This is a genomic window from Pseudomonas sp. NY15181 (assembly GCF_048068055.1).
In the GTDB taxonomy this organism is placed as follows: domain Bacteria; phylum Pseudomonadota; class Gammaproteobacteria; order Pseudomonadales; family Pseudomonadaceae; genus Pseudomonas.
This window is the reverse complement of sequence record NZ_JBLUPT010000010.1, coordinates 1-108,750: the sequence shown is the minus strand read 5'-3', so window position 1 is coordinate 108,750 and position 108,750 is coordinate 1. Positions and strand designations below refer to the sequence as shown.

Below are 108,750 nucleotides of genomic sequence, written 5' to 3'. Positions count from 1 at the left end.
CTGGTCCGGCCTGCCGGTTTCGACCCTGCGTTACTACGAGGAGAAGGGGCTGATCCGTTCCATCGGCCGCAATGGCATGCGCCGGGTGTTCAGCGATGAGGTGCTGTCGCGCCTGTCGCTGATCGCGCTGGGGCGTGAGGCGGGGTTCTCCCTGGAGGAGATCGGCGCCATCTTCGTCGGCGGCGCGCGGCCGGTGATCGACCGCGAGCGCCTGCGCGAGAAGGCGGAGGAACTGGACCGCAGCATCCGCCGGCTCAGCGCGATCCGCGACAGCCTGCGGCACGCCGCCGAATGTCCGGCGCCGGATCACCTGGCCTGCCCGAAATTCCAGCGGCTGATGAATGTCGCCATCCGCTCCACGTCGCGGGATCGCGCGGGGGCGCCGCGCAAGGTCGTGCGTCAGTCCCGTGGCCGGGGCGCCGGCAGCGACGCGCCGGCGACGTAGAAGAAGGCGCCGCTGACGATGCAGCCGGCGAGCAGCACGAACACCCAGTGCGGCGCCCACAGGCTCAGGGCGAAGCCCACCAGCACCGGGCCGGCGGCGCCGCCGAGGTTCGACAGGTTCTGCGTGCCGTAGTACACGCCGCGCAGGTGCGGCGGGGCGATGCGGTCGATGAACATGTACTCGGCGGGGATCACGATGATCTCGCCGAGGGTGAACACCACCATCGCCAGCCCCCAGTGCACCACGTTCTGCGACAGGCCGAAGCCGACGATGCCCAGCACGAACAGCCCCAGCCCGACGATCAGCCAGCGCTGCAGGTGGTCATTGTCGATGCGCTTGCCCAGCAGGTACTGCAGGGCGATCACCGAGACCGCGTTGACCCCCAGGAGCGTCTGGATCACCTGGTAGGCGTATTCCGCGCTGCTGGTGGTCACGAGGTACTGCGACAGGTAGGCGGAGAACTGGCCGAACACCACGGCGGTGAACACCCCGCCGAGGGTGAAATACATCAGCCGGTGGTCCCTCGACAGCACGCTCATCACCGCGAGGAAGGACGGCGGCGCGCTGCCCCCGGCCGGGCGCATGTCGCGGTCGCCGTAGCGCAGGAAGGCCAGCAGGAACAGACCGCCCAGGGCGGCGGAGACCACGAAGGGCAGCTTCTGGCTGACATGGGCCAGCGCCGCGCCGATGAAGGGGCCGATGGCGTAGGCGAGGTTGATCAGGGTGTAGCGGATGGAGAAGGCGCGGCCCTGTTCGCCCGCCGCGAGCAGGCGGCCGAACACGGTCTTCACCACCACGTCGGTGACTGAATAGGCGAAGTTGAAACCGAGCAGGAACAGGAAGAACAGCCACAACTGCCGGGTCAGCAGCATGCCGAGGAAGGCGGCGACGAAGCACAGGCCGAAGCCTAAGATCAGCCGGAAACCCGGCTGGCGGTCGATCAGGTAGCCGCCGTAGAGGCTCAGCAGCGCACCGCCGAACAGCGAGCCGCCCATGACCAGGCCGATGCGGTCGACCGGCAAGTCGAAGTTGGTCGACAGGTAGATGACCAGGTAGGGCAGGGTGATGCCGCGCGCCAAGGTCAGCAGGAAGGTGGCGCAGAGCAGCAGGTTGACCTGGAGCGGGTAACGCTTGAGCGCGGCGAGCATTCCTTGCCTCGGCGATGGCGAAAACGGTATGCCGCGATCCTAGCAGCACCACGATGGTGCATGGCAATCGCCGGAGGCCCTGGCGGACCCCCGGCGTGCCCGCAGCTTCAGCCGGGTTTCCTTTCCCGCGCCCGTAGCGCCTTGACCGTCTCCCCACCCACGCCCCAGCTGTCGGTGGGGATTTCCTGGATCACCACGAAGGTGCTCGCCGGTGGTTTTCTCAGCACACGCTCCAGCAGTTCGGTCACGCCTTCGATCAGCAGGCGGCGCTCCTCGGCGGTCACCCCTTCATCGGTGACCTGGATGTTCACGTAGGGCATTTCGGGTTCTCCTCGGGTTTACCAGGTGCCGGTGGTGGAACCACCGTCGACGTTCAGGATGGCACCGGTGACGAAAGTCGAGTCGGTCAGGTAGAGCACGGCATCGACGACGTCCTGCGGCGTGCCGATCCGGCCGGTGGGCGCCAGGCCGGCGAGGAAGGCGCGGGTCTGCTCATCGGTGCCATGCATCGGGGTCTGGATGATCCCCGGCGCCACGGCGTTGACCTGCACCTGGGACCCCGCCAGCTCCAGGGCCAGGCCCCGCACCGCGCTGTTCAGACCGCCCTTGATCAGCACTGGCAGCAGTGCCGGTACCTTGGCGTTGGGCTGCATGGCGATGGCGGCGGTAATCGTGACGATGTGCCCCGAGCCGTTGGCGGCCATGTGCTGCGCGGCGGCCTGGGACGGGTAGAAGAAGCCCTTGAGGTTGGTGTCGACGATGCTCTCGACCTCTGCCTCGCTGTACTCGGTCACCGGCTTGGCGATGAAGATGCCGGCGTTGTTGACCAGGATATCCACCTTGCCGAAGGCCTCGATGGCCTGGGCGAACAGGCGTCTGGCGGTCTCGGGTCTGGCGATGTCGCCTTCTACCGGCAGGAAGTTGGCCGGGTTGCCCAGCTTGTGCGCGGCCTCCTGCAGGCGGGCCAGGCTGCGGGCGTTGCCCACCACGTTGTAGCCGCGCGCCAGGTAAGCCTCGGCGATGGCGAAGCCCAGGCCGCTGGAAGCACCGGTGACGATGACGGTCTTGTTCATGATTGAGTCTCCTCAGGTGAGGCGGGGCGAGATGCCCGCGTCTTGGAGGCCAATCTAGGCTGCAAGCGTTGCTTGAAAAATGAGGCTCATGGCATTTGAATTGATACCTCATGTAATGAATCGAGCGGCACCATGACTCGCCATTTCGACGACCTGCAACTGGGCAGCATCGAGCTGTTCTGCCTCGCCGCGGAAACCGGCAGCTTCACCGCCGCGGCCAACGAGGCTGGCATCACCCCGGCGGCGGTGAGCCGCTCGGTGGCGCGCCTGGAGGAACGCCTGGGCGTGCGCCTGTTCGTCCGCACCACGCGGCAGATGCGCCTGACCGAGGGCGGGCGCAACTACTTCGAGCAGTGCCGCCAGGCCCTGGGCCAACTGGTGGATGCCGAGCGCGAGGTCACCGGCGGCCAGAGCGTGCCGTCCGGCCGGCTGCGCATCAGCGTGCCGACGCCTTACGCGCATTACCGCCTGTTGCCGCTGCTGCCGGAGTTCCGCCGGCGCTACCCGCAGGTAGCCGTGGATATCCATGTCAGCAACCGCAATATCGACTTCGCCGACGAAGGCTATGACCTGGCGGTGCGTGGCCGCGAGCCGGCGGATTCGAGCCTGGTGGCGCGGCGCCTGGAAGATGCCGAACTGGTGGTGGTGGGCACCCCGGAATATCTGCGCCGCGCCGGCGTGCCGCAGACGCCGGACGACCTCGCCGGGCATGACTGCATCCAGTACGACCTGCCCAGCACCGGTCGGCGGGTGCCCTGGTCGTTCCGGGTCAACGGCCGGGCCGTGGAGGTGGAAACCTCGGGCAACTGCACGGTGCTGGAGGACTACCTGGCCACCGCGACCCTGGTGAAGCACGGCGGCGGGCTGATGCAGGCCTATCGCTTCACCGTGCAGGCGGAGCTGGCGGCCGGCGAGCTGGTTGAGGTGCTGCGCGACCATGGCGGCACCACGCGCCCGTTCCTGCTGATCTACCCCCACGCGCGGCATGTGCCGTCACGGGTGCGGGCCTTCATCGAATTCATGCTGGAACAGCGGCAGGGGCGCTAGCCGGAGCTGCCCGCCGGTACGAATGCCCGGCGGGCTGGAGCGGATATCAGTTCGCCGGGGCGGATGCCTTGTTGGCGGACAGGTAGCCGCCCAGGCGCCGGCCCATTTCCTCGCCGAGGGCCTGCAGGCCGCTCATGGGGCGGATCATCACCTCGAATTCGACGATCTTGCCGGCCTCGTCGAAGCGGATCATGTCGATGCCCTTGAGGTCGCGGCCGTTGACCTGGGCGCTGAACTCCAGGACCACGCTCAGGCCATCGGCGGTGGCCAGTTCGCGGTGATAGACGAAGTCGCCGAACACCTGCAGCACGGTGCCGAGGATGGTCGCGGCCACCGGCGCGCCGGGGTAGGGCGTGTGGGCCATGGGCGAGCGGAACACGATGTCCGGCGCCAGCAGCTCCGGCAGCTTGGAGAAGTCCTTGCGGGCAACCATCTGGTGCCAGCGTTCCAAGGATGCGGCGGCCTGGGTATTCAGGTTGAGGGCAGACATGGGATTACCTCCTGATCGCTCTTGTCGTTTGATCAGGACGATACGACCGCGCAGGGAACCGGCTCAATGATCGGAAATGACAGAAGACTGATCCTGCCGCACAGTCGCCCGGTGGTTCTTCAGTGCGTCCAGGGGTTGATAAAGAAGCTCGCCAGCTGTGGATCGTCGCCCGGATCGATGTGTTTTACCGGGCGCGGCAGTGCGCCCAGCACCGCTTTCCAGAACGCCGCCGCCAGTTCGTCGCCGGTGTAGTAGCGCACCAGCCAGGGGCCGGGATTGTCCAGCAGCACCCGGGTGGCGACCGTCCGGCCGACGCCCTGGCGGCGGTACTTCTTCAGCACGAAGACGTCCGCCAGTTCCAGCGCATCGATGCCCGGCAGCTCGCTGCCCTCGATCAGCACGAAGCCGGCGATGAAACCGTCGACGAGGATCAGGTTGGCGCTCCACTCCGGTTCGCTCCAGTAGCGCGCCAGGTGCTCCTCGTGGATGTAGAAGCGGCCGTCCACCTCCACGTCCTCCTGCTCCCAGTCCGAGGACTCGTAGGCGTAGAACTGGTAGAGGTTGCGGATCAGCTCGATGTGTTCCGGGCCGGTCGGCACCAGCTCGATGGGGAGGTCGGTCATGGAGCCTCGGAGTGCCTGGCACCCGGCATGGGAGGTGGTTGGGGGAGTGATCATTTTCCGCCAAAGGGCAGTGGCTGCCAATGCGTCCGACTTACTGGCACATGGCTATTTGTCGGGTGGCGATTGGTCCACAGTCCGGCTCCGAGCTGCCGTCCGTACCCACGAGCGCCGATATGGTGTCGCCCCCGGGATTTCCCGATCGGCCCGGTGGAGAACTTTCAGTTCTGCAAGATCGACATTGTCTTTGGCGCCGCGGTCGTGCTCTCGGCCACCTCGCCGCTGATCCGGGGAATGCGGGCGAGGCAGACCCCGTGTCATCGATCCTCCGCGTTCACCGAGGCCAGCAGCCAGTCATGGAACAGTTGCGCCGAGGGCGACAGTTGGCGGTGCCGCAGCGATACCAGGTATTCGCCGCGCTCGGTCACCAGCGCGTGGTCGGTCACCCGCTGCATCTCGCCCTTGGCCACCGCCTCGTCGGCCATGAAGCTCCACGCCAGGCCAATGCCCATGCCTTGCTGCACGGCGCGGTAGGCGAGGGTGAGCTGGTTGAACACCGGGTCGCTCTCCGCCGGCTGGTAGTCCTTGCCGAAGTGGCCGAACCAGTCGTGCCAGTCCAGGCAGCTCCAGGCCGAGGTGTCGAGTTGCACCAGGGGCGCGGCGGCCAGTTGCTCCAGCGTGCGGATGGCGGAGACGTCGAGGTCCGGGCGTGCCACCGGGTAGACGATCTCCGGCAGCACGAACCGGCTGTTCAGCGTGGTCCAGTCGCCGGCGCCGTAGAGGATGCCGAGGTCGAAGTCCACCAGGCTGGCCTCGTCGATCTCGTTGATCGCATGCACGTGCACGGCGATGCCGGGGTGCGCCTTGTTGAACTCGATCAGCTTGGGGAACAGCCAGAACTGCGCCAGCGCGTGGGTCGCCAGCACCGACACGGCATTGCTCTGGTGCACGTTGCGGATGCGCCGCACGCTGTGCTGCAGGCGGTCGAGCAGCATGTCCACGGTACCCAGCAACTCGGCGCCGGCGGCGGTGAGGGTGACGCCGCGCGGCTTGCGCTCGAACAGCGGCACCTTGAGGCTTTCCTCCAGCGCGCGCATCTGCTTGCTCACGGCGCTCTGGGTGAGGAACAGCTCGGTGGCGGCCAGGGTGAAGCTGCCGCAGCGGCCGACAGCCTCGAAGGTGATCAGGGTTTCCAGGGGCGGCAGGGTACGCAGATAACGGCTGATGACGGCTCTCCGGGACAGTGCTCCAGACATTCCTTCAGGGAATGTCTCGGTGCGGATTTATCCTTGGTCAGACGCTATCACAGCCGCTACCGTGGCGGCAGTTTCTGGGCATTTAGTGAAAGTCAGAGGTTGTTGGAGATGAAGCGCGGGGTGGTCTATGCGGGCATGGCGGGTGCTATCTGGGGCGGGGTGATTCTCGCGCCGTCGCTGGTGCCGGAATTCAACCCGCTGCTGATCAGCTCCGTGCGCTTCGCCCTGTACGGCGCCATCTCCCTGCTGATCGCGCTGCCGGTGGCCGTCGGTCTGTTTCGCCGGGTCAGCCGTGAGGACCTGTCGATGCTGGTGCGCCTGTCCCTGGCCGGCAACCTGCTGTACTTCGCGCTGCTCTCGGCGGCGGTGCAGTTCGCCGGGGTGGCGGCGGCCTCGCTGATCAACGGCATCATGCCGCTGGCGATCAGCTACTGCAGCCGTTCCGAGCAGGACTCGCTGCCGCTGTCGCGGATGAAATTCCCGCTGGCGCTGGTGGCCCTGGGCATCCTCTGCATCAACCTCGACCCGAGTGCGCTGACGGCGGCGGGCGGCACGCCAGGCGTGCGCATCCTCGGTATCCTTTGCGCCTTCTGCGGCGTGGCCTGCTGGTCCTGGTACGCCACGGCGAATGCGCGCTACCTGAAGGCCAGCCACTTCAACAGCCACGAATGGTCGACGCTGATCGGCGTGGTCACCGGCGTCATGGCCATCGTGCTGGCGGGCGTGGGCGTGCTGGTCGCGCCGCAGGCGGTGCCCACCGGCATCCCGGCGGAGCGCTGGATGGCCTTCCTCTGGGTGTCGCTGTTCCTCGCCGTGTTCGGTTCCTGGGTGGCCAACGGCCTGTGGAACGCCGCGACGCGCCGCCTGCCGATGAGCCTGGGCGGCCAGTTGATCGTGTTCGAGACGCTGTTCGCCTGCGCCTATGCCTACCTGCACCAGCAGCGCCTGCCGAGCCCGGTGGAGGCGCTGGCCATCGTCCTGCTGACCGTCGGCGTACTCTGGGCCATCGGCCTGCACCGCGCCCCAGCCGAGGTGCCGGCGCGCGCCGTGGAGTCCTGAGTCAGGCCTTCGGGCTGCCTTGCAGGCGCGGGCTCCAGTCTTCCACCGCGCCATTCTCCAGTCGCCGCTCCAGCGTGCGACGCCAGTTCGGCGCGAGGGGCAGTTCCAGGCATTGGCGCAGGGTGTCGGCGTCCACGCGCTTGTCGAACAGCACCGCGGACAACCGCTGCAGCGGCCAGTCGGCATGGCGCCGCTCGACCCGTTCGAGTGTCGCGCCGGCGGCGATCACCCCTTCCTCCAGCACCCGGTAATACCAGCCGGTGCGCCCGGACTCCTGCACCCGCAGGGCCATCTGCGGCACTTCGAAACGATCGTTGAGCTTCCAGCACGGCATCCGCCCCTGGGATACCTCCAGCAGTGCGCTGCCCGCACGGACCCGGTCGCCCAGGCAGACGTCCGCCTCGGTCCAGCCGCTGGTGCTGAAGTTCTCGCCAAAGGCGCCGGGCCGCGTCAGCAGCGGATGTTCGCCCAGTTCGGCGATCCACTGCGCGTAGTGCTCACGGGGATAATGGTGGATGGCCTTCTCCACGCCGCCGTGCACGCGCAGGTCGCCTTGCTCGTCGCTCTCCAGGCCCAGGGGGGTGACCGCCAGCGAACCCTGGCACGGCGTCTTGGCAATGGCGCTGCGCGAGCCGGGGCGGGTGAAGGGCACGGCGAGGCCGGTGAGGAGGGTGTCGAGGGGGATGCTGGGTTGGCTCATGGGGACTCTCGCCGATGGTATCGATCAAAAACTACCTGGACAAAATCTTTCAGATGGGTAGCCTCTGTCAAGGTGTCGATTCGATACAAAATTTCGCGCCCGCCGATTTCCTCAGGAGTTCCCCATGCAGAAGTACCGCCTCAGCATCCAGCGCCACGGCCAGTTGCTCGGCCATTTCGAATCCGACGTGCCCTGGGCGCGGGAGGCCGTGCGCTCCATCGCCGGCTGCCTCGGCGAGCAGGGCTTCAGTCTGGAACTGCAGGTGGCCGAGGGGGAGCGGCGGTTGCTGGAGAGCACGCCCGAAGGTGTCCGCCTGCTGGGCAGCGAGCCGTTGTTTCGCCGTATGGCGCTGGACGATCTGTAGCACGTTTCCGCGAGTCGGCGCTCGGGCCGTTACTCCTGCTGCTGTGCGGGGCTCAGGTGCAGCACGCGGTTGCGCCCACCCTCGGCGAGCAGGTAGCCACCCTTGCCGTCGGCGACTATGGCCTGCGGCGCCTTGAGGAAGGACAGCACGGTCTGCGGTTCGTCCTTGCCGTTCCACAGCAGCAGGCGCGCGCGGTGGGTGGAGTCTTCGCTGATCCAGATGCCGCGTGCGTCGCACATGACGAAGGTGGGCTTGTTCAGGCCGCCGAGGATTTCCGGGTCGTTGCCGTCATCGCTGAGCTGGCGGAGCTTCCCCAGGTTCTTCTGGGTGTAGAGCAGGCGGCCGTCGGTGCAGCGGGTGACGGATTCGGCTTCGTCGAGGCGGTCGCGCACCACGCTCAGTTCGCCGTCGCTCCAGCGGTAGCGCAGCAGTCGGCCGCTGTCGTGGCGGTCCTCGATGGCGTAGAGGGCGTCGCCGTCATCCCACAGCCCCTGCACCGAGTTCCCCTGGAACAGCGTGCTGAGCTGGCCGTCCTGCAGCATCTGCACCGGCTTGTCGTCCGCCTCCTGGCTGAACACCCAGCCGCCACGGGCGGCGATCAGGCCGTCCGGCTTGGACAGGCCGTCGATCACCACCTTGCGCTCGCCGCTGGGGGTGATGCGCAGGATGTTGCCCTGGCCGTCCTTCAGCTCCTGGCTGACCAGCAGGCCACCGTCGGGCAGAGGGACGATCGACGCGGCCTTCTTCACCCCGCTTTCCAGCACCTGGACGTTCCAGCCAGCGGCGGCCCGGACCGGGTAGAAGCCCTGCCAGATGAAGAATCCGGCGGCAGCGGCGAGGGTAAGGGCGACGATGGAGAGGGCGATGCGCAGGGGAGAGCGGCGGGAGGAGTCGGTCATGGGGCGCGGTCGAATCTCTGGGGGTGGCAGGGACTGAGTCGGTACGGCCGTGCATGGTAGCCATTGTGGGTGGCTGTGGGGTAGCGGAACCAGCGCACGGGCAACTGTTTCGAAGCGCGTACAGAAGCCCGGTGCGGGAGGAGCGGGAAGGCAAACTGATAGCAATGGCCTACAGTTCGTGTGTCCTTTGCTGAGGGCAACTCGAACGGCTGGTGCAGACAGGATGTCGGCAGCAGCCGTTTTCCTTTGCGCGCCGGATCATTCGGCCAGGCGGACCACCGAGTCGGCCTTGGGGGCAATCACCTCGGCTTTCGGCAGGCGCGTCGGCGTGCCGCGCAACAGGCCGGACAGTTCACTGGCGGCAACCGGCTTGCCGAACAGGTGACCCTGGGCGGCCTCGCACCCCAGGCTCTGCAACTGGCGATGCTGGCTGGCGTTCTCCACGCCCTCGGCCACTACGTGCAGGCCCAGTTCGCGGCCCAATGCCAGAGCGTTGGTCAGCACGATCAGGCGGCGCGGGTCCCCCGTGTTGAGGTTGGCGAGGAAGTTGCGATCCAGCTTCAGCTCGGTGAACGGCAGTTCCACCAGGCGTTGCAGGGTGGAGTGGCCGCAGCCGAAATCGTCGATGGCCAGCCCGCAGCCCAGCAGGCGCAGGCGCAGCACGTTCTCCAGGCTCAGCGGCGGTGCGTGCAGCGGCGAGGTTTCGGTCAGCTCGAAGGTGACGTTGCGCGGGTTGATCTCCCTGCGCTGCAATTCACGCTCGACGCTGGCGGAGAAATCGGTCTGGGCAATCTGTTCGGCTTCCAGGTTGAACGACAGCTCCAGGTCGGTGCGGCCGTGGGCCCGCAGGGCGTCATGGGCCTGTCCCATCAGGTTGAACAGCAGGGCATCGAGCAAGCCGCCACGACGCAGGGCCGGCAGGAACTGGTCCGGCAGCAGCACCTGCCCGTCCTCGCGGTGCCAGCGGGCGAGCACTTCGAAACCGTAGATCTGCGCGGTGGCCACCGTGACCTTGGGTTGCAGGGCTGCGCGTATCTCACCGCGTTCCAGCGCAAGGCCCATGTTGCCGTCATCGACGCTGCCCCGGTCGCGCAGCGCTATGGAGCGCTGCGGGGCCTGGGGTTCGAAATCGGCCAGTAGCGTGCGCAGGCGCTCCAGGGTGGCCGCTTCGTTGCCCAGCCAGAACACCTTCATGCCTTGCAGTTGCAGCAGGTGCGCCAGCGCCGACCAGGTGCCCGGCGCCATCTCGCCGCTGACCACCACGCCGTGGGCGAGGCGTTCGCGCGCCACGGTCTGGAGGAATTCCAGGCGTGGCACCGGGTCGATGCGCACATCGCAGATCAACAGGTGCACGCCGCCCATGCTGCGCAACCGGTCCAGGGCCAGGGCGTTGCTGGAGACCTCCGAGAGGAAGTTGTAGCCAAGGTGGTGGAGGGCGGTCACCGCCGTCGAACGGTGCAGACCGGACGCCTGCAGGATCAGCGCGGAAAGGGGAGGCATGGAATGCTCCGATGGGCATTGGGGGTGGCAGCATTCTGTGGATTGGCGCCTGTTTGATGAGGCGTCGGATTCCAGAGTTGCTGTCAGAGAAATCTCATTCGGAGATTTCGCCGACACCCCGCCGCTCAACGCTTGCCATAGCCCTGGGTCACCCGGTCGATCACCACCGCCAGCGCCACGATCGCCAGGCCGGCCTCGAAGCCGCGCCCCACGTTCAGCGTCTGGATGCCTACCAGAGCATCCTCGCCCAGCCCGCGCGCGCCGATCATCGAGGCCACCACCACCATCGACAGCGCCATCATCACCGTCTGGTTGAGGCCGGCCATGATGCTCGGCATCGCCTCCGGCAGCTCGACGTAGCGCAGCCGCTGCCAGCGCGTGGCACCGAGGCAGCGCGCCGCTTCGCGCACGGAGGGGTCGACCTGGCGCAGGCCCAGTTCGGTCAGGCGCACCAGCGGCGGCAGGGCGTAGATCAGGGTGGCGAAGATCGCCGGCACCTTGCCCAGGCCGAACAGCATCAGCACCGGGATCAGGTAGACGAAGCTGGGCAGCGTCTGCATGACGTCCAGCAGCGGCATCAGGACCCGCCGTGCCAGCGGCCGATAGGCCAGCACCACGCCCATCGGCACCCCGATCAGCACGCACAGGCCGGTGGCGACCAGCACCAGCGCGCAGGTCTGCAGCAGCTTGTCCCACAGGCCGACCACGCCGATCAGGAACAGCAGCACCACCAGCGTCAGGGCGCGCACCCAGCTGCGCCCGGCGTGCCAGGCGAGCAGCCCGACCAGCGCCAGCAGCAGCCACCAGGGCAGCAGGCGCAGCAGGTTCTCCAGCGCCACCACCAGCTGCAGCAGGCTGTCGGAGACCTGGCGCAGGCTGTCGCCGTAGTTCAGCACCAGGCTGTCCACCCACTGGTTCACGGGGCCGGCGATGGAGTAGTGCAGGCTCTGCGGAAACTCCGAACTCATAGGGCGGCCTCGACCCTGGCGCGCTGCTCGGCCGGCAGCCAGCCCTGCCACACCTGCGGGTTGGCCTTGAGGAAGTCGCGGGCGGCGTCACGCGGGGCCTGGCGCGTCTCGTTCATCTTCGCCAGGGCGGCGTTGAGTGCGCCGATGGGGATGTCGACCTTCTCGAACATCGCCACCAGCTCCGGATATTGCTCGCGGAAGGGCGCGGAGACCCCCACCGACAACTTCGCCGGCAGCGAGCGGCTGCCGCGCGGGTTGGCGTTGTTGGGGTCGGAGAGGGTCTTCCAGGCCTCGGCGTCGAACGGCGGCTCCTCCAGGCGCAGCAGCTTGTAGCGGCCCATCAGCGGGGTCGGCGACCAGTAGTAGAACAGCACCGGCTTGCCCCGGCGGATCGACGAGGCGATCTCCGCGTCCATCGCCGCGCCCGAGCCGCTGCGGAAGTTCACATAGCTGCTGTCCAGGCCGTACGCCTTGAGCTTCTGCGAGTTGACGATCTCCGAGGTCCAGCCGGTGGGGCTGTTGAGGAAGCGGCCCTTGTCCGGTGACTCGGCGTCGCGGAACACCTCGCGGTAGCGCGGCAGGTCGCTCACCGAACGCAGCTCCGGGGCCAGCGCGGCGATGCCCCGTGCCGGGTCGCCGTGGACCACGTAGTCCGGCACCCACCAGCCCTCGTCGGCGTTCTTCACGATGTCGCCCAGGCCGTAGACCTTGTGTTCGGCTTCGGCCTTGACCCAGGCGGGGCTGCGCCCGGCCCATTCTTCGCCGATGACCTGGATGTCGTTGCGCGCCAGCGCCGTCTCCAGGCTCACCGTGCTGCCGGGCAGGGTATCGGTGGGGTAGCCGTAACCCTGTTCCACCAGCAGGCGCAGCATCTCGGTGATCAGGCTGCCGCTCTCCCAGGTCAGTTCGCCAAAGTGGATCGGTTTGCGTTCCTCGGCGGTGACGCCCTGGCCCAGCAGCCCCAGGGCGAACAGCGCGGTGCCCAGCCAGCGTGTGATCGTATGCATGTGCGGGTCCTTGTCGTGCCCGGAAATCGGTCGTCAGCCTTGTAGAGTAGATGGTCACCTTCGGCGCAGCCGGTGAGAGGCCCCGCAGGCTACTGGCTGGTTGCGTGGCTTCGGGTGCCGTACGCGGGCGGGGTTCGCTTCCGATCCTGAAAAAGTCGCTTCCTGCACGCGCGGACCGCGTTCGCGAGACTTGTGTGAGACAACCTCGAATCAGGCCGATCAAGGTGCTGGAGAGGCCGGAAATAGGGGCTCGGGCCATGTTTCTCCCCTGCTGGGAACCGCCGACCGCCCGTCAAATACACTCACTTGAGTGAAAAAAAGCTACCAATTCCCCACGCCCCATGTATTCTGCTCGCGCTGCCTGCCCGGTAAAGCGCCGCGACTTGATGTTCTGTCTACACGATGTTCCATCTCCTCGGCACCTCTTCACTACGCATTCAGCTCATGGTCGGTCGGCAGTCGACTGGCCTTTAGCAATTTATCTCTGGAGACAACATCATGTCCGATCGTCAAAACGGCACCGTCAAGTGGTTCAACGCTGAGAAGGGCTTCGGCTTCATCACCCCGGAAAGCGGCCCGGACGTATTCGTTCACTTCCGTCAAATCGAAGGCAACGGCTACAAGTCCCTCGACGAAGGCCAGAAGGTCAGCTTCATCGTGACCGCCGGCCAGAAAGGCCCGCAGGCCGAGCAAGTTCGCGCCGTCTAATCGACGCCACTTGTCGAAAAAGCCCCGCATTTGCGGGGCTTTTTCATTTCGGCGGCAAAATGCCGTCAGACGCCGCCCTCATGGCTCGGCGCGCTGCCCTTGAGCCGCCCCAGCCAGCTCCGGCGCCCCTTGAACGGGCTGAAGGTCGGCACCTGCTGGAAGGGCACCCAGATTTCCCCCTGCCAATCCAGCACCGTCACCCGCTGGGACTCCCAGCGCATCGTCATTCGCCGTGGCTGCTCCGATCCCTCCCTGCCTACATCGCGCAGCAGCGGAATCACCTGTTCCGACAGCCAGCGCCCGAGCGTGCGGCTCTCCGGGTGGCCGAAGCGGATCAGCGCCTTGTACAGCGCCGCCTCGTTGATCACATCCACTTCCAACGCTCCGCCACTGGCAGTGAGCAGGCGCACGGTCTGCACCTCGTATTCCTCCATTCGCCGCGCTAGGGACTGTGGGTAGTCCATCGCCAGAAGGCGGGCAAGGTCATGGGCGACAAACCAGGGCTGGTCGTCGATCAGAATGCCGCGCAGGAAGTGGTGGTGACGCTGGAAGGTCGTGGGGGTGTAGAGATGGTCTTGCATTGGCAAAGCTCCTGATTAATCCATTAAGAGAGCTGCCACTCGCCGCTGTCATCGAAGGGTGGCAGGCCGCGCGGGGTTGACAGACCGGAATCAGGAAACCGGCAGACCTTTTGGGTCTCCCCGCGCGGTCCGCCATTGTAGCGTTGCAGAGAATTCTGCGGTCGCACGGGGGCCTGTAAAAGCGATTACGCCACTTTCACATGCACCGGTTATGGCGCATCGCGCCTGATTTGCGGGCTGTCAAACCCGGCCACGGTATTTACCTGGCCGGGCGAGGATAAGGGGGCGCCTTGTAGGCTCGCAGCGCAGAGCAGGGTGGGAAGGTTCAGATTGCGGGGGCGCGAGCATCAGGTAACGGCGCACCGGGGCCGATATCAGATGCGTATTTGCATCGCACTTGACCACCCAATTGCATTGCCGCTGACCAGTCAATTGCATTCGTGCTGACCACCGTTTGCATCCGACTTGACCTGTCACGCCGAAGAGGCGACCGGCAGAGAACGGCCATTAACGGTCACCCGCGACGACCGCGCTCCGTTCTGCTTCGAGGATGTAGCGTAACGCCTTGGTAGTTCAGCTGACTCCAGGCATCAGTACTGAGGCCATCCTGCATTCATCGCAAACCGCGATGAGCCTGCCGAAACTCACCGCCAGTGCGGCCTTTGTCCATCCGCTATGCTTCGGACCGCAAGGTAACCAGCGCTTATTGCCGGGAGTTCGGGTCATGAAGCATCACCAGACGGGTATCGATTTCAGTCAGTCACTGCACCACCGTCCCCGCCTCGGGTTGATCGCGCTGGCCTCGGATGTGCTGGTCGAGCGTGACTTCTGGCGAATGGGGCTGGCGGCCGGCGTCGATATCATCACCACACGGATCGCGCAATCCATGCCACTGACGCCCGCCACGCTCGCCCGGCTGGAGGATGGCATTCCGGATGCCGTGAGCTTGCTGCTGCCTGAGGCTCGGCTGGATGCAATCGTCTTTGCCTGTACGTCCGGCTCGGCGATCATCGGCCCGGATAAAATCGCTGGGCAGATTGCCTCCCTGCGTCCTGAGGTGGCGATCACCAATCCGGCAACCGCCGCTGTCGAGGCGCTCAAGCACCTGGGCTGTCGCAGGATCGCGTTCATTGCCCCCTATACCCAGGATGTCGCCGAGATCACCAGCGGTGTGTTCGCCGACGCGGGTATCGGTTTTTCTGATCGCCTGTGTTTCGGCCTCACAAGCGATGTGGAGATCGCTACGCCTGGGCTCGCGCATTATCGACGCGCCATCGCCCAGGCCAATATCGCGACCGCGGATGCGATCTTTTTGTCATGCACCACTGCAGCCACGCTGGACCTGATCGAACCGCTGGAAGCCGAGACGGGACTTCCCGTGATCACCTCGAATCAGGCGGCCTTCTGGCACGCCCTTCAACGAATGGGCCACCCCTCTTCAATAACCGGTTTCGGAAAGCTGCTGGCCTAAGCGCTCGCTGCCTGTAGCTCTTCGGCATGTAACGCGTTGCGCAGCGTCGTGAGCAACTGATGCACGATGACCGGAGGCTCAAGGTGGGCGGTCTTGAATTGTCCATGCACGATGGGCAGCTTGGGTAGCCGGGGGTGCTGGAGCTTCAAAAGATCATCCGGGCAGTCCTCTTCGGGAATCGCCGCGATGGCCAAGCCACTGCGCACTGCCGTGCGGATGCCTTCGAGCGTGTTGCAGTCATAGACCGAACGCCACGGCACACCAGCCTGATCCAGTGCCGTGAAGGCCTCCCGGAAGTACAGGCAGTGCCCCGAGATATGCGCCAGCGGCAGGACTTCGATGCTGTCCAGATCGAACCCAGGCAGGCCGATCCAGACCAGTTGGGAGGGGCATAGATCGGGCGTCTCCCCCGCCTTCAACGGCTCGCGTAGCAGCGCCGCATCCAGAAAACCGTCGGCCAGCGCACGGCTGTGCTCGTAGGAAAGCCCGGAGGTGACCTTGATGGTCACGTTCGGGCGCATGGCCATGAAGGCTTGCAGCACCGGGGCAAGGCGCGAGAACAAGTGATATTCATCAGGCAGCCCCAGCTTGATCGTGCCGCCCATGCGCGCGGGGCAGAACTCCTCTTCGATCCGGTCGATGACCTGCAAGAGGGTGGTGACGTGGGTCAGCAGCACGTCGCCTGCCGTGGTCAGCTGGCAACTGCGGGTGGTACGCCGAAAGAGCTGGGTCTGCAGGTAGTCCTCAAGCTTGGCGATATGCCCACTGACCGTGGATTGGCTGGCGTTCAGCAGTCGCGCCGCCTCACTGAAGCTTCCCACCGAGGCCACTTTGTAGAAACTGCGCAGCAGTACGGTATCCATTGGAGATGTCCTTCACGGGGCTGGGCCTGAAACCGTCGGGCGCATGCGAAAACTGCGCGCCTTAATATATTGCAATACACGATCAATCTATCAAATAAAACCGTTACCAGCCAATAAGTGCTGCTGGGTATATTGCCAACACATACCCATAAGAACTCCACCACAGGAGAAGCAGCATGAGTGACAAGCCAGGTGACCGTCCGGCATCCGCCACCGATGGTGAAATCGGAATCCTTGCCAGACGCCGTATCGAAGCCGGTGTCATTGCACCGATCTACCAGGAACTCTGCGCCCGCCTGGGCGAGGAGATGGCGCAGTCGATCATCGACGCCGCCATCCGCAAGGCCGCCGTCGAGGCCGGCCAGGCATTCGCCGCCAAGACTCCGGGCGGCACCAGCCTGCGTACTTTCCAGGAGCTGCAATCGCTGTGGACCCAGGACGATGCGCTGATCATCGCGGTCGACACGGCCACCGACGAGCAATTCCACTACACCGTCCACCGCTGCCGTTACGCCGAGATGTATCGGGAGATGGGCCTCGGCCACATCGGGCACCTGTTGTCTTGCAACCGCGACTACATGTTCCCGCAAGGCTACGACTCGAACATCGAGCTGGAACGCACCCAGACCCTGATGGAAGGCGCGTCCTGCTGCGACTTCAAATACCGCTACGTGAAAAAACAGGACGGCCAGCAATGAGCGCAATGACTAACATGGGTCGCAAGGCGCTCATCCAGCCGGACCGTCTCTGGGCAGACCTGATGTCGACCGCCAGATTCGGCGCCTTCGGCGAAACCGGCATGCGTCGACTGGCCCTGAGCGAGGAAGATCGCCAGGTCCGGGACTGGTTCGTGAGCGAGTGCCGCGCCTTGGGTTGCACGATCGACATCGACCGGATCGGCAACATCTTTGCGACCTACCCCGGCCGCGACGCGAACCTGGTTCCCATCGCCATGGGCAGCCACCTGGACACGCAACCGGCCGGCGGCCGCTTCGACGGCATCCTCGGGGTGCTGGCCGGCGTGGAGCTGCTGCGTGCGCTGCATGACGCCGCGATGCGCCCCGCCCACCCGATCACCGTCATCGTCTGGACCAACGAGGAAGGCTCGCGCTTCGCGCCGGCAATGATGGGCTCGGGCGTGTATTGCGGTGCCCACAAGTGGGAAACCGTCGCGGCGACCTGCGACAAATCGGGTATTTCGGTGGCCCAGGCGTTGGATGCCATCGGCTACGCCGGTGACCGTGAGCCCGGCTTCATGTCGTTCAGCGCCTATCTGGAGTTGCATATCGAGCAGGGCCCGGTCCTGGAAGCCGAAAACCTCGAGATCGGTGTCGTCGAAGCGGTTCAGGGTGTCTGCTGGCTGGACATCAAGGTACCGGGCGTCGAAGCCCATGCCGGTGGCCGCCCCATGACAATGCGCGAAGATGCGCTGATCGCGGCCTCGAAGATCGTGCTGGCAGTCGAAGCTGTGGCGTCCCGTCACGCCCCAGGCGTAGGCACCGTCGGCTACATCAGTGCCGGGCCCAACTCACGCAATGTCATTCCGGGCTCGGTCTCACTGGAAGTGGATCTGCGCCACCCTACCGATGCGGGACTCAATGCGCTCGAGACCGAACTGATCGCAGAAGTGCAGCGTGTTTCCCCAGGGGCAGAGATTCGCCGGGTCTGGCTGAAGCCTCCGGTCAGCTTCGACTCACGCATCGTGGACGTCGTCGCCGTACGGGTCGAAGCCTTGGGCTATTCGGCGCGGCGCATGGTGTCGGGCGCAGGCCACGACGCGGCGCACGTCGCCGGGCTGGCCCCGAGCGCGATGATCTTCATTCCATCGTACCTGGGGCTTTCGCACAACGTGCGCGAATACTCCTCGCCGGAACAATGCGCCAAAGGCGCCACAGTGCTGCTCGACGCGGTGCTGGACCTGGACGAGCGCCTTCTGGCCGACGCCTCCAGTCACTAAACACACCACCCACGGCAATCAAAGACACCGCCCGGACGGCCGCTCATGGCTGTCCGCGGACAGTCGTGGGCGCATTCAACAACAATCGACGTAACTTGGAACTATTGATATGGGCACCGATACCACTCAATCCGTAGATATCGATTGGGCGCGCAATGCAGTCAGGTTGCTGGAGGGCGATGGACACCGCTCGGCCGACACTCACCTGATCAAGCCGACTTTCCCAGGCCTGGGCAATATCTCGGTCTATCTCAAGGATGAAAGCACCCACCCCACCGGCAGCCTGAAACACCGGTTGGCGCGGTCGCTATTTCTCTACGGCATCTGCAATGGGCGGATCAACAAGGACACGGCGCTGGTCGAGGCTTCGTCCGGCTCCACCGCGGTGTCGGAAGCCTACTTCGCCAACCTGCTGGGCTTGCCGTTCATTGCCGTGATGCCCAAAAGCACGAGTGAAGCGAAGATCAGCGCCATCCGGCGTTTCGGCGGCGTCTGCGAGCTCGTCGAGCATCCGGGCGAGGTCTATCGCGTGGCCGCCGAGATCGCGGCCCAGAAAGGCGGCTGCTACCTGGATCAATTCACCTACGCCGAGCGCGCGACCGACTGGCGTGGCAACAACAACATCGCGCAGAGCATTTTCAACCAGATGGAACGCGAAGAGCAGCCCCGCCCGGCCTGGGTGGTGATGAGCGCAGGCACCGGCGGAACCTCGGCCACCATCGGCCGCTATATCCGCTATCGCGGCTTCGACACCCGCCTGTGTGTCGTCGATGTGGAGCACTCCGCATTCTGCGAAGCCTGGGAGACCGGTGACATGACCACGACCTGCGCGCGCCCTTCGCGGATCGAGGGCATCGGCCGCCCTCGGGTGGAACCATCGTTCATCCCTGGGGTGGTCGACCGCATGTTCAAGGTGCCGGATGCCGCCTCGATCGCCGCGGCCCATGTGCTGTCGGAACGGTTGTTCCGCCGCGTCGGCGCGTCCACCGGTACGAACTTCTTCGGGCTGCTGTGCATCGCCAGCGAAATGAAGCGCCGAGACGAAGAGGGCTCGCTGGTGACCTTGATCTGCGACAGCGGTGATCGCTATGCCGACACCTACTTCAACACTCAGTGGCTGGAGCGAAACAACCTCGATATCGCCCCGTGGTACGCGCGCATCGAGGCATTTCTGGATGGCGCGACGGACCAGTTATCCGTCGACTGACAGGGCCGCGTGCCTATGACGATCCATTCCTTCACAACGGACTTCGACATGATTACCCAGGTTTCCAGCACCTATGCCCCCCTTGCCATCGGTCCCTACTCGCAGGCCATCCGGATCGGCAACCTGCTATTCGTTTCAGGCCAGTTGCCCATCATGCCGGCCACAGGGGAGTTCTGCTCCGAGGAAGCCAGCGAGCAAACGCGACAGTGCCTCGAGAACATTGCCGCAATCGCGCGCGAGGCCGGCACATCTTTGGAAAACACGGTCAAGACGACACTGTTGGTCACCGACCTGAGTGAGTTCGCCCTGGTCAATGGCGCTTATGCCGAGTTCTTTTCCGCGCCCTATCCGGCCCGAGCCTGTTACGAGGTCAAGGCACTGCCCAAGGGCGCCAAGATAGAGATCGAGGCGGTTATCGCCATCCCTTAGTTTCAGTACCGGGGCCTGTGGCGCAGAAGGCGGGATGCATACCGTCTCCGGTGCCCCCGCAACGCGCCAGTGATCTCGTTGTCGCCTCGGTATCGCACCAGCCCACCCCTGATAGACCCAGCACGCATCATGCAGGCGCCCGACCACTGCGCCAGGGCCGCCTGCGCATTCAAATAATTACAACGAGAGATTGTGGAGGCTTAAATGGGTATGCATATCGCTTCAAGTCCACGCGAAGCTAGCAACACGTCTGGTCAACTTTCACTGGATGAGGCACGCCTGATGCCCATCCATATCATTGCTGCGATCGCCTGCCTGGGCGGTGCAGCATTGGACGGTTACATACTGGGGATCATTGGCCCTGCGCTCGCGCTCGCCAAGAATGAACTGCTTCTGACCGCCATGAGCCAGGGCCTGATTGCCTGCAGTGCGTTGATCGGGGTGTTCATTGGCGGGCTGGTGTTCGGCAACTTTGCCGACCGCTACGGACGTCGGCCGGTCTTCTCCTGGAACCTGGCGGCCTTCATTGTCCTGTCGATGTGCCAGTTCTTCGTGCAAGACATCTGGCAACTGGTGATCATCCGAGTGCTGCTGGGGTTGGCGATCGGTGTCGAATATGCCGTTGGCTCGACGGTGCTGGCTGAGTTCTCGCGGCGCAAGAACCGAGGCACCTTGCTGGGGAGCTTCACCATCGCCTGGCAAATCGGCTTTACCGCAGCCTTCATCATTGGCGCGTTCTACGACGGTGACAATTGGCGGATGCTGCTGGGCTCGAGCGTGATTCCCGCCGTCATCATCTACCTGCTGCGCCTGTTGCTGCCGGAAACGCCCATGTGGCTCAAGGCACAAGGGCGAGACTCCGAGGCACGTGCCATCGTCGACAAACACCTCGGTGCCCAATATGCAATCCCCGATGTGGATGTCCGTCCCCAAAGCGCATCGCTGCTTGAATTGTTCAAGCGCGATACCTGGAGGCCAACCCTGTTCTCCGGCTTGTTCTGGTTCTGTCAGGTTGGCCCCTTCTTTGCCATTTTCACCTTCATGGTGCCGGTGCTGGATTCACTGGGGCTGCAGGGGGACCATCGAGTCGACCTGTCGCTGAACGCTATCCAGATTGCCGGTGTGATTTTTGGTGTATTCCTGGTGCACTGGATGAGCCGTCGCGGGTTCGTCATCTGGACCTTTGTCGCGGTGTTGGCGATCTTCCTGGCACTGGGTTTGTTCGCCCAGGCTCCGACCTGGTTCATCGTGAGCCTGTTTGCGACCTACATGTTCATTGGCCCGGCCATCAACAATATCCAGTTCGTGTATCCGCCAGAGATCTTCGATACCCATGTCCGCGCCACCGGGATCGGCTTCTCGGCTGCGTTCTCGCGGATTTCGGCAGCCGGCGTGACTTACCTGCTCCCCTCGTTGCTGCAGTCCTTCGGCTTCTCTACGACTTTGATCATGATGGCCGGCTTCCCACTGCTGGGCCTGGTAGTGACCCTGTTCTGGGCGCCGGAGACAAAAGGCAAGCCGTTGCGATAAATGCGCTGGGGCCGCCTGGTCTTGGGTTTACATCACCTGAACGACAAAACGCCCGATCGGATAGATCGGGCGTTTTGTCGTTCAGGGTTGTCACTGATCAATTTCGAGGGAAGTCCCAAATATCGCGACTCTTACTCGTACGATCTGAATGTCTGGGTGTCCGCTATGGGTCGGTAGCTGCCTCTCGTCAGCGACAGAAAACAGCCAAGAGCTGCACTCTTCTACAAGGAGACGTTATCGCTGGAAAGTCAAAATCTTTTCGCAACTGGGCCAACCGTTTGTCGCGCACTGCAACGGCCCCAGAGCAGCCTGAGTATTTGACTCTCCCGTTATGGTCAGGCTTTACCCTGCACGCTTCATGTTCAGGATGAAGTGATGATGAGCAAACGAGTACTAGTGGTGCTGGGGCACCCGTCAAGCGAGAGTTTCTGCGCAGCGCTGACCGAGAATTATGTCGAGGCGGCCAGAAGTGCCGGCCATGATGTAAGGGTGCTACGGCTTGATGCTTTGAGCTTTGACCCGGTACTACGCAGCGGCTACCGGCAAGCGCAGCCACTGGAACCCGATCTGCTCAGGGCCCAGGCCGACATCACCTGGGCCGAGCACCTAGCCTTTATCTACCCCATCTGGTGGGGCGGTATCCCTGCGTTGATGAAAGGCTTTTTCGACCGCGTGTTCCTGCCCGGTTTCGCGTTTCAGTATAGGGCAGGCAAGGCTTTCCCCGAGCAACTGCTCAAGGGGCGAACAGCGCATTTGCTGGTGACGATGGATACACCGCCGTGGTACTACCGCTGGGTGTATCGCATGCCTGGCCTTCACCAAGTGCGCAAGACCACGTTGCAGTTCTGCGGTATCAGAACGCTGCGTACCCTGATGTTCGGGCCGCTGCTCGGCTCCAGCGCGCGGCGACGTGGAGCCTGGCTCGAAATGGCACGAGGCATCGCCAGCTGACCTGCGGCTATGTGGTTCCCGAACCGCTGGCGCCATGCAATGATGCCCCGCTCCCCTATGAAAAGGACATTCATGTATATCGGCAAAGCCGCCCAACTGTCGGGTACAACGGTCAAGACCATCCGCCACTATGAAGCGATTGGCCTGCTACCGCCGCCCGAGCGCCAGGGGCAGTACCGCGTTTACAATCAGCAGAGTGTCGAGCTGCTGACGTTCATCAAATGCGCGCAGCAGTTGGGTTTCAAACTGAAAGAACTGCAGGCGATTCTGCTGAGGCATCAGGGTGATGATTTGCCGTGGGAGTTGGCGGGCAAGGCCATTGCCGACAAGAAACGCGAAGTGCTGGGGCAAATCACTGGGCTGCAACAGATATACGCAGGGCTCGAGGCGTTTGAAGCAAGCCTTGCAGGTGCCAAGTATCAGTGCGGGCTTAAGCGTCTGCCATAAGCAACGAAGCGAGCTGCTGTCTTCGATCTAAATGCGATCGCCGCAGGAGCGGGTTTGACCCGCCAATACGGGCGTAAAAACATCAACCGTATACGAATCCGCTCAGCCAGGTATGCTCCGGGTCATCCAGCGAACAGCAATAATATCCAGAGTTAATTGATCCACGGCCAATTAATATTTTCCTACTCTTTGTAGGACTAAAGAGGCAGCTTTGGGTTGTGCAGCCGGTCGTTGCTACGGTGTGACTGGTTAAGCCGCATGCAAGCGGTGGTCAGCACGAATGCAAATGCTTGGCCAGGAGGAATGCAATCGGGTGGTCAAGTCAGTGCAATTGCGCAATCAGACGCTGCCCTCGGTTTCGATCACCAGGATGCGCGCCTCACCTTGAGGGTGAGCCACATGCTCAGTGCCGATCGAGGCGTAGAAGATATCGCCGGTTTCCAGCATGACCCTATGCTCGCCATCGGCATCGCGGTAATGCATCTCTACCCGCCCATCGAGCACCGCGAAGACCTCTTCGCCATCGTTGATGTGCCATTTGTACGGCTGGTCGGTCCAGTGCAGGCGGGTGGTGATTCCGTTCATGTTGGCGATATCCAGTGCGCCCCAGGGGCGGTTCGCCGTGAACTGCTTGCCACGGATGATTTTCAAGGTCTTGGGTCTCCGGCAGGTGTTTGCCGATGCTACGTGAATGAACCGCCAGACGTTACACCACGATGGCCCCGCACGGGCGACGGGGCCAGGCTGAATTACCAGGCCGCCACATCCACCACCGCTTTCACGAAAGCCTCCGGTGCTTCCTGCGGCAGGTTGTGTCCGATCCCTCCGGTCAATGTCCGGTGCACGTACTTGCCGGTGAACTTCGCCGCATAGGCCTTGGGCGGCGGGTGGAAGGCGCCGTTGGCGTCGCCTTCCAGGGTGATGGTGGGCACGCCGATGGGCGGGGCCTTGGCGAGTTTCTGTTCCAGTTCGTCGTACTGCGGTTCGCCCTCGGCCAGGGCCTGGCGCCAGCGGTAGTTGTGCAGGGTGATGGCGACGTGGTCGGGGTTTTCGAAGGCCTTGGCGCTGCGCTCGAAGGTGGCGTCGTCGAAGTTCCACTTCGGCGAGGCCTGTTTCCAGATGAGTCGGGTGAAGTCGTGGGTGTTCTTCGCGTAGCCGGCCGCGCCGCGTTCGGTGGCGAAGTAGAACTGGTACCACCAGAGGAATTCGGCTTCCGGCGGCAATGGCTGTTTGCCGGCCTGCTGGTTGCCGATCAGGTAGCCGCTCACGGCCACCAGTGCCTTGCAGCGTTCCGGCCAGAGAGCGGCGATGATGTCGGCGGTGCGCGCGCCCCAGTCGAAGCCGGCGAGCACGGCCTTGTCGATCTTCAGCGCATCCATCAGGGCGATGATGTCGCTGGCTACCGCGGCCGGCTGGCCGTTGCGCAGGGTCTTGTCGGAGAGGAAGCGCGTGCTGCCGTAGCCGCGCAGCCAGGGCACTATGACCCGGAAACCGTGGGCTGCCAGTGCCGGGGCCACGTCGACGAAGCTGTAGATGTCATAGGGCCAGCCGTGGAGCAGGATGACCACCGGCCCGTCCGCCGGGCCGTCCTCGGCGTAGCCGACGCTGAGCAGGCCGGCGTCGATCTGTTTGAGCGCCTTGAACTGGGTATGTCCGCCGGCCTTCGCCGCTGGCGCGGTCTTGCTCGGTTCGCTGGCGGCCTGCGCCACGTTGGGCAGTTGCGATGCGGCCAGTGCTACGGCAGCCAGGCGCATCAGGTGGCGGCGGCTGCTATCGAAGTGCTCCGACATGATTCATCCCCGGGTTGGAGTAGGCCCGGATAAGCGTAGGCGAGCCGGCGGAACCGGGCGCAATCAGTGATCCCTACGCCCGGTGCCGGCCTCTGTCGTTGCGACTGGAGATGATGGGTATCGCTGCGCTCCACGCCATCCTACGGACTGGGCTGAACCATCTTCTCCACCAGCCGTCGCGCCAGCGGGGCGATGACCAGCACCAGCGGGAAGCCCACGCACCAGCTGGTGAGCCAGGCGCCCAGCCAGAGCTGGGCAAAGTCGGCGACAAGGCCGACGGCGCGGAAGGTGGAGAGGCCGGCGACCAGCAGGGTCATCACGCCGGAGAGGATCAGGGCGAACAGCAGCGGGCTGTAGCGGCGGGCGATCATGCGTGGGCCTCCTGCGCGGCTTCCATCTGCGGCTGGTGCAGGCGCTGCAGGGTTTCGGCGAAGTGCTGGCCGAACATGCGCGCGGTCTTCAGGTCGCCGGGGACGAAGTCCGGCCTGGTCTTGTCGGCCTGGGCCATCAGGCCGGACCAGGAACCGAGGCGGTTGGCGGCCTCGTCCTCGGGAACGCCCAGGTGCTGCTCGGGGAGGATCGGATTGCCGGCCCAGAGCATGCCGTGCTGCATGCAGAAGGTGAACAGCGAGATCAGCGTGGACTGCTTGTCGCCCGCCGGCAGCGCCGAGACGGTGAAGCCGGCGGCGAGGCGGCCGCGCAGTTTCTGCTGGCGCCAGAGTGGGCCGGTGGCGTCCATCAGGGCTTTCAGCGGCGCCGAGACGCCGCCCAGGTAGGTGGGGGAGCCGAGGATCAGTCCGTGATAGGCGAGCAGGGCCTCCGGGCGTTCGATCAGGTCCTGGGCCTTGAGCAGGTGTACTTCGCAGCCGGGCACGAGGCGGGCGCCGCTGGCGATGGTCTGGGCGATCCGCTCGGTGCGGCCGCTGGCGCTGTGGTAGAGGATGGCGAGGGTCTTCATGGGTTCTCCGTGGGTTCACGCAAGGGGAAGGGCGCGTCCGGGGTGCTCGGAGCGGGCTTGGTGTAACCCTACGAGTTCAAGTGAACTTGAGGTCAAGGGGAGAATTGCGGGGATTGCGTTAGTGGTGAAAGGCCCACGCGTGCCGGTGGCGATCAGGTGTTTATGCGGGGAGGGCGTCGAGGGATTGGCGCGATTGGGACGGGAGGAGGTCGAATCGTTTGGGCGCGGGGGGCTTGCCCTCACCCCAGCCCTCTCCCAGAGGGAGAGGGGGCAGGTTGTGCCGGCTGACGCTTTGGCTTCGTCCTGCTCCGAACTGTCCCCTCTCCCTCTGGGAGAGGGTTAGGGTGAGGGGGCTCTTGATCTCCCCGCTCAACCTCAAACCAACCCCAGCGCCCCCTCCAGCCACTCGCAGAACTGCCCCGCCTGCATCGTCCGCTCGCTCTGCTGGTGCACCAGCAAAGACCAGTTCGGCCCGCGCACGGCGTGTTCGCTGAGCGGCACCAGATGGCCGTTGTCGCGCGCATCGCCGGCCAGCAACTGGCTTACCAGGGCAATGCCCAGCCCCTGGCTGGCGGCATCGAGCAGCAGGCCGGGGTCGGAGAAGTTCAGCCCTTCGCTGCGCTGGCCGACAGGGGCGCCGCCCTGCAATTGCCAATGCGCCCAGTCCATTTCCCGTTCGCCGTGCAGGGTGGTGCGCGTCACCTCCGGCTGCTGGAGCACCCGGGGATGGCAGGCGGGGTAGAGGCGGTCTTCCAGCAGGATGCGGAAGCGGCATTCGGCCTGGGCAGTGAGGTCGTCGCGCACGGCGATGTCGATGGTCTGGGTGGCCATGTCCGGGGTTTCGCTGGTGGTCAGCAGCCACAGGTCGATCTGCGGATGGCGCGCGTGGAAGTCGCCCAGGCGCGGCACCAGCCAGTGGCGGGCGAAGGCCGGGGTGGTGTTGACCACCAGCTGGTTGGGCTTGCGGTACTGGTCGAGGCGGCGGATGCCCACGGCCAGCTGTTGCAGCAGCGACTGGGTGGTGCTGAGCAGGTCGAAGCCGGCATCGGTGAGGGCGACCTTGCGCCCGGAGCGGTAGAACAGCGGCTGTTCGACGAAGCTTTCCAGGCTGCGGATCTGCTGGCTGATGGCGGACTGGGTGAGGTGCAGTTCCTCCGCCGCCTTGTGGAAGCTGCCCAGCCGGGCTGCGGCTTCGAAGCCGCGCAGGGTGTTCAGGGGAGGCCAGTGTTTGAGCATGATCGATAAGTTCTGCTGATCAGATTTACGCAAAATCTATCGTTTGTTGTGTCGGTTTTACAGGCCTAGGATGGTTTCAGGCGCCGCTGAACCCTTTTCCTCCGATAAAAATTCCTAACCAAAGGCTTTGTGTATGCATCTCAACGATATGCAGAACGGCTGGCGCATGCCTGCCGAATGGGTACCTCACGCGGCGACCTGGATGGCGTTCCCGCATAACCGCCCGCTCTGGGAGGGCGGCTGGCGGGTGACCCTGGAGCAGGTGCAGGAAGATTTCGCCCGGGTGGCCAACGCCATTGCCCGCTTCGAGCCGGTGAAGCTGGTGGTGGATCCGTCCGCCGTGGCCCGTGCCGCCGAGCTGTGTGGCCCGAACGTCGAGCTGGTGGCGCTGCCCATCGACGACAGCTGGTGCCGCGACTCAGGGCCGACCTTCGTCTGCCATCCGCAGCATGGCGTGGCCGGGGTGAGCTGGCGCTTCAATGCCTGGGGCGGCAAGTCGGCGCACACGCTGGACGAGGGCCTGGGCCGTCGCGTGCTCAATCACCTGGGGCTGGACTGCTTCGGCACGCCGCTGGCCAACGAGGGCGGGGCAATCCACGTGGACGGCGAGGGCACGCTGATCACCACCGAGTCAGTGCTGCTCAACCCCAACCGCAACCCCGGCGTGAGCAAGCGCGAGATGGAGGAAATCTTCGCCCGCCTGCTGGGCGCGACCAAGACCATCTGGCTACCGGGCGACCCGCAGTACGTTACCGGCGACATGACTGACGGCCACGTCGATGGCGTCTGCGCCTTCGCCCGTCCCGGCGTGCTGCTGGTGGATGCCACCCGCGATACGTCCAGCGTCTATGCCGAAGTGGCGAAGGAGAACCGTCGTGCCCTGGAGCTGGCCACCGATGCCAAAGGCCGGTCCTTCGAGATGATCGAGTTGTTCGAAGCCAGCGCGGCGGTGGACCCGGAAGCGGAAGTCTTCTGCGCCTCCTACACCAACTTCTACCTGGCCAACGGCGCGGTGATCATGCCGGCCTACGGCATCGCCGCCGACGACGAAGCCGCCGCCACCCTGGCCCGTGCTTTCCCCGGCCGCGAGGTGGTGCCGGTGCGCATCAACCACCTGGCCCACGGCGGCGGCGGGGTGCACTGCATCACCCAGCAGCAGCCGGCCTGGCCGCTGGAGGGCGTGTGATGAGCAAGCTGACCGTTGCGGTGCTGCAGTTCTCCTGCAGCTGGGACCTGCCGGCCAACCTCGACGAGGCCGAGCGCCGCGTGCGCGAGGCGGCCGCTGCCGGTGCGCGGCTGATCCTGCTGCCCGAGCTGTTCGCCACGCCGTATTTCTGCATCGAGCAGGACCACAATCACCTGGCGCTGGCCCAGCCTTACGAGGACAGCCCGATCCTGCGGCGTTTCGCCAAACTCGCCGCGGAGCTCGAAGTCGTGCTGCCGCTGAGCTGGTTCGAGCGCGCCGGCAACGCCTACTTCAATTCGCTGACCGTGGCCGATGCCGACGGCCGCCTGCTCGGGGTGTATCGCAAGACGCACATCCCCAATGCCATCGGTTACCAGGAGAAGGAGTACTTCAGCCCCGGCGACACCGGCTTCCGCGTCTGGGATACCGCCGTCGGCCGCATCGGCGTGGGCATCTGCTGGGACCAGTGGTTCCCCGAGACGGCGCGCTGCCTGGCGCTGCAGGGCGCTGAGCTGCTGCTGTTCCCCACCGCCATCGGTTCCGAACCGGGCGCGGCGCATCTGGATTCCCGCGACCACTGGCAGACCGCCCAGCGCGGCCACGCCGCCGCCAACCTGCTGCCGGTGCTGACGGCCAATCGCATCGGCGAGGAAGTGGCGCTGGGCGATGAAGCTTTGCGCATGCGCTTCTACGGCTCGTCCTTCATCACCGACCACAAGGGCGCGCTGCTCGCCGAGGCCGGGCGTAACGAGGCGGCGGTGCTGGTGCGCGAGCTGGACCTGCACGTGGCCCGCGAGGAGCGCCTGACCTGGGGCGTGTTCCGCGACCGCCGACCGGAAATGTACGGCCGCCTGCTCGGCCTCGACGGCCAACACCTTCACTCACGCTGGCAAAGCCAGGGAGTCTGACCATGAAATCGATGCTGATCGGCGCGCTGGGCCTGTCCCTGGCCTGCGCCCTGCAACCTGTGGCGGCGGAGGAAAAGGTCCTGCGCCTGTTCAACTGGGCGGATTACTTCGCCCCCGATACCCTGGCCGGCTTTACCCAGGAGACCGGGATCAAGGTGATCTACGACGTGATGGACGGCAGCGAGACGCTGGAGGCCAAGATGATGGCCGGGCACAGCGGCTATGACCTGGTCTTCCCCGGCGACACCGTGGCCGAGCGGCTGATGCGCGCCGGTGCGCTGCAGAAGCTGGACGACAGCAAGCTGCAGCACCTGGGCGACATCGAGCCGGGCCTGCAGAACCTGCAGACCAAGTATCCGTACTCGCGCCACGCCGTGGTGCCCTACACCTGGGGCAGTATCGGCCTGACCTTCAACCAGGCAAAGATCGAGCAGCGCATGCCCGGCGCGCCGGTGAACAGTCTCGACCTGCTGTTCAAGCCGGAGCTGGCCAAGCACTTCGCCGACTGCGGCATCTCGCTGATCGACTCGCCGGACGAGGTGCTCGCGGTGGTGCTCAACTACCTCGGTCGCGACCCACGCAGCGGCAAGCCCGAGGACCTGGCGGATGCCCTGGCGGTGCTCAATGGCATCCGTCCGTACATCCGCAAGTTCCAGTCGCAGCCGGTCACCCAGTTGGTCAACGGCGACCTGTGCCTGTCGCTGGGCTACAGCGGCGACGTCATCCAGTCGCAGCGCGCCGCCGACGAGGCGGGCAAGAAGGAGCGCTTCGAATACCGCGTGCCGCGCGAGGGCACCTCGGTGTGGATGGACACCATGGCGATCCCCGCCGACGCGCCGCACCCGGAGTACGCCTACGCGCTGATCAATTACCTGATGCGCCCGCAGGTGATGGCGGCGATCAGCAACGCCACGGGCTACCCGACGTCCAACGCCAAGGCGCGGCCGATGGTGGATGCCAGCATGCGCAACAATCCGGACATCTATCTTGATGAGAAGGCTTACGCGCGGCTGTTCCCCGGCAAGGACATCCCGCAGCGCGACATGCGTGCGCGGATGCGTACCTGGACCAGCTTCAAGACCGGCACCGGAACAGGCAGCTAAGGAGGCAACATGATGACCCGCAGGAACCTGCTCGGCGCCGGCATGACGCTGGCGACGGGGCTTGGCCTGGGCTTGGGCCGGGTCGCCCTGGCCAGTGAGCGTTGGTACATGCCCGACGAGCACCGCAAGCAGGAGCGGGTGTTCGTTGCCTATGCGGCGAGCGCGGAGGTCTGGGAGGACTTCGCGCCCGCCGTGAACGCCACGGTGGCGCGGCTGGCCCGCGCCATCGGGGAGTTCCAGCCGGTGACGGTACTGTGCCGGCCGGCGCAACTGGCCGAGGCGAAGCGCGCGTGCGCGGCGCAAGGCGTCGACTTCATGGCCATGCCGCTGGATGACATCTGGGTCCGCGACTATGGCGGCTGCTACCTGGTGAACGACGCCGGCGGCCTGGCCCTGGCCGACTTCAACTTCAACGGCTGGGGCGGCAAGCAGCACGCCCAGCGCGACGGCGAAGTGGCGGCGGCGCTGGCCGAGGAGCTGGAGGCGAAGCATGTCGTCAGCGCGCTGTGCGGCGAGGGCGGCGGTATCGAGGTGGATGGCCATGGCACGGCCATCCTCACCGAGAGCTGCTGGGTCAACGACAACCGCAATCCCGGCTGGACGCGTCCGCGCATCGAGGCGGAGCTGAAGCAACGTCTGGGGCTGCGCAAGATCATCTGGCTGCCGGGTATCCGCGGCGAGGACATCACCGATGCCCACGTGGACTTCTATGCGCGCTTTGTCGAGCCGGGCGTGGTGGTGGTCAACCTGGACAACGACCCGCAGTCCTACGACTACGCGGTGACCCGTCGACACCTGGAAATCCTCAAGGGCGCCACCGACGCCGATGGCCGGCCGATGAAGCTGCACAGCCTGCCGCCGCCGGGCAAGCCCAAGCCCAGCCAGTACAACCGCGACAATCCGGATTTCGCCGCCGGCTATATCAATTACCTGCCGGTGAATGGCGGGGTGATCGCGCCGAAATTCGGCGATGCGGCGGCGGACGAGCACTGCCATGCGCTGCTCAGCGAGCTGTACCCGGACCGCGAGATCGTGCAACTGGACATCGACCCCATCGCTGCCGGCGGGGGCGGCATCCACTGCGTGACGTCGCACTTGCCGGCGATTTAGCAGCCGTTCGCGAGCAAGCTCGCTCCTACAGGCCCATGCCGGAGCGATCTTCGTAGGAGCGAGCTTGCTCGCGAACCTATCCCTGCGCCGGCCTTGCCGGCGGATCGCGGACAAGGGCTAGGCGTCTCGAGATCAAGAGCCCCTCACCCTAACCCTCTCCCGCAAGCGGGAGAGGGGACCGTTCGGTGCAGGAGGAAACCTTGGCGTCAGCCGGCACGGGCAGCTCCCTCTCCCTTGGGGGAGGCAGGCACGGATTTGTCCAGAAGAAGACAGTTGCTCGTACGAACAACATGCCGGCATAGACCTGTAGGAGCGAGCTTGCTCGCGAACCTATCCCTGCACCGGCCTTGCCGGCTGATCGCGGACAAGGTCCGCTCCTACGAAGAGCGCGCGGGTGTGGAGCTATAAGAGCGTGCTCGCGAACTCCATTCCGCAATCTGGCTCTAGCTGAATGCTGCTTCCACCAATGCCGGCAGGGCCACGCCCGCCGCGCTGGCGAGGGCGAAGTCGCGTTCGCCATGCAACGGCCCCGGCGCGGGGTTGATGTGCAGCACCGTGGCGCCGGCACGCCAGGCGACCTGAGGGATTTCCGCCGCCGGGTAGACCACGCCGGAGGTGCCGACCGAGATCAGCAGGTCGCAATTCTCCGCGGCTTCAAAGGCCCGGTCCATGGCATTCATCGGCAGGCTTTCGCCGAACCATACGACGCCGGGGCGCAGTGGCCCGCCGCAATGGGCGCAGGCGGGCGGAGTGACGTGGCGGCCGGCGTCGGGCTCGTCGGGAACCGGCAGCGGCGCCTCCGGCTCGCGCTGGCAGGTGAAGCAGCGCGGGCGTTCGAGCTGGCCGTGCAGGTGAATGACCGAGGGGCTGCCGGCGCGCTCGTGGAGGTCGTCGACGTTCTGGGTCACCAGGGTCAGCCGCGGCACCTTGCCGGCCAGCGCGGCGATGGCCCGGTGCGCGGGATTGGGCTGGGCGCGATGTACGAGGCTGCGGCGCCACTGGTACCAGCCCCAGACCAGCGATGGATCGGCGCGGAAGGCTTCGGCGGTGGCCAGCCGGGAGGGCTCGAAGCGCGCCCAGAGGCCGGTCAGCGCATCGCGGAAGGTGGGGATGCCGCTCTCGGCGGAAACCCCGGCGCCAGTGAACACCACTACATGGCGCGCGTTGCGCAGGGCGTCGAGCAGGGCGGGGGCGAAGGTCATGGCTCTGCTGCGGCGAGGCTGGGCGCGCTGTCCAGGCGGTTGCGGCCGTCGGCCTTGGCCCGGTACAGGGCCTGGTCGGCGGCGCCGATCAGGGCGGTGGCGGAGGCGCCCGAGCCGGCGGGCAGGGTGGCGATGCCGATGCTCGCGGTCACCCGGCCGAACGGGCTGCCAACGTGGGTCAGGTTGCTCTGCCAGAGACGCTGCAGGATCTGCTCGGCCACGGCCTGCGCGCCGGCGCTGTCGGTGCTGGGCAGGATCACCGCGAGTTCCTCGCCGCCGTAGCGCGCCGTCAGGTCGCCGGGGCGCCGCACTCTGTCGGTCAGCAGTTGGCCGATGCTGCGCAGGCAGTCGTCGCCGGCGGGGTGGCCGTAGGTGTCGTTGAAGCGCTTGAAGTAGTCGACGTCGATCAGCAGCAGGCTCAGCGGCGCCTGTTCGCGGTGGGCGCGGCGCAGTTCGGCGGCGAGGTGGTCGTCGAAGCTGCGGCGGTTCTGCAGGCCGGTGAGCGGGTCGCGGGAGGCCAGCACTTCGAGCTGGCGGTTGGCCTTGAGCAGATCTTCGCGGGCGCCTACCAGCAAGGCTTCGGTGCGGATGCGGCGCTGGATCGCGAGGATCATCAGGCAGCCGATGATGACGATCACCATCAGCAGGCCGAAGGCGATGCCAACCGTGCGCAGGGCGTCGGCGCGCCAGGCGGCCAGGGCTTCATCCTTGCCCAGGGCGACGGTGGTCACCAGTGGGTAGCGCTCGTTCTTGCGGAAGGCGTAGATGCGCTCGATGCCATCCAGCGAGGAGTTGAAGGTGGCGGTGCCGACCTGGGCGTGGTCCAGGTAGCCGCTGAAGATCGGCGAGCGCGACAGCACGCGGCCCATGTCGCTCTGGCGGAACGGGTAGCGCACCAGCACCTGGCCGTTGACGGTGGTGACGCCAATGGCGCCGTGGCGGCCGATGTCGATCTTGCCGAACAGCTGGAGGAAGTTCTCCACGCCCAGGGTGACGGAGATGACGCCGGCGAAGCTGCCGTCGGGATGGTTGTAGCGGCGGCTGACAGTGATCACCCACTTGCCGGTGGAGCGGCTGCGGATCGGCTCGCCGATGTAGGCGTCGGTCGACGGGGTGTCGCGATGGTGAATGAAGAAGGAACGGTCGGCGCCACTGGTGCCGGGTGGAGCATTGCCGTTGGAGGACATCAGCCAGGCGCCGTTAGCGTCGTAGACGACGATGCCGTCGAGTTGGCTGAGCAGGGATTGCTGGCGCTGCGCCAATTGACGCAGGCGCTCCAGCTGCGCGGGACCGCTGCCGTCGGCCTCCAGGCGCTCGGCCAGGCCCAGAAGCAGCATGGAGCTCTGGGTGATGATGCCTTCGACGTAGGTGTCCAGCGCCTGGGTCAGGTTCAGGTTGTGGGTGTAGGCCTTGGCGAGGGTGCGCTCGCGAGCAGCCCAAAGCTCCCAGGCGGTGGCCGCCGCCACGGTCAGGCTGATGATCGACAGCAGAAGTACGGCAAGGCGGATGTCGCGTTTCACACGGGCCTCGTTGAGTGGATATCGGTGGCGTCCGCCGCCCGACGCTGGGTGCGCGTTCCGCCTGCCAGCCGATCGAGGGACGCCGGCTGGATTCGTCGGGTCGGTTGCCTTCGTCAGCCCGTCGGCGGACTACTGAGTTGCACGCGGTTGCGTCCGGTCTGCTTGGCGCAGTAAAGGCGCTGGTCGCATCGCGCGAGCAGGTCAAGCGGTTGGTTCAGGCCCTCCTCATTGGCCATCGCAGCCCCGAGGCTGATGGTGAGGTGCCGCAGGGCGTCGGGTCGGTGCAGGTGTTCGATGTTCAGGCTGGCCACCTGCTCGCGCAGGCGTTCGGCTACACGGCGCAGGTCGTCGACGCTGCCGGTTTCGAGCAGTACGACAAATTCCTCACCGCCATAACGATAGACGCTGGCACGCCCCCCGCGCAGGCTGCCAACCAGGGATTCGGCCACGCGACACAGGCAGCGGTCACCGGTCTGGTGGCCGAAATGGTCGTTGTAGGGTTTGAAGTAGTCAATATCCACCAGCAACAGGGCGAAGGGGCGGCCGTGGGCGCGCATGCCGTCCCAGCTGGCGTTGAGCTGGGTGTCCAGGGCGCGGCGGTTGCCGACGCCGGTCAGTGCGTCGGTGCTGGCCAGTTCTTGCAGGCGCAGGTTGAGCGAGGCCAGTTCGGAGCGCTGGCGGCGTTCTTCCTGGTCGGCGAGGAAGGCCTGGCGCACGCCCCTGATATTGGTCCAGCTGATGAACAGGCTGAACAGCGCCACCGGCAGGTAGACCAGGGTGAAGATCAGCACGGGCTTGGCGGCGCCGTCGTGGATCAGCCAGACGTTGTAGAGAATGATCGCCGAGATGATTGCGGAGATCAGCGCAATGCCCTTGAACGAATAGCGCACCCCCAGGTTGCCGAGCAGGATGAACACCACCGAGGCATAGAGGAAGAAGGGGACGTCGGGCGAGGCACTGCGCTTGAGGAGCTCGAACCAGGCGAGGGTGGAAATGATGTCGTGCACCGGCATCAGCAGGTCCATCGCCAGCACGCTGCGGCTGAAGCGGAAGACCAGGAAGATGTTGAGCAGGCCGATCAGGCTCAGGGCGGTGCGCAGCAGCAGCGATTCCTTTGCCATGTCCGGGATCAGCAGGGCATCGGCCAGCACGTAGGAATCGTAGGCCGCCATGGCGATGAAGTTGATCGCCAGCAGGAAGCGCCGGTAATGCCGGATCACATAGGCCTTGTAGGCGACGCGCAGGCTGGGCGGCATGGTGCCCTGGAACTGCCGGGAGGGCTCGGCGGGAAACTCGGGTAGGGTCATCGGGGGGAGCCTGTGTCTGCCGTCCTGGGCGAATGCTGGCTAATGGCTAGAGTAGGGGGCGGCACGACTGCCGTCCAGCGCATCCGCGCACGGAGGGGCCGTGGTGCGGGTGAATTGGACCCGTTATCTGGTCTGGTAATGGATCTTTATGGGGTGCCAATGCAGCGGCATGATGGCGGTATTCCCTGATTTAGAGGCCATCATGTACGTACCCGCGCACTTTGAGGAAAAGCGACCTGACGAGCTGCACCGGCTGATCCGCGAGCACCCGTTGGGCATTCTGGTGACCGGCCATGCCGGCGTGCTGGACGCCAATCACCTGCCCTTCGAACTGGAGCTGGCGGGCGATATGCCGCTGCTGCGAGCCCATGTCGCGCGCAACAACCCGGTGTGGCAGGAGGCCGACGGCGAAGAGGTGCTGGTGATCTTCCGTGGCGACCACGCTTACGTCTCGCCCAACTGGTACCCGAGCAAGCACGAGGAGCACCGCCAGGTGCCGACCTGGAACTACCAGGTGGTGCATGTGCGCGGCCGGCTGAAGGTGATGGATGAGGAGCGCTTCGTGCGGGGCGTGGTCGGGCGCCTGACCCGCACCCATGAGGCGGGCGAGGAGCGGCCGTGGAAGATGAGCGACTCCACGCCGGAGTTCATCAGCGGGATGTTGGCGAACATCGTCGGTATCGAGGTGGAGATCAGCGAGATCGTCGGCAAGTCCAAGCTCAGCCAGAACAAGGAGGATCGGGATCGTCTCGGGGCGGCTGGGGAGTTGGAGCAGCGTGGCGTCAGCGAGTTGACCGGGGCGATGAGGGCGGCGAAGGAGTAGCGTTGCCTGTTCGGTGGCGTCGTGTTTCGCAGGAGCGAGCTTGCTCGCGAACCCAAGCCCGCAGCGATATCCGTTCGCGAGCAAGCTCGCTCCTACAGGTCGTATTCAGCTCTGGTCTACGAGGTTCAGAGCCCGCCCAGCAAGTCGTGGGAGTCCAGCAGGCGCCAGGCGATTTCCGGATTCTTTTCCATGCTCCGGCGGATTGCGGCGGGGATGGCCTGGCGGGTCTTGCGGCAGAGGCCGGGCTGGTCCTCGAAGTCGAATTCGATGCCGCGCGTGGTCCGCACCTCATTGAATCCGGGGGCGATGTGCAGGCGGATGCCGAGTTGTTCCTGGAGCTTTTGCTGCATGCGTTGCAGGTCGGCCAGGTCCTTGAGGTTTTCCAGGCGTTCCAGCAGGCGCTGCTCCTCGTTCCGGGTCAGCAGCAGGATGCGCAGGTCGGCGTCGGGATTTTCCAGCAGCCGCTCGCGGTGGCAATCGCAGGCACCGGGCGGGCATTGCTGGCGGAGCGGAGGCGTGGAAGTCATGTTCCCGATCATAGCGGGGGATCGGGAGTTTGCGCAGGGGTATTGGCCAGTGGCCTGCGGCCCCCTCACCCTAACCCTCTCCCGGGAGGAGAGGGGACTGTTCGGTGCAGGCTTCTATTCTGATGTCAGCCGGTGAGCTACCAACATTTCACCCATCGCTGGGACTGCCCCCTCTCCCGTGGGGAGAGGGTTGTGGTGAGGAGTTTTCAGCGCAGCGCCGACGTTGATAGGGACGACCTCAATGCCCCGGCTTGCGAATGGTCTTGAGCAGGTCTTCCGGGCTGATCTGCCCGACGATGTTGCTCACGCCGTCGCTGCCCGGCTGCGGCAGGCCGAGGATGTGGCCCTTGATCTTGCCGATCACGTGCATCTCGCACGGCTTGCAGTCGAACTTCAGGGTCAGCACTTCGTCGCCGTGGATCAGCTGCATCGGCTGCACCTTGGTGCGCACGCCGGTCACGCCCTTGGCCTGTTTCGGGCACAGGTTGAAGGAGAAGCGCAGGCAGTGCTTGGTGATCATCACCGGCACTTCGCCGGTTTCCTCGTGGGCCTCGTAGGCCGCGTCGATCAGCTGCACGCCGTGGCGGTGGTAAAACGCGCGGGCCTTCTCGTTGTACACGTTGTACAGGAAGGACAGGTGCGACTCCGGGTACACCGGCGGCGGGCTGGTCTCGGCCTTGCGGCCGCCACGCGGATGGGCCTGCACGCGGGCTTCGGTGAGCGCCTCGATGGCCTCGCGGCGCAGCGCCTTGAGCTGGGAGTTGGGGATGAAGAACGCCTGCGGGGCGTCCAGCTCGATGGCGTCGGCGTGGTACTGGGTGGTGCCCAGCTGGCCAAGCAGGTCGTGCAGTTGGTCCAGCGCCTGCTCAGGCTTGTTGGCGGCGCCGAACGGGCCGTCCAGGGCGACGCTGGCGGTGACGCCTTCCTCGCTGGTGGCGGTCAGTTCCAGGCGTTCCTCGCGCAGTTTGGCGACCCAGGACAGGCCGACGCGGCGTTCAGCGGAAGTCTTCAGCAGCGCTTGCTGCCAGTTGTGGTCGAGGTTGCGTGACAGCGGGTGGTTCGGGCGCAGGCGGTAGAGGCCTTCTGGCATCTCGTTGGGCTCGACGCGGTAGCGGTAGCGCTTCTCGCCGTCTTCCTCGAACTCACCTTTAGGTTCCGCAATGTTGGCGCGGAAGCCGACCACTTCGCGCTTCACCAGCACGTTGAGGCCGTCGCCGTTGGACAGCGGGTCCTTGGTCACCACCATCAGGTCACGCTTGCCGACTTTCTCCACGGTGCCCACCGGCAGGCCGGTGAAGGTCGGCGAGTCGAAGGCGCCAATGTCGATCTTGCGCTCGCTGACGAAGTAGTCGGTGCTGCCGCGGTGGAAGGTCTTGTCCGGGTCCGGCACGAAGAAATGGTCGGTGCGGCCGCTGGAGGCGCGGGCCAGGTCCGGGCGCTCGGCGAGGATGCCGTCCAGGCGCTGGCGGTAATAGGCGGTGATGTTCTTCACGTAGCCCATGTCCTTGTAGCGCCCTTCGATCTTGAAGGAGCGCACGCCGGCGTCCACCAGGGCGCTGAGGTTGGCGCTCTGGTTGTTGTCCTTCATCGACAGCAGGTGCTTCTCGAAGGCCACCACGCGGCCCTGGTCATCCTTCAGGGTGTAAGGCAGGCGGCAGGCTTGGGAGCAGTCGCCACGGTTGGCGCTGCGGCCGGTCTGGGCGTGGGAGATGTTGCACTGGCCGGAGAAGGCCACGCACAGCGCGCCGTGGATGAAGAACTCGATGGCCGCGTCGGTCTCGTCGGCGATGGCGCGGATTTCCGCAAGGTTCAGCTCGCGGGCCAGCACCAGCTGGGAGAAGCCGGCCTGGTCGAGGAACTTCGCCCGCTCCAGGGTGCGGATGTCGGTCTGGGTGCTGGCGTGCAGCTCGATCGGCGGGATGTCCAGTTCCATGATGCCCAGGTCCTGCACGATCAGCGCATCGACACCGGCGTCGTAGAGCTGGTGGATCAGCGCGCGGGCCGGCTCCAGCTCGTTGTCGTGGAGGATGGTGTTGATCGTGGTGAACACCCGCGCGTGGTAGCGATGGGCGAACTCCACCAACTGGGCGATATCGCTCACTTCGTTGCAGGCGTTGTGCCGCGCGCCGAAGCTCGGGCCACCGATGTAGACGGCGTCGGCGCCATGCAGGATGGCCTCGCGGGCGATGGCCACATCGCGGGCGGGGCTGAGCAGTTCCAGATGGTGTTTGGGCAGGGACATGGTTTCTTCTTTATCAGGCGTGGCACGGGCAATCGCCCATTGTACCGGCCAAACGCCGCGCCGGCACCCGTGGCGTGCCGGGCGGCGTGGCTTTTGGTCGCCTGAAGGGCGGGGTGCTCAGCCCAGGGCGCTGCCGATCACCTCATGGATGCGCCGGGCGATGTGCGGGGCGTGGGTTTCCAGGGCGAAGTGGCCGGTATCCAGCAGTTCGATCACCGCGTTGGGGTTGTCGCGGGCGAAGGCTTCGGCACCCGGCGGGATGAAGATCGGGTCGTGCATGCCCCAGATGATCAGCGACGGCAGCCGGGTGGCACGGAAGAACGCCTGGAAGTCGGGGTAGAGCTTCAGGTTGTCCTGGTAGTCGTAGAACAGGTCGAGCTGGATATCTTTGTTGCCCGGACGCTCGATCAGCAGGGCGTCGAGGGTGTAGGTCTCGGGGGCGATCAGGCTCGGCTCCGAGGCGCCCTCGACATAGTGCAGGCGGACGCCTTCGCGGGTCAGCAGGGCGTCGTGCACCACCTGGCGGTTGGCGGCGGACGGATCGGCCCAGTAGGTCCGGATCGGCGCCCAGACATCGCCCAGGCCTTCCAGGTAAGCATTGCCGTTCTGCGAGATCAGCGCGGTGACCCGCTCCGGGTGCGCCAGCGCCAGGCGCAGGCCGGTGGGCGCGCCGTAGTCGAAGACATACAGGGCGTAGCGTTCCAGGCCCAGGGCATCGACGAAGGCGCCCAGGGTAATGGCGAGGTTGGCGAAGCTGTAGCGGTAGTTGCGCTCGGCCGGCACTTCGGTGAAGCCGAAACCGGGCAGGTCGGGGGCGATGACGTGGAAGCGCTCGGCCAGGAGTGGGATCAGGGTGCGGAACTGGTGCGAGGAGCTGGGGAAGCCGTGCAGCAGCAGGAGCACGGGCGAGCCCGGCTGGCCGGCCTCGCGGTAGAACACGCGGACGCCGTCGGCATCGGCGAAGCGGTAATGGATGGCGGTGTCGGTGTGGGCAATGGCGTTCATGGTGAGATCCTTCTGTAACTGGTTAAAAGTTGTTTATGGGTTACCTCGAGGGCAAATCTGGACTTGCCTTTGTAACCTGTCAAACAAATTTATAAGGGTTACATTGTTGGGCGGACGAACGGTCGTCTCGATGTGATGTAACTTGCTAAATGGATATGAAGGGTTACGATGGGTGCATTCCGCAGGAGGCCGCCACCATGAGCACACCGACCCTCGAACCCTTCGTGATCGCCGATCACCCCGCGCTGGACATGATCAACACCGTGGCGGTGGTGGACGGTCAGCTGGTGGACTTCTGGCAGTCCGACGCCGACGTGCTGGCCTGGCTCGAACGCATGAAACTCAGGCGCGATGGCGCCAGCCGGTTCGCCAAGGGCGCGTTGCTGGACGCCGCCCGCACGCTGCGCGAGGCGGTGCGTGAACTGGTGCTCAAGCGCAAGGGCGGGCTGCGCGGCGACCCGTCGGCGCTCAACCGTTTCCTGTTGCAGGCGGCCAGCCATCCGCGGCTGGTTTGGGACGCTGCCGAGGCACCGCGTCTGGAGCGGGTCGGCGAACACGCATCGCCGGAGCAACTGCTCGCGCCCCTGTCGGAGCTGGCCGCCAGTCTGCTGGCGGAAGGGGACTTCAACCTGGTGCGCAAGTGCGAGCATCCCGATTGCGTGCTGTGGTTCTACGACCGCACCAAGTCGCACCGCCGGCGCTGGTGCAGCATGGCGGCGTGCGGCAACCGGCATAAGGTGGCGGAGCACCGCAAGCGGCAGCGCGGGGAGTAGGGCCCCGTCGCGGTTGTACGCCAATGCGCCTTGCGTCACTCGGCGGCCATAGTCACACGGCGAGTGATGTCGGTGTGTCGTCTGGGGGAGGCTCCCCAGCGCATTCCGCCTTGTAGGAGCGAGCTTGCTCGCGAACGCATTGCACCGGGCGGTCCGGCGTAAGGCGAGGGTTCGCGAGCAAGGACTGGGTGTCCCCCTCGGTCCTGCGAAAAGCCTCCGTCACCCCTTTGCAAAACTGCAAAACGCCCCTGCAAACCTGTCTATTCCGCGCTTCCCGGGCCTGGCCGAAGATGCACTCGCACTTCGGAACCACCCACTCCCACTGCTCAGGAAGGGAATCATGACCACCCAGAAAACCCTGCTCGCCGCCGCCCTTGCACTGACCTTTGGCAACGCCTTCGCCGCCGGCAACCCCACCGTCGAACACAACACCCAGGCCTTCCTCGAAGCGCTGGAAGCCGGCAACGGCAAACCGCTGGAAACCCTCTCGCCGAAAGACGCCCGTGCGGTGCTGACCGGCGCGCAGCAGTCGGTGAAGGTCGACCTCTCCGGCACCCAGGTCAGCGAGAAGACCATCACCACCGAGGTCGGCGCGATCAAGCTGACCATCGTCCGCCCGGCCAATGCCAAGGGCACGTTGCCGGTCTTCATGTACTTCCACGGCGGCGGTTGGGTGCTGGGTGACTACCCGACCCACGCCCGCCTGATCCACGACCTGGTGCTGAACTCCGGCGCGGCGGCGGTCTACGTCGACTACACGCCGTCCCCCGAGGCGCATTACCCGACCGCGATCAACCAGGCCTACGCCGCGACGAAATGGGTCGCCGAGCAAGGCAAGGAAATCGGCGTCGATGGCAAACGCCTGGCGGTGGCCGGCAACAGCGTCGGCGGCAACATGGCCGCGGTGGTCGCGCTGATGGCCAAGGACAAGGGCACGCCCAAGCTGCGCTTCCAGGCCCTGTTGTGGCCGGTGACCGATGCCAGCTTCGAGACCGGTTCCTACAACCAGTTCGCCCAGGGGCACTTCCTCACCAAGCCGATGATGCAGTGGTTCTGGGACAACTACACCACCGATCCGAAGCAGCGCGCCGAGATCTACGCGTCGCCCCTGCGGGCCACCAAGGATCAGCTCAAGGGCCTGCCGCCGGCGCTGGTCCAGACCGCCGAATCCGATGTGCTGCGCGACGAGGGCGAGGCCTATGCCCGCAAGCTCGATGCCGCCGGCGTTGCAGTCACCTCGGTGCGCTACAACGGAATGATCCATGACTACGGGCTGCTCAACGTGGTCAGCCAGGTCCCCGCCGTGCAGGCCGCCCTGCGCCAGGCCGGCGAAGAGCTGAAGGTGCACCTGAAATAAGGCCGCCAGGCCGTTCCGCAACTCCCCTCCGGTGTCGCGCAGCCCAGGCGTGGCGCGGCCTGGAGAGGGTCTTGCAGAACTGCAAAGTAGCCCTGCAAGGCTGTCTGTTTCGCACCTTCGGGTGATCGGCAAAGATGGCTCCACGGTTCGGCACCACCCTCGAATACGCCGGCCCGACCGATACCAAGACCTACCCCACTCACGCAACGCAGAAGGAAACCCATCATGACCGCAATCGCCAAAGCTGCTCCGGGCAAGACCCTGCTGAACCCGGCCGACCACACCCTGATCATGATCGACCACCAGTCGCAGATGTCCTTCGCGACCAAGTCCATCGACGCGGTAACCCTGCGCAACAACGCGGCGCTGGTGGCCAAGGCGGCGAAAGAATTCAACGTCTCCACCATCCTCACCACCGTCGCCGAGAAGAGCTTCTCCGGCCCGATCTTCGACGAGATCAAGTCGGTCTTCCCCGGGCACAACATCATCGACCGCACCAGCATGAACACCTGGGAAGACCCGCGCATCGCCGTGGAGGTGAACAAGTTCGGCAAGCAGAAGATCGTCCTCGCCGGCCTCTGGACTTCCGTGTGCATCGTCGGCCCGGCGCTGTCGGCCCTTGACCAGGGCTTCGAGGTCTACGTGATCGCCGACGCCTGTGGCGACGTGTCCACCGAGGCCCACGAGATGGCCATGCAACGCATGATCCAGCTCGGCGCCCGCCCGATGACCTCCCTGCAATACCTGCTCGAACTGCAACGCGACTGGGCTCGCGGCGAAACCTACGACCAGACTGTGAAGACCTCCATCGAGCACGGCGGCGCCTACGGCCTGGGCCTGATCTACGCCAAGACCATGTTCAACGCCAGCGAAGGCCATTGATCTAGCCTTTGGTAATGCGCCCTCCCTCGCTACGGCGGGGGAGGCAACCCCAGGAGGGAACCCCATGAACAGTCCAGTCAACCAAGAGTCCGTGACGCTGATCATCCGCCATCGCGCCAAACCCGGCCGTGCGGCGGACTATGAAGTCATCCTGCGCGAACTGACCCGCGCCGCCAGCGAGTTTCCCGGACACCTGGGCGTGGATGTGATGCACCAGGGAGACGACTTCACCTCCGTACTGCGTTTCGCCAGCGCCAGCGAGCTGCAGACCTGGCTGGACTCCGTGCAGCGCCGCGAGCTGATCGAACGCGCATCGCCCCTGCTCATCGACGGCGACCAGCAGGAACTGCACAGCGACCACGAGTTCTGGTTCACCCCCGGGCAAAGTGCCCAGCAGCAACCGCCGCGCTGGAAGCAGGCCGCGGTCTCCTACCTGGTGATCCTGCCGCTGGTGATGCTGGTGCCGCAGCTCTGGCAACCGCTGTTCTCCCGGATACCGCTGCTGGGCGGCTTCGTCCCGGCCAACATGCTGATCGTCGCGACCATCGTGCTGCTGGTGGTCTACGTTTTCATGCCACGGGCCACGCGCCTGTTCTCCGCCTGGCTCAACGCCCGCTGATCGAGAGAGGACCTTTTCCATGAATGCCGACCTGATCCTGACCAACGGCCGCTTCCATACGGTCGATCGCGAGAAGCCCAACGCCAGCGCCGTGGCCATTGCCGACGGCAAGTTCATCGCCGTGGGCACCGACGCCGAAGCCATGGCCCTGCGTGGCGGCGCCACCCGTGTCATCGACCTGAAAGGGCGCACGGTGATCCCCGGTCTCAACGACTCGCACCTGCACCTGATTCGCGGCGGCCTGAACTACAACCTGGAGCTGCGCTGGGAAGGCGTGCCGTCCCTGGCCGACGCCCTGCGCATGCTCAAGGAGCAGGCGCTGCGCACGCCCTCGCCGCAGTGGGTGCGGGTGGTGGGCGGCTGGAACGAATTCCAGTTCGCCGAACGCCGCATGCCGACAATTGAAGAGTTGAACCAGGCGGCACCGGACACCCCGGTATTCGTCCTCCACCTGTATGACCGCGCACTGCTCAACCGTGCCGCGCTGCGTGTGGTCGGCTACACCAAGGACACGCCGAACCCGCCCGGCGGCGAGATCGTCCGCGACAGCAACGGCGAACCCACCGGCATGCTGGTGGCCCGGCCCAACGCGATGATTCTCTACGCGACCCTGGCCAAGGGGCCGAAGCTGCCATTCGAGTACCAGGTCAACTCCACCCGCCAGTTCATGCGCGAGCTGAACCGCCTGGGCGTCACCAGCGCCATCGACGCCGGCGGCGGTTTCCAGAACTACCCGGACGACTACCAGGTGATCCAGCAGCTGGAAAAAGACGACCAGCTCACCGTACGCATCGCCTACAACCTGTTCACCCAGAAACCCAAGGAAGAGCTGGCCGACTTCAAGAACTGGACCAGCAGCGTCACCTACGGCCAGGGCAGCGACTTCCTGCGCCATAACGGCGCCGGCGAGATGCTGGTGTTCTCCGCCGCCGACTTCGAGGACTTCCTCGAGCCGCGTCCGGACCTGCCGCCGAACATGGAGGCGGACCTGGAGCCGGTGGTGCGCCACCTGGTCGAACAGCGTTGGCCGTTCCGCCTGCACGCCACCTATGACGAGTCCATCTCGCGGATGCTCGACGTGTTCGAGAAGGTCAACCTGGACGTCCCGTTCAATGGCCTGCACTGGTTCTTCGACCACTGCGAAACCATCTCGCCGAAAAACATCGAGCGCGTCCGGGCCCTGGGCGGCGGCATCGCCATCCAGGACCGCATGGCCTTCCAGGGCGAGTACTTCGTCGACCGCTACGGCAAGCAGGCCGCCGAGATGACCCCGCCGATCAAGCGCATGCTGTCCGAGGGCGTGCCGGTGGGCGCCGGCACCGACGCCACCCGCGTGTCCAGCTACAACCCCTGGACCTCGCTGTACTGGATGGTCAGCGGCAGGACCGTAGGCGGCATGGAGCTGTACCCCGAGGGCCTGTCCCGCGCCACCGCGCTGGAGCTGTACACCCACGGCAGCGCCTGGTTCTCCAACGAGCAGGGCCGCAAGGGCATGATCAAGGTGGGGCAGATGGCTGACCTCGCGGTGCTCTCGGCGGACTACTTCAACGTGCCGGAAGCAGAGATCAAGGTCATCGAGTCGGTGCTTACCGTGGTCGACGGCCGGGTGGTGTTTGGCAGCGGCGACTTCGAGCGCCAGGCGCCGACCGCGATTCCGGTACTGCCGGACTGGTCTCCGGTGGCCAAGGTTCCGGGGCACTGGCGCCCGCAGGCGCCGCTGCAGCGCGCCGTACACCAGTGCGCCGGCTCCTGCGGCGTGCATGGCCACAGCCACGAGCGGGCGCGTCAGTCGAGCGTGCCGGTGAGTGACTTCCAGGGCTTCTGGGGTGCCTTCGGCTGTTCCTGCTTCGCCTTCTGAAGACTCGCGCGGGCCACTCGGCCCGCGCTTTCCTTTTCGCCAGGATGGAGACACTGTCATGGCCCGCTGCATGCTTCGTGCGGCTTCGCTGCCGTTCCTGGTGCTGGCCGGCGCGGGGGTCTCCGCCGCCCCCCACGACGGCCTGCTGGAGAACGCCAACTGGTCGCTGCTCAGCCGCAACTTCTTCCTGCAGACCGACTACCGCACCCAGCCTTCGCCCAGCGGGCAGAGCTATCGCCAGGAGTGGGCGCAGGGCTTCATCGCCAACCTGGAGTCCGGCTTCACCCCGGGTACGATCGGTTTCGGCGTCGATGCCCACGCCTTCCTCGGCATCAAGCTCGACAGCGGCCGAGGCCGTGCCGGCACCGGCCTGTTGCCCCTGGACGCCGAGGGACGCGCGCAGGATGACTACTCCGACGCCGGTGGTGCGCTGAAGCTCGACCTGTCGCAGACCACCCTGAAGTTCGGCGAAATGACCGTCGAGACGCCGGTGTTCGATACCGGCGACAAACGCCTGCAACCCGAATACGCCACCGGCACCCTGGTCGACTCCCGTGAGCTGGACGGCGTGCGCTTCCAGGCCGGGCGCTTCACCGCCTTCAAGAACCAGGACGCCAGCGCCGGCCGGGGTGATTTCGACGGCTATGGCGCCACCACCCGCCATAGCGCGGTGAGCTTCGCCGGTGCGGATTTCACCCCGTCCGACAGCTACGGCGGCTCGCTGTTCGCCGGCCAGCTCGACGACACCTGGCGACAGTACTACCTGAACCTGCACTACCTCGACGGCGGCCTGTGGCTGGACGGCAACCTCTACCGCACCCGCGACGAGGGCCAGGCCCGCGCTGGCGCCATCGACACCACCGCCTGGAGCCTGGCCGCGCGCTACCGCCTGGGTGCGCAGGGCGTGCTGCTGGGCTACCAGAAGATCGAGGGCGACACGCCGTTCGATTTTGTCGGCGGCGATTCCATCTACCTCGCCAACTCGATCAAGTACGCCGACTTCAACGGCCCCGGCGAGCACTCCTGGCAGCTGCGCTACGACCTCGACCTGGGCGTGTTCGGCGTGCCCGGCCTGAGCTTCATGACCCGCTACGTGCGCGGCAGCGGCATTGATGGCAGCCATGCGCCGTCCGATGGCGCCTATGCCGGGCAGTACGGCTCCGACGGACGTCACTGGGAGCGCGACAGCGACCTGCGCTACGTGGTCCAGAACGGTCCGGCCAAGGACCTTTCGCTGCACTTCTCCCAGGTCAGCCATCGCGGCAATGATGATCAACCCGGGGCCGACATCGACCGGATCTACATGATCGTCGAGTACCCGCTCAAAGGTGTCTTCTAACTCTAGCGATGGGTCGGTTCGAAGGGCGCGCAGCCGATGTCGCGGCAGGCCAGGTTCTCGCCGCTGAACTGCGCCGCGTCCTGGTCGAAGATGTCGCGCAGCCAGTCGCTCACCGCCTGGAAGCGGCCGATGCGACCGGCGTCGCGGTGGCTGAGCAACCAGATTTCCCGCGCCACCACCGGGCCGGTGAGGCGCACCAGACCGTTGCGTTCGCCGAGGATGCACGGCAGCAGGGCCATGCCCAGGCCGGTTTCGCAGGCGTGGGTGAGGGTGGTCACGCTGCTGGCGCGCAACGCGTAGCTGGCGTTGGGTGCGAAGTGGCGCAGCCACTGCATTTCCGGGGTGTCGTCGAGTTCCTCGCCATAGGCCAGCCAGGGTTGCTGCGGCCAGTCCTGCGGCGGCAGCTCGGCGAGCGCCGTGGCGGCGTACACCGAGAAGCCGATATCGGCGACCTTGCGCATCACCAGTGCGGCGTCCTCCTGTGGGCGCGCCAGGCGCAGGGCGAAGTCGGCCTCGCGGCGGGTGAACGACAGCGAACGGTTCGCCGGGACCAGTTGCAGCTGCAGGTTCGGGTAGGTGCGCGCCAGCTGCGGCATGTGCTGCACCAGCCAGTGGCTGAACAGGAAGTCGATGGATGTCAGGCGCACCGAGCCAGTGATGGCGCTGGCCTCGTTGCGGGTCTCCAGCAGCATGCTCTGCACATCGCCGAGGATACGCTCGCCATAGGCGAGGAAGGCCTCGCCGGCGTCGGTGGGCTTGTAGCCGGCGTTGTCGCGGATGAACAGGCGGGTCTGCAACGCCGACTCGGCCGCCACCAGGCGCCGGCTCATGGTCGAGGGGTCGACCCCGAGTGCGCGACCGGCGGCGCTCAGGCTGCCGTGGCGGGCCAGGGCGAGCAGGATCGGGATGTCGTTCCAGTCGAAATTCATGGCGCGTACCTCGTAGCCCGGCTTGCCATCAGAAGCGTACGTCGGCGGCGGGGATGACCTTGGCGCGCTGGCCGAAGCTGCTGATGCTGCCCAGCACGGCGTTGTGGTGGGCGCTGATCTGCGCGGCGCTGAGCACGGCGTTGTCCACCGTGGAGTGGGCGTCGCGCACCAGGGTCACCGCGTAGCCCTGGGCGAGGGCGCGGCGGGTGGTGGTGTCGACGCAGTAGTCGCTCTGCAGGCCGCAGATCACCAGGTGCTCGATGCCTCGCGTCTGCAGCAGGTCGGCAAGCTCGGTGCGCAGGAAGGAGTCCGGTGTGGTCTTGCGCATCCTGAGGTCGCCTTCGCCGGTCAGCAGGCGCGGCTCCAGTTGCCAGGCCTCGCTCTGGTAGGGCATGTCGCTGTCTTCATGCTGGATCAACACCACCGGCACGCCGGCGTCGCGGGCGGCGCGGCTCATGCCGTTGATGCGCTGCAGCACGTTGTCGATATCGTGGCAGGCATATTCGCCGGAGCAGAGGACGGACTGGACATCGATGATCAGCAGGGCGGTGCTCATGGCGGGAATCCTGGTGTAGGAAAAGACGACGCGAAGGATGGTAGCTGCCCGCGCCGGCCTGGCCAATGCCGGCGAATGCTTCGCGAGGATTGCCGCCGGCTTCGCTCCCGCGCGGGGCGGGAGCGAAGGAGGGCTCAGAGGAACATGCCGCCCGAGGCTTCGACGCGCTGGCCGTTGATCCACTGGCTGCCTTCGGCGAACAGCGCGGCGATGGCGCCACCGATGTCGTCCGGCAGGCCGACGCGGCCCAGGGCGGTGTTGCTGGCGATCTGCCGGTTGATCTCGGCGTTGTCGCGCACCAGGCCGCCGCCGAAGTCGGTCTCGATGGCGCCCGGAGCGATGATGTTCACGCCGATGCCGCGCGCGCCCAGTTCCTTGGCCTGGTAGCGGGTCAGCACTTCCATCGCGCCCTTCATGGCGGCGTAGGCGGCGTAGCCGGGCAGGGCGAAGCGGGTCAGGCCGGTGGAGACGTTGAGGATGCGCCCGCCGTCGGCGATCAGCGGCAGCAGTTTCTGGGTGAGGAAGAACGGGCCCTTGAACTGGATGTTCAGCAGTTGATCGAACTGCGCCTCGGTGGTCTCGGCGAAGGCGGCGTGGATGCCGATGCCGGCGTTGTTCAGCAGGAAGTCGAAGCGGTCGCGGCCGAAGGTGTTGCGCAGGCCGTCGCGGACCTTGTCGGCGAAGGCGTCGAAACTGGCACTGTCGGCCACGTCCAGCGGCAGCATCAGGGCGCGGCCGCCGCGTTGTTCGATTTCGGCGGCCACCGCCTGGGCTTCGTCGGCCTGGCTGCGGTAGGTGCCGATGATGTCGCTGCCTGCGGCAGCGAGGTGCAGGGCGGCGTTGCGGCCGAGGCCACGGCTGGCACCGGTGATGAGGGCGATCTTGCGGGTCATGGCGAAGCTCCGGTTGGGTGAGGATGGAGAGAGCTTATTGTTCGTTCCTGCGCTGATAAATCTGCTGGTTTCGGAAATACTGGTCGGTACATCCGAACAATAGCGATCCTCCGCCATGATCCGTCCCGAACTGTTGCGCACCTTTGTCCGCGTCACCGAACTGGCCAGCTTCACCCAGGCCGGCGAACAGCTCGGCCTGCCGCGCTCCACGGTGTCCGAGCACATCCAGACCCTCGAGGCCCTGCTCGGCGCGCGCCTGCTGCAACGCACCACGCGCAAGGTCACGGCGACCCAGGATGGCCTGGTGCTCTACGAACGCGGCAAGGACATGCTGGCCCAGCTGGACGAGTTGCAGGGCCTGTTCCGACAGCAGGACGAGGCGCTGGGCGGGCGCCTGCGGGTGGACATGCCGACGGTGATGGCGCGCAAGCTGGTGATGCCGCGCCTGGGTGAGTTCCTCGCGCGGCATCCGGCGCTGGAGCTGGAAGTGAGCTGCACCGACCGCCGCGTCGATCTGGTGCGCGAGGGGTTCGATTGCGTGGTGCGGGTCGGTGCGGTCAGTGATCCGTCGCTGGTGGCGCGTCTGCTCGGGCGCTCGCCCCAGGTCACCTGCGCCAGTCCCGCGTACCTGGCGGCCCATGGCGTGCCGCAGAGCCTTGCGGACCTGGCCGGGCACAGGCTGATCCATTACGTCAGCGTGTTGGGTTCGCGGCCGGCGGGGTTCGAGTACCTGCAGGATGGCGAGACGCGCAGCCTGCCGATGGCCGGGGCGCTGTCGGTGAACAACGCCGAAGCCTACGAGAGCGCCTGCCTGGGCGGGCTGGGGCTGATCCAGGTGCCGCTGCACGGCGTGCAGGACGAGCTGGCGGCGGGGCGGCTGGTGCAGGTGCTGGAGGCGGTGCCGCTGCCGCCGATGGGCATCTCGCTGCTCTATGCCCACCGCCACCTGCCGCAGCGGGTGCGGGTGTTCATGCACTGGCTGACGCAACTGCTGGGCGAGCCGGGCGTGCTGGGGCCGGCTGTGCCGCTCGACCGGTCGTCCGGCGCTACGGGAAAGTCCGCCTAGACTTGTCGATTCCGTCGTCGCCCAGGCGACCAAGCTGCATGCCGGTCATGCCGACCGCGCGCATCAGGAGACTCAGCATGTCCAGCCTGCAACGCATCAGCCCCTGCCTGTGGTTCAACGGCAAGGCCGAGGAGGCCGCCGAGTTCTACACCGGCATCTTCCCCCATTCACGGATCGTCCAGACCAGCTATTTCCCTGAGGCGGAAAAGGACCGCCACGGCGGCGTGCCCGGCTCGGTACTGACGGTGGAGTTCGTGCTCGATGGCCAGACCTTCATCGCCCTGAACGGCGGCCCCGCCTTTACCTTCAACGAGGCGATCTCGTTGCAGGTGTTCTGTGACAGCCAGAAGGAGATCGACCACTTCTGGGACAAGCTCTCCGCCGGAGGGCCGGTGGAGGCGCAGATGTGCGGCTGGCTGAAGGACCGCTTCGGGGTGTCCTGGCAGATCTGCCCACGCCATGTCGGCGACATGGTGGCCGACCCTGACCCGGTGAAGGCCTCGCGCACCCTGCAGGCGGTGATGGGGATGAAGAAGCTCGACATGGCGGCCATCGAACGCGCCCACGCTGGCAGCTGACGTCCGTCCGGGTGCCGTCGATGCGGGGCGGCGCGTGGTTATAGTTCAGGGCGGGGTGTGCGCCGCCGCCGAAGCGAGGACTCAGCGATGTTCAGCCACATCACCGTCGGTACCGCGGACCTGCCACGGGCCATTGGCTTCTACCGGCACCTGCTCGAACCCTTGGGCATCGGCCTGCTGGCGCACCGTCACAACCCGGAGCGCGCGGTCTTCACCCACCCTGACAGTGACATCGCCTTCTGTGTCTACGTGCCCATCGACGGACGCCCGGCCAGTGTCGGCAACGGCAGCCTGGTGGCCTTCGAGGCGCGCACCCGCGTGCAGGTGGATGCCTTCCACCGGCGCGCGCTGGAACTGGGTGGCGTCGACGAGGGTGGGCCGGGGTTGCGCCTGAACTACTCGCCGACCTACTACGGCGCCTATGTGCGCGACCTGGACGGCAACAAGCTGTGTTGCGTCTGCCACCAGGAAGAATGAATACCCACCGTGCGGCTCACGGCGGGTGGCCACCCATCGCGGCGTGGGTGGCGCTCTGGGGACCGGTTCAGATCCACTGGTCGTTACGTTTGCGGCGCACGCGCAGCAGGGTGGGCAGGATCAGCCCGGCCAGCAGCCCGGCGCCGGCGATGCTGCCGCCGTAGGCCATGTAGCGCATCAGCACCTGCTTGTTCTCGTCGCCCAGCTGCGCCTGCGTCGCGCGCAGGTCGGAGCGCGCCTGGCTCAGCTCGTTGTCCAGCGAGGTGCGCGCGGCCTGCAGTTCGTCGATCAGTTTCTTGCGTGCATCGAGGGTTTCCTGCATGCCCTGTACGCGGGTCTTCCAGCTGTCGTTGATGCCGTCGAGCTGGCTGCTCAGCTCGGCCACCTTCTGCTCCAGTTGCGGCAGGCGCTCGGCCTGGCCGGGCTTGTCCTGCAGGTCGCGACTGGGAATCCACACCGTGCTGCCGCTCTCGCTGCGCACCTGGCTGTAATCGCCCTGGGTGCTCACCAGCTCGACCTTCTGCCCGGAGACGAGGGTGCCGACGATGCGGTAGCCATCGGTCGGGCCGCTGCGCACGTAGGTGGTCAGGCTGTCGTTCACCCAGCGGGTGTTGCCGGGCGCCTCCTCGGCCTGGGCCGGCAGCGTGGCCACCAGCAGGCCACCGAGCAGGCAGGCGCCCAGGGCACGGGTCTGGAGGAGGGGAACACGGGGAGCGAGCGGGCGGGATAGGGACATGGTTGATCTTCACGTGGCGATAGGAACAAACCCGGCGAGCGGGAGTGAAATCGCCGACCCGGAAGTTGTTATGAACAGGGCGGGAACTGACGCGATCCAGCGTCAAATGGCCAAGTGCCATGTAACCCGCCCAGGTGGGCCGACAGCTGACAGACAGCCGATGGGCGGCAGGAGTTCACTGGGCGGTGAAGCGAGGGATGGGCGGCTGTCCGCGAGCGGGACAGCCGGGAGGTCAGCGGTGGCGGATCAGGCGCGGCCTTCGGCGGCTTCGATGATGTCCAGCAGGTCGGTCAGGGTGTCTTCCAGGTACTGCCCGGCGCGGTAGTCCGGTTTCAGCCCATCGCCGCCGGCGATGACCACCTGCGGACGCTCGACGAAGCGGCCGACCAGCTCGAAGCGCTCATCCAGCACGGCCACCACCGGGATCGGGATACGCTCCAGCGCCAGCCGCTCGCGCAGGTCGTCCTCGGCGCGGCCCTTGGTGATCACCGAAAGATCGATGCGCGGCTGGGTCCGCTGCAAAAAGTCCATTACGGTGACGTTGATCTGGCAGTCCGGGCACCACATTTCCCCCGCCACCAGCAGGTGATAGTGCCGCGAGACGGCCTGCATGCGCTGGCGGGTGGCGGCGCTGATGGCTTCGGGGGCGGCCAGTTTGACCTGCACCGTGCGCACGCCGGCGATTTCGTCCGGCAGTCCGTGGGCGACGAAGGCGTCGAAGCCTTCGCCGATGGAGAAGAGTTCCTCGTAGGAGGCCATGGGGGTTTCTCTTGCAGACGGGGGAACCGGCATCCCAGCAGAATTGCCGGAGGAGGGCAACCCGGCGGCCGTCAGTCCCGATTTGGCGCGCCGAGCGGGAACAGCGGGCGGTAGGGGCGGGCCTCGTCGACGGCGCGGGCGAACGACGGGCGCGCCAGCAACCGCGAGCGGTATGCCCGCAGTATCGGGTAGGCGTCGCTGATGCGGTGGGTCCAGTCGGCATAGAACAGGGCCGGCGCCGCCGCGCAGTCGGCGAGGGTGAAGTCATCGCCATTGGCCCACAACTCGCTGGCGGCCAGGTGGCCCTCCAGCCAGCGGTAGGCGAGTTCGAGACGCTGGGTTGCGACCGAGAGGCCATCCTGGCGCTTGGCCGCATCGCCGGTCAGGGCGCCGGAGACGGCATGCTGCACCGGGCTCATTACATGCAGGTCGAAGAAGCGGTCGAGGAATCGAACCTGCAGGGCCTCCATCGGATCGGCCGGCAGCCAGCGCTGCGCGCCGTCCTGGGTGAGCTGCAGGTACTCGATGATGATGCTCGACTCGGCGATGCTGCTTTCACCGTCCTGCAATACCGGGAACTTGGCCAGCGGCCACAGCCGCAGCCACTCCTTCGAATGCTCCGGTGTGTCCGGCCCGAGGCAGCGGAACTCGAAGGGCGTGTCGTTCTCGTACAGGGCGATCAGGACTTTCTGGGTGTACGACGAAAAGGGATGACCAAAGAGTACGAGGGACATGGCGGACCACCTGCTGTTGTACTGCGCGCCGTTCGCGGGGTGGTTTCACCCTAGTTGCCTGCGGAGCTCGCGGCAAGGCGGAGCTCCTCAGTCGCGGTGCTCCAGCACGTTCACCAGTGTGCCCAGCGGGTCGCGCAGGAAGAATCGGCGCACGCCCCAGGGCTCGACGGTCAGCGCGTAGGCGATCTCATGACCGGCAGCGAGGGCGCGTTTGTGCACCTCATCCAGGTTGTCCACTTCGATGGACAGGTCGGGCACCGGCGCACCCGAGCCGCCTTCGCTGGCCAGGCTCAATTGCGCCGGGGCGCTGGCACCGCTGGCGAGGGTGAGCAGCCAGCCGTGGTCCATGACGACCTGCAGGTCGAACAGTTCGCGATAGAAGCGCGCCACCTCGGCGGGCTTGCCGGTGGCGAGGTTGGCGACGATGCGGCGGACGGTCATGGTGGCGCTCCGAAATGGGACGCCGCCAGCATAGACGCTCAGTGCGCCGGGCGTGCCGGCGGCATGCGCCGGCGATGGATGCGGTAGAACTGGTAGAGCACACCGATGACGAAGACCAGCAGCGCGATCATCACTGCCGTTTGCACCGGCGGCGAGTCCGGGCCATGGCCGATGGGGTTGGATGGGGGGAGGCGCGACAGGGATTCGTTGAGTGTCGGGATCATCATCAGGAAGAAGCTGAAGCTCATCGCCGCCGTTGCCAGGTATTCGCCCAGGCCGCCCAGCGCGCTGATCCGTTGCGCGTAGCTGCCCACTGCCAGGGCGACCAGGCAGAGGATGCCGATGGCATGCCCGGCGTTGAAGCCGCCGGTACTGGAGAGCCCGAAGGCGGTGAGCACGCCGAGGATCATCCCGTAGACGTACCACTTGCCGACGCGGCTGCGCGGATCGATGCGCCCCGCCTGATAGAACGCCCAGATGCCGGCCACGAGCGGCACCAGGCTGATGGCGGTATGCACGATACCCAGGGTGGAAAGGGGGTTGGCCATGACGAACGCCTCCGCGGTGAGCACAGGGACGCCACGCATCCACGAACTGTGCCGGGGCACGGAGGGGCGGGTGTTGTCAGGTTAGACACCACCCGCGCGGGAGCCGGGCCGTGGCGCTGTCAGCCGACGAACGTCACAGCCGCTTGTTGAGCCAGCGGGCCAGGCGGTCGCCGCCGAACTGGATCAGGGTCACCAGCGCCACTAGCAGGATGATCACGGTCAGCATCACCTGGGTGTCGAAGCGCTGGTAGCCGTAGCGGTAGGCCAGGTCTCCGAGGCCGCCGGCACCGATGGCGCCGGCCATGGCCGAGGAGTTGATCATGGTCACCAGGGTGATGGTGAAGCCCGCGACTATGCCCGGCCGCGCCTCGGGCAGCAGCACGTTCCAGATGATGTGCCGGGGCTGGCAGCCCATGGCCTGGGCCGCTTCGATCAGGCCGTGGTCGACTTCGCGCAGGCTGACTTCGGCGATGCGCGCGAAGAACGGCGTGGCGGCGATGGTCAGCGGCACCACGGCGGCCCAGACGCCGTAGCTGGTGCCGACGATCAGCCGGGTGAAGGGGATCAGCGCGACCATCAGGATCAGGAAGGGAATCGAGCGCAGCACGTTCACCACGCTGCCCAGGCTGCGGTTGACCAGTCGCGCCTGGAAGATTCCGCCGGGGCCGGTGGTGACCAGCACCAGGGCCAGGGGAATGCCCACCAGGAACACGATGGCCGAGGACGCGCCGATCATCACGAGGGTGTCGAGCAGGCCTTGCAGCAGGCGTTCAGGCATGGGTGAGCACCTCCAGGCGATCGGCGACGTCGCGGGCACGTTCGAGCAGTTGCGGAGCGCTGGCGGCGGGGGCGGCGACGCTCAGCAGCAGGCGGCCGAGGGCGCGGCCCTGGATGCGCTCGATGCCGCCATGCAGCAGGCTGACGCGGTTGCCGAGGGCCCGGGCGATGGCCAGCAGGTCTGGCTCCTCTTGGCGGACGCCGGTGTAGTGCAGGTCGAGGATGACTTCGTCGGCCGACGGATGCTCCAGGCGCGCCAGCAGGTCCGGCGGCAGGTGCTGCTGCAGCGAGCCGAGCAGGGTGCGGCTGACTTCGTGCTGGGGGTTGCCGAAGACTTCCCAGACATCGCCCTGTTCGACGATGCGCCCGCGTTCGAGCACCACCACGCGGTCGCAGATTTCGCGGATCACCGCCATCTCGTGGGTGATCAATACGATGGTCAGGCCCAGGCGGCGGTTGATGTCGCGCAGCAGCGCGAGGATGGCCTGGGTGCTCTCCGGGTCCAGCGCCGAGGTGGCCTCGTCGCAGAGCAGGATTTCCGGCTGGTGCACCAGCGCGCGGGCGATGCCGACGCGTTGCTTCTGCCCGCCGGAGAGTTGCGCCGGGTAGGCGTGGCGTTTGTCTTCCAGCCCCACGAGCTGCAGCAGTTCCTCCACCCGCTCGGCGATGCGCGCCTTGGGCACGCCGGCCACGCGCAGGGGCAGGGCGATGTTCTGCGCCACGGTCTTGGCGGACATCAGGTTGAAGTGCTGGAAGATCATGCCGACGCGGCGGCGCAGGCCGACCAGCTGCTGGGCGTCGAAGGCACCGATGTCTTCGCCGTCGATCAGCACCTGGCCGACGCTGGGTCGCTCCAGGCGGTTGAGGGTGCGGATCAGCGAGCTCTTGCCGGCGCCGCTGCGGCCGATGATGCCGAACACTTCGCCACGGCGGACGGAGAGTTCGATGTCGCTCAGTGCCTCCACCGGGCCGTGGTGGCCGGCGTAGGTCTTGCTCAGCCCGCGCAGGGCGATGTGCTGGGTGGCGAGTTCGAGGTTGCGGTTGAAGCTGACCATGGTGGGGGCCTGTCCCTGAAGTAGGGGCAAGGAACGTAGGGCGAATAACCTGGAACAGGTTATCCGCCGGCTGTTGTGCGGCGGATAACGCTGGCGCGTTATGCGCCCTACGAAACCAAACTTGCGAGTCGAGCGATCTTTGTAGGAGCGCTGGCGCGTTTACTGCCAGCCCGGCTGGTAGAGCGAGCCGTGGGCCTTGTCCAGTGCGGCGCGCACCTGTGGCGAGTGCTGGTAGAGATCGACGAACTTCTTGAGCCGGCCATCCGGGTCCTTGAAGTCGTCACGGGTGACGAACTGGATGACGTATTCCTTGTTCTCGATGCCGTCGAACAGCAGCGCGCTGTTCGGATCGATGGTGCCGGCCAGGCGGATGTAGTGCGGGTAGCCCTGGGCGAGGTCGACGTCGTCCAGCGCGCGCACCAGCTGCACGGCTTCCAGCTCGATGATCTGGATGTGCTTCGGGTTGGCCACGATGTCGTCCAGCGTCGCCTTGTAGCCCACGCCGTCCTTGAGCTTGAGCAGCCCGGCCTTCTGCAGCAGCTGCAGGCCGCGGCCGCCATTGATCGGGTCGTTGGCGATGGCGACCTTGGCGCCTTCTGGCAGGTCGGCGATGGCCTTGTACTTGGTGGAGTACAGGCCGACGTTGTTGATGATCCCCGGCGCGAAGGCCTTCAGGTGCAGACCGCCTTCGCGGTTGGCGTTCTCCAGGAAGGGCGTGTGCTGGAAGTAGTTGGCGTCGATGTCGCCGTGGTCGAGGGTGATGTTCGGCGCGTTCCAGTCGGTGAACTCCACCAGTTCGACCTTCAACCCTTGCTCGGCGGCTTCCTTCACCGCCACTTCCAGTGGTGGGGCGAAGGCGGCGGTGGTGCCCAGGCGCAGGGTATCGGCGGCCTGGGCCAGGCCGGCGGCGAGGAGGCTCAGCGAGAGCCCGAGGGAAAGCTTCAAACGTGCATGCATGGCAACGAATCCTTTTTAGTTTTCTTGAAGAGAGAGGGCCGGAGTCGCTCCAGTGGCGGATTGCGCGCGGTAGCTCGCGCCGACATGCCACGCGGGCAATCGGGCGCGGCCGGCGCCAAAGAGTTTTTCCCGCAGGGTGCCGTCCGCGTAGGCAGTCTTGTAGGCGCCACGGTTCTGTAGTTCGGGCACCACGAGGTCGATGAAGTCGGCGTAGCTTTCCGGCTCCACGGTGCGGGTCAGGTTGAACCCGTCGAGGCCTGCCTCGTTGATCCAGCCCAGCAACTCGTCGGCCACCTGGATCGGGTCGCCCACCAGGGTGGTGTACCGACCGCCCAACGTGAACTGCTCCAGCAACTGGCGGACGGTGGCATCGGTGCGGGCGACGGTCAGGGCCTTGGTGGCGGATTCGATGGCGTTGGTCTTCTCGTAGCGGATCGGCTCGTCCAGCGCATAGCGCGAAAAGTCGATACCGGTGGTGCTGGCGAAGTGTGCAAGGCCGGCCTCGGCGCTGGCGAAGCGGCGGTACTCGGCGAGCTTGTCGAGGGCCTCGGCTTCGGTCGGCGCGACGATCACGTTGATACCCATGAACACCTTGATGTCGTCCGCCTGGCGGCCGGCATCGACTGCGGCCTGACGTATGCGGTCCACCAGCACGCGGGTGGCCTCGCGGGTCTGCGCCGAGACGAACACGCACTCGGCGTGGCGCGCGGCGAAGGCCAGTCCGCGATTGGACGCGCCGGCCTGGAACAACAGCGGCGTGCGCTGCGGCGACGGCTGGCTGAGGTGGTAACCCTCCACATCGAAGAACTCGCCGTGGTGACGGACCTTGTGTACTTTGCCCGGCTGCGCATAGACGCGGCGCTGGCGGTCGGCGAGCACCGCGTCGTCTTCCCAGCTGCCTTCCCAGAGCTTGTAGAGCACTTCCAGGTATTCGTCGGCGCGGTCGTAGCGGCGGTCGTGGTCGATCTGCCGCTCCTGGCCCATGGCGCGGGCGGTGCTCTCCAGGTAGCCGGTGACGATGTTCCAGCCGACCCGGCCGTCGCTCAGGTGATCCAGCGTGGAAAGCCTTCGGGCGAACGGGTAGGGCGCCTCGTAGGTCAGGTTGGCGGTGACGCCAAAACCCAGGTGCCGGGTGGCGCCGGCCATGGCCGAGACCAGCATCAGCGGGTCGTTCACCGGCAGCTGGATGGCCTCTTTGGCGGTGAGGTCGATGCCGTTCTGGTAGACGTCATAGACGCCGAGAATGTCGGCCAGGAACAGGCCGTCGAACAGACCCTTTTCCAGCAGGCGGGCGAGGTCGGTCCAGTGGCTGAGCTTGTTGAAGTCCGTCGAGCGGTCGCGCGGGTGCGTCCACAGACCATGGTTTATGTGGCCGATGCAATTCATGCTGAAGGCGTTGAGAAGGATCTGCTTCTGGCTCATGGGAAATCCTTGCAGGGAGTCATGGCGCGGATTTTTACCAGCTGAGTTCTCTGTTCAGATGAGATCGGTGCCAGCGCATCGCCCTCCCCCCAGCCCTGGCTACGCGCCCCGCTCAGAGGGAGAGGGGGCAGGCCGTGCCGGCTGACACCTTGTTTTCTCCCTGCACCGAGCGGTCCCCTCTCCCGCTTGTGGGAGAGGGTTAGGGTGAGGGGCTCTTGTCGATGCAAAGCGCCAGACATCACAGCGTCCCCCGGCGCGGCGGCAACTGGTCGTTGAGGTAGTAGTTGCCCACCGCGAAGTACTTCCAGCGCGCCGGGTCGTGCAGGGTGTGCACGCGGGCGTTGCGCCAGTGGCGGTCCAGGCCCAGCTCGGCGAGGCTGGCGCGGCTGCCGCCCAGCTCGATCAGCTTGGAGCCTGCCAGCAACGAGACCTCGGTGGTGATCGCCCGCGCCTCGGCCACGGCGATGGAGGCGGCGGCGACGCTCTCGGCGGTCGGCTCGGCGGTGGCCGCATCGAGCACGCGGCCCGAGCGATCCAGCAGGGCTTCGGCGGCATGCAGGCGGATCGCCAGGCGGCCGACTTCGTTGATCGCCAGCGGGTCGTCGCTGGCCTTGTCCACGCCCGAGTCGATCCATGGCCGCGCTTTCTCTCGCAGGAACACCAGGGCATCTTCGTAGGCGCCCCGGGCGATGCCGACATCGATGGCGGCGTGGAGAATCTGCGCGAACGGACCGACCGTAGTCGGGCGCTCGAAGGCAGTCTGGAACGGCACCACGTCGTCTTCGGCCACTTCTGCGCCGTCGAACACTACGCTCCCGCTGCCAGTGGTGCGCTGACCGAAGCCGGACCAGTCATCGACCACCTCCACGCCCTTGGCATCGCGGGTGATGAAGGCGAGTTGCTGCACGCCATCGTCATCGATCACCAGCGTGGGAATGCGCCGCGCATAGAGCGCGCCGGTGCAATAGAACTTGCGCCCGTGAATGCGCAGCCGGCCGTCCTCGCGCTTGAGGCGGGTGGTGCGGTCGTGGGCGGTGCGCGTGCCGATTTCCGCCAACGCATTGCCGAAGCGCACGCCGGCCAGTACCTCGGCGAACAGGCGGGCCTTCTGTTCTTCGCTGCCGTTCACCCGCAGCAGTTCGACGGCATAGAAATGGTTCTGCGGAATCTGCCCCAGCGATCCGTCGGCGGCGGAGATGATGGCGATCACGCGCGCCACCGTGACGCGGGAAACCCCAGCACCGCCGTGTTCGCGCGGCACGGTGATGCCCCACAGGCCGGAGCGGCTGAAGCGCTCCAGCTCGTCCCACGGCAGGCGCCGTTCGCGGTCGCGGGCGATGGCGCCTTCGCGGAAGTCGGCGGCCAGGGCGCGGGCGACTTCCAGGGCTTCGTCGTCGCTGCGGATGATATGGACGGGGTTGGCCAGCTCTGGGTTAGTCAAAACGAGGCTGTTCATCGGCGCTCCTCAGATCCAGGAATGACGCGCGGGGCGGGCGCCGTTGAGGTGGTAGGCGCCGACCGCCTGGACCTTCCAGCGCACCGGGTCGTGCAGGGTGTGCACGCGGGCGTTGCGCCAGTGGCGGTCGAGGTTGAATTCGGCGAGGGTGGCGCGGCTGCCGGCCAGTTCGAAGAGCTTCTCGCTGGCGGCCAGGCTGATCTCGGTGGTGAGCACCTTGGCCTCGGCCACGGCGATGGAGGCGCGGGCGGCAGACTCGTCGTCGATGGGACGCGCGCTGACTTCGTCGAGCACATGCCCGGCGCGCTCCAGCAGCGCCTCGGCGGCGTGCAGTTCGACTTGCAGGCGGCCGATCTCGGCAATGGTGAAGTGTTCTTCGCTGGCGTTTTCGACGCCGGCATCGATGAAGGGGCGGGTGCGTGTGCGGATGAAGTCGATGGCATCTTCCAGGGCGTTTGCCGCAATGCCGGCATCGATGGCGGCCTGGATCAGCTGCGACACCGCGCCCTGGATATTGGGCACGTCGGCGAGGCGACCGTTGTGAATCACCAGCGAGCCGGCGACGGGGGCGTTGTCCAGCAGCACGGTGCCGCTGGCGGTGGTGCGCTGGCCGAAGCCGGACCAGTCGTCGACGATGCGCAGGCCTTCCACGCCGCGCTCGACGAAGCCCATGACGGCGCGGCCTTCTTCATCGATGGCTTTCACGGCCACCCAATGAGCGAACAGCGCGCCGGTGGAATAGAACTTCTCGCCGCTGACGCGGAAGTGGTCGCCGTCGCGCGCCAGCCGTGCCTTCAGTTCGAGGGTGTTTTTGGTATTGCGCTCGGGCCCGGCATTGCCGATGCGCCGACCGCCCAGCACACCGCCGAACAGCACGCGCTTCTGCGCCTCGCTGGCGACGTTGTCGATGACGTTGAGCAGGCCGAACTGGTTCTGCGGAATCTGCCCCAGCGCCGGGTCCGCGGCGCAGATCACGCGGAAGACTTCGGCGACGGTGGCGTAGGAGGCCTGCGCGCCGCCGTACTCGCGGGGAATGCTGATGCCGCCCAGGCCCAGGGCGGTGAAGTGCTCCAGCTCGCGCCAGGGCAGGGCGCGCTCGCGGTCGCGGGCGGCGGCTCCGGGTTTTGCCAGGCCGGCCACTTCGTGGGCGGCGTCAATGGCCTGGGCGTCGTTGTCGATGCGGCGCGCCGGGAGTAGCCGGGGCGCCTGGTCACGAAGGTCCTTGGGTGCGGATTCGTTGGTCATGCGATTACCTGTGTTGACGGAGCAGCTCTTGTGTAGGAACGAGGGGGACGCCTAGTCCTTGCTCGCGAACCTGTCGGCCCCTCAGCGGGGCTCGTTCGCGAGCAAGCTCGCTCCTACAGGGTTCGGCGTTCGCTTAGAACGCTGGCGCGATCTCGCCCTTGTATCGAGTCAGGATGAACTGGCGGACCTCCGGCGAATTCAGCGCCTTGGCCAGCTTCTGGATGCCCGGGTCCTGGATGTTGTCCGGACGGGCAACGAGGAACTCGGCGTAGAGGTCCTTGCCTTTCTCCACGATCAGCGCGCTCTTGGTGTCGATGCCGGCTTCCAGGGCGTAGTTGGCGAAGATGAAGGCCAGGTCCACCTGCTTCACCGCGCGGGCCAGCAGGGCGCCTTCCAGTTCACGGATCTTCAGGTGCTTGGGGTTGTCGGTGATGTCGCGCTCGGTGGACTGCGGGTTGGTCGGGTCCTTGAGCTTGATCAGGCCGCTCTCGGCCAGCAGCACCAGGGCGCGGCCGGTGTTCACCGGGTCGTTGGGGATGGCCACGCTGGCGCCGTCGGGCAGCTCGGCGAGGGACTTGACCTTGGTGGAGTAGGCGCCGAACGGCTCGATGTGGATGCCCACCACCGGCACCAGGTCGGTGTGGCGGGTCTTGTTGAAGTCATCGAGGAACGGACGGTACTGGTAGTAGTTGGCGTCGAGGTTCTTCTGCGCCAGCTGCAGGTTGGGCTGGATGAAATCGGTGAAGACCTTGATGTCCAGGTCGACGCCTTCCTTGGCCAGTTGCGGTTTGACGAATTCGAGGATCTCGGCGTGGGGCACCGGGGTGGCGCCGACCACGAGTTTTTCCCCCGCGTGGGCGGAGAAGGCGACGACGGCCGCCAGGATGGCGATGGCCTTTTTCATGGGTGTTGCTCCGTGGCTAGTTTAGAAAGTTGCAGTAGTGGGTGGGCCGTCGTGGTGTGGACGTGGGGCCTTGGTGGCAGCGGGGCCGGCTGCCGGCGGCTGGATCGAAGGTGCCGCTCCCGGGTGGGGAGTGGGCGGGGAATTCAGCGCCGGGTGTAGCGCGCCACCAGGCGGTCGCCGCTCATCTGCAGGGCCTGCACCAGCAGGATCAGCAGGGCGACGGTGATGATCATCACGTCGGTCTGGAAGCGCTGATAACCGAAGCGGATGGCCAGGTCGCCGAGGCCGCCGCCGCCAATCACGCCGGACATCGCGGTGTAGTCCACCAGCACGATGGCGGTGACGGTCACGGCAGCGATCAGCCCGGTGCGCGCTTCGGGCAGCAGCGTGTGCCAGATGATCTGCCAGGTGCTGGCGCCCATCGCCTGGGTGGCTTCCACCAGGCCGCGGTCGACCTCGCGCAGGGCGGTTTCCACCAGTCGTGCGAAGAACGGCGTACAGCCCACCACCAGCGGCGGGATGGCGCCGGGCACGCCCAGCGAGGTGCCGGTGACCAGCGTGGTGACCGGGATCAGCACAATCAGCAGGATGATGAACGGCAGCGAGCGCAGCATGTTCACCACTACCGAGAGCGCGCGGTACAGGCCGGGTTTCTCATGCAGCTGGCGCTTGCCGGTGAGGTACAGCAGCACGCCCAGCGGCAGGCCCAGCAGTACGGTGAAGACCAGCGCGCCGCCGAGCATGGCCAGGGTGTCCAGGCAGGCCTGGCCGAGGTCGTGCCAGTCGAGGTTGCGGAACCAGCCGTCCATCACTGTTCACTCCGGCGCAGCTTCGCAGCGCGGTGCGAGGCGCCGAGTCGGTCGCCCCGACCGAACAGCTTGTGGCGCAGGGTGCCTGGCTCGTAGTCGCGCTTGAACAACCCGCGCGCTTGCAGTTCCGGTACCAGCAGGTCAACGATGTCGACGAAGGTTTCCGGCGCCACCAGGCTGGAGAGGTTGAAACCGTCGACGTCGGTTTCCTCGACCCAGGCCTGCAACTGGTCCGCCACGGTCTGTGGCGAACCCACCAGCAGCGGGCCGTCGCCACCCAGGGCGCAGTAGTCGGCGATCTCGGCGGCGGTCCACTGGCGCTGCGGGTCGGCGGCGCTGAAGGCGTCCACCGCGGATTGGATGGCGTCGCTCTGTACGTGGCGCAACACCTGGTCCGGCGCGTACTGGCCGAAGTCGATGCCGGTCCAGCCGGAGACCAGTGCCAATGCGCCTTCGCGGTCGCTGTACTGGCGATAGTCTTCCAGCTTGGCCAGGGCCTCTTCGTCGGTCGGTGCGACGATCACGGTGAGCTGGTTCAGTACCAGCACGTCGTTCGGTTGGCGGCCCGCTTCCACGGCCAGACGGCGCAGGTCGGCGACCTGATCGCGGAGGATGTTCTTGGTCGGCGAGGCGACGAACACGCATTCGGCATTGCCGGCGGCGAAGGCCTTGCCGCGACTCGAAGCACCGGCCTGGTAGAGCACCGGCGTGCGCTGCGGCGATGGCTGGCTGAGGTGGAAGCCCGGCACTTCGAAGTGCTCGCCCTTGTGTTCGATGGGGTGCACCTTGCGCGGGTCGGCGTAGACGCCGTTCGCGCGGTCGGCTACCACCGCGTCATCCTCCCAGCTGGCCTCCCAGAGCTTGTAGCAGACCTCCAGGTATTCCTCGGCCAGGGCATAGCGCTGCTGGTGGTTGAGCTGCTGTTTCAGCCCCAGGTTGCGCGCGCCGCTGTTGAGGTAGGAGGTGACGATGTTCCAGCCGGCGCGGCCTCGGGTCAGGTGGTCCAGCGTGGAGATGCGCCGGGCGAACGGAAACGGGTGCTCGAAGGACACCGAGGCGGTGATGCCGAACCCCAGGTGCTCGGTGGCCGCAGCCATGGCCGGGACTATCTGTAGCGGGTCGTTAGCCGGCACCTGTGCGCCAGCGCTCAGCGCGGCATCGGCGTTGCCGTGGTAGACGTCGTAGACGCCCAGCACGTCGGCGAGGAACAGGCCGTCGATCTTCCCGCGTTCGAGGGTTTTCGCCAGCTCGATCCAGTAGTGGAGGTCGGTGTAGCGCGCGGCCTGCTGGTCGCGTGGGTGGCGCCAGAGGCCGGGCGACAGGTGGCCGACGCAGTTCATGGCGAAGGCGTTGAGGCGGATCTGCTTGCTCATCGCGCTTCCTCAGTTCCAGTCGTGGCGCGGTGGGCGCTTGTCGTTCAGCAGCCAGTTGCCCACCAGGTGGTACTTCCAGCGCACCGGGTCGTGCAGGGTGTGCACGCGGGCATTGCGCCAGTGGCGGTCGAAGCCGTGGCGGGCGAGGGTGGAGCGGGTGCCGCCCAGCTCGAACAGCTTGTTCGAGGCCTCGATGGCGACCTCGGTGGTCAGCACCTTTGCCTTGGCCACGGCGACCGAGGCGCGGGCCACGCTGTCTTCGTCCGGTGCGGGGCGAGCGGCGTCCATCACCTTGCCGGCGCGCTCCAGCAGGGCGTCGGCAGCTTCGATGCGGATACCCAGTTCACCGATCTGGATGATGGTCAGCGGATCTTCGCTGGCCTTCTCCACGCCGGCGTCGATCCACGGACGCGCCTGCTCGCGGACGAAGGCGATGGTGTCGCGCAGCGCGGCGCGGGCGATGCCGGCATCGATGGCGGCGGTGGTGATCTGCGCGAACGGGCCGGCGAGGGTCGGCACGTCGTAGGAGCGGTGCGTGGGGAAGACGTTGAACGCCGGTACGCGCAGGCCTTCCACCAGTACGGTGCCGCTGGAGGTGGTGCGCTGGCCGATGCTGGCCCAGTCGTCGACGATGACCAGGCCCGGCGCGCCGCGCGGGACGAAGGCGAGCTGGGCGTTGTTCTGTTCGTCCACACCGAGCACACCGACCCAGTGGGCGTAAAGCGAGCCGGTGCAGTAGCCCTTGCGGCCATCGATCACCACGCTGTCACCGTCGCGGCGCAGGCGGGTCTGGATGTCCTGGACGTTCTTGCCGCCGGTTTCCGACAGCGCGTTGGCGAAGCGGTTGCCCTTGAGCGCGAGGTCGAAGAAGAAGTGCTTCTGCTCGTCCGTGCCTTGCAGGCGGATGTCTTCCAGCAGGCAGTAGTGGTTCTGCGGAATCTGCCCCAGCGACGGGTCGGCGGCGGAGACGATGGCGATGACTTCGGCGAGGGTGGCGTAGGACACCTCGGCGCCACCGTACTCACGGGGCACGGTGATGCCCCACAGGCCGCTGTTGGAGTAGACCTCGACGACCTCGGGCGGGACTTCGCGGTTGCGGTCGCGCTCGGCGGCGCCTTCGAGAAGGAAGGCGGCGACCTTGTGGGCGACTGAGAGGGCTTCGGCGTCGGAGCCGATCCGGTGCGCGTTGGGTTCGCGGATGTCGTAGTGGGCGGATTCGGGGAGTTGGGGCATGGCAGTACAGCGACCTCGGCAGATGAATCGACCCGGTGTTCGGGTCTGTCTGATCAGGTCATTGCACAAGCTGTGCCGGAAATTAAATTACATATAAATCAATGACTTGTAGATTTGGCGCAACAGTTGCGGCGCTGGGCGAACAGCAAAGTGTTGGGCGGGTGTTGCTGGAGCAACAGTGTTGGCGCATCGGGGATTCTGTCGGGGGGAGGCAATGTTCGCGAGCAAGCTCGCTCCTACAGTTCAACACCGATGCATTCCTTGTAGGAGCGAGCTTGCTCGCGAACCAGGCTAAAAACGTCGACTCAGCCCAGTTCCTGACAAACATCCACCCAATCCGCCGCCACCAGTTCCGCCATGCGCTGCGGCTCGATTCGCACAGCACTGTGCACCGCCCCGGCCGCAGGCAGTACCTCGTCGAACGCCTGCAGCGACACATCGCAATACACCGGCAGCGGCGTTGCCAGCCCGAACGGGCAGACCCCGCCCACCGGATGCCCGGTCAGCTCCACTACGTCCTCGGCACCGAGCATCTTGGCCTTGCCGCCGAAGGCTTCCTTGAGCTTGCGGTTGTCCAGCCGCGCATCGCCGCGGGCCACCACCAGCACGGTGCGCTCGCCCACCCGCAGGGACAGGGTCTTGGCGATGCGACCCGGCTCCACGCCGTGGGCCTCGGCGGCCAGGGCGACGGTGGCGGTGCTGGTTTCCAACTCGATGATGGCGATGTCGGGGGCCTTTTCGGCGAAGAAGGCGCGAACCGATTCCAGGCTCATGGGCAGGCTTCCTGTACAGAGAAAGCGTTCCAATCTAGGGAGCGGAGCAGGGGCTGTCCAGTCGCCGGGGCCTGACCTGTCATCAGCTGCGGTGAACGCCCCGGCGAATCCGATGCCCATGGTTTGATTGGTCGTTCAATCAGGACGGTGTTCATGGGGCGGAAAGGTGCATGACGCAACGCGCCGCGTGATGTTTGCAATAGACGGCGGTGTTTGCCGACGTCGATGCAGCGCGTGTCGTGGTTCTCGCCTTTTGTCGCGTGTCTCCAGAGGGGCGGGCACTCCCGGTATTCCCGCCTATGCTCAGGCATCCTGCGGGACGCCGCGAAATTATTTTCGGGCCGCTGTCGATTTCGCTGTGCGCGCTTCGACTACTCGTCAGGAACCGGGAATGCCCGGCCGCCACGATGACCCTAACAAGAGGAGAAAAGCCATGCGCTTCATGGTGATAGTCAAGGCCACCGCCGAATCCGAAGCCGGCGTGATGCCCAAGGAAGAAATGCTCGCGGCGATGGGAGCCTACAACGAGGAGCTGGCCAAGGCCGGTGTGATGCTCGCCGGTGAAGGGCTGCAACCCAGCCTCAAGGGCGCTCGGGTTCGCTTCGACGGCGCCTCGCGTACGGTCATCGACGGCCCCTTTGCCGAGACCAAAGAGCTGATCGCCGGCTACTGGATCTTCCAGACTGCCTCGCTGCAGGAGTGCATCGATTGGGTCAGGCGTTGCCCCAATCCCTTCGAGGGGCCGTCGGAGATCGAGATCCGGCAGATTTTCGAAGCCGAGGACTTCGGTGCCGAATTCACCCCGGAACTGCGCGAGCAGGAAGACCGCATCCGCGAGCAGATCGCTCGCAAATCCTGAAACAGGAGGAAACCACCATGTTGATGAATGCCTACCTGACCTTTAACGGCAACTGCGAAGAAGCCTTCCGTCATTACGCCGAGGTACTGAACGGCAAGCTGCCGGCGCTGATGCGCTTCTCCGACGCGCCGGGCTGCGAAGACATGCCGGCGGAGTTGAAGAATCACATCATCCACGTGCGCCTGGAGGTGGACGGTCACGTGCTGATGGGCTCGGACGCATCGCCGCAATGCGGGACATACGAGGGGATGAAGGGCTGTTCGATCACCCTCAATGTCGACACCAAGGCCGAGGCCCGGCGCATCTTCGAGGCCCTGGGCAAGGGCGGCAAGGTCACCATGCCGTTGGAAAAGACCTTCTGGGCCGCGCTGTTCGGCACGTTTGAGGATCGCTTCGGGGTGGCGTGGATGATCAATTGCGAGAAGGATGCCTGATAGGCTCCCAATGCCTGGGTGCCTGTAGGAGCGAGCTTGCTCGCGAACGCTCTCCCGCGGCTCCAGGAACTGGGTGGTTCGCGAGCAGGCTCGCTCCTGCAAGGTCATGCTCGCCGTCGATTTACGGGCAATAAAAAACCGGCCACCAGGGCCGGTTTTTTCATGACGCGCCGAACTCAGCGGTATTCGCAGAGGTAGGCGGTGTCCTGGGCGACCTTCAGCTGGAACTTGCTGTTGGCCGGCACGGTGAACTTGCTGCCGGCGGCGAAGGTTTCCCAGTTGTCGCTGCCCGGCAGCTTGACGATCAGCGCGCCGGCGACGACGTGCATCACTTCCAGCTGGCTGGTGCCGAATTCGTATTCGCCGGGGGCCATCACGCCGATGGTGGCCGGGCCTGCGGTCATGTCGAAGGCGATGGATTTGACGGTGCCGTCGAAGTACTCGTTGACCTTGAACATGGGCATCTCCTGCTAGAGGGGTGAAAAAGGGCTGGCCAGTATGCCCAAGGGCGCAGGCGGCGTCACTAGAGGTGCAACAGGGACCGTTCGGTCGACAGCGAACCGTGGATTCAGCTGGTGACCGGCAGGGCGAGCGGCAGCAGGCGGGCGGTGTTGCGGGCGTCTTCCAGGGCGCGGTGCTGTTGCCCCTGGAAGTGCAGGCCGGCCAGGTGCAGTGCGGCATTCAGGCCGACCGGGCGTTTCAGCTGGCGGGCCTCGGCGAAACGCTGCTTGAGGTTGATGTGCGGCACGCGGGCGAGGTGGCTGTCCAGTTTCTGCCTGCGCCATTCGATTTCCAGTTGGTGGCGGTCGTAGTCGCCCCAGCTGGTCCAGCCGGCCAGGCGTGGACTGTGCTGGGCGAGCCAGCGTTCGAACTGCGGCCAGACCTCGCGCAAGGGCGCTGCCGCATCGACGTTGGCCTGGCTGATGTGGGTGAGCTCGCGGCAGAAGGTGGTCAGCAGCGGCCGGCGCTGCGGCCGGACGAAGCGCTGGAAGTGATCCAGCTCGCGGCCGTCGGCCTCGGTGACGAGCGTCGCGCCGATTTCGATGATTTCCATTTCCTCGACCGGCCAGCCGCCTTCCTCGGTGGTGGCTTCCAGGTCGATCACCAGCCAGTGGGGCATAGTGGATGCTCGCGGATGAAGGTCTCCGCAGTATGGAAGGGCTTTTCAGGACCGGCAAACCGCTGTGCTAGGCTCAGCGGCTTTCGATGGTGAGGGGTGGGGCATGGCAAAAGTCGCTTTCATCGGCCTGGGCGTGATGGGGTACCCGATGGCGGGGCACCTGCAGCGTGAGGGGCACGAGGTGTGCGTGTACAACCGCACGGCGTCGCGGGCGGCGCGCTGGGTCGAGCAGTTCGGCGGCAACTCGGCGGCGACGCCACGCGAGGCGGCGCAATGGGCGGAGTTCGTGATGTGCTGCGTGGGCAACGACGACGATCTGCGCAGCGTGATGCTGGGCGAGGACGGCGCGTTGGCGGGCATGCAGCCGGGGGCGGTGCTGGTCGATCACACCACCGCGTCGGCGCAGGTCGCCCGCGAGCTGGCGGTGTTGGCCGCGGAGCGTGAGCTGGGCTTTCTCGATGCGCCGGTGTCCGGCGGCCAGGTCGGGGCGGAAAACGGTTCGCTGACGGTGATGGTCGGCGGCGATCCACTGATCTTCAAGCGTGCTGAGTCGATAATCGCCACCTACGCGCGGATGGTGCGGCTGATGGGCCCAGTGGGCAGCGGCCAGTTGACCAAGATGGTCAACCAGATCTGTGTCGGCGGACTGCTGCAGGGCTTGTCCGAAGCGTTGCACTTCGCTCGCAGCGCCGGTCTCGACGGCATGGCGGCGATGGAGGTGATCAGCAAGGGCGCGGCGCAGTCCTGGCAACTGGAGAACCGCCATCAGAGCATGCTGGAAGGGCGCTTCGACTTCGGCTTCGCGGTGGACTGGATGCGCAAGGACCTGGGCATCGTACTCGACGAGGCGCGCCGCAACGGAGCCCAGCTGCCGGTGACCGCGCTGGTGGACCAGTTCTACGCCGAGGTGCAGGCCGCCGGTGGCGGGCGCTGGGATACGTCCAGCCTGATCACCCGCCTCAAGGACGGCTCGCAGCCCTGACCGGGGAGGGGGTCGCCGGCAGCGGCACCCGTTCGGCCTCAGGCGCGGAAGATGAAGTACACCGCGCCGAGCAGGCACAGGCCGGCCCACAGGTAATCGAGTTTCAATGGCTGCTGCATGAAGTACACGCTGAATGGTACGAAGACCGCCAGGGTGATCACTTCCTGCATGATCTTCAGTTGCCCGACTGACAGGGATGTGTAGCCGATGCGGTTCGCGGGTACCTGCAACAGGTACTCGAACAGGGCGATCCCCCAGCTGACCAGTGCCGCGACTATCCACGGTTTGGTGTTGAGGGTTTTCAGATGGCCGTACCAGGCAAAGGTCATGAACAGGTTGGAAAGCCCCAGGAGAAAGGCGGTTTGCAGCCAGACCGGCATGGTGAAAGGCTCCACTGAGAGGTGTGCGAAGCCTAATGGATGCGTGGGACGACAGAAAGGGGGCGCCTGTTGGCGCTGTGCCCACTGATCCGGCCGGCTTGGCGGCGAGCGCGGCGGGCTATATTCTCGGCGCCCGTTTCTACCAGTCCGCCCCGCCTGGGCGGGCGTCCGCCTCGAGAGTTCCTCCATGCAGTGCCGTATCGGCTGTGGCGCCTGTTGCATCGCGCCGTCGATTTCCTCGCCCATTCCCGGCATGCCCGACGGCAAGCCGGCGGGCGTGCGTTGTGTGCAACTGGACGAGCGCAACCTCTGCAAGCTGTTCGGCGATGCGCGGCGGCCGGCCGTCTGTGCCGCCTTCGAGGCCGATCCGGAGGCCTGCGGCCAGAGCAATGAGCAGGCGCTGCAGATCCTTGCCGAATGGGAGCGGATCACCTCCGCCTGAGTGACTTGGAGGTCACGGTTTTAGGGGCCATACTGACGCCCGTCCCGCTCAAGACCGCGGATTCGGAAGGGCACCCTTGCCCGACAAACCAAGAATAAAGAGAGGTAAGACGATGCGTGGTGTACTGCGTATGACCCTGTTGGCCACTGCCGTGATGGGGCTGACCGGGACCGCGATGGCGGAAGACTGGCAGCTGGCGAAGGACGAGGATGGCGTCAAGGTCTATCTGAGCAGCGTGCCGGGTTCCAAGTACAAGGCCTATCGTGGCGTCGTCGACATCAAGGCTGACGTGGCCACCATCAGCGCCCTGCAGGACGACGCCAAGGGTTCCTGCAAGTGGATCCACGCTTGCGGCGAAATGCGCTTGCTGAAGAGCGAAGGCGCTGACTCCTGGACCTACTCTAAGATCGACATGCCCTGGCCAGTGACCGGCCGGGACGTGGTGATCCATGTGACCACCGAGAAGACCGCCGATGGTGGGATGATCCGCCACCTGAAGGCCGAGCCGACCTACATCCCGGAAGAGAAGGGTGAGATCCGCGTTCCGAAACTGATCGGCGAGTGGAAGCTGGTGCCCAAGGCGGCTGGCGTGACCGAAGTGACCTACCAGGTGCAGACCGAGCCGGGCGGCAGCATTCCGTCCTGGCTGGCCAACAGCTTCGTGGTCGATGCGCCGATGAACACCCTGAAGGGGCTGCGCAGCGCTGCCGAGAAGAAATAAGCGCTGTTTACCCTGATGAAAAAGGCCGCCTTCGGGCGGCCTTTTTCATGGGTGATGCTTTTCCAGCAAAGTTCAAAGGCAATAAAAAAGGCTGCCGAAGCAGCCTTTTTTCATCACGCCGTGGCGATTACTTGCGGTCCTTGAGGGACACGAAGTCGCGCTGGGCGCTGCCGGTGTACAGCTGGCGCGGACGGCCGATCTTGTACGGACCGGAGAGCATTTCCTGCCAGTGCGAGATCCAGCCCACGGTACGTGCCAGTGCGAAGATCACGGTGAACATGCTGGTCGGAATGCCGATGGCCTTCAGGATGATGCCGGAGTAGAAGTCCACGTTCGGGTAGAGGTTGCGCTCCACGAAGTACGGATCGTGGCGGGCGATTTCTTCCAGCTTCATGGCCAGTTCCAGCTGCGGGTCGTTGATGCCCAGCTCCTGGAGAACCTCGTCGCAGGTCTGCTTCATGACCTTGGCGCGCGGGTCGAAGTTCTTGTACACGCGGTGACCGAAACCCATCAGCTTGAACGGATCGTTCTTGTCCTTGGCCTTGGCCACGAACTTCTCGATGTTCGATACGTCACCGATCTCGTCCAGCATGCGCAGAACGGCTTCGTTCGCACCGCCGTGGGCCGGGCCCCACAGGGCGGCGATGCCGGAGGCGATACAGGCGAACGGGTTGGCACCCGAAGAGCCCGCCAGGCGCACGGTGGAGGTGGAGGCGTTCTGCTCGTGGTCGGCGTGCAGGATGAAGATGCGGTCCATGGCCTTGGCCAGCACGGGGCTGATCGGCTTGGTCTCGCAAGGGGTGTTGAACATCATATGCAGGAAGTTTTCTGCATAGTTCAGGTCGTTGCGCGGGTACATCATCGGCTCGCCCTTGGAGTACTTGTACACCATGGCGGCGATGGTCGGCATCTTGGCGATCAGACGATGCGCCGAGACTTCCCGGTGCTTCGGATTATTGATGTCCAGGGAGTCGTGATAGAAGGCGGAGAGGGCACCGATCACGCCGCACATCACGGCCATCGGGTGCGCATCACGGCGGAAGCCGTTGAAGAAGGTCTTCAGCTGCTCATGAACCATGGTGTGGTTCTTGATGGTGCCGACGAATTGTTCCTTCTGCTCGGCGGTGGGCAGTTCGCCCTTGAGCAGCAGGTAGCAGGTTTCCAGGTAATCGGAGTTCTCGGCGAGCTGCTCGATCGGGTAACCACGGTGCAGCAGGACACCTTTATCACCATCGATGAAGGTGATCTTCGACTCGCAGGAGGCGGTGGACATGAAACCGGGGTCGAAAGTGAAGTGGCCGGTGGAGGTCAGGCCGCGAACATCGACAACGTCGGGACCCAGCGTGCCGGAGAGGACAGGCAGTTCGACGGGGGCTGCGCCCTCGATGATCAACTGCGCTTTTTTGTCAGCCATGTAGGCCTCCTATTTATGCTTGAAATCATCTGTACGACCCCCCACGCAGGGCCCGCACCACTATAGAGAGATAAATCCGAATGTCAATTTGCACAAACGGACTAGATCGGCTCCTCCAAGCCTCTGTTTTGGCGAAAAAAATTGCCTGTTTACGCCTTTTAAGGGGGTGCGGCAATTAGTCCTTAGGTGAAGGTCTTTCCGTTGTCATTAGGGGCCTAACTGTCTATACTCGGCGACCAGCCGCCAAGGGCCGTCCGGCCTTGCTTGATTGGTGGTTGTCACTCCCGAAGGTGATGGGTACCTGACAAGTGCACCTCCCGACAACTAGCCCTGCTCCTATAAGGGCTCTCAGTGTGAAAAAAGCCGTGAATAGCAAACGACCTGTAAACCTAGACCTAAGGACCATCAAACTCCCTGTCACCGCTTACACGTCCATTCTCCACCGCATCTCTGGCGTCATCCTGTTCGTGGGCATTGCCGTGCTGCTGTTCGCACTCGACAAGTCCCTCGCATCGGAAGAAAGCTTCGAGCAGGTGAAGGCGTGTCTGGCCAGCCCGTTGGCCAAGTTGGTGATCTGGGGCCTGCTGTCTGCGCTGCTGTACCACCTGGTAGCCGGTGTTCGTCACCTCGTCATGGACGCGGGTGTCGGTGAAACGCTGGAAGGCGGTAAGCGTGGTTCGAAAATCGTACTCGCTGTTGCAGCGGTACTGATCGTTCTGGCGGGGGTCTGGGTATGGTAACTAACGTCACTAACTTCTCGCGTTCCGGCCTCTATGACTGGATGGCTCAACGCGTTTCCGCGGTCGTTCTCGCGGCTTATGTTCTGTTCCTGCTGGGTTACCTGATCGCGCACCCGAACATCTCGTACGCGGAGTGGCATGGTCTGTTCTCTCACAGCCTGATGAAGATATTCAGCCTGTTGACGCTGGTTGCCCTGAGCGTGCACGCGTGGGTCGGCATGTGGACCATCACTACCGACTACCTGACTCCGATGGCTCTCGGCAAGGCCGCGACCGTCGTGCGTTTCCTCGTCCAGGCAGTATGCGGCATGGCCATGTTCGCATTCTTCGTCTGGGGTGTGCAGATTCTCTGGGGTAACTGATCCATGGCTAGCAACCGTACTCTTTCCTTCGACGCCATCATCGTTGGTGGCGGCGGCGCCGGCATGCGTGCTGCGCTGCAACTGGCCCAGGGCGGTCACAAGACTGCCGTGGTGACCAAGGTCTTCCCGACCCGTTCCCACACTGTATCCGCCCAGGGCGGCATCACCTGCGCCATCGCTTCGGCCGACCCGAACGACGATTGGCGCTGGCACATGTACGACACCGTCAAGGGCTCCGACTACATCGGTGACCAGGACGCGATCGAATACATGTGCTCCGTCGGCCCGGAAGCCGTGTTCGAACTGGAACACATGGGTCTGCCGTTCTCCCGTACCGAGCAGGGCCGCATCTATCAGCGTCCGTTCGGTGGCCAGTCCAAGGACTTCGGCAAGGGTGGCCAGGCTGCCCGTACCTGCGCCGCTGCTGACCGTACCGGTCACGCGCTGCTGCACACCCTCTATCAGGCCAACCTGAAGAACGGTACTTCCTTCCTTAATGAGTGGTACGCGGTCGATCTGGTGAAGAACCAGGACGGTCACGTCGTCGGTATCATCGCCATCTGCATCGAGACCGGCGAAACCGTCTACATCCGCTCCAAGGCCGTGGTGCTGGCCACTGGCGGTGCCGGCCGTATCTACGCCTCCACCACCAACGCCCTGATCAACACCGGCGACGGCGTGGGCATGGCCCTGCGCGCTGGCGTACCGGTCCAGGACATCGAAATGTGGCAGTTCCACCCGACCGGCATCGCCGGCGCCGGTGTACTGGTTACCGAAGGCTGCCGTGGTGAGGGCGGTTACCTGATCAACGCCCATGGCGAGCGCTTCATGGAGCGTTACGCTCCGAACGCAAAAGACCTGGCCGGCCGCGACGTAGTTGCCCGTTCCATGGTCAAGGAAGTGATCGCCGGCAACGGCGTGGGCCCGAACAAGGACCACGTACTGCTGAAGCTCGACCATCTCGGCGAGGAAGTTCTGCACAGCCGCCTGCCCGGCATTTGCGAACTGTCCAAGACCTTCGCCCACGTCGACCCGGTTGTCGCTCCGATCCCGGTTATCCCGACCTGCCACTACATGATGGGCGGCGTTGCCACCAACATCCATGGCCAGGCCCTGACCATGGACGCCAACGGCAACGACACCATCGTCGAAGGCCTGTTCGCGGTCGGTGAAGTCGCCTGCGTATCGGTACACGGCGCCAACCGCCTGGGCGGCAACTCGCTGCTCGACCTGGTGGTCTTCGGCCGCGCAACCGGTCTGCACCTGGAAAAGGCCCTGAAAGAAGGCATCGAGCACCGTGGCGCCTCCGAGAGCGACCTGGAAGCTTCGTTCAAGCGCCTCAATGGCGTGAACGAGCGCACCAGCGGCGAAGAAGTCGCCCCGCTCAAGCGCGAGCTGCAATCGTGCATGCAGAACTACTTCGGTGTATTCCGTACCGGCGAATACATGCAGAAGGGCATCGCTCAACTGGCTGATCTGCGTGAGCGTATCGCGAACGTCAAGATCAATGACAAGAGCCAGGCTTTCAACACCGCGCGTATCGAAGCGCTGGAACTGCAGAACCTCCTCGAAGTGGCCGAAGCCACCGCGATTGCCGCCGAGCATCGCAAAGAGTCCCGCGGCGCCCATGCCCGCGAAGACTTCGAGGAGCGCGACGACGAGAACTGGCTGTGCCACACCCTGTACTTCCCGGGTGAGAAGCGCGTTGCCAAGCGTGCCGTCAACTTCGCGCCGAAGACTGTTCCGGCATTCGAACCCAAGGTTCGTACTTACTAAGGGTGCCCGCCATGTTGCAAGTGAGTGTTTACCGCTACAACCCTGAGAAGGACGCTGCGCCCTACATGCAGGACTTCCAGGTCAATACCGACGGCAAGGACGTGATGGTCCTGGACGTGCTGGCGCTGATCAAGGAACAGGACGAGGGTTTCTCCTACCGTCGCTCCTGCCGTGAAGGCGTCTGCGGCTCCGACGGCATGAACATCAACGGCAAGAACGGCCTGGCCTGCATCACTCCGCTGTCGGCCGCTGGCCTGAAAGGCGGCAAGCTGGTGCTGCGTCCGCTGCCGGGCCTGCCGGTGATCCGTGACCTGGTCGTCGATATGAGCATCTTCTACAAGCAATACGAGAAGGTGAAGCCGTTCCTGCAGAACGATACTCCGGCTCCGGCCATCGAGCGTCTGCAGACCCCGGAAGAGCGCGAGAAGCTGGACGGTCTGTACGAGTGCATCCTGTGCGCTTGCTGCTCGACCTCCTGCCCGTCCTTCTGGTGGAACCCCGACAAGTTCCTCGGTCCCGCTGCGCTGCTGCAGGCCTACCGTTTCCTGGCCGACAGCCGCGACACCAAGACCGAAGAGCGTCTGGCTTCGCTGGATGACCCGTTCAGCGTATTCCGCTGCCGCGGGATCATGAACTGCGTGAACGTCTGCCCGAAGGGTCTGAACCCGACCAAGGCAATCGGCCACGTACGTAACATGCTGCTGCAAAGCGGCACCTGATTCGCGGCCCAGGCCACGAGTCACTGCAAGAGCAACACCTGCGCCGCCGGAACAATCCGGCGGTGCAGTACTGCGGACCCAAGCCCACAAAGCGGGGGTCCTGACTTGAAAACGTATATATGACCAGCAGGGGCATCCGGGCTGGTACCCGGACTATCTGCGGGAATCGGTGGCTAGAAGTCGCTGTGTATGACTTCAAGCCAGAGATTTCATCAGGTGGAGTCCCCTTACCGAGGGTGACCAAGCATGCACGAAAGCGTAATGCAGCGGATGTGGAACAGTGCCCATCTATCCGGTGGTAACGCTGCCTACGTCGAAGAGCTCTACGAGCTCTACCTGCACGACCCGAACGCTGTGCCAGAAGAGTGGCGCACGTACTTCCAGAAGCTCCCTGCCGACGGCAATCCCGCCCCCGACGTCTCGCATTCCTCTATCCGTGATCATTTCGTACTCCTGGCCAAGAACCAGCGCCGCGCTGCGCCTGTTTCCGCTGGCAGCGTAAGCACTGAGCACGAGAAGAAGCAGGTTGAAGTCCTGCGCCTGATCCTGGCATACCGGCTGCGTGGCCATCAGGCGGCATCGCTTGATCCGCTGGGGCTCTGGGTGCGTACCGCCCCCTCCGACCTGTCGCTCGAGCACTATGGCCTGACCGCTGCAGACCTCGACACCACCTTCCGTACCGGTGAACTCTATATCGGCAAGGAAGAAGCTACCCTTCGCGAAATCATCGACGCCCTGAAGCAGACCTACTGCAGCACCATCGGCGCCGAATTCATGCACATCGTCGATTCCGAGCAACGCCACTGGTTCGCCCAGCGGCTGGAAAGCGTGCGCGGCCGTCCGGCGTATTCCGCCGATGCCCGTTCCCACCTGCTCGAGCGCCTGACCGCTGCCGAAGGCCTGGAAAAGTACCTGGGCACCAAGTACCCGGGTACCAAGCGCTTCGGCCTGGAGGGCGGCGAGAGCCTGATTCCGATGGTCGACGAGATCATCCAGCGCTCCGGCTCCTACGGCGTCAAGGAAATCGTCATCGGCATGGCCCACCGTGGCCGCCTGAACGTCCTGGTCAACACCCTGGGCAAGAACCCGCGCGACCTCTTCGACGAGTTCGAAGGCAAGAAACTGGTCGAGCTGGGCTCGGGCGACGTGAAGTACCACCAGGGCTTCTCCTCCAACGTCATGACCACCGGCGGCGAAGTCCACCTCGCCCTGGCCTTCAACCCCTCGCACCTGGAAATCGTTTCCCCGGTGGTCGAGGGTTCGGTACGCGCTCGCCAGGACCGTCGCAAGGATGGCAACGGCGACAAGGTCGTGCCGATCTCCATCCACGGCGATGCCGCCTTCGCGGGGCAGGGCGTGGTCATGGAGACCTTCCAGATGTCGCAGACCCGTGCTTACAAGACGGGCGGCACCATCCACATCGTGATCAACAACCAGGTCGGCTTCACCACCAGCCGTCAGGACGATGCTCGTTCCACCGAGTACGCGACCGACGTGGCGAAGATGATCCAGGCGCCGATCTTCCATGTGAACGGCGACGATCCGGAAGCGGTCCTGTTCGTGACCCAGCTGGCCGTCGACTACCGCATGCAGTTCAAGCGTGACGTGGTCATCGATCTGGTCTGCTACCGCCGTCGCGGCCACAACGAGGCCGATGAGCCGAGCGGTACCCAGCCGCTGATGTACCAGCAGATCGCCAAGCAGCGCACCACCCGTGACCTGTATGCCGACGCGCTGATCGCAGCCGGCGTTCAGACCGCCGCGCAGGCCCAGGAGAAGGTCGACGAATACCGCGACGCTCTCGACAACGGCCAGCACGTGGTGAAGAGCCTGGTGAAGGAACCCAACAAGGAGCTCTTCGTCGACTGGCGTCCGTACGTGGGCCATGCCTGGACCGCGCGTCACGACACCCGCTTCGACCTGAAGACCCTGCAGGACCTGTCCGCCAAGCTGCTGGAAACTCCGGACGGCTTCGTCATGCAGCGTCAGGTGCAGAAGATCTACGAAGACCGCGCGAAGATGGCTGCCGGCGGCATGCCCATCAACTGGGGCTTCGCCGAGAACCTGGCCTACGCCACCCTGCTGTTCGAAGGCCACCCGGTGCGCATGACCGGTCAGGACGTCGGCCGCGGCACCTTCTCGCACCGCCATGCGGCGCTGCACAACCAGAAGGACGACTCGGTCTACATCCCGCTGGCCCACCTGTTCGACGGCCAGCCGCGCGTCAGCCTGTACGACTCCTACCTCTCGGAAGAAGCCGTACTGGCCTTCGAATACGGCTACGCCACCACCATGCCGAACGCGCTGGTGACCTGGGAAGCCCAGTTCGGTGACTTCGCCAACGGTGCGCAGGTCGTGATCGACCAGTTCATCACCAGCGGCGAGACCAAGTGGCAGCGCCTCTGCGGCCTGACCATGCTGCTGCCGCACGGCTACGAAGGCCAGGGTCCGGAGCACTCCTCCGCGCGCCTGGAGCGTTACCTGCAACTGTGCGCCGAGCAGAACATCCAGGTCTGCGTGCCGACCACTCCGGCCCAGGTCTACCACATGCTGCGCCGTCAGGTGATCCGTCCGCTGCGCAAGCCGCTGATCGTGATGACTCCGAAGTCGCTGCTGCGTCACAAGCTGGCCATCTCGACCCTGGAAGATCTGGCCAACGGCTCGTTCCAGACCGTGATCGGCGAGATCGACAACCTGGATCCGAAGAAGGTCGAGCGCATCGTGCTGTGCAGCGGCAAGGTGTACTACGACCTGCTGGAGAAGCGCCGTGCGGAAGGCCGCGAGGACGTCGCGATCGTGCGTCTGGAGCAGCTCTATCCGTTCCCGGAAGACGATCTGGCCGAAGTTCTGTCCCAGTACAAGAACCTCAAGCACATCGTCTGGTGCCAGGAAGAGCCGATGAACCAGGGCGCCTGGTACTGCTCGCAGCACCATATGCGTCGTGTCATCGCCGCGCACAAGAAAGGTCTCAACCTGGAATACGCGGGCCGCGAAGGCTCGGCAGCTCCGGCTTGCGGCTACGCTTCGATGCACGCCGAGCAGCAGGAAAAACTGCTGCAGGACGCCTTCACCGTTTAACGCCAACGCGCAGTTGATACCGAATTTAAGGAAACACACATAATGGCTATCGAAATCAAAGCCCCAACCTTCCCGGAATCGGTTGCCGACGGCACCGTCGCAACCTGGCACAAGAAGGTCGGTGACGCCGTCAAGCGTGACGAGCTGATCGTTGACATCGAAACCGACAAGGTCGTGATCGAAGTGCTCGCCGAGGCTGATGGCGTCCTAGCTGAGATCGTCAAGGGCGAGGGCGACACCGTTCTCTCCAACGAACTGCTGGGCAAGCTGAGCGAAGGCGGCGCTGTCGCTGCTGCTCCGGCTGCTGCCGCTGCTCCTGCTGCCGCCCCGGCCGCCGCTGCCCCGGCTGCTGCCGCTGACGACAACATCCTGTCGCCGGCCGCTCGCAAGCTCGCCGAAGAAAACGGCATCGACCCGAACAGCCTGGCCGGCACCGGCAAGGGCGGTCGTGTCACCAAGGAAGACGTGGTGGCTGCCGTTGAAGCCAAGAAGAGCGCCCCGGCTGCCGCCCCGGCCGCCAAGGCTGCTGCTCCGGCTGCCGAAGCTCCGGTCTTCGCTGCTGGCGATCGCGTCGAGAAGCGCGTTCCGATGACCCGCCTGCGCGCCAAGGTTGCCGAGCGTCTGGTCGAAGCCCAGTCCTCCATGGCCATGCTGACTACCTTCAACGAAGTCAACATGAAGCCGATCATGGACCTGCGCAACAAGTACAAGGACCTGTTCGAGAAGAAGCACAACGGCGTGCGCCTGGGCTTCATGTCCTTCTTCGTCAAGGCCGCTACCGAAGCCCTGAAGCGCTTCCCGGGCGTCAACGCCTCGATCGACGGCAACGACATCGTCTACCACGGCTACCAGGACATCGGTGTGGCAGTTTCCAGCGACCGCGGTCTGGTCGTACCGGTACTGCGTAACGCCGAGTTCATGAGCCTGGCCGAGATCGAGAACGGCATCGCCACCTTCGGCAAGAAAGCCAAAGACGGCAAGCTGTCCATCGAAGACATGACCGGTGGTACTTTCACCATTTCCAACGGTGGCGTATTCGGTTCCCTGCTGTCGACTCCGATCGTCAACCCGCCGCAGACCGCCATCCTCGGCATGCACAAGATCCAGGAGCGCCCGATGGCCGTTAACGGCCAGGTGGTCATCCTGCCGATGATGTACCTGGCGCTCTCCTACGATCACCGCATGATCGACGGCAAGGAAGCGGTAAGCTTCCTGGTCACCATGAAGGACCTGCTGGAAGATCCGGCTCGCCTGCTGCTGGACGTCTGATTCGTCACTTCACACGACGGCCCCGTACTACACGACGGCCCCGCAAGGGGCCGTCCGCTTCACCGGAATAAGGATTGAGACATGAGCCAGAAATTCGACGTGGTTGTGATTGGTGCCGGCCCCGGCGGTTACGTAGCCGCCATCCGTGCCGCCCAGCTCGGCCTGAAGACCGCCTGCATCGAGAAGTACATCGGCAAGGAGGGCAAGGTTGCCCTCGGCGGTACCTGCCTGAACGTAGGCTGCATTCCGTCCAAGGCGCTGCTGGACAGCTCCTGGAAGTACAAGGAAGCCAAAGAGGGCTTTGACGTCCACGGTATCTCCACTGGCGGCGTGAAGATGGACGTTCCGGCGATGGTTGCCCGCAAGGCCAACATCGTGAAGAACCTGACCGGCGGCATCGCTACCCTGTTCAAGGCCAACGGCGTGACCTCCTTCGAAGGCCACGGCAAGGTCCTGGCCAACAAGCAGGTCGAAGTGACCGGCCTGGACGGCAAGGTCGAGGTCCTGGAAGCCGAGAACATCATCATCGCTTCGGGCTCCAAGCCGGTTGAAATCCCGCCGGCCCCGCTGACCGACGACGTCATCGTCGATTCCACCGGCGCCCTGGAATTCCAGAGCGTACCGAAGAAGCTGGGCGTGATCGGCGCTGGCGTCATCGGTCTGGAACTGGGTTCGGTCTGGGCTCGCCTGGGTGCTGAAGTCACCGTCCTGGAAGCCCTGGACAAGTTCCTGCCGGCTGCCGATGAGCAGGTCGCCAAGGAAGCCCTGAAGGTCCTGACCAAGCAGGGTCTGAACATCCGCCTGGGCGCTCGCGTCACCGGTTCGGAAGTGAAGAAGAAGCAGGTCACCGTGACCTTCACCGACGCCAACGGCGAGCAGAAGGAAACCTTCGACAAGCTGATCGTGGCCGTGGGCCGTCGCCCGGTGACCACCGACCTGCTGGCTGCCGACAGCGGCGTGACCATGGACGAGCGCGGCTTCATCTTCGTCGACGACCACTGCAAGACCAGCGTTCCGGGCGTCTACGCCATCGGTGACGTGGTCCGCGGCGCCATGCTGGCGCACAAGGCCTCGGAAGAGGGCGTGATGGTTGCCGAGCGCATCGCCGGCCACAAGGCCCAGATGAACTACGACCTGATTCCGTCGGTGATCTACACCCACCCGGAAATCGCATGGGTCGGCAAGACCGAGCAGCAGCTCAAGGGCGAAGGCGTTGAAGTCAACGTCGGCACCTTCCCGTTTGCCGCCAGCGGCCGCGCCATGGCTGCCAACGACACCACCGGCCTGGTCAAGGTCATCGCCGATGCCAAGACCGACCGCGTACTGGGCGTCCACGTGATCGGCCCGAGCGCCGCCGAGCTGGTTCAGCAGGGCGCGATCGGCATGGAATTCGGCACCAGTGCCGAAGACCTGGGCATGATGGTCTTCTCCCACCCGACTCTGTCCGAAGCGCTGCACGAAGCGGCCCTGGCTGTGAATGGCCACGCCATTCACATCGCCAACCGCAAGAAGCGCTAAGGAACGGGACCACGGCGGGGAGGGCGGCAGTCTTTTGCGAGGGGCTGCCGCCCACTCCGCCGGATCGTCTCTCCCCTGAGGGGGATTCGGTCACAGGTGGCGTGGTGCCACGAGCGCCGCGCCGAATGCGCAATACCCAAGACGAAAACGGTAGACAAGCATGAATCTCCACGAATATCAGGGTAAGCAGCTGTTCGCTGAGTACGGCCTGCCCGTATCCAAGGGCTTCGCCGTCGACACACCCGAAGAGGCCGCAGAAGCCTGTGAAAAGATCGGTGGTACCGAGTGGGTCGTTAAGGCCCAGGTACACGCTGGTGGCCGCGGTAAAGCGGGCGGTGTGAAGCTGGTCAAGAGCAAAGAGGACGCCAAGGCGTTCGCCGCCAACTGGCTGGGCAAGCGTCTGGTGACCTACCAGACTGACGCCAACGGCCAGCCGGTCAGCAAGATCCTGGTGGAATCCTGCACCGACATCGACAAGGAGCTGTACCTCGGCGCCGTTGTCGACCGTTCCAGCCGTCGCATCGTCTTCATGGCCTCCACCGAAGGTGGCGTGGACATCGAGAAAGTTGCGCACGAGACCCCTGAAAAGATCCTGAAGGCCACCATCGATCCGCTGGTTGGCGCTCAGCCCTACCAGGGCCGCGAGCTGGCCTTCCAGCTGGGCCTGAAAGGCGACCAGATCAAGCAGTTCACCCACATCTTCGTTGGCCTGGCCAAGCTGTTCCAGGACTACGACCTGGCGCTGCTGGAAGTGAACCCGCTGGTGATCAAGAAAGACGGCAACCTGCACTGCCTGGACGCCAAGATCAACATCGACTCCAACGCCATGTACCGTCAGCCCAAGCTGCGCGCCATGCACGACCCGTCCCAGGACGACGCTCGTGAAGCCCATGCGCAGAAGTGGGAGCTGAACTACGTCGCGCTGGAAGGCAACATCGGCTGCATGGTCAACGGCGCTGGCCTGGCCATGGGCACCATGGACATCGTCAACCTGCACGGCGGCAAGCCGGCCAACTTCCTCGACGTTGGCGGCGGTGCCACCAAAGAGCGCGTGACCGAAGCGTTCAAGATCATCCTGTCCGACAGCAACGTCGCTGCCGTTCTGGTGAACATCTTCGGCGGCATCGTTCGCTGCGACATGATTGCCGAAGGCATCATCGGCGCCGTGAAAGAAGTCGGCGTGAAAATCCCGGTTGTCGTTCGTCTGGAAGGCAACAACGCCGACCTCGGCGCCAAGGTCCTGGCCGAGAGCGGTCTGAACATCATCGCGGCGACCAGCCTGACCGACGCTGCCCAGCAAGTCGTCAAGGCCGCGGAGGGTAAGTAATGAGCGTCCTGATCAATAAAGACACCAAAGTCATCTGCCAGGGCTTCACCGGCTCGCAGGGTACCTTCCACTCCGAACAAGCCATCGCCTACGGCACCAAGATGGTTGGCGGCGTGACCCCCGGCAAGGGCGGCACCACCCACCTGGGCCTGCCGGTGTTCAACACCGTCAAGGAAGCCGTGGAAGCTACCGGCGCTGACGCCTCGGTCATCTACGTTCCGGCTCCGTTCTGCAAGGACTCGATCCTGGAAGCGGCCTTCGGCGGCATCAAGCTGATCGTCTGCATCACCGAAGGCATTCCGACCATCGACATGCTGGAAGCCAAGGTCAAGTGCGACGAGCTGGGCGTACGCCTGATCGGCCCGAACTGCCCGGGCGTGATCACTCCCGGCGAGTGCAAGATCGGCATCATGCCCGGTCACATCCACCTGCCGGGCAAGGTAGGCATCGTGTCGCGTTCCGGCACCCTGACCTACGAAGCCGTGAAGCAGACCACCGACGCCGGCTTCGGCCAGTCCACCTGCGTGGGCATCGGTGGTGACCCGATCCCGGGCTCCAACTTCATCGACATCCTGAAGCTGTTCCAGGAAGACCCGAAAACCGAAGCGATCGTCATGATCGGTGAAATCGGTGGTTCGGCTGAAGAAGAAGCGGCTGCCTACATCAAGGCCAACGTGACCAAGCCGGTGGTGTCCTACATCGCTGGTGTGACCGCACCGCCCGGCAAGCGCATGGGTCACGCCGGCGCCATCATCTCCGGTGGCAAGGGCACTGCGGACGAGAAGTTCGCCGCCCTGCAGGACGCTGGTGTGAAAACCGTGCGTTCCCTGGCTGACATCGGCAAGGCCCTGGCCGAGCTGACCGGCTGGGCGGTCAAGTAAGCGCCTCGCTTACCGACCGTTAGCTGCGCAGAGGCCACCTTCGGGTGGCCTCTGTCATTTCGCCTGTCGTCGGCAAAGTGTCGATCAGGCGACACTCCCGTTCATTCCGCGGACTATCTGACGTATGTCAGTGCAGTTCATCGGAATAGATCGTTAGGCTAGCAACTATCTGAAGCGTCGCGTTCCCCACAAGGGAAGGCTCGCTCACCGTCATCTCCTACCCGGAGTGACGGCGATTCCTGACCGTCACGGATGGCGCGTCACCAGCATGCAGGATGCAACCGGGCCACGAGCTCATGGAAAACCTCTGCTATCGGACTTCCAAGAACAATCCTCCGTACCGGAATGACAGCAGCATCACAGGATGCGCGGGCTCCCAGCAGGTGAGCCGGCCGATCCCGTCCGATGCGGCTTTGCCGTGCCCGTTCGGTCGTTGCGCTTTGGGAGACCACGAACCCGTTTCAGCACTGTGGTATTTCCCTTCATGAACGTCTTGAAAGGCCAGGACATCCTGGCACTTGGTTTTATGACCTTCGCCCTGTTCGTCGGGGCGGGCAACATCATCTTCCCGCCCATCGTCGGTCTGCAGTCCGGTCCGCACGTGTGGATGGCGGCGCTCGGCTTCCTGATCACCGCGGTCGGCCTGCCGGTGATCACCGTCGTGGCGCTGGCCAAGGTTGGCGGGGCGATGGACACCCTCAGCCATCCCATCGGCCGCATCGCCGGTGGGCTGCTGGCGGCCGCCTGCTACCTGTCGGTCGGGCCGCTGTTCGCCACCCCGCGTACCGCCACCGTGTCCTTCGAAGTGGGCCTGGCGCCGCTGACCGGGGAGGGCGCGCTGCCGCTGTTCCTCTATAGCCTGGTGTACTTCCTCGTCGTGCTGGTGATCTCGCTGTATCCCGGCAAGCTGCTGGATACCGTCGGCCGCTTCCTCGCGCCGCTGAAGATCATCGCCCTGGCCGCCCTCGGCATCGCTGCCTTCATGCTGCCCGCCGGCCCCATCGGCAGCGCGGAGCCGGCCTACCAGGCCGCCGCGTTCTCCCAGGGCTTCGTCAACGGCTACCTGACCATGGACACTCTCGGCGCGCTGGTCTTCGGCATCGTCATCGTCAACGCGATCCGTTCCCGTGGCGTGCAGTCGCCGCGCCTGATCACCCGCTACGCCATCATCGCCGGCCTGATTGCTGGTGTAGGCCTTGCGCTGGTGTACATCAGCCTGTTCCGCCTGGGCGCAGGCAGCCATGACATCGCCGCCGGCGCCAGCAACGGCGCTGCCGTCCTGCACGCCTATGTGCAGCACACCTTCGGCTCGCTGGGCAGCACCTTCCTGGCCGTGCTGATCGCGCTGGCCTGCCTCGTTACCGCCGTGGGCCTGACCTGCGCCTGCGCCGAGTACTTCTGCCGCATCCTGCCGCTGTCCTACCGCAGTCTGGTGGTCATCCTCGCGGCCTTCTCGCTGCTGGTGTCGAACCTGGGCCTGACCAAGCTCATCCAGTTCTCGATTCCCGTGCTGACGGCCATCTACCCGCCGTGCATCGTGCTGGTGGCGCTGAGCTTCTGTGCCAGCCTGTGGCGTTCGCAGACCCGCATCGTCGCTCCGGTGATGGTGATCTCCTTCGTCTTCGGCATCATCGACGCGCTGAAGGGCGCCAAGCTCGACGCCTGGATGCCGGGCTGGATGGAACATCTGCCGCTGGCCGAACAGGGCCTCGCCTGGTTGATCCCGTCGGTGGTCATGCTGGCCGCGATGGCAGTGCTCGATCGCCGGCTGGGCAAGCCCCAGGAAGCGATGGCCTGACGCCAGACGCACCAACGAAAAAGGCCGCCCACAAGGCGGCCTTTTTCATGTCTGCATCCTGTAGGAGCGAGCTCGCTCCTACAGGATCACTCGCCGTGTCTTTCTCCGCATATCTGGCGTCTATCCGCCGCGTATTCCTTCAAAACTTCGCGCAAGGACAAGCATGACCGACGTCGTCGATCTGTTCGATATCCAGTACCTGTGGAACCTGTTCGCCATCCTCTGGTTCCTCGTCTGCTGGATCGGCTACACCCGCTATGCCAAGGCCAAGGCCCGCGACACCGCCTGCCTGGCCAGCGTGCTGCACCTCTACCGCCAGGACTGGATGCGCCGCCTGTTGCTGCGCGACAACCGCGTGGCCGACGCCAGCGTGATCGGCAACCTGGAGCGCAATGCCTCGTTCTTCGCCTCCAGCACACTGATCATCCTCGCCGGCATCCTTACCCTGCTGGGCTCCGCCGAGCGCACCATCTCGGTGTTGGCCGACCTGCCGTTCGTGGCGCCGCCGACCCGCGGACTGTCGGAGTTGAAGCTGCTCTGCCTGGCGGTGGTGTTCGTGTATGCCTTCTTCACCTTCAGCTGGTGCATGCGGCAATACAACTTCGCCGCCGTGCTGGTGGCTTCCGCGCCGATGGTGGGGGAGCGCAGCGTGGGCGAGCAGGAGCGCAAGTTGTACGCCGAGCGCGCGGCGCGTGTGGTGTCGCTGGCGGCGCATCAGTTCAACCAGGGCCTGCGTACCTACTACTTCGGCCTGGCGATGCTCGCCTGGTTCATCAACCCGCTGATCTTCATGCTGGTGACCGCCGGCGTAGTGGGAGTGCTGTACCAGCGCGAATTCCATTCCCGCGTGCTGCACGTGATGGTCTACACGCCGACGCCGCAGGCGGACTCACCGCTTGAGGACGATATCCCGGCCTGAGCTGACGCCGGATGCGACAAGGCCCGCGAATGCGGGCCTTGTGCTGTGCAGCGCGAGAAGCGGCTTACTGCTGCTTCTGCTCTTCGCCTGCGGGCTGCTGCGGCGCGGTAGCCGGGGCTGCCGGTGCAGCCGGGGCGGCTTCGGGCGCCGGCGGAGTCGTCGGTGCCGGGGTGGCCGGTTGCTCAGTAGCGGCGGGCGCTGCCGGAGCTTTGGGCTCTTCTTTCTTACCGCAGGCGGCAAGGCCCAGACCGGCGATCAGCATCAGAGCGAGGGGAAGGGTTTTTTTCATGTAGAGCCTCCATGTGCGGCTTTCCTGGTGATAGCCCTTTGAGCACGCGCCCTTCGAATAAGTTCAATGAATATTCCTACAGCGTAGGTTTTCATCACTGTAGGTGTGGCGGGGACGGGGTATGATGCGGGCCCGTGCAGTCATTCGGTCCTCCACTCCATGAGTGAAAACCCCATTCTTGAGCGCGCCCAGCGCTTTCTCTCGGCGCTGCGCCACTGCCAGTTGCTGGGCATCAGCGCCCATGCCGCCGATGCCTCCGGCCTGACGCTGCGCCTGCCGTACAGCGAAGCCATCGTCGGCAATCCGGAAACCGGCGTCATTCACGGTGGGGCGATCACCACGCTGATGGACACCACTTGCGGCATCTCCACCGTCTGCGTGCTGCCGCAATTCGAGATCTGCCCGACCCTGGACCTGCGCATCGACTACATGCACCCGGCCGAGCCCGGCAAGGACGTGTTCGGTTTCGCCGAGTGCTACCGCGTCACCCCGAACATCATCTTCACCCGTGGCATTGCCTACCAGGACGACCCGTCCGAGCCAATCGCCCATGTCGTCGGCACCTTCATGCGCATGGGCAAGGCGGTTTCCGCCGGTAGCGTGAAGCGCAGTGTCGACGGGGAGGCCTCCGCATGAGCACGCCGAACATCGAGCAGCTGGTGCGCGCAGCCCACGAGAGCAAGAATTACGACGGGCTGATCGAGTCGATCCCCTACGCCAGGCTGATCGGCATCCGCTGCCTGCGCCTGGGCGACGACGCGATCTTCCACCTGCCGGCCAACCCCGACAACATCGGCAACCCGACACTGCCCGCGTTGCACGGCGGCGTCATCGCCGGCTTCATGGAGCACTCCGCGTTGCTGCAGCTGCTGATGTTCATGGGCATTCCGCACATGCCCAAGATCATCGACTTCTCCATCGACTACCTGCGTGCCGGGCATTTCCGCGATACCTACGCGCAATGCCAGGTCTGGCGACAGGGGCGGCGGGTGGCCAACGTGGCGATCACCGCCTGGCAGACCACCCGCGCCGAACCCATCGCCACCGCGCGAGCTCACTTCAAGGTCGACGGCGCCTGAATGGACACGCTGCTGATCCTGCTTGGTCTGTTGCTGATCCTCGCCGGCTACGTCTGGCTGATCAGCCGGGCCTTCAGCCGCAGCCTGTTCTGGGGAATCGCCAGCCTACTGCCGCCGTTGGCGCTGGTGTTCGTGCTGCGCCACTGGACGCAGGCACGGCCTGCGGTGGCGCTCGGCGGCCTGGGCTGCGTCCCGCTGGTGGTCGGCCTGACGCTGCTGGCGGCCCACGACAGCGAGCGTCTGGAGGCCATTCTGCGCCTCGACTGGTTGCGGCCCGAAGCGGTCGCCAAGCCGGAGCTGGCCATCCAGTTGCGCGGTGAACTGAACGGCAAGCCCTTCGCGCCCGAGCAGGCCGAGTTGATCGACGGGATACTGAGCCTGCGGGAAGGCCAGGACTTCTACGCGCACCGCGAAGTGCGCATTCATTTGCCCGCGGCGGTCGAAGGGCCCCTGCGGCTGGATGTGCTGCCCAACGATTCCGGCACCTTGCCGGAGGTCGAGATCAGCTGGCTGGCGCCTGGCCAGGACCTGCCCGAGGCCGTGCGCTTCGCGCGCGGTTACAGCCTGCATCTGGATCTGCAACCGGAGGCGCCCAACCGCATGGTTGGCGTCTTCCACCTGGTGCTCCCCGCACAGATGCGCACCACCCTGAGCGGGAAGATCGAGCTGTACACCAATCACCTGCGCTACCGCGACGGGCAGGTGGATACCCGCGTCGACTCCCAGGACACCCTGGCCTATGTGGTGCGCGATTACCTGCAGCGGCGCTTCGCCCGGCGCGATATAGAACTGGCCAGACTGCCCCGGCTGGATACCCTGCGGCCGGTGCTGGAGGTGCCCGTCAGCTTCAGTGTCAGTGGCGAACCGCAGACGCTGTCGCTCACCTTGACCAGGAGCGCCACCCGGGGGTGGGGCGTGAAGGGCGACAAATATCCGCATCTGGTCGACAATCCTGCGCCGGCCCCGGCGCAGCCAAAGGCCCAGACTGTCGAGCCGACGGCCGGCCAGCCAGCGGCGGCACCGGAGATCGGGTTGATTTCGGTGCAGCGCCTGCAGGCCGCGCCCGCGCGCTTCGCCAACCGCAGCATGCGCGTCCAGACCGAACAGGGACGTACAGCCGAAGGGGTTTTCATCGGCCTGGATGCCGACGGTCGCCTGGTCATTCGCCACAGCCTGAGCGGCGCGGGGGAGGCGAGCTACGTCCTGCGTCCCAGCGAAGTGGTCAGCATCGAATTGCTCGCGCGTTGAGTCTTCGGGGCAAACCCTTGAATTCGTTCAGGAAGCCCCCATCTCGCTGACATCGGCCGCACGACGCGGCATTTGTCATCCTCGGAGCGAGAAATAATGAGCGTGGAGACTCAAAAAGAAACACTGGGCTTCCAGACCGAAGTGAAGCAGCTGCTTCACCTGATGATCCATTCCCTGTATTCGAACAAGGAAATCTTCCTTCGCGAACTGATTTCCAACGCCTCCGACGCCGCCGACAAGCTGCGCTTCGAGGCCCTGGCCAAGCCTGACCTGCTCGAAGGCGGCGCCGAGCTGAAGATCCGTGTGAGCTTCGACAAGGACGCCAAGACCGTCACCCTCGAAGACAACGGCATCGGCATGAGCCGCGAGGAAGTCATCGCGCACCTGGGCACCATCGCCAAGTCCGGCACCGCCGACTTCCTGAAGAACCTCTCTGGCGACCAGAAGAAGGATTCCCACCTGATCGGCCAGTTCGGCGTGGGCTTCTACAGCGCCTTCATCGTCGCCGATAAAGTGGACGTCTTCACCCGGCGCGCCGGCGCGCCGGCCAGCGAAGGCGTGCACTGGTCGTCGAAAGGCGAGGGTGACTTCGAGGTCTCCACCGTCGAGAAGGCCGGCCGTGGCACCCGAATCGTCCTGCACCTGAAGGATGGCGAAGACGAGTTCGCCGACGGTTGGCGCCTGCGCAACATCGTCAAGAAGTACTCCGACCATATCGCGCTGCCCATCGAGCTGCCCAAGGAGCACCACGGCGAAGAACAGCCGGCGGAAGCCGAGTGGGAAGTGGTCAACCGTGCCAGCGCCCTGTGGACCCGTCCGCGCACCGAGGTGAAGGACGAGGAGTACCAGGAGTTCTACAAGCACATCGCCCATGACTTCGAGAACCCGCTGACCTGGAGCCACAACAAGGTCGAAGGCAAGCTCGAATACACCTCGCTGCTCTACGTCCCGGCGCGCGCGCCGTTCGACCTGTACCACCGCGAGGCCCCGCGCGGCCTGAAACTGTACGTGCAGCGCGTGTTCATCATGGACCAGGCCGACCAGTTCCTGCCGCTCTACCTGCGCTTCATCAAGGGCGTGGTGGACTCCAACGACCTGTCGCTGAACGTCTCCCGCGAGATCCTGCAGTCCGGCCCCATCGTCGATTCGATGAAGTCGGCGCTGACCAAGCGCTCCCTGGACATGCTGGAGAAGCTGGCGAGCAACGACGCCGAGGCCTACAAGGGCTTCTGGAAGAACTTCGGCCAGGTGCTGAAGGAAGGCCCCGCCGAGGACTTCGCCAACAAGGACAAGATCGCCGGCCTGTTGCGCTTCTCCTCCATCAGCGACGAGAGCGGCGAGCAGAGCGTTTCCCTGGCCGACTACATCGGCCGCATGAAGGAAGGCCAGGACAAGATCTACTACCTCACCGGCGAGACCTTCGCCCAGGTGAAGAACAGCCCGCACCTGGAAGTCTTCCGTAAGAAAGGCATCGAAGTGCTGCTGCTCACCGACCGCATCGACGAGTGGCTGATGAGCTACCTGCCGGAGTTCGACGGCAAGCAGTTCGTCGACGTCGCCCGCGGCGACCTGGACCTGGGCAGCCTGGACTCGGAAGAGGACAAGAAGGCCCAGGAAGAAGTCGCCAAGGCCAAAGAGGGCCTGACTGAGCGCCTGAAGACCGCGCTGGGCGATGAAGTCGCCGAGGTGCGCGTGTCCCATCGTCTGACCGACTCGCCGGCGATCCTCGCCATCGGTGAGCAGGACCTGGGCCTGCAGATGCGCCAGATCCTCGAGGCCAGCGGACAGAAGGTGCCGGATTCCAAGCCGATCTTCGAGTTCAACCCGGCCCACCCGCTGATCGAGAAGCTGGATGCCGAGCCTGACGAAGACCGCTTCGGCGAGCTGGCCCACATCCTCTTCGATCAGGCCGCACTGGCCGCGGGGGACAGCCTGAAGGACCCGGCGGCCTATGTTCGCCGCCTGAACAAGCTGTTGGTGGAACTCTCCGCCTGATCCAGACAAAGCCCGCTTCGGCGGGCTTTGTGCTTTTCTGTACCCGCTACTCTTCTTCAACAAGGGGATACCCCAATGAGTCAGATCAGCGTGCAGCCCGTCGCCTACAGCGTCGACGGCCAGTCATTCGAAGGTCAGCTGGTGTTCGATGCCGCCAGCTCGGCGGCGCGTCCGGGGCTGCTGATGGCGCCGAACTGGATGGGCGTCAGCCAGGGTGCGCTGGACGTCGCCCGCCAGGTCGCCGAGCGTGGCTATGTGGTGCTGGTGGCCGACCTCTACGGCAAGGCCGTACGGCCCAACGGCGCGGAGCAGGCGGGCGCCGCCATGATGCCGCTGAAGAACGACCGCGCGCTGCTGCGCAAGCGCATGCAGGCCTCGCTCAAGGCGCTGCTGGACCAGGCCGGCAAGGCCCCGTTGGATAGCGCGAAGGTGGCCACCTTCGGCTTCTGCTTCGGCGGCTGTTGCGCCCTGGAGCTGGCCCGTGACGGCGCAGCCCTGGCGGCGGCGGTGTCTTTCCACGGCACCCTCGATACGCCGAACCCGGCCGATGCGAAGAACATCAAGGGCTCGGTCCTGGTGCTCGACGGTGCCATCGATCCGCTGGTGCCGCGCGAGCAACTGGGCGCCTTTGCCAAGGAGATGACCGACGCCGGCGTCGACTGGGCGCTGACCAGCTACGGTGGCGCCGCGCATTCCTTCACCGATCCACATGCCCAGGTGCCGGGCACCATGCAGTACGACGCCAAGGTGTCGCGCCGCGCGTTCGCCGCGATGTTCGATCTGCTGGATGAGCGCTTCGGCGGCTGAAATTCCCAGGTGAACGAAAACGCCGCGCCCCCCTTGGAGGCGCGGCGTTTTTTCTTGCTCTTCGTAGAATCGCTCAGGGCGCGTTGGCCGTGCGCTGCGTAGCGCGCTCATCGGCGCGGTAGCCCTTGGCGCCGAACCAGACGATGTACAGGTAGCACAGCAGCGGAATGGCGAAGGAATGCAGCAGGCCGATGCGGTCGGCGAAGAAGGCCTGCACCAGTGGCATCACGGCGCCGCCGACGATGGCCATGCAGAGCAGGCCGGAGCCCTTGCTGGTGAGGTTGCCCAGGCCCTCCAGGGCGAGGGAGAAGATGGTCGGGAACATGATCGAGTTGAACAGCCCGATCAGGATCAGCGACCACATCGCCACATGCCCGCCAACGCTCAGCGCCACGGCGATCAGCAGGGTGATCACCAGGGCGTTGAAGGCCAGCATGCGGTTGGCCGGAATCGTGCGCATCAGGACGCTGCCGACGAAGCGGCCGACCATGGCGCCGCCCCAGTAGAACGACAGGTACTTGCCGGCATGTTCGGCGGGCAGCCCGGCGATGTCCGGCTGGCCCATCAGGCTCACCAGGTAGCTGCCGATGGAGACCTCGGCGCCGACGTAGGCGAAGATCGCGATCACCCCGAAGATCAGGTGGCGATGGGCGAGCAGCGAGTGCTTGCCCGCCGCGGCGCCGTCGCTGGGCTCGCCGTGATGGATCTTCGGCAGGCGGAACAGTGCGATCAGCAGGGCGATGGCGAACAGCAGGCCGGCCAGCACCAGGTAGGGCGTCTTCACCGAATCGGCTTCGCTGGCGGCGGAGCTGCCGATCTGCGAGGCGGCGCCGGCACCGATGGCGAGGATGGTCACCGAGCCCACCAGCGGGCCGACCGTGGTGCCGAGGGAGTTGAACGCCTGGGTGAGGTTCAGCCGGCTGGCGGCGGTGGCCGCCGGCCCGAGTACGTTCACGTAGGGGTTGGCCGCGACCTGCAGCAGGGTGATGCCCGAGGCCAGGATGAACAGCGCGGCGAGGAAGAACGGGTAGGACTGCGCGCCCGCTGCCGGATAGAACAGCAGGCAGCCGACTCCTGCAGTGGCCAGGCCGACGATGATCCCGCTCTTGTAGCCGACCTTTTCCACCAGCCGCCCGGATGGGAAGGACATGATGAAGTAGGCGCCGAAGAAGCAGAACTGGATCAGCGAGGCCTCCACGTAGGACAGGGTGAACACCGCCTTGAGGTGCGGCACGAGGATGTCGTTCAGCGAGGTGATCAGCCCCCACATGAAGAACAGCAGGGTCAGCACGGTCAGGGCGCTGGTGTGGGGGTTGGCGTGCGATTGGTCCATCGCGGACTCCTTGGGCCGGGGAGAGGGTGCGCTCAGCGCGGCAGTTCGATGCGTTCCCGTTCGCCCGGCACGGTCGGCCAGTCGCGGGCAGACCAGCGGGCGCGGGCGCTGTCGATCAGCGCCGGGTCGCTGGCGACGAAGTTCCAGTTCATCCGCCGCGGTCCATCCAGCGGCGCACCGCCGATGATCACCGCACGGCAGTCGGTGCAGGCGGAGAGGGTGAAGGTGACGCCTTCGGGCAGCACCAGCAGCCCGTGCAGCGGCAGCGGCTCGTCGTCGAGCAGGGCCTCGCCCTCGATCAGGTACAGCGCGCGTTGCGGGTGTTCGTCGGGAATCGCCAGGGTGGCGCCGGCGCTGAGTGTCAGCTCGGCATAAAGGGTCGGCGAGAGCACCGGGACGGGCGATTCGAGGCAGAAGCCCTGGCCTGCGATCATGCGGATGCGCACGCCCAGGGCGTCGCTTTCCGGCAGGCTGGCGGCAGGGTGGTGGCTGTAGCTGGGCTCGCAGCCTTCCTGCTCGCGCGGCAACGCCAGCCAGACCTGCAGGCCGTGCAGGCGCGAGCCGTCGTGGCGCAGCGTCTGCGGCGTGCGTTCGACGTGGGCGACGCCGCGCCCGGCAGTCATCCAGCTGACGTCACCGGGCAGCACGAGCTGGTCGGAGCCAAGGCTGTCCTTGTGCTGCACCTGGCCCTCGAACAGGTAGGTGAGGGTGGACAGGCCGATATGCGGGTGCTGCCGGATGTCCATGCCGTGCTCAGGGGCGAAGGTGGCCTCGAGCATATGGTCGAAGAACACGAAGGGGCCGACGCTGCGGCATTGCGCGGACGGCAGCGGGCGGAGGATGGGAACGCCTTCGACGTCTTCGGCGCGCGGGCGGATGCTCAGCAGGGAGTCGCTCATGGAGGTTTCCAGCAGGTCTGATCTGGGCATGATAGACGCTCGCTGCCCGCCCGACCCGATTCGGGTCAGTACGCTGTCTGTCATCAGCCTGTCACGCCGATGTCATAGCCTCGCGCGGTCCCCAACAAGGAGCGCGACATGTCCATTTCCCGCCTGCCAGCGGCCCTGGCCCTCACCCTGGTTTCCGCCTTCGCGTCCTCGGCCTTTGCCGAAGTGCGTGTCACCGGCCCGGTCGAGTACGGCGTCTTCGTCAGCAACTACAAGGATTACCAGCCGGGCGAGCGCGTGCTGACCAGCAGCCAGGAGCAGCTCGAGTCCACGACCCGCGTACCGGCCAAGCTGGGCACCAAGTTCGGCCTGCGCTACCAGCTCAGCGGCAAGCAGGAAGGCGATGCTCCGCTGACCCTGATCTACTTCACCCCCGGCGTGGTCACTCCGGACGGCCAGCACCACGACAAGTTCGAGGTGGTGCAGAAGCTGGTGGTCGGTGCGCCGACCGACGTGATGGCCTACCAGTTCACCGAGAACCACGAGGTGGTGCAGGGGCAATGGCGCTTCATGGTGTTCCAGGGTGATCGCCTGCTGGCGGAAAAGACCTTCACCGTCGAGTAAGTCACGTTGTGTGAAAAAGCCCGGCTATAGGCCGGGCTTTTCTTTGCGTACGAAAAAGAGCGGATTGCATCCTTCGGATTGGCAGGCGGGACACAGTTTGTTACTTTGCCTGCACGATAGTGCCAACTCAGTGCGTGCAGCCAGAATCGACAGGGGTACCGTGAGCGACCGCAAGCGCTCCAGCAGGCGAATTACTGCGTGGTGGTCCGGCAGGAGCCGGGCGATCAGCAGCCGAGAGACGAATAAAAACAGCACCGGTTGCAACGACTGGGCAATAAATCTTGGCCGTCAAGGAGGTAATGCTGTCTATGAACAGTCAGTTGGGGGGACGTTCGTCCATTTTCTGGGCGCCCCGGCGCGCGGGCGCGGTGATGGGGCTCTTGCCGCTGCTGGTCGCGGGCTCGGCGCAGGCGCTGGAGTTCAAGCTGGCCGACAACGAGATCACCGGCTCCCTGGACAGCACCCTGTCCTACGGCGCGATGTGGCGCGTGCAGGGCCGCGACAAGAGCAACATCTCGGACATCAACGCCGACGACGGCAACCGTAACTTCGATACCGGGCTGGTCTCCCAGGTGTTCAAACTCACCTCGGACCTGTCGGCCAAATACCAGAACTACGGCCTGTTCATGCGTGGCACCGCGTATTACGACACGCAGATCATGGACAAGCGCAACGACTACTACGACACCACCGACGGCGTGGTGCGGCCCAGCCAGTCCTATCCCCAGGACGATCACTTCACCGAAGACACCCGGCACATCGCCGGCCGCAAGGCCGAGCTGCTGGACGCCTACCTGTCCGGCAGCTGGGACGTCGCCGAACACCCGCTCACCGGTCGCGTCGGCCGACAGGTGCTGAACTGGGGCGAGGGCGTGTTCTACCGGGGCGGGGTGAACACCATCAACCCGGTGGACGCTGCGCGCTTCCACCTGCCGGGCTCGGAGCTCAAGGAAGTGCTGGTGCCGGTGGAGGCGCTGAGCTTCAACTTCGGCCTGACCGACGATCTGTCGATGGAGACCTTCTACCAGTGGAAGTGGAAGGAAACCCGGCTGGACTCGGTGGGCACCTACTTCTCCGATACCGACCTGTTCAGCGACGGCGGCAACACCGCCTACACCACCGAGGACAACCCGCTGATCAAGGAGCTGCTGGCCGGCTACCCGACCGTGGCTTCCCTTGGCCTGCTGGGCAATGGCCCGCACGGCCCCAATGCCTTCCTCGACCCGAACACCGGGACCTTCAAGGTCGCCAACGTCGGCAAGGACATCGATGCCCGTGACGACGGCCAGTTCGGCGTGGCCTTCCGCTACATCGCCGAAGAGCTGAACTCCACCGAGTTCGGCTTCTACTTCGTCAACTACCACTCCAAGGAGCCGCAGATCGCCGTCGACCTGCGCAACTACCAGGGTGTCGATGTCGCCGCGCTGAACTCGCTGCTCGGCCCGCTGGGCCTGGGCGAGGCGGTGCCGGGCCTGTCGACGCTGGACATGGCCAGCAACGCCGAGGCGCGCCGCGACTACGTCGAAGACATCCGCATGTACGGCTTCAGCTTCAACACCACCCTGGGCGACGCCTCGGTGTCCGGTGAGATCGCCTACCGGCCGAACATGCCGATCAGCATCTCCGCCACCGATGACCTGCTCGGCGACCTCTTGACCCAGGGCGTGCTCGGCCGGACCAACCTGTTCGACGCCGGCGTCCCCGCCAACCAGGCCTGTGCGCCGGTGGCCGGCAAGCAGCTGTGCCGTGGCAGCCTGTTCGAGAACTACGAGCGGGCCGAGACCTACAACGTCTCGCTGTCGACTATCTACAACCTCGGCCCGCACCTGTCCTTCGACTCCATGACCGGCGTGGCCGAACTGGCCTCCGAGCACATCCGCGGCAGCAGCCTCAAGTACACCGCCTGGGACGGCAGTGAACGCAAGTTCGTCGGCGCCCAGGACAAGGCCTATGTCGGCGGCAACGGCGACGACGTGCAGATCGACCGCGACAGTTACGGCTACACCCTGCTGCTGACCGGCAGCTGGAACGATGTCTACGCTGGGGTGAAGCTCTCGCCCTACGTTGTCTACCAGGAGGATTTCAGCGGCAACTCCGACCGTACCGGCAACTTCATCGAGGGGCGCAAGGCCTACACCCTCGGCATCGACGCCAGCTACCTGAACACCTTCGAAGTCGGCACCCAGTACACCAGCTATTACGGCGCCGGCTCCAGCAACTCCATGCGTGATCGGGACAACGTCTCGGTCACGGCGAAATACTCGTTCTGATCCGGAGAGAACCATGTACAAGAAGAGTTCCCTGATCGTCCTTGCGACCCTGGTGGCACTCGCCGTGACCGATGCGCGCGCAGCGGTTTCGGCTGACCAGGCGGCCAAACTCAAGAGCAGCCTCACCCCGATGGGTGCGGAGAAAGCCGGCAACGCCGCGGGCACCATCCCCGCCTGGACGGGCGGCCTGACCTCCGCGCCGGCCGGCTACAAGGGGCCGGGCGCGCACCACGTCGATCCCTTCGCCGGGGAGAAGCCGCAGTTCGTCATCACCAAGGCCAACCTGGACCAGTACAAGGCCAACCTGACAGCGGGGCAGATCGCGCTGTTCAACGCCTATCCGGACAGCTTCCAGATGCCGGTCTACCCGAGCCACCGCACCGGCTCGGCGCCGCAGTGGATCTACGACAACATCTTCAAGAACGCCACCAGCGCCAAACTGGTGGAGGGCGGCAACGGCTTCTCCGATGCCTATGGCGGCGTGCCGTTCCCCATCCCGCAGAGCGGCGTGGAAGCGGTGTGGAACCACATCGCCCGCTACCGCGGCACCTACATCGTGCGCCGCTCTTCCCAGGCCGGCGTGCAGCGCAATGGCGCCTACTCGCTGGTGACTTCCCAGGACGAGGCGCTGTTCCGCTTCTACGATCCCAAGGGCAGCTACGACAAGCTCGGCAACACGCTGTTCTACTACATGACCTTCACCACCGCCCCGGCGCGCCTGGCCGGTAACGGCGCGCTGGTGCAGGAGACTCTCGACCAGGTCAAGGAGCCGCGTCAGGCCTGGGGCTACAACCCCGGTCAGCGCCGCGTGCGTCGCGCACCGACCCTGGCCTACGACACCCCGATCGAAGACTCCGATGGCCTGCGCACCGCCGACGACACCGACATGTACAACGGCGCGCCGGACCGCTACGACTGGACCCTGGTGGGCAAGAAGGAAATCTACATTCCCTACAACAACTACCAGGTGACCAGCCCGGAGGTTAAGTACAAGGACCTGCTCACCCCCGGCCACATCAATCCCAAGTACACCCGCTACGAACTGCACCGCGTCTGGGTGGTGGACGGCAAGCTCAAGCCTGGCGCGCGGCACATCTACTCGCGCCGCACCCTCTACCTCGACGAGGACAGCTGGGGCGCCGCCGTGGTGGACCAGTATGATGGCCGTGGCGAGCTGTGGCGCGTGTCCCAGGCCTACCTGAAGAGCTTCTACGAGCAGCCGATGGTGTGGACAGCACTGGACACCTTCCACGACCTCCAGGCCCATCGCTACAGCATCCAGTGGCTGGACAACGAGGAGCCCGGCACCGCCGACTTCAGCCAGGCGGCCCCGGACGACTCCAACTTCAGCCCCTCGGCATTGCGCCGCAAGGCCTCGCGCTGAGACCGCAAACGACAAAGGCCCCGAAAGGGGCCTTTGTTTTTTGGCTATCGCACGGGCATCGGATCCCGTAGGAGCGGACTCTGTCCGCGATCAGCGGTCGTAGGCGCTGGATCAGTCCCCGCGATACTCGCAACCACTGGTGCAGGTCTCGTGTACCCGCACCTTGGACAGCTCCGGCAGCAGCGGTTTGAGCTGTTGCCAGATCCAGCGGCATAGGTTCTCGCTGGTGGGGTTTTCCAGCCCCGGAATCTCGTTCAGGTAGTTGTGATCGAGCTGGTCGTAGATCGGTTTGAAGATCTGCTTGATCTCGGCGAAGTCGCGAATCCAGCCGGTATACGGGTCGACCTCACCCTCGATGTAGATGGCGGCCCGGAAGGAGTGGCCATGCAGGCGGCCGCACTGGTGTCCGGCAGGTACGTGGGGCAGGCGATGGGCGGCTTCGAAGGTGAACTCTTTGAACAATTCCACGGTGGTGCGCTCTAGGACATCGCCGGCCCGGAGACGGGCCGGCCGGAAAATGGGCACTTAGTCTATCACCAACGCGTGAGCCGGGCCGGACGTTCCGGCCAGTGGCTCACCTGATCGCCAGTCGCTTTGCCAGGCGATTGAGGTTGGCGCGATCCAGCCCCAGCTCGCGGGCAACCGCCGCCCAGTTGCCGTCATGGCGTTCCAGGCTGTGGCTGATCATGCGGCGCTGGAAGGCGTCGACCGCCGGGCGCAGTTCGCCCTCCGGGCCGGCCTCAGGGGCGCTGTCCGCGACGGCGGCAACGCCGGGGGGCGGCTGTTTCTGCTGTTCCAGCCCGAGGTCGTCCAGGCCGAGGCTGAGGATGCGCGAGCGCTGCGGATGGTTTGCCAGCGCCTTGAGCGAGGCGCGCCCGATCAGGTGTTCCAGCTCGCGCACGTTGCCCGGCCAGCCGTAGTCGAGCAGGGCGGCCTGGGCCTCGCGGGTCAGGCGCAGGCTGCGCAGGCCCAGGCGCGGGCGGTTCTCTTCGAGGAAGTAGCCGGCCAGCAGCAGCACGTCGTTGCTGCGCTCGCGCAACGGCGGCACCCGCAGTGGGTAGACGCTCAGGCGGTGATAGAGGTCGGCGCGGAAACGCCCGGCGCGTACCTCCTCGGCGAGGTCGCGGTTGGTGGCGGCGATCAGGCGCACGTCGACGTGGTGCTCGCGGTCCGAGCCCACCCGCTGTAGTTGTCCGCTCTGCAGCACGCGCAGCAGCTTGGCCTGGATCGCCAGCGGCAGCTCGCCGACCTCGTCGAGGAACAGCGTGCCGCCATCGGCCAGTTCGAACTTGCCGCGTCGCTCGCCCACTGCGCCGGAGAAGGCGCCGCGTACGTGGCCGAACAGTTCGCTTTCCACCAGGGTTTCCGGCAGTGCCGCGCAGTTCAGGCTGACCAGTGGCTGCCCGCGACGCAGGGAGTTGGCGTGGATTGATTGCGCCACTAGCTCCTTGCCCACGCCGGTCTCGCCGGTGATCAGCACGCTCAGGTCGCTGCCGGCCACCAACTGGATTTCGTTCATCAGTGCCTGGTGCGCCTTGCTCTGACCGATCAGCTCCCGCGGCTGGTCGCCGGAGGCGCGCTGGTAGGCATCGGCGCGCTGTTGCTCGTGCTCGGCGCGCAGGGCGAGGTCGAGCATGCGCTGGCTGGCCTTCACCGTGGCGGCGGCGAGGCTGGCGAAGGCTTCCAGATTGTCCAGGTCGCCCGTGGAGAAGCGTTCCGGGTCGAGGGCGTCGAGGGTCAGCAAGCCCCAGGGCTGCTCGTCGAGGAACAGCGGGCAGCCCAGACAGTCGTGCACTTCCAGATGGCCATGCAGGCCTTCCACCAGGCCATCGTACGGGTCCGGCAGGCCGCAGTCGGCGGCGAAGCGGGTCGGGCCGGGGTGTTCGAGGAGGACGCGCAGGCGCGGGTGCTCATTGATCTTGAAGCGGCGGCCGAGGGTGTCGGGGCTGAGCCCGTCCACCGCCAGCGGCACCAGTTGGTCGCCTTCCAGGCGCAACAGGGCGGTGGCATCGCAGGGCAGCAATTGGCGTAGCGCTTCCAGCAGGCGTCGATAGCGTTCGCTGTCGGGCAGCTCGCGGGAGAGGTCGGCCACGAGCGGGAGCAGGGTGGCCAGCAACGGGTTTCGGGTCATTTTGACCTCATTGGAGTCATTATGACTTATGAAGGTGGTGGTCATTATGACTCACTAATTTCCAAAGGTCGCGGAAATACTGGGCTGCAGGGTTGGCACGCTTTCTGAAATACCTCTGGCAGAAAGCACAGGCAGACCACTCTCTACCTGGCCAACCCGAGGAGATACCGATGCTGTCCAACGAACACCGTACCCTGGTCAAGGCGACCGTCCCTCTGCTGGAGACTGGCGGCGAGGCGCTGACCCAGCACTTCTACAAGATGATGCTGAGCGAATACCCCGAGGTGCGCCCGTTGTTCAACCAGGCGCACCAGGCGTCCGGCGACCAGCCACGCGCCCTGGCCAACGGTGTCCTGATGTATGCCCGCCACATCGACGAGCTGGAACAGCTCGGTCCGCTGGTGGCGAAGATCGTCAACAAGCATGCCGCGCTGCAGATCCTGCCGGAGCACTACCCGATCGTCGGCAGCTGCCTGCTGCGCGCGATCCGCGAAGTGCTCGGTGAGGAAATCGCCACCCAGGCGGTGATCGATGCCTGGGCCGCCGCCTATGGCCAACTGGCTGACATCCTCATCGGCGCCGAGGAATCGGTGTACCAGCAGAACGCCGAGCAGCCCGGCGGCTGGCGTGGAGCGCGGCGCTTCCGTATTGCCCGCAAGGAAGTCGAGAGCGAGGAGATCACCTCCTTCTACTTCCAGCCGGTGGATGGTGGCGAGCTGCTGGACTTCCAGCCCGGCCAGTACATCGGCCTGCGCCTGGAACTGGACGGTGAGGAACTGCGCCGGACCTATTCGCTCTCCGATGCGCCCAACGGCCGCGAGTACCGCATCAGCGTGAAGCGCGAGGCGGAGGGCAAGGTCTCCAACCACCTGCACGACGAGATGAAGGTGGGTGACGAGATCGACCTGTTCCCGCCGGCCGGCGATTTCTTCCTGCGCGACGGCGACAAGCCGCTGGCGCTGATCACCGCCGGCGTGGGCATCACTCCGGCGCTGGCGATGCTCAAGCAGGCCCTGGACAGCGGTCGTGAGGTGCATTTCATCCACTGCGCCCGTCATGGCGGCGTGCATGCTTTCCGCGACTTGATCGAGGCGCAATCCGAGGCCCATCCGCACCTGCTGCACTACTTCTGCTACAGCGAACCGCGCGAGCAGGACGAGATGCACGCCGAAGGCTTCCTCAGTCGCGACCTGCTGGGGCAGTGGCTGCCGGCCGACCGTGACCTGGACGCCTACTTCCTCGGGCCCAAGCCCTTCATGGCCCAGGTGAAGCGTCATCTGCGCGAGCTCGGCGTGCCCGAGCAGCAAACCCACTACGAGTTCTTCGGCCCGGCCAGCGTGCTGGAGGCCTGAAGCTGAGACACCCGGCCCGCTCGCGGGCCGGTTCAACCGAGGAGGTGTGTGATGGAAAGTCTTTTCGCTTGCCCCAGACGGAACCTGGTGATGTCGTCGAGTTTGCTCGGCAGCGGGTTTGCGCTGTTGCTGGTGGGCATCACCGGAGCTTACGTCGTCGATGCCGGGCTCTCGCTGCCGGCAATCGTCGCGTCCCACGCGCTCACCATCCTCGGTCCTACATCGCTGAAGCTGGGCTATGTGCTGCGGCTCATCGCCCAGCATCAGATGCGCAAGGAAGGCTGGGAGGCATGCTGTGTTGCTGGTTGATCGAAAGGCCCTGTTGACCATTCCGGCGCTGTGGCGCCTGGGTTTCCGCCCGTTCTTCCTCGGCGGCGCGTTGTTCGCGCTGGTCGGTATCGCTGCCTGGGCGGCGGTGCTGCTAGGTGTACTGCCAGCCTGGGAGCCGCTGGGTGGCTGGCTGGCCTGGCACCGCCATGAAATGCTCTTCGGATTCGCCAGCGCCATCATCGCTGGCTTTCTGCTGACCGCTGTGCAGACCTGGACCGGCCGGCCCGGCGTCAGCGGACGCCCGCTGATGATCCTGGCGGCTATCTGGCTGGCGGCGCGGCTCGGCTGGCTCGGCGGCGCACCGCTGTGGCTGGTCGCGCCACTGGAGCTGGCATTCCTGCCGGCGCTGGCGTTCTTCGTCGGGCGCAGCCTGTGGCAGGTGAAGCAGGTGCGCAACTACCCGGTGATCGCCGTGCTGACGCTGCTCACGCTGGCCGATGCGCAGGTGATGCTGGGTCTCTGGAGCGGCCATGAGGATTGGCAGCGCGGCGGGGTACTGGCCGCGCTCTGGCTGGTGGCGGCGCTGATGGGGTTGATCGGCGGGCGGGTCATTCCTTTTTTCACCCAGCGTGGCCTGGGTCGTACCGCACAGGTGCCGGCCTGGCCCTGGCTGGACAATCTGCTGCTGGTCGGCACGATGCTGGTGGCCGTACTGACGGCGGCCGGCTTCGGCCTGGTGCCGCAGCCGCTGCTGGGCTTGCTGTTCACGGTGCTCGCCGTGGGCCACCTGATCCGCCTGTGGCGCTGGCGGGACAAGGGCATCTGGGGCGTACCGCTGCTGTGGTCGTTGCACCTGGCCTATCTGTGGATGATGGTGGCCCCGGCGGGCATGGCGGCGTGGAGCTTCGGTGCGCCGTTCGCGCCGAGCCTGCCGATTCACGCGTTGACGGTCGGGGGTGTGGGCGGCCTGATCCTGGCGATGATCGCCCGCGTCAGCCTTGGCCACACGGGGCGTGCGCTGCAACCGCCGAAGGTCATGGGCTGGGCGTTCGCGCTGCTGAACCTGGGGGGGCTGTGCCGGGTCGTGCTGGTGCTGTGGTTGCCGATGCAAGGCCTGAGCCTGGCGGCGGCCTGCTGGGTGGTGGCCTTCCTGCTGTTCGCCTGGCACTACGGGCCGATGTTCTGGCAGCCACGGGTGGATGGGCAGCCGGGATAGAACGGTTCGCGAGCAAGCTCGCGAACCTGGTGTAAGCCGGTCGTATCCGCCCGACGGAACTTATTGCGCCTGCCGCAGGCGCTTGAGCTCGGTGTTCAACCAGGTGGCGGTGTCCTGCTTGGCGCCCGAGCAACTGACCTGGTAGGGCTTGCCGCTCATGCTGCTCTTGCTGGCGGCGCGCTCGATGAAGTCTTCGGTGCTGCTCACCAGGTCCTTGTTCTCCAGGTAGTCGAGCTTCTTCTGCAGGTGTACGCGGGCCTCGCTGCCCGGGTACTCGCTGCCGTTGCGGATGAAGCGGCAGTCGCTGTGCTCGACGAAGTCCAGCAGCTGGGTGATTTCCCGTTGTGCCGTGGCATCGAGGGCGGCGTGCGCGCCGACGGAGGCCAGCATGAGAGCGGTGAGTAGGAGGGAAGGTAGAAGACGCATGGAGAGTTCCTTTCGAGTGCGCGGGTCGCGCCGATTATGTCAGCGGCAGCAGACGTTCACCCAGTCGGCCCGTGTCTACCAGTTCAAGGAACTCGTCGCCCATCCGCCGGCTTTCGTCCATCGCCTTGTGCCAGTAGCGCTCGCGGCCGGCGTCGTCGCCCAGGTAGCGGTGAAAGTCCTTGCGGTCCGGCAGCTTGCTGTGCGGCAGGCGCGCCAGGTACTCCTTCGACGGCGCGAGCAGTAGCACGTCCTGCAGGCGGTCGGCGTCGCCACGACGCCAGGGCAGGCCCTTGTCGAACCAGCCGGGGATCACCTTGTCGGTGAAGTGCGGGTAGAGCACTACTCCTTCGGGCAGGTAGGGCAGGTCGAGGTGATAGTCGAGCAGGCCGCCGTCACGGTAGGTGCCGGGGCCGGCGCCGGGAATGTCGCGCACGCCTTCCATCACCATCGGGATCGAGCCGGAGGCGAGCAGGGCGTGACGCAGGTTGGCCAGGTCCAGGTGCAGGTAGCGCGAGGGGAAATCCGACAACGGTTCCAGCGGTGGCGCACGGCGCGCGTCGTGGATGATCAGCCGTTCGAAGTGCCGGTGCAGGTGACGGCGGCCCACCAGGTTGTCGCGGATCACCGCGCCCAGCCCGAGGCCGAGGCTGGCTTTGCCATCCTGCGCGAGGCGGCCGTGGCTCTTCACCACTACCACGTTGAGGCGGTACCAGGGATTGTCGAGCACGCTGGCGTCACGGCCGTCGAGGAGGTCGTCGAGCATCTTCGCGCAACTTTTCGAGACGTCGGTGATGCTCGCGTTGCGGGCGAAGCGCTGCTGGGTATAGAGCTCACCGAGGCGGCGGATGCCTTCGGCCGGGTCTGGCAGGCAGGCGCTGGCGAAGCGCCAGGAGCCGATGGAGGCGCCGATCAGCGAGCGTTCGCGCGGCGCGCGTGGCAGCCATTCGCCGAACAGCGCCAGGTCCAGGCCCTGGATGCCCAGCGCCTTCGGGCCGCCGGCGGCGCCGGGCAGGATGCCGACATCGGCAGGGGCAAGACCCTGTTCGCGGATGCGCTTGAGGGCACGGGGGCCGGCCTTGAGGGTGAGGGCGGGGGTCTTGATCTGGATGGCGGTCATGCGGGGCCTCGCGGGTGCAGGCGGCGATTATAGAGCCTGCATGGGGGGAGCAAGGATAGTTCACGGGGTGAATGATCCTTGCCGATTCAGCTTGAATTAAGTCCCTCACCTTAGTCTGGGGAGACTGCCCATCCAGACGAGGTGTTTACCCATGAAACCGCTGATCCTCCTGACTGCCGCCACTGTGCTGCTGCTCGGGGTCGACGCGGCGATGGCCCACGACATCGGTCCTGACGAGGCGCTGCGCCTGCGCGATGCCGGCACCATCCGCGATTTCGAAGCCCTCAACCAGGCCGCCCTGGGCAAGCATCCGGGCGGATCGGTGTACGATAGCGAACTTGAACTGGAACATGGCCGCTACCGCTACAAGGTCGATATCAAGGACGCACAGGGCGTCAAATGGGATGTCGAACTCGATGCGGTGAACGGCGCAATCATCAAGGATCGCCAGGACGACTGATGAAGATCGATTTGCCGCGCGCAGCCCTGCTGGCCATCGCGCTTGCCCTGTCGGCCGGTGTTGCGCAGGCACACGACCTGAGCCAGGACGAGGCCCTGCGGTTGAGCCGCGAAGGGGTGATCCGCCCGTTCGAGGAAATCCTGCCCATCGCCCAGAGGCTCTATCCCGGCTCCAGGTTGCTGGAGGCGGAGCTGGAGAAGGAGCACGACACCTATATCTACGAGGTGGAACTGCTCACCGCCGAGGGCGTGGTGCGTGAACTGGACTTGGATGCCCGCGACGGCCGCATCCTCAAGGATAAGGAAGACGACTGATGCGCCTGTTGCTGGTGGAAGACCACGTCCCCCTGGCCGATGAGCTGCTGGCCACCCTGGCGCGACAGGGCTACGCCGTCGACTGGCTGGCCGACGGCCGCGACGCCGCCGTACAGGGGGCCAGCGAGCCCTATGACCTGATCATCCTCGACCTCGGCCTGCCGGGTCGTCCGGGGCTGGACGTACTGCGCGAATGGCGCGGCATGGGGCTGGCAACGCCGGTGCTGGTCCTCACCGCGCGGGGCTCCTGGGCCGAGCGCATCGACGGCCTGAAGGCCGGCGCCGACGACTACCTCACCAAGCCTTTCCATCCCGAAGAGCTGCTGCTGCGCATCCAGGCGCTGCTGCGCCGGGCCCGCGGGCTGGCCAACCAGAGTCAGCTGGAAGTGGCGGGGCTGACGCTGGACGAGGCGCGGCAGTGCGCACAGCAGGGTGGCAAGGATGTCGACCTGACCTCCGCCGAGTTCCGCCTGCTGCGCTATTTCATGCTGCACCCCGGCCAGCTGCTGTCGAAGTCCCACCTCGCCGAGCACCTCTATGACGGCGAGACCGAGCGCGATTCCAACGTCATCGAGGTGCACATCAATCACCTGCGCCGCAAGCTCGGCCGGGAGATCATCGAGACCCGCCGTGGCCAGGGCTACCGCTTCACCGGCACTGCCGGCGGAGCCGCCCGTTGATGTCGATCCAGCGCCGGCTCGGCATCGGGCTTGGCGTGGTGCTGGTGGTGGTCGGCCTGGTGCTGGCGCAGACCGGGCTGTGGCTGTTCGACCAGGGCCTGCGCCGCTATCTCGCCGATGGCCTGCAGGACGAGGCGGAAAGCCTGCTGGTGGGCATCATGCGTGGCCCGGCCGGCCTGCAGCTGGATGACCAGCGGGTGGACGCCGTTTATGAGCGGCTGTTCTCCGGGCGCTATTTCGTTGTCCGCTTCGATGACGTGACCTGGCGTTCCCGTTCGTTGTGGGACCGTGAGTTGGAACTGCCTGAGCGCAAGGGCCTGGTCCAGGCGCTGGAAAAAGGCCCGGAGGGGCAGCGTCTGCTGGTCTTTCGCGGCGACTACAAACGCTATGGCAAGCAGTTGAAGATTGTCGTGGCGCAGGATTACACGCCGATCCTCAAGAGCTTCAATCGCCTGCGCAATATCGGCCTGGGCGCCGGTGCTATGGCGTTGCTGCTGATCCTGATTTTCCAGGGCTTCACCGTCCGCCGCGCATTGCGCCCGCTGGAGCGCGTACGCCAGCAGATCGCGCAGCTGCAGGAAGGGCAGCGCAGCCAGCTGGACCGGCAGGTGCCGCAGGAGCTGGAACCGCTGGTGGACCAGGTCAACCACCTGCTGCAGCATACCGAAGACACCCTGCGCCGCTCGCGCAACGCGTTGGGCAATCTTGGCCATGCACTGAAGACTCCCCTGGCGGTGTTGATCAGCCTCGCTGATCGCGATGAGGTGCGCGAGCACCCGCAGTTGCGTCGCGTGCTGCAGGAGCAACTGGAGCAGATCGAACAGCGCCTGGCCCGCGAGCTGGGGCGCGCGCGACTGGTGGGTGAAGCATTGCCCGGCGCGCATTTCGACTGCGATGCCGAGCTGCCCAGTCTGTGCGAGATGCTCAGGCTGATCCACGGCGAACACCTGGGCATCGAATGGAAGGCGGCGCCCGGTCTGCGCTTGCCGTTCGACCGCGAGGACCTGCTGGAGATGCTCGGCAACCTGCTGGATAACGCCAGCAAGTGGGCGGATGCTCAAGTCCGGCTGACGGTGGAGAAGGGCGCCGATAGCTATCTGCTGAGCGTGGATGATGATGGTCCCGGAATTGCCGAGGACCAGCGTGAAAGTGTGCTGGAGCGCGGCACGCGGCTGGATGAGCAGGTCGCGGGGCATGGCCTGGGGTTGGGCATCGCGCGGGATATTGCGGCGGCTTGCGGTGGCAGCCTGAGGTTGGAAGGTAGCGAACTGGGCGGATTGCGGGTGGTGGTGGAGTTGCCGCGCCGCGCGGTGTGAGACGGCTTTCGTAGGAGCGGACTCCGTCCGCGATTGGGGTTTGTGCCGTGCGGTTCGTGAGCAAGGACTGGGCGTCCCCTCGGCCCTACGAATAGCGCGCCGGTGTTCCCCTGTAGGAGCGAGCTTGCTCGCGAACCTGATCCGGCACCGGTATTGCCGGCGGCTCGCGGACGGAGTCCGCTCCTACGGGATAGGTCTGTGCCCGGGTCAGACCTATCCCTAACCCTTTCCCAAGGGGAGAGGGGACTGTCCGGAGTACGCTGAAGGATCGGCGTTAACCTGATGACGATGGTGCAGGAAGAGCGACTAGCTTATCGCTGACCGTGGACTACCCCCTCTCCCTTCGGGAGAGGGCTGGGGTGAGGGGAAAGCCCGCGCACCGAGGCTAAGCGTCAAACCCGGAACTGATCCATCAACCCCTGCTGATGGTTGGCCAGCTTGTTCAGCGACTGACTCACCTGCGCCGACTCCTGCGCCTGACTGGACAGCGACTCGGTCACATCGCGAATCCCCGCTACGTTGCGGTTGATCTCCTCGGCCACCGCGCTCTGTTCCTCGGCGGCGCTGGCGATCTGCAGGTTCATGTCGGTGATCACACTGACCGCGTCACCGATGCGCTTCAGCGCG

General features: G+C 65.4%; 112 protein-coding genes and 1 pseudogene (1 of these 113 only partly in view). 58 read left to right on the top strand and 55 right to left on the bottom strand.

Going from position 1 to position 108,750, the window contains the following annotated elements:
* Positions 1–445 carry the 3' portion of a helix-turn-helix domain-containing protein gene (locus ACNFBT_RS21575; RefSeq protein ID WP_416752778.1) on the top strand. It extends 32 nt beyond the left edge of the window, so 445 of the gene's 477 nt are visible here — the last part of the coding sequence; its start codon lies off the left edge, out of view; its stop codon occupies positions 443–445.
* On the opposite strand, the gene ACNFBT_RS21570 is transcribed toward ACNFBT_RS21575, so the two are convergent.
* From ACNFBT_RS21570 to ACNFBT_RS21560, 3 genes are all read right to left on the bottom strand, one after another.
* A complete protein-coding gene (locus ACNFBT_RS21570; protein WP_416752777.1) occupies positions 400–1,593 on the bottom strand; it encodes an MFS transporter in 1,194 nt (397 codons plus the stop codon). The two genes, ACNFBT_RS21575 and ACNFBT_RS21570, sit on opposite strands and share 46 nt — an antisense overlap.
* Positions 1,594–1,700: 107 nt before the next feature.
* Complete coding sequence (locus tag ACNFBT_RS21565; RefSeq protein WP_370599651.1) at positions 1,701–1,913, bottom strand: tautomerase family protein; 213 nt, start codon at positions 1,911–1,913, stop codon at positions 1,701–1,703.
* Positions 1,914–1,931: 18 nt separating this feature from the next.
* Positions 1,932–2,666 (bottom strand): SDR family NAD(P)-dependent oxidoreductase, encoded by a 735-nt coding sequence (locus ACNFBT_RS21560; RefSeq protein ID WP_416752776.1) that lies wholly within the window; start codon positions 2,664–2,666, stop codon positions 1,932–1,934.
* A 132-nt stretch (positions 2,667–2,798) separates the two neighbouring features.
* Between ACNFBT_RS21560 and ACNFBT_RS21555 the strand changes: the two genes are divergently transcribed.
* Positions 2,799–3,713, top strand: a complete 915-nt coding sequence (locus ACNFBT_RS21555) for a LysR family transcriptional regulator (RefSeq protein WP_416752775.1) — start codon at positions 2,799–2,801, stop codon at positions 3,711–3,713.
* Between the two features lie 46 nt (positions 3,714–3,759).
* Here ACNFBT_RS21555 and ACNFBT_RS21550 read toward each other — a convergent pair whose 3' ends face one another.
* From ACNFBT_RS21550 to ACNFBT_RS21540, 3 genes are all read right to left on the bottom strand, one after another.
* Complete coding sequence (locus ACNFBT_RS21550) at positions 3,760–4,203, bottom strand: nuclear transport factor 2 family protein (RefSeq protein WP_416752774.1); 444 nt, start codon at positions 4,201–4,203, stop codon at positions 3,760–3,762.
* Between the two features lie 119 nt (positions 4,204–4,322).
* Positions 4,323–4,826, bottom strand: coding sequence for a GNAT family N-acetyltransferase (locus tag ACNFBT_RS21545; RefSeq protein WP_416752773.1), 504 nt, complete (start codon positions 4,824–4,826; stop codon positions 4,323–4,325).
* Between the two features lie 314 nt (positions 4,827–5,140).
* Positions 5,141–6,079, bottom strand: coding sequence for a LysR substrate-binding domain-containing protein (locus tag ACNFBT_RS21540; RefSeq protein ID WP_416752772.1), 939 nt, complete (start codon positions 6,077–6,079; stop codon positions 5,141–5,143).
* Between the two features lie 108 nt (positions 6,080–6,187).
* Between ACNFBT_RS21540 and ACNFBT_RS21535 the strand changes: the two genes are divergently transcribed.
* Positions 6,188–7,138, top strand: coding sequence for a DMT family transporter (locus ACNFBT_RS21535; protein WP_416752771.1), 951 nt, complete (start codon positions 6,188–6,190; stop codon positions 7,136–7,138).
* 1 nt (position 7,139) lies between these two features.
* On the opposite strand, the gene ACNFBT_RS21530 is transcribed toward ACNFBT_RS21535, so the two are convergent.
* Positions 7,140–7,838, bottom strand: a complete 699-nt coding sequence (locus tag ACNFBT_RS21530; protein WP_416752770.1) for an MOSC domain-containing protein — start codon at positions 7,836–7,838, stop codon at positions 7,140–7,142.
* A 124-nt stretch (positions 7,839–7,962) separates the two neighbouring features.
* Here ACNFBT_RS21530 and ACNFBT_RS21525 point away from each other — a divergent pair, with 124 nt between their 5' ends.
* On the top strand, positions 7,963–8,202 hold the full coding sequence (locus ACNFBT_RS21525) for a cytoplasmic protein (protein ID WP_416752769.1): 240 nt from the start codon (positions 7,963–7,965) through the stop codon (positions 8,200–8,202).
* A gap of 29 nt (positions 8,203–8,231) precedes the next feature.
* On the opposite strand, the gene ACNFBT_RS21520 is transcribed toward ACNFBT_RS21525, so the two are convergent.
* From ACNFBT_RS21520 to ACNFBT_RS21505, 4 genes are all read right to left on the bottom strand, one after another.
* Complete coding sequence (locus ACNFBT_RS21520) at positions 8,232–9,101, bottom strand: hypothetical protein (RefSeq protein WP_416752768.1); 870 nt, start codon at positions 9,099–9,101, stop codon at positions 8,232–8,234.
* Between the two features lie 258 nt (positions 9,102–9,359).
* Complete coding sequence (locus ACNFBT_RS21515) at positions 9,360–10,601, bottom strand: EAL domain-containing protein (RefSeq protein WP_416752767.1); 1,242 nt, start codon at positions 10,599–10,601, stop codon at positions 9,360–9,362.
* Positions 10,602–10,726: 125 nt separating this feature from the next.
* Entirely contained in the window at positions 10,727–11,569 is an 843-nt protein-coding gene (locus ACNFBT_RS21510; RefSeq protein ID WP_416752766.1) for an ABC transporter permease, read from the bottom strand.
* Positions 11,566–12,576, bottom strand: a complete 1,011-nt coding sequence (locus tag ACNFBT_RS21505) for an ABC transporter substrate-binding protein (protein ID WP_416752765.1) — start codon at positions 12,574–12,576, stop codon at positions 11,566–11,568. Before ACNFBT_RS21505 ends, ACNFBT_RS21510 begins: the two co-directional genes overlap by 4 nt.
* Positions 12,577–13,074: 498 nt before the next feature.
* Here ACNFBT_RS21505 and ACNFBT_RS21500 point away from each other — a divergent pair, with 498 nt between their 5' ends.
* Positions 13,075–13,284: a cold-shock protein gene (locus tag ACNFBT_RS21500; protein ID WP_015477564.1), complete on the top strand. Its 210-nt coding sequence runs from the start codon at positions 13,075–13,077 to the stop codon at positions 13,282–13,284.
* 65 nt (positions 13,285–13,349) lie between these two features.
* On the opposite strand, the gene ACNFBT_RS21495 is transcribed toward ACNFBT_RS21500, so the two are convergent.
* Positions 13,350–13,865, bottom strand: coding sequence for a Bro-N domain-containing protein (locus tag ACNFBT_RS21495; RefSeq protein WP_416752764.1), 516 nt, complete (start codon positions 13,863–13,865; stop codon positions 13,350–13,352).
* A 724-nt stretch (positions 13,866–14,589) separates the two neighbouring features.
* Here ACNFBT_RS21495 and ACNFBT_RS21490 point away from each other — a divergent pair.
* The gene (locus ACNFBT_RS21490) at positions 14,590–15,336 is read left to right on the top strand and encodes an aspartate/glutamate racemase family protein (RefSeq protein WP_416752763.1); all 747 of its coding nucleotides are present in this window, start codon (positions 14,590–14,592) and stop codon (positions 15,334–15,336) included.
* Here the strand turns inward: ACNFBT_RS21490 and ACNFBT_RS21485 are convergent.
* The gene (locus ACNFBT_RS21485) at positions 15,333–16,199 is read right to left on the bottom strand and encodes a LysR family transcriptional regulator (protein WP_416752762.1); all 867 of its coding nucleotides are present in this window, start codon (positions 16,197–16,199) and stop codon (positions 15,333–15,335) included. The genes ACNFBT_RS21490 and ACNFBT_RS21485 overlap by 4 nt on opposite strands.
* A 176-nt stretch (positions 16,200–16,375) precedes the next feature.
* Here ACNFBT_RS21485 and ACNFBT_RS21480 point away from each other — a divergent pair, with 176 nt between their 5' ends.
* The 7 genes from ACNFBT_RS21480 (at position 16,376) to ACNFBT_RS21450 (ending at position 22,720) form a co-directional block, all read left to right on the top strand.
* Positions 16,376–16,897 (top strand): L-2-amino-thiazoline-4-carboxylic acid hydrolase, encoded by a 522-nt coding sequence (locus ACNFBT_RS21480; protein ID WP_416752761.1) that lies wholly within the window; start codon positions 16,376–16,378, stop codon positions 16,895–16,897.
* Positions 16,894–18,156, top strand: coding sequence for a hydantoinase/carbamoylase family amidase (locus ACNFBT_RS21475; RefSeq protein WP_416752760.1), 1,263 nt, complete (start codon positions 16,894–16,896; stop codon positions 18,154–18,156). The genes ACNFBT_RS21480 and ACNFBT_RS21475 overlap by 4 nt, the downstream gene beginning before the upstream one ends.
* Positions 18,157–18,265: 109 nt before the next feature.
* Positions 18,266–19,363: a PLP-dependent cysteine synthase family protein gene (locus tag ACNFBT_RS21470; protein ID WP_416752759.1), complete on the top strand. Its 1,098-nt coding sequence runs from the start codon at positions 18,266–18,268 to the stop codon at positions 19,361–19,363.
* A gap of 48 nt (positions 19,364–19,411) precedes the next feature.
* Positions 19,412–19,792, top strand: coding sequence for a RidA family protein (locus tag ACNFBT_RS21465; protein WP_416752758.1), 381 nt, complete (start codon positions 19,412–19,414; stop codon positions 19,790–19,792).
* Between the two features lie 204 nt (positions 19,793–19,996).
* Complete coding sequence (locus ACNFBT_RS21460) at positions 19,997–21,322, top strand: MFS transporter (RefSeq protein ID WP_416752757.1); 1,326 nt, start codon at positions 19,997–19,999, stop codon at positions 21,320–21,322.
* A gap of 375 nt (positions 21,323–21,697) precedes the next feature.
* Positions 21,698–22,273 carry an NAD(P)H-dependent oxidoreductase gene (locus tag ACNFBT_RS21455; protein WP_416752756.1) on the top strand — a complete coding sequence of 192 codons (576 nt, stop codon included), beginning with the start codon at positions 21,698–21,700 and terminating at the stop codon, positions 22,271–22,273.
* A gap of 72 nt (positions 22,274–22,345) precedes the next feature.
* The gene (locus tag ACNFBT_RS21450; protein WP_416752755.1) at positions 22,346–22,720 is read left to right on the top strand and encodes a MerR family transcriptional regulator; all 375 of its coding nucleotides are present in this window, start codon (positions 22,346–22,348) and stop codon (positions 22,718–22,720) included.
* 339 nt (positions 22,721–23,059) lie between these two features.
* On the opposite strand, the gene ACNFBT_RS21445 is transcribed toward ACNFBT_RS21450, so the two are convergent.
* The 5 genes from ACNFBT_RS21445 to ACNFBT_RS21425 all read right to left on the bottom strand — a co-directional run bounded on the left by ACNFBT_RS21445 (position 23,060) and on the right by ACNFBT_RS21425 (position 26,704).
* Complete coding sequence (locus ACNFBT_RS21445) at positions 23,060–23,371, bottom strand: cupin domain-containing protein (RefSeq protein WP_416752754.1); 312 nt, start codon at positions 23,369–23,371, stop codon at positions 23,060–23,062.
* 98 nt (positions 23,372–23,469) lie between these two features.
* Entirely contained in the window at positions 23,470–24,510 is a 1,041-nt protein-coding gene (locus ACNFBT_RS21440) for an alpha/beta fold hydrolase (RefSeq protein ID WP_416752753.1), read from the bottom strand.
* A gap of 140 nt (positions 24,511–24,650) precedes the next feature.
* Positions 24,651–24,881, bottom strand: coding sequence for a DUF2798 domain-containing protein (locus tag ACNFBT_RS21435; protein ID WP_416752752.1), 231 nt, complete (start codon positions 24,879–24,881; stop codon positions 24,651–24,653).
* On the bottom strand, positions 24,878–25,468 hold the full coding sequence (locus tag ACNFBT_RS21430; RefSeq protein ID WP_416752751.1) for a flavodoxin family protein: 591 nt from the start codon (positions 25,466–25,468) through the stop codon (positions 24,878–24,880). The genes ACNFBT_RS21435 and ACNFBT_RS21430 overlap by 4 nt, the downstream gene beginning before the upstream one ends.
* A 375-nt stretch (positions 25,469–25,843) precedes the next feature.
* On the bottom strand, positions 25,844–26,704 hold the full coding sequence (locus ACNFBT_RS21425) for a LysR substrate-binding domain-containing protein (protein WP_416752750.1): 861 nt from the start codon (positions 26,702–26,704) through the stop codon (positions 25,844–25,846).
* Between the two features lie 133 nt (positions 26,705–26,837).
* Between ACNFBT_RS21425 and ACNFBT_RS21420 the strand changes: the two genes are divergently transcribed.
* From ACNFBT_RS21420 to ACNFBT_RS21405, 4 genes are read left to right on the top strand one after another with little or no spacing between them, the layout of a single operon-like run.
* Complete coding sequence (locus ACNFBT_RS21420) at positions 26,838–27,890, top strand: agmatine deiminase family protein (RefSeq protein WP_416752749.1); 1,053 nt, start codon at positions 26,838–26,840, stop codon at positions 27,888–27,890.
* Entirely contained in the window at positions 27,890–28,798 is a 909-nt protein-coding gene (gene aguB / locus ACNFBT_RS21415; RefSeq protein WP_416752748.1) for an N-carbamoylputrescine amidase, read from the top strand. The genes ACNFBT_RS21420 and aguB overlap by 1 nt, the downstream gene beginning before the upstream one ends.
* Before the next feature lie 2 nt (positions 28,799–28,800).
* Positions 28,801–29,901: an extracellular solute-binding protein gene (locus ACNFBT_RS21410; RefSeq protein WP_416752747.1), complete on the top strand. Its 1,101-nt coding sequence runs from the start codon at positions 28,801–28,803 to the stop codon at positions 29,899–29,901.
* Between the two features lie 9 nt (positions 29,902–29,910).
* Positions 29,911–31,011 carry an agmatine deiminase family protein gene (locus ACNFBT_RS21405; RefSeq protein ID WP_416752746.1) on the top strand — a complete coding sequence of 367 codons (1,101 nt, stop codon included), beginning with the start codon at positions 29,911–29,913 and terminating at the stop codon, positions 31,009–31,011.
* A gap of 443 nt (positions 31,012–31,454) precedes the next feature.
* Here the strand turns inward: ACNFBT_RS21405 and ACNFBT_RS21400 are convergent, their stop codons facing one another.
* From ACNFBT_RS21400 to ACNFBT_RS21390, 3 genes are all read right to left on the bottom strand, one after another.
* A complete protein-coding gene (locus ACNFBT_RS21400; protein ID WP_416752745.1) occupies positions 31,455–32,213 on the bottom strand; it encodes an SIR2 family NAD-dependent protein deacylase in 759 nt (252 codons plus the stop codon).
* Positions 32,210–33,733 carry a diguanylate cyclase gene (locus ACNFBT_RS21395; RefSeq protein ID WP_416752744.1) on the bottom strand — a complete coding sequence of 508 codons (1,524 nt, stop codon included), beginning with the start codon at positions 33,731–33,733 and terminating at the stop codon, positions 32,210–32,212. Before ACNFBT_RS21395 ends, ACNFBT_RS21400 begins: the two co-directional genes overlap by 4 nt.
* A gap of 113 nt (positions 33,734–33,846) precedes the next feature.
* Entirely contained in the window at positions 33,847–35,040 is a 1,194-nt protein-coding gene (locus ACNFBT_RS21390) for a diguanylate cyclase (protein WP_416752743.1), read from the bottom strand.
* Positions 35,041–35,242: 202 nt separating this feature from the next.
* On the opposite strand from ACNFBT_RS21390, the gene ACNFBT_RS21385 reads away from it, so the two are divergent.
* Positions 35,243–35,863: an FMN-binding negative transcriptional regulator gene (locus ACNFBT_RS21385; protein WP_416752742.1), complete on the top strand. Its 621-nt coding sequence runs from the start codon at positions 35,243–35,245 to the stop codon at positions 35,861–35,863.
* Between the two features lie 125 nt (positions 35,864–35,988).
* Here the strand turns inward: ACNFBT_RS21385 and ACNFBT_RS21380 are convergent, their stop codons facing one another.
* The 3 genes from ACNFBT_RS21380 to ACNFBT_RS21370 form a co-directional block, all read right to left on the bottom strand.
* Positions 35,989–36,390 carry a hypothetical protein gene (locus ACNFBT_RS21380; protein WP_416752741.1) on the bottom strand — a complete coding sequence of 134 codons (402 nt, stop codon included), beginning with the start codon at positions 36,388–36,390 and terminating at the stop codon, positions 35,989–35,991.
* Positions 36,391–36,628: 238 nt separating this feature from the next.
* The gene (locus ACNFBT_RS21375; protein WP_416752740.1) at positions 36,629–38,632 is read right to left on the bottom strand and encodes a peptidase U32 family protein; all 2,004 of its coding nucleotides are present in this window, start codon (positions 38,630–38,632) and stop codon (positions 36,629–36,631) included.
* Between the two features lie 117 nt (positions 38,633–38,749).
* Positions 38,750–39,637, bottom strand: coding sequence for an alpha/beta fold hydrolase (locus ACNFBT_RS21370; RefSeq protein ID WP_416752739.1), 888 nt, complete (start codon positions 39,635–39,637; stop codon positions 38,750–38,752).
* A 197-nt stretch (positions 39,638–39,834) separates the two neighbouring features.
* On the opposite strand from ACNFBT_RS21370, the gene ACNFBT_RS21365 reads away from it, so the two are divergent.
* The 6 genes from ACNFBT_RS21365 to ACNFBT_RS21340 all read left to right on the top strand — a co-directional run bounded on the left by ACNFBT_RS21365 (position 39,835) and on the right by ACNFBT_RS21340 (position 46,465).
* Positions 39,835–40,410, top strand: a complete 576-nt coding sequence (locus ACNFBT_RS21365) for a CGNR zinc finger domain-containing protein (RefSeq protein ID WP_416752738.1) — start codon at positions 39,835–39,837, stop codon at positions 40,408–40,410.
* A gap of 340 nt (positions 40,411–40,750) precedes the next feature.
* Entirely contained in the window at positions 40,751–41,767 is a 1,017-nt protein-coding gene (locus ACNFBT_RS21360; protein WP_416752737.1) for an alpha/beta hydrolase, read from the top strand.
* 225 nt (positions 41,768–41,992) lie between these two features.
* Positions 41,993–42,649, top strand: a complete 657-nt coding sequence (locus tag ACNFBT_RS21355) for a hydrolase (protein ID WP_416752736.1) — start codon at positions 41,993–41,995, stop codon at positions 42,647–42,649.
* A gap of 64 nt (positions 42,650–42,713) precedes the next feature.
* Positions 42,714–43,268: an antibiotic biosynthesis monooxygenase gene (locus tag ACNFBT_RS21350; protein WP_416752735.1), complete on the top strand. Its 555-nt coding sequence runs from the start codon at positions 42,714–42,716 to the stop codon at positions 43,266–43,268.
* A 19-nt stretch (positions 43,269–43,287) separates the two neighbouring features.
* Positions 43,288–45,126, top strand: coding sequence for an amidohydrolase (locus ACNFBT_RS21345; RefSeq protein WP_416752734.1), 1,839 nt, complete (start codon positions 43,288–43,290; stop codon positions 45,124–45,126).
* Between the two features lie 70 nt (positions 45,127–45,196).
* Positions 45,197–46,465, top strand: a complete 1,269-nt coding sequence (locus ACNFBT_RS21340; RefSeq protein WP_416752928.1) for an OprD family porin — start codon at positions 45,197–45,199, stop codon at positions 46,463–46,465.
* 2 nt (positions 46,466–46,467) lie between these two features.
* Here ACNFBT_RS21340 and ACNFBT_RS21335 read toward each other — a convergent pair whose 3' ends face one another.
* From ACNFBT_RS21335 to ACNFBT_RS21325, 3 genes are all read right to left on the bottom strand, one after another.
* Entirely contained in the window at positions 46,468–47,394 is a 927-nt protein-coding gene (locus ACNFBT_RS21335) for a LysR family transcriptional regulator (protein WP_416752733.1), read from the bottom strand.
* 28 nt (positions 47,395–47,422) lie between these two features.
* Positions 47,423–47,950, bottom strand: coding sequence for a cysteine hydrolase family protein (locus tag ACNFBT_RS21330; RefSeq protein ID WP_416752732.1), 528 nt, complete (start codon positions 47,948–47,950; stop codon positions 47,423–47,425).
* Positions 47,951–48,084: 134 nt separating this feature from the next.
* Positions 48,085–48,843, bottom strand: a complete 759-nt coding sequence (locus tag ACNFBT_RS21325) for an SDR family NAD(P)-dependent oxidoreductase (protein WP_416752731.1) — start codon at positions 48,841–48,843, stop codon at positions 48,085–48,087.
* Positions 48,844–48,958: 115 nt separating this feature from the next.
* Here ACNFBT_RS21325 and ACNFBT_RS21320 point away from each other — a divergent pair, with 115 nt between their 5' ends.
* From ACNFBT_RS21320 to ACNFBT_RS21310, 3 genes are all read left to right on the top strand, one after another.
* On the top strand, positions 48,959–49,909 hold the full coding sequence (locus tag ACNFBT_RS21320; protein WP_416752730.1) for a LysR substrate-binding domain-containing protein: 951 nt from the start codon (positions 48,959–48,961) through the stop codon (positions 49,907–49,909).
* A gap of 77 nt (positions 49,910–49,986) precedes the next feature.
* On the top strand, positions 49,987–50,487 hold the full coding sequence (locus tag ACNFBT_RS21315; RefSeq protein ID WP_416752729.1) for a VOC family protein: 501 nt from the start codon (positions 49,987–49,989) through the stop codon (positions 50,485–50,487).
* A gap of 87 nt (positions 50,488–50,574) precedes the next feature.
* Complete coding sequence (locus ACNFBT_RS21310; RefSeq protein ID WP_416752728.1) at positions 50,575–50,964, top strand: VOC family protein; 390 nt, start codon at positions 50,575–50,577, stop codon at positions 50,962–50,964.
* Between the two features lie 67 nt (positions 50,965–51,031).
* Here ACNFBT_RS21310 and ACNFBT_RS21305 read toward each other — a convergent pair whose 3' ends face one another.
* From ACNFBT_RS21305 to ACNFBT_RS21230, 16 genes are all read right to left on the bottom strand, one after another.
* A complete protein-coding gene (locus ACNFBT_RS21305) occupies positions 51,032–51,700 on the bottom strand; it encodes a TIGR04211 family SH3 domain-containing protein (protein ID WP_416752727.1) in 669 nt (222 codons plus the stop codon).
* Positions 51,701–51,946: 246 nt separating this feature from the next.
* On the bottom strand, positions 51,947–52,459 hold the full coding sequence (locus ACNFBT_RS21300; RefSeq protein ID WP_416752726.1) for a thioredoxin family protein: 513 nt from the start codon (positions 52,457–52,459) through the stop codon (positions 51,947–51,949).
* A 71-nt stretch (positions 52,460–52,530) separates the two neighbouring features.
* Positions 52,531–53,193: a glutathione S-transferase family protein gene (locus tag ACNFBT_RS21295; RefSeq protein ID WP_416752725.1), complete on the bottom strand. Its 663-nt coding sequence runs from the start codon at positions 53,191–53,193 to the stop codon at positions 52,531–52,533.
* An 87-nt stretch (positions 53,194–53,280) separates the two neighbouring features.
* Positions 53,281–53,634 carry a VOC family protein gene (locus ACNFBT_RS21290; RefSeq protein WP_416752724.1) on the bottom strand — a complete coding sequence of 118 codons (354 nt, stop codon included), beginning with the start codon at positions 53,632–53,634 and terminating at the stop codon, positions 53,281–53,283.
* A gap of 38 nt (positions 53,635–53,672) precedes the next feature.
* Entirely contained in the window at positions 53,673–54,182 is a 510-nt protein-coding gene (locus ACNFBT_RS21285) for a hypothetical protein (protein WP_416752723.1), read from the bottom strand.
* A gap of 133 nt (positions 54,183–54,315) precedes the next feature.
* Positions 54,316–54,960 (bottom strand): methionine ABC transporter permease, encoded by a 645-nt coding sequence (locus tag ACNFBT_RS21280; protein ID WP_416752722.1) that lies wholly within the window; start codon positions 54,958–54,960, stop codon positions 54,316–54,318.
* The gene (locus tag ACNFBT_RS21275) at positions 54,953–56,014 is read right to left on the bottom strand and encodes a methionine ABC transporter ATP-binding protein (protein WP_416752721.1); all 1,062 of its coding nucleotides are present in this window, start codon (positions 56,012–56,014) and stop codon (positions 54,953–54,955) included. The genes ACNFBT_RS21280 and ACNFBT_RS21275 overlap by 8 nt, the downstream gene beginning before the upstream one ends.
* Positions 56,015–56,173: 159 nt before the next feature.
* Complete coding sequence (locus tag ACNFBT_RS21270; RefSeq protein ID WP_416752720.1) at positions 56,174–56,971, bottom strand: MetQ/NlpA family ABC transporter substrate-binding protein; 798 nt, start codon at positions 56,969–56,971, stop codon at positions 56,174–56,176.
* Positions 56,972–56,986: 15 nt separating this feature from the next.
* Entirely contained in the window at positions 56,987–58,393 is a 1,407-nt protein-coding gene (locus ACNFBT_RS21265; RefSeq protein ID WP_416752719.1) for an LLM class flavin-dependent oxidoreductase, read from the bottom strand.
* 238 nt (positions 58,394–58,631) lie between these two features.
* Positions 58,632–59,849, bottom strand: coding sequence for an SfnB family sulfur acquisition oxidoreductase (locus tag ACNFBT_RS21260; protein WP_416752718.1), 1,218 nt, complete (start codon positions 59,847–59,849; stop codon positions 58,632–58,634).
* A 9-nt stretch (positions 59,850–59,858) separates the two neighbouring features.
* On the bottom strand, positions 59,859–61,094 hold the full coding sequence (locus tag ACNFBT_RS21255; protein ID WP_416752717.1) for an SfnB family sulfur acquisition oxidoreductase: 1,236 nt from the start codon (positions 61,092–61,094) through the stop codon (positions 59,859–59,861).
* Positions 61,095–61,227: 133 nt separating this feature from the next.
* The gene (locus ACNFBT_RS21250; protein WP_416752716.1) at positions 61,228–61,998 is read right to left on the bottom strand and encodes a MetQ/NlpA family ABC transporter substrate-binding protein; all 771 of its coding nucleotides are present in this window, start codon (positions 61,996–61,998) and stop codon (positions 61,228–61,230) included.
* A gap of 143 nt (positions 61,999–62,141) precedes the next feature.
* Positions 62,142–62,807: a methionine ABC transporter permease gene (locus ACNFBT_RS21245; protein ID WP_416752715.1), complete on the bottom strand. Its 666-nt coding sequence runs from the start codon at positions 62,805–62,807 to the stop codon at positions 62,142–62,144.
* Complete coding sequence (locus ACNFBT_RS21240) at positions 62,807–64,180, bottom strand: LLM class flavin-dependent oxidoreductase (RefSeq protein ID WP_416752714.1); 1,374 nt, start codon at positions 64,178–64,180, stop codon at positions 62,807–62,809. The genes ACNFBT_RS21245 and ACNFBT_RS21240 overlap by 1 nt, the downstream gene beginning before the upstream one ends.
* Before the next feature lie 9 nt (positions 64,181–64,189).
* A complete protein-coding gene (locus ACNFBT_RS21235; protein WP_416752713.1) occupies positions 64,190–65,413 on the bottom strand; it encodes an SfnB family sulfur acquisition oxidoreductase in 1,224 nt (407 codons plus the stop codon).
* A 305-nt stretch (positions 65,414–65,718) separates the two neighbouring features.
* The gene (locus ACNFBT_RS21230) at positions 65,719–66,186 is read right to left on the bottom strand and encodes a YbaK/EbsC family protein (RefSeq protein WP_416752712.1); all 468 of its coding nucleotides are present in this window, start codon (positions 66,184–66,186) and stop codon (positions 65,719–65,721) included.
* A 433-nt stretch (positions 66,187–66,619) separates the two neighbouring features.
* On the opposite strand from ACNFBT_RS21230, the gene ACNFBT_RS21225 reads away from it, so the two are divergent.
* Positions 66,620–67,045: a YciI family protein gene (locus tag ACNFBT_RS21225; RefSeq protein WP_416752711.1), complete on the top strand. Its 426-nt coding sequence runs from the start codon at positions 66,620–66,622 to the stop codon at positions 67,043–67,045.
* Between the two features lie 17 nt (positions 67,046–67,062).
* Positions 67,063–67,479: a VOC family protein gene (locus tag ACNFBT_RS21220; protein ID WP_416752710.1), complete on the top strand. Its 417-nt coding sequence runs from the start codon at positions 67,063–67,065 to the stop codon at positions 67,477–67,479.
* 176 nt (positions 67,480–67,655) lie between these two features.
* Here ACNFBT_RS21220 and ACNFBT_RS21215 read toward each other — a convergent pair whose 3' ends face one another.
* Positions 67,656–67,937: a pyrimidine/purine nucleoside phosphorylase gene (locus ACNFBT_RS21215; protein ID WP_416752709.1), complete on the bottom strand. Its 282-nt coding sequence runs from the start codon at positions 67,935–67,937 to the stop codon at positions 67,656–67,658.
* A gap of 110 nt (positions 67,938–68,047) precedes the next feature.
* Positions 68,048–68,599: an exonuclease domain-containing protein gene (locus ACNFBT_RS21210; protein ID WP_416752708.1), complete on the bottom strand. Its 552-nt coding sequence runs from the start codon at positions 68,597–68,599 to the stop codon at positions 68,048–68,050.
* A gap of 64 nt (positions 68,600–68,663) precedes the next feature.
* Here ACNFBT_RS21210 and ACNFBT_RS21205 point away from each other — a divergent pair, with 64 nt between their 5' ends.
* Positions 68,664–69,581 carry an NAD(P)-dependent oxidoreductase gene (locus ACNFBT_RS21205; RefSeq protein ID WP_416752707.1) on the top strand — a complete coding sequence of 306 codons (918 nt, stop codon included), beginning with the start codon at positions 68,664–68,666 and terminating at the stop codon, positions 69,579–69,581.
* A gap of 38 nt (positions 69,582–69,619) precedes the next feature.
* Here ACNFBT_RS21205 and ACNFBT_RS21200 read toward each other — a convergent pair whose 3' ends face one another.
* Positions 69,620–69,961 carry a DMT family protein gene (locus ACNFBT_RS21200; RefSeq protein WP_416752706.1) on the bottom strand — a complete coding sequence of 114 codons (342 nt, stop codon included), beginning with the start codon at positions 69,959–69,961 and terminating at the stop codon, positions 69,620–69,622.
* Between the two features lie 187 nt (positions 69,962–70,148).
* Between ACNFBT_RS21200 and ACNFBT_RS21195 the strand changes: the two genes are divergently transcribed.
* Positions 70,149–70,403, top strand: coding sequence for a YkgJ family cysteine cluster protein (locus ACNFBT_RS21195; RefSeq protein ID WP_416752705.1), 255 nt, complete (start codon positions 70,149–70,151; stop codon positions 70,401–70,403).
* A gap of 112 nt (positions 70,404–70,515) precedes the next feature.
* The gene (locus tag ACNFBT_RS21190; RefSeq protein WP_416752704.1) at positions 70,516–71,124 is read left to right on the top strand and encodes an START domain-containing protein; all 609 of its coding nucleotides are present in this window, start codon (positions 70,516–70,518) and stop codon (positions 71,122–71,124) included.
* 127 nt (positions 71,125–71,251) lie between these two features.
* On the opposite strand, the gene gltA is transcribed toward ACNFBT_RS21190, so the two are convergent.
* Complete coding sequence (gltA, locus tag ACNFBT_RS21185) at positions 71,252–72,538, bottom strand: citrate synthase (protein WP_207883036.1); 1,287 nt, start codon at positions 72,536–72,538, stop codon at positions 71,252–71,254.
* 353 nt (positions 72,539–72,891) lie between these two features.
* On the opposite strand from gltA, the gene sdhC reads away from it, so the two are divergent.
* From sdhC to ACNFBT_RS21130, 11 genes are all read left to right on the top strand, one after another.
* Positions 72,892–73,278, top strand: coding sequence for a succinate dehydrogenase, cytochrome b556 subunit (gene sdhC / locus ACNFBT_RS21180; RefSeq protein WP_416752703.1), 387 nt, complete (start codon positions 72,892–72,894; stop codon positions 73,276–73,278).
* Positions 73,272–73,640, top strand: coding sequence for a succinate dehydrogenase, hydrophobic membrane anchor protein (gene sdhD / locus ACNFBT_RS21175; RefSeq protein ID WP_416752702.1), 369 nt, complete (start codon positions 73,272–73,274; stop codon positions 73,638–73,640). Before sdhC ends, sdhD begins: the two co-directional genes overlap by 7 nt.
* Before the next feature lie 3 nt (positions 73,641–73,643).
* Positions 73,644–75,416 carry a succinate dehydrogenase flavoprotein subunit gene (sdhA, locus tag ACNFBT_RS21170; protein WP_416752701.1) on the top strand — a complete coding sequence of 591 codons (1,773 nt, stop codon included), beginning with the start codon at positions 73,644–73,646 and terminating at the stop codon, positions 75,414–75,416.
* An 11-nt stretch (positions 75,417–75,427) separates the two neighbouring features.
* Positions 75,428–76,135, top strand: coding sequence for a succinate dehydrogenase iron-sulfur subunit (locus tag ACNFBT_RS21165; protein ID WP_275611388.1), 708 nt, complete (start codon positions 75,428–75,430; stop codon positions 76,133–76,135).
* A 246-nt stretch (positions 76,136–76,381) separates the two neighbouring features.
* Positions 76,382–79,213, top strand: coding sequence for a 2-oxoglutarate dehydrogenase E1 component (locus ACNFBT_RS21160; protein ID WP_416752700.1), 2,832 nt, complete (start codon positions 76,382–76,384; stop codon positions 79,211–79,213).
* Positions 79,214–79,255: 42 nt separating this feature from the next.
* A complete protein-coding gene (odhB, locus tag ACNFBT_RS21155; protein WP_416752699.1) occupies positions 79,256–80,482 on the top strand; it encodes a 2-oxoglutarate dehydrogenase complex dihydrolipoyllysine-residue succinyltransferase in 1,227 nt (408 codons plus the stop codon).
* 81 nt (positions 80,483–80,563) lie between these two features.
* Positions 80,564–82,000: a dihydrolipoyl dehydrogenase gene (gene lpdA / locus ACNFBT_RS21150; RefSeq protein WP_416752698.1), complete on the top strand. Its 1,437-nt coding sequence runs from the start codon at positions 80,564–80,566 to the stop codon at positions 81,998–82,000.
* Between the two features lie 160 nt (positions 82,001–82,160).
* On the top strand, positions 82,161–83,327 hold the full coding sequence (sucC, locus tag ACNFBT_RS21145) for an ADP-forming succinate--CoA ligase subunit beta (RefSeq protein ID WP_015477516.1): 1,167 nt from the start codon (positions 82,161–82,163) through the stop codon (positions 83,325–83,327).
* Entirely contained in the window at positions 83,327–84,208 is an 882-nt protein-coding gene (sucD, locus tag ACNFBT_RS21140; RefSeq protein WP_207883052.1) for a succinate--CoA ligase subunit alpha, read from the top strand. The genes sucC and sucD overlap by 1 nt, the downstream gene beginning before the upstream one ends.
* 484 nt (positions 84,209–84,692) lie before the next feature.
* On the top strand, positions 84,693–86,006 hold the full coding sequence (brnQ, locus tag ACNFBT_RS21135) for a branched-chain amino acid transport system II carrier protein (RefSeq protein WP_416752697.1): 1,314 nt from the start codon (positions 84,693–84,695) through the stop codon (positions 86,004–86,006).
* Positions 86,007–86,169: 163 nt separating this feature from the next.
* Positions 86,170–86,925, top strand: coding sequence for a DUF599 domain-containing protein (locus tag ACNFBT_RS21130; RefSeq protein ID WP_416752696.1), 756 nt, complete (start codon positions 86,170–86,172; stop codon positions 86,923–86,925).
* A 64-nt stretch (positions 86,926–86,989) separates the two neighbouring features.
* Here the strand turns inward: ACNFBT_RS21130 and ACNFBT_RS21125 are convergent, their stop codons facing one another.
* A complete protein-coding gene (locus ACNFBT_RS21125) occupies positions 86,990–87,214 on the bottom strand; it encodes a hypothetical protein (RefSeq protein WP_152224160.1) in 225 nt (74 codons plus the stop codon).
* Between the two features lie 159 nt (positions 87,215–87,373).
* On the opposite strand from ACNFBT_RS21125, the gene ACNFBT_RS21120 reads away from it, so the two are divergent.
* The 5 genes from ACNFBT_RS21120 to ACNFBT_RS21100 all read left to right on the top strand — a co-directional run bounded on the left by ACNFBT_RS21120 (position 87,374) and on the right by ACNFBT_RS21100 (position 92,343).
* On the top strand, positions 87,374–87,850 hold the full coding sequence (locus tag ACNFBT_RS21120) for a PaaI family thioesterase (RefSeq protein WP_416752695.1): 477 nt from the start codon (positions 87,374–87,376) through the stop codon (positions 87,848–87,850).
* Complete coding sequence (locus ACNFBT_RS21115) at positions 87,847–88,293, top strand: PaaI family thioesterase (protein WP_416752694.1); 447 nt, start codon at positions 87,847–87,849, stop codon at positions 88,291–88,293. The genes ACNFBT_RS21120 and ACNFBT_RS21115 overlap by 4 nt, the downstream gene beginning before the upstream one ends.
* A complete protein-coding gene (locus ACNFBT_RS21110) occupies positions 88,294–89,541 on the top strand; it encodes an MFS transporter (protein WP_416752693.1) in 1,248 nt (415 codons plus the stop codon).
* 96 nt (positions 89,542–89,637) lie between these two features.
* Complete coding sequence (htpG, locus tag ACNFBT_RS21105; protein WP_416752692.1) at positions 89,638–91,536, top strand: molecular chaperone HtpG; 1,899 nt, start codon at positions 89,638–89,640, stop codon at positions 91,534–91,536.
* A 75-nt stretch (positions 91,537–91,611) separates the two neighbouring features.
* Positions 91,612–92,343: a dienelactone hydrolase family protein gene (locus ACNFBT_RS21100; RefSeq protein ID WP_416752691.1), complete on the top strand. Its 732-nt coding sequence runs from the start codon at positions 91,612–91,614 to the stop codon at positions 92,341–92,343.
* Between the two features lie 73 nt (positions 92,344–92,416).
* Here the strand turns inward: ACNFBT_RS21100 and ACNFBT_RS21095 are convergent, their stop codons facing one another.
* Together ACNFBT_RS21095 and ACNFBT_RS21090 are read right to left on the bottom strand one after the other, a co-directional pair.
* The gene (locus tag ACNFBT_RS21095) at positions 92,417–93,676 is read right to left on the bottom strand and encodes a sugar MFS transporter (protein ID WP_416752690.1); all 1,260 of its coding nucleotides are present in this window, start codon (positions 93,674–93,676) and stop codon (positions 92,417–92,419) included.
* Between the two features lie 32 nt (positions 93,677–93,708).
* Complete coding sequence (locus tag ACNFBT_RS21090) at positions 93,709–94,575, bottom strand: pirin family protein (protein WP_416752927.1); 867 nt, start codon at positions 94,573–94,575, stop codon at positions 93,709–93,711.
* Between the two features lie 138 nt (positions 94,576–94,713).
* Here ACNFBT_RS21090 and ACNFBT_RS21085 point away from each other — a divergent pair, with 138 nt between their 5' ends.
* From ACNFBT_RS21085 to ACNFBT_RS21075, 3 genes are all read left to right on the top strand, one after another.
* A complete protein-coding gene (locus ACNFBT_RS21085; protein WP_416752689.1) occupies positions 94,714–95,187 on the top strand; it encodes a DUF3859 domain-containing protein in 474 nt (157 codons plus the stop codon).
* A gap of 308 nt (positions 95,188–95,495) precedes the next feature.
* Positions 95,496–97,457: a DUF1302 domain-containing protein gene (locus ACNFBT_RS21080; RefSeq protein WP_416752688.1), complete on the top strand. Its 1,962-nt coding sequence runs from the start codon at positions 95,496–95,498 to the stop codon at positions 97,455–97,457.
* A 13-nt stretch (positions 97,458–97,470) separates the two neighbouring features.
* Positions 97,471–98,841, top strand: a complete 1,371-nt coding sequence (locus ACNFBT_RS21075; RefSeq protein ID WP_416752687.1) for a DUF1329 domain-containing protein — start codon at positions 97,471–97,473, stop codon at positions 98,839–98,841.
* Positions 98,842–98,952: 111 nt separating this feature from the next.
* On the opposite strand, the gene queD is transcribed toward ACNFBT_RS21075, so the two are convergent.
* On the bottom strand, positions 98,953–99,309 hold the full coding sequence (gene queD / locus ACNFBT_RS21070) for a 6-carboxytetrahydropterin synthase QueD (protein WP_275611404.1): 357 nt from the start codon (positions 99,307–99,309) through the stop codon (positions 98,953–98,955).
* Between the two features lie 106 nt (positions 99,310–99,415).
* On the bottom strand, positions 99,416–100,972 hold the full coding sequence (gene norR / locus ACNFBT_RS21065; RefSeq protein ID WP_416752686.1) for a nitric oxide reductase transcriptional regulator NorR: 1,557 nt from the start codon (positions 100,970–100,972) through the stop codon (positions 99,416–99,418).
* Positions 100,973–101,142: 170 nt separating this feature from the next.
* On the opposite strand from norR, the gene hmpA reads away from it, so the two are divergent.
* The 3 genes from hmpA to ACNFBT_RS21050 are packed head-to-tail and all read left to right on the top strand — an operon-like array spanning position 101,143 to position 103,810.
* A complete protein-coding gene (gene hmpA, locus ACNFBT_RS21060; protein WP_416752685.1) occupies positions 101,143–102,324 on the top strand; it encodes an NO-inducible flavohemoprotein in 1,182 nt (393 codons plus the stop codon).
* A gap of 51 nt (positions 102,325–102,375) precedes the next feature.
* The gene (locus ACNFBT_RS21055) at positions 102,376–102,633 is read left to right on the top strand and encodes a transmembrane sensor/regulator PpyR (protein WP_416752684.1); all 258 of its coding nucleotides are present in this window, start codon (positions 102,376–102,378) and stop codon (positions 102,631–102,633) included.
* Positions 102,620–103,810: an NnrS family protein gene (locus ACNFBT_RS21050; RefSeq protein WP_416752683.1), complete on the top strand. Its 1,191-nt coding sequence runs from the start codon at positions 102,620–102,622 to the stop codon at positions 103,808–103,810. Before ACNFBT_RS21055 ends, ACNFBT_RS21050 begins: the two co-directional genes overlap by 14 nt.
* Before the next feature lie 60 nt (positions 103,811–103,870).
* On the opposite strand, the gene ACNFBT_RS21045 is transcribed toward ACNFBT_RS21050, so the two are convergent.
* Together ACNFBT_RS21045 and ACNFBT_RS21040 are read right to left on the bottom strand one after the other, a co-directional pair.
* Positions 103,871–104,236: a DUF5329 domain-containing protein gene (locus tag ACNFBT_RS21045; protein WP_416752682.1), complete on the bottom strand. Its 366-nt coding sequence runs from the start codon at positions 104,234–104,236 to the stop codon at positions 103,871–103,873.
* A 34-nt stretch (positions 104,237–104,270) separates the two neighbouring features.
* Complete coding sequence (locus tag ACNFBT_RS21040; RefSeq protein WP_416752679.1) at positions 104,271–105,353, bottom strand: patatin-like phospholipase family protein; 1,083 nt, start codon at positions 105,351–105,353, stop codon at positions 104,271–104,273.
* Positions 105,354–105,504: 151 nt separating this feature from the next.
* Between ACNFBT_RS21040 and ACNFBT_RS21035 the strand changes: the two genes are divergently transcribed.
* From ACNFBT_RS21035 to ACNFBT_RS21020, 4 genes are read left to right on the top strand one after another with little or no spacing between them, the layout of a single operon-like run.
* Positions 105,505–105,813, top strand: coding sequence for a PepSY domain-containing protein (locus ACNFBT_RS21035; protein ID WP_416752677.1), 309 nt, complete (start codon positions 105,505–105,507; stop codon positions 105,811–105,813).
* Entirely contained in the window at positions 105,813–106,127 is a 315-nt protein-coding gene (locus tag ACNFBT_RS21030) for a PepSY domain-containing protein (RefSeq protein ID WP_416752675.1), read from the top strand. Before ACNFBT_RS21035 ends, ACNFBT_RS21030 begins: the two co-directional genes overlap by 1 nt.
* Positions 106,127–106,807: a response regulator transcription factor gene (locus ACNFBT_RS21025; protein WP_416752673.1), complete on the top strand. Its 681-nt coding sequence runs from the start codon at positions 106,127–106,129 to the stop codon at positions 106,805–106,807. The genes ACNFBT_RS21030 and ACNFBT_RS21025 overlap by 1 nt, the downstream gene beginning before the upstream one ends.
* A complete protein-coding gene (locus tag ACNFBT_RS21020; RefSeq protein WP_416752671.1) occupies positions 106,804–108,123 on the top strand; it encodes a sensor histidine kinase in 1,320 nt (439 codons plus the stop codon). The genes ACNFBT_RS21025 and ACNFBT_RS21020 overlap by 4 nt, the downstream gene beginning before the upstream one ends.
* 392 nt (positions 108,124–108,515) lie before the next feature.
* Here the strand turns inward: ACNFBT_RS21020 and ACNFBT_RS21015 are convergent.
* A pseudogene (locus tag ACNFBT_RS21015) lies at positions 108,516–108,750 on the bottom strand (chemotaxis protein); the annotation flags it as partial.

Coding starts and splice junctions, on each gene's coding strand:
- ACNFBT_RS21570 (WP_416752777.1), bottom strand. CDS start 1,593: ATGCTCGCCGCGCTCAAGCGTTACCCGCTCCAGGTCAACCTGCTGCTC.
- ACNFBT_RS21565 (WP_370599651.1), bottom strand. CDS start 1,913: ATGCCCTACGTGAACATCCAGGTCACCGATGAAGGGGTGACCGCCGAG.
- ACNFBT_RS21560 (WP_416752776.1), bottom strand. CDS start 2,666: ATGAACAAGACCGTCATCGTCACCGGTGCTTCCAGCGGCCTGGGCTTC.
- ACNFBT_RS21555 (WP_416752775.1), top strand. CDS start 2,799: ATGACTCGCCATTTCGACGACCTGCAACTGGGCAGCATCGAGCTGTTC.
- ACNFBT_RS21550 (WP_416752774.1), bottom strand. CDS start 4,203: ATGTCTGCCCTCAACCTGAATACCCAGGCCGCCGCATCCTTGGAACGC.
- ACNFBT_RS21545 (WP_416752773.1), bottom strand. CDS start 4,826: ATGACCGACCTCCCCATCGAGCTGGTGCCGACCGGCCCGGAACACATC.
- ACNFBT_RS21540 (WP_416752772.1), bottom strand. CDS start 6,079: ATGTCTGGAGCACTGTCCCGGAGAGCCGTCATCAGCCGTTATCTGCGT.
- ACNFBT_RS21535 (WP_416752771.1), top strand. CDS start 6,188: ATGAAGCGCGGGGTGGTCTATGCGGGCATGGCGGGTGCTATCTGGGGC.
- ACNFBT_RS21530 (WP_416752770.1), bottom strand. CDS start 7,838: ATGAGCCAACCCAGCATCCCCCTCGACACCCTCCTCACCGGCCTCGCC.
- ACNFBT_RS21525 (WP_416752769.1), top strand. CDS start 7,963: ATGCAGAAGTACCGCCTCAGCATCCAGCGCCACGGCCAGTTGCTCGGC.
- ACNFBT_RS21520 (WP_416752768.1), bottom strand. CDS start 9,101: ATGACCGACTCCTCCCGCCGCTCTCCCCTGCGCATCGCCCTCTCCATC.
- ACNFBT_RS21515 (WP_416752767.1), bottom strand. CDS start 10,601: ATGCCTCCCCTTTCCGCGCTGATCCTGCAGGCGTCCGGTCTGCACCGT.
- ACNFBT_RS21510 (WP_416752766.1), bottom strand. CDS start 11,569: ATGAGTTCGGAGTTTCCGCAGAGCCTGCACTACTCCATCGCCGGCCCC.
- ACNFBT_RS21505 (WP_416752765.1), bottom strand. CDS start 12,576: ATGCATACGATCACACGCTGGCTGGGCACCGCGCTGTTCGCCCTGGGG.
- ACNFBT_RS21500 (WP_015477564.1), top strand. CDS start 13,075: ATGTCCGATCGTCAAAACGGCACCGTCAAGTGGTTCAACGCTGAGAAG.
- ACNFBT_RS21495 (WP_416752764.1), bottom strand. CDS start 13,865: ATGCAAGACCATCTCTACACCCCCACGACCTTCCAGCGTCACCACCAC.
- ACNFBT_RS21490 (WP_416752763.1), top strand. CDS start 14,590: ATGAAGCATCACCAGACGGGTATCGATTTCAGTCAGTCACTGCACCAC.
- ACNFBT_RS21485 (WP_416752762.1), bottom strand. CDS start 16,199: ATGGATACCGTACTGCTGCGCAGTTTCTACAAAGTGGCCTCGGTGGGA.
- ACNFBT_RS21480 (WP_416752761.1), top strand. CDS start 16,376: ATGAGTGACAAGCCAGGTGACCGTCCGGCATCCGCCACCGATGGTGAA.
- ACNFBT_RS21475 (WP_416752760.1), top strand. CDS start 16,894: ATGAGCGCAATGACTAACATGGGTCGCAAGGCGCTCATCCAGCCGGAC.
- ACNFBT_RS21470 (WP_416752759.1), top strand. CDS start 18,266: ATGGGCACCGATACCACTCAATCCGTAGATATCGATTGGGCGCGCAAT.
- ACNFBT_RS21465 (WP_416752758.1), top strand. CDS start 19,412: ATGATTACCCAGGTTTCCAGCACCTATGCCCCCCTTGCCATCGGTCCC.
- ACNFBT_RS21460 (WP_416752757.1), top strand. CDS start 19,997: ATGGGTATGCATATCGCTTCAAGTCCACGCGAAGCTAGCAACACGTCT.
- ACNFBT_RS21455 (WP_416752756.1), top strand. CDS start 21,698: ATGATGAGCAAACGAGTACTAGTGGTGCTGGGGCACCCGTCAAGCGAG.
- ACNFBT_RS21450 (WP_416752755.1), top strand. CDS start 22,346: ATGTATATCGGCAAAGCCGCCCAACTGTCGGGTACAACGGTCAAGACC.
- ACNFBT_RS21440 (WP_416752753.1), bottom strand. CDS start 24,510: ATGTCGGAGCACTTCGATAGCAGCCGCCGCCACCTGATGCGCCTGGCT.
- ACNFBT_RS21435 (WP_416752752.1), bottom strand. CDS start 24,881: ATGATCGCCCGCCGCTACAGCCCGCTGCTGTTCGCCCTGATCCTCTCC.
- ACNFBT_RS21430 (WP_416752751.1), bottom strand. CDS start 25,468: ATGAAGACCCTCGCCATCCTCTACCACAGCGCCAGCGGCCGCACCGAG.
- ACNFBT_RS21425 (WP_416752750.1), bottom strand. CDS start 26,704: ATGCTCAAACACTGGCCTCCCCTGAACACCCTGCGCGGCTTCGAAGCC.
- ACNFBT_RS21420 (WP_416752749.1), top strand. CDS start 26,838: ATGCATCTCAACGATATGCAGAACGGCTGGCGCATGCCTGCCGAATGG.
- aguB (WP_416752748.1), top strand. CDS start 27,890: ATGAGCAAGCTGACCGTTGCGGTGCTGCAGTTCTCCTGCAGCTGGGAC.
- ACNFBT_RS21410 (WP_416752747.1), top strand. CDS start 28,801: ATGAAATCGATGCTGATCGGCGCGCTGGGCCTGTCCCTGGCCTGCGCC.
- ACNFBT_RS21405 (WP_416752746.1), top strand. CDS start 29,911: ATGATGACCCGCAGGAACCTGCTCGGCGCCGGCATGACGCTGGCGACG.
- ACNFBT_RS21400 (WP_416752745.1), bottom strand. CDS start 32,213: ATGACCTTCGCCCCCGCCCTGCTCGACGCCCTGCGCAACGCGCGCCAT.
- ACNFBT_RS21390 (WP_416752743.1), bottom strand. CDS start 35,040: ATGACCCTACCCGAGTTTCCCGCCGAGCCCTCCCGGCAGTTCCAGGGC.
- ACNFBT_RS21385 (WP_416752742.1), top strand. CDS start 35,243: ATGTACGTACCCGCGCACTTTGAGGAAAAGCGACCTGACGAGCTGCAC.
- ACNFBT_RS21380 (WP_416752741.1), bottom strand. CDS start 36,390: ATGACTTCCACGCCTCCGCTCCGCCAGCAATGCCCGCCCGGTGCCTGC.
- ACNFBT_RS21375 (WP_416752740.1), bottom strand. CDS start 38,632: ATGTCCCTGCCCAAACACCATCTGGAACTGCTCAGCCCCGCCCGCGAT.
- ACNFBT_RS21370 (WP_416752739.1), bottom strand. CDS start 39,637: ATGAACGCCATTGCCCACACCGACACCGCCATCCATTACCGCTTCGCC.
- ACNFBT_RS21365 (WP_416752738.1), top strand. CDS start 39,835: ATGAGCACACCGACCCTCGAACCCTTCGTGATCGCCGATCACCCCGCG.
- ACNFBT_RS21360 (WP_416752737.1), top strand. CDS start 40,751: ATGACCACCCAGAAAACCCTGCTCGCCGCCGCCCTTGCACTGACCTTT.
- ACNFBT_RS21355 (WP_416752736.1), top strand. CDS start 41,993: ATGACCGCAATCGCCAAAGCTGCTCCGGGCAAGACCCTGCTGAACCCG.
- ACNFBT_RS21350 (WP_416752735.1), top strand. CDS start 42,714: ATGAACAGTCCAGTCAACCAAGAGTCCGTGACGCTGATCATCCGCCAT.
- ACNFBT_RS21345 (WP_416752734.1), top strand. CDS start 43,288: ATGAATGCCGACCTGATCCTGACCAACGGCCGCTTCCATACGGTCGAT.
- ACNFBT_RS21340 (WP_416752928.1), top strand. CDS start 45,197: ATGCTTCGTGCGGCTTCGCTGCCGTTCCTGGTGCTGGCCGGCGCGGGG.
- ACNFBT_RS21335 (WP_416752733.1), bottom strand. CDS start 47,394: ATGAATTTCGACTGGAACGACATCCCGATCCTGCTCGCCCTGGCCCGC.
- ACNFBT_RS21330 (WP_416752732.1), bottom strand. CDS start 47,950: ATGAGCACCGCCCTGCTGATCATCGATGTCCAGTCCGTCCTCTGCTCC.
- ACNFBT_RS21325 (WP_416752731.1), bottom strand. CDS start 48,843: ATGACCCGCAAGATCGCCCTCATCACCGGTGCCAGCCGTGGCCTCGGC.
- ACNFBT_RS21320 (WP_416752730.1), top strand. CDS start 48,959: ATGATCCGTCCCGAACTGTTGCGCACCTTTGTCCGCGTCACCGAACTG.
- ACNFBT_RS21315 (WP_416752729.1), top strand. CDS start 49,987: ATGTCCAGCCTGCAACGCATCAGCCCCTGCCTGTGGTTCAACGGCAAG.
- ACNFBT_RS21310 (WP_416752728.1), top strand. CDS start 50,575: ATGTTCAGCCACATCACCGTCGGTACCGCGGACCTGCCACGGGCCATT.
- ACNFBT_RS21305 (WP_416752727.1), bottom strand. CDS start 51,700: ATGTCCCTATCCCGCCCGCTCGCTCCCCGTGTTCCCCTCCTCCAGACC.
- ACNFBT_RS21300 (WP_416752726.1), bottom strand. CDS start 52,459: ATGGCCTCCTACGAGGAACTCTTCTCCATCGGCGAAGGCTTCGACGCC.
- ACNFBT_RS21295 (WP_416752725.1), bottom strand. CDS start 53,193: ATGTCCCTCGTACTCTTTGGTCATCCCTTTTCGTCGTACACCCAGAAA.
- ACNFBT_RS21290 (WP_416752724.1), bottom strand. CDS start 53,634: ATGACCGTCCGCCGCATCGTCGCCAACCTCGCCACCGGCAAGCCCGCC.
- ACNFBT_RS21285 (WP_416752723.1), bottom strand. CDS start 54,182: ATGGCCAACCCCCTTTCCACCCTGGGTATCGTGCATACCGCCATCAGC.
- ACNFBT_RS21280 (WP_416752722.1), bottom strand. CDS start 54,960: ATGCCTGAACGCCTGCTGCAAGGCCTGCTCGACACCCTCGTGATGATC.
- ACNFBT_RS21275 (WP_416752721.1), bottom strand. CDS start 56,014: ATGGTCAGCTTCAACCGCAACCTCGAACTCGCCACCCAGCACATCGCC.
- ACNFBT_RS21270 (WP_416752720.1), bottom strand. CDS start 56,971: ATGCATGCACGTTTGAAGCTTTCCCTCGGGCTCTCGCTGAGCCTCCTC.
- ACNFBT_RS21265 (WP_416752719.1), bottom strand. CDS start 58,393: ATGAGCCAGAAGCAGATCCTTCTCAACGCCTTCAGCATGAATTGCATC.
- ACNFBT_RS21260 (WP_416752718.1), bottom strand. CDS start 59,849: ATGAACAGCCTCGTTTTGACTAACCCAGAGCTGGCCAACCCCGTCCAT.
- ACNFBT_RS21255 (WP_416752717.1), bottom strand. CDS start 61,094: ATGACCAACGAATCCGCACCCAAGGACCTTCGTGACCAGGCGCCCCGG.
- ACNFBT_RS21250 (WP_416752716.1), bottom strand. CDS start 61,998: ATGAAAAAGGCCATCGCCATCCTGGCGGCCGTCGTCGCCTTCTCCGCC.
- ACNFBT_RS21245 (WP_416752715.1), bottom strand. CDS start 62,807: ATGGACGGCTGGTTCCGCAACCTCGACTGGCACGACCTCGGCCAGGCC.
- ACNFBT_RS21240 (WP_416752714.1), bottom strand. CDS start 64,180: ATGAGCAAGCAGATCCGCCTCAACGCCTTCGCCATGAACTGCGTCGGC.
- ACNFBT_RS21235 (WP_416752713.1), bottom strand. CDS start 65,413: ATGCCCCAACTCCCCGAATCCGCCCACTACGACATCCGCGAACCCAAC.
- ACNFBT_RS21230 (WP_416752712.1), bottom strand. CDS start 66,186: ATGAGCCTGGAATCGGTTCGCGCCTTCTTCGCCGAAAAGGCCCCCGAC.
- ACNFBT_RS21225 (WP_416752711.1), top strand. CDS start 66,620: ATGCGCTTCATGGTGATAGTCAAGGCCACCGCCGAATCCGAAGCCGGC.
- ACNFBT_RS21220 (WP_416752710.1), top strand. CDS start 67,063: ATGTTGATGAATGCCTACCTGACCTTTAACGGCAACTGCGAAGAAGCC.
- ACNFBT_RS21215 (WP_416752709.1), bottom strand. CDS start 67,937: ATGTTCAAGGTCAACGAGTACTTCGACGGCACCGTCAAATCCATCGCC.
- ACNFBT_RS21210 (WP_416752708.1), bottom strand. CDS start 68,599: ATGCCCCACTGGCTGGTGATCGACCTGGAAGCCACCACCGAGGAAGGC.
- ACNFBT_RS21200 (WP_416752706.1), bottom strand. CDS start 69,961: ATGCCGGTCTGGCTGCAAACCGCCTTTCTCCTGGGGCTTTCCAACCTG.
- ACNFBT_RS21195 (WP_416752705.1), top strand. CDS start 70,149: ATGCAGTGCCGTATCGGCTGTGGCGCCTGTTGCATCGCGCCGTCGATT.
- ACNFBT_RS21190 (WP_416752704.1), top strand. CDS start 70,516: ATGCGTGGTGTACTGCGTATGACCCTGTTGGCCACTGCCGTGATGGGG.
- gltA (WP_207883036.1), bottom strand. CDS start 72,538: ATGGCTGACAAAAAAGCGCAGTTGATCATCGAGGGCGCAGCCCCCGTC.
- sdhD (WP_416752702.1), top strand. CDS start 73,272: ATGGTAACTAACGTCACTAACTTCTCGCGTTCCGGCCTCTATGACTGG.
- sdhA (WP_416752701.1), top strand. CDS start 73,644: ATGGCTAGCAACCGTACTCTTTCCTTCGACGCCATCATCGTTGGTGGC.
- ACNFBT_RS21165 (WP_275611388.1), top strand. CDS start 75,428: ATGTTGCAAGTGAGTGTTTACCGCTACAACCCTGAGAAGGACGCTGCG.
- ACNFBT_RS21160 (WP_416752700.1), top strand. CDS start 76,382: ATGCACGAAAGCGTAATGCAGCGGATGTGGAACAGTGCCCATCTATCC.
- odhB (WP_416752699.1), top strand. CDS start 79,256: ATGGCTATCGAAATCAAAGCCCCAACCTTCCCGGAATCGGTTGCCGAC.
- lpdA (WP_416752698.1), top strand. CDS start 80,564: ATGAGCCAGAAATTCGACGTGGTTGTGATTGGTGCCGGCCCCGGCGGT.
- sucC (WP_015477516.1), top strand. CDS start 82,161: ATGAATCTCCACGAATATCAGGGTAAGCAGCTGTTCGCTGAGTACGGC.
- sucD (WP_207883052.1), top strand. CDS start 83,327: ATGAGCGTCCTGATCAATAAAGACACCAAAGTCATCTGCCAGGGCTTC.
- brnQ (WP_416752697.1), top strand. CDS start 84,693: ATGAACGTCTTGAAAGGCCAGGACATCCTGGCACTTGGTTTTATGACC.
- ACNFBT_RS21130 (WP_416752696.1), top strand. CDS start 86,170: ATGACCGACGTCGTCGATCTGTTCGATATCCAGTACCTGTGGAACCTG.
- ACNFBT_RS21125 (WP_152224160.1), bottom strand. CDS start 87,214: ATGAAAAAAACCCTTCCCCTCGCTCTGATGCTGATCGCCGGTCTGGGC.
- ACNFBT_RS21120 (WP_416752695.1), top strand. CDS start 87,374: ATGAGTGAAAACCCCATTCTTGAGCGCGCCCAGCGCTTTCTCTCGGCG.
- ACNFBT_RS21115 (WP_416752694.1), top strand. CDS start 87,847: ATGAGCACGCCGAACATCGAGCAGCTGGTGCGCGCAGCCCACGAGAGC.
- ACNFBT_RS21110 (WP_416752693.1), top strand. CDS start 88,294: ATGGACACGCTGCTGATCCTGCTTGGTCTGTTGCTGATCCTCGCCGGC.
- htpG (WP_416752692.1), top strand. CDS start 89,638: ATGAGCGTGGAGACTCAAAAAGAAACACTGGGCTTCCAGACCGAAGTG.
- ACNFBT_RS21100 (WP_416752691.1), top strand. CDS start 91,612: ATGAGTCAGATCAGCGTGCAGCCCGTCGCCTACAGCGTCGACGGCCAG.
- ACNFBT_RS21095 (WP_416752690.1), bottom strand. CDS start 93,676: ATGGACCAATCGCACGCCAACCCCCACACCAGCGCCCTGACCGTGCTG.
- ACNFBT_RS21090 (WP_416752927.1), bottom strand. CDS start 94,575: ATGAGCGACTCCCTGCTGAGCATCCGCCCGCGCGCCGAAGACGTCGAA.
- ACNFBT_RS21085 (WP_416752689.1), top strand. CDS start 94,714: ATGTCCATTTCCCGCCTGCCAGCGGCCCTGGCCCTCACCCTGGTTTCC.
- ACNFBT_RS21080 (WP_416752688.1), top strand. CDS start 95,496: ATGAACAGTCAGTTGGGGGGACGTTCGTCCATTTTCTGGGCGCCCCGG.
- ACNFBT_RS21075 (WP_416752687.1), top strand. CDS start 97,471: ATGTACAAGAAGAGTTCCCTGATCGTCCTTGCGACCCTGGTGGCACTC.
- norR (WP_416752686.1), bottom strand. CDS start 100,972: ATGACCCGAAACCCGTTGCTGGCCACCCTGCTCCCGCTCGTGGCCGAC.
- hmpA (WP_416752685.1), top strand. CDS start 101,143: ATGCTGTCCAACGAACACCGTACCCTGGTCAAGGCGACCGTCCCTCTG.
- ACNFBT_RS21055 (WP_416752684.1), top strand. CDS start 102,376: ATGGAAAGTCTTTTCGCTTGCCCCAGACGGAACCTGGTGATGTCGTCG.
- ACNFBT_RS21045 (WP_416752682.1), bottom strand. CDS start 104,236: ATGCGTCTTCTACCTTCCCTCCTACTCACCGCTCTCATGCTGGCCTCC.
- ACNFBT_RS21040 (WP_416752679.1), bottom strand. CDS start 105,353: ATGACCGCCATCCAGATCAAGACCCCCGCCCTCACCCTCAAGGCCGGC.
- ACNFBT_RS21035 (WP_416752677.1), top strand. CDS start 105,505: ATGAAACCGCTGATCCTCCTGACTGCCGCCACTGTGCTGCTGCTCGGG.
- ACNFBT_RS21030 (WP_416752675.1), top strand. CDS start 105,813: ATGAAGATCGATTTGCCGCGCGCAGCCCTGCTGGCCATCGCGCTTGCC.
- ACNFBT_RS21025 (WP_416752673.1), top strand. CDS start 106,127: ATGCGCCTGTTGCTGGTGGAAGACCACGTCCCCCTGGCCGATGAGCTG.